This window comes from Clostridium sp. CM039, assembly GCF_055081075.1.
In genome coordinates this window covers 2,249,182-2,364,524 of sequence record NZ_CM143649.1, presented here as the reverse complement: position 1 = coordinate 2,364,524, position 115,343 = coordinate 2,249,182, and the positions used below count along the sequence as shown (strand labels likewise).

General features: G+C 31.6%; 119 protein-coding genes and 5 riboswitches (2 of these 124 only partly in view). Of the genes, 96 read left to right on the top strand and 23 right to left on the bottom strand.

The features are described 5' to 3' along the window. From ACWJJ2_RS11205 to ACWJJ2_RS11195, 3 genes are all read left to right on the top strand, one after another. Positions 1-1,396, top strand: the 3' portion of a protein-coding gene (locus ACWJJ2_RS11205; protein ID WP_462953266.1) for an FtsX-like permease family protein. Its footprint begins 959 nt before the window's first position; the window shows 1,396 of its 2,355 coding nt (coding positions 960-2,355); its start codon lies off the left edge, out of view; the stop codon is at positions 1,394-1,396. An 81-nt stretch (positions 1,397-1,477) separates the two neighbouring features. Further along, positions 1,478-2,245, top strand: coding sequence for an ABC transporter ATP-binding protein (locus ACWJJ2_RS11200; protein WP_462953265.1), 768 nt, complete (start codon positions 1,478-1,480; stop codon positions 2,243-2,245). A gap of 163 nt (positions 2,246-2,408) precedes the next feature. Next, on the top strand, positions 2,409-3,350 hold the full coding sequence (locus tag ACWJJ2_RS11195; protein WP_220287710.1) for a tRNA dihydrouridine synthase: 942 nt from the start codon (positions 2,409-2,411) through the stop codon (positions 3,348-3,350). Positions 3,351-3,588: 238 nt separating this feature from the next. On the opposite strand, the gene ACWJJ2_RS11190 is transcribed toward ACWJJ2_RS11195, so the two are convergent. Further along, positions 3,589-4,167 (bottom strand): TetR/AcrR family transcriptional regulator, encoded by a 579-nt coding sequence (locus tag ACWJJ2_RS11190; protein ID WP_462953264.1) that lies wholly within the window; start codon positions 4,165-4,167, stop codon positions 3,589-3,591. 158 nt (positions 4,168-4,325) lie between these two features. On the opposite strand from ACWJJ2_RS11190, the gene ACWJJ2_RS11185 reads away from it, so the two are divergent. The 9 genes from ACWJJ2_RS11185 (at position 4,326) to ACWJJ2_RS11145 (ending at position 14,667) form a co-directional block, all read left to right on the top strand. Next, positions 4,326-5,126, top strand: coding sequence for an EFR1 family ferrodoxin (locus ACWJJ2_RS11185; RefSeq protein ID WP_462953263.1), 801 nt, complete (start codon positions 4,326-4,328; stop codon positions 5,124-5,126). Positions 5,127-5,791: 665 nt separating this feature from the next. Continuing rightward, positions 5,792-7,201, top strand: a complete 1,410-nt coding sequence (gene ltrA / locus ACWJJ2_RS11180; RefSeq protein WP_462952630.1) for a group II intron reverse transcriptase/maturase — start codon at positions 5,792-5,794, stop codon at positions 7,199-7,201. 185 nt (positions 7,202-7,386) lie between these two features. Further along, complete coding sequence (locus ACWJJ2_RS11175; protein ID WP_258280585.1) at positions 7,387-8,964, top strand: serine hydrolase domain-containing protein; 1,578 nt, start codon at positions 7,387-7,389, stop codon at positions 8,962-8,964. 2 nt (positions 8,965-8,966) lie between these two features. Next, positions 8,967-9,329 carry a hypothetical protein gene (locus ACWJJ2_RS11170; RefSeq protein ID WP_258280584.1) on the top strand — a complete coding sequence of 121 codons (363 nt, stop codon included), beginning with the start codon at positions 8,967-8,969 and terminating at the stop codon, positions 9,327-9,329. A 74-nt stretch (positions 9,330-9,403) separates the two neighbouring features. Continuing rightward, positions 9,404-10,099 carry a response regulator transcription factor gene (locus ACWJJ2_RS11165; RefSeq protein ID WP_216302269.1) on the top strand — a complete coding sequence of 232 codons (696 nt, stop codon included), beginning with the start codon at positions 9,404-9,406 and terminating at the stop codon, positions 10,097-10,099. Continuing rightward, a complete protein-coding gene (locus tag ACWJJ2_RS11160; protein WP_258280583.1) occupies positions 10,089-11,186 on the top strand; it encodes a sensor histidine kinase in 1,098 nt (365 codons plus the stop codon). The genes ACWJJ2_RS11165 and ACWJJ2_RS11160 overlap by 11 nt, the downstream gene beginning before the upstream one ends. 450 nt (positions 11,187-11,636) lie before the next feature. Then, the gene (locus ACWJJ2_RS11155; protein ID WP_220287702.1) at positions 11,637-12,530 is read left to right on the top strand and encodes a metallophosphoesterase; all 894 of its coding nucleotides are present in this window, start codon (positions 11,637-11,639) and stop codon (positions 12,528-12,530) included. A 630-nt stretch (positions 12,531-13,160) separates the two neighbouring features. Beyond that, positions 13,161-14,051, top strand: coding sequence for an alpha-amylase family glycosyl hydrolase (locus ACWJJ2_RS11150; protein WP_462953262.1), 891 nt, complete (start codon positions 13,161-13,163; stop codon positions 14,049-14,051). A 274-nt stretch (positions 14,052-14,325) separates the two neighbouring features. Continuing rightward, entirely contained in the window at positions 14,326-14,667 is a 342-nt protein-coding gene (locus ACWJJ2_RS11145; protein ID WP_165413571.1) for a zinc ribbon domain-containing protein YjdM, read from the top strand. A 125-nt stretch (positions 14,668-14,792) separates the two neighbouring features. On the opposite strand, the gene ACWJJ2_RS11140 is transcribed toward ACWJJ2_RS11145, so the two are convergent. From ACWJJ2_RS11140 to ACWJJ2_RS11125, 4 genes are all read right to left on the bottom strand, one after another. Beyond that, the gene (locus ACWJJ2_RS11140) at positions 14,793-16,082 is read right to left on the bottom strand and encodes a homoserine dehydrogenase (RefSeq protein ID WP_462953261.1); all 1,290 of its coding nucleotides are present in this window, start codon (positions 16,080-16,082) and stop codon (positions 14,793-14,795) included. A 115-nt stretch (positions 16,083-16,197) separates the two neighbouring features. Next, a complete protein-coding gene (locus tag ACWJJ2_RS11135; RefSeq protein WP_462953260.1) occupies positions 16,198-17,484 on the bottom strand; it encodes an O-acetylhomoserine aminocarboxypropyltransferase/cysteine synthase family protein in 1,287 nt (428 codons plus the stop codon). A gap of 112 nt (positions 17,485-17,596) precedes the next feature. Continuing rightward, a riboswitch (SAM riboswitch) is annotated at positions 17,597-17,708 on the bottom strand. A gap of 133 nt (positions 17,709-17,841) precedes the next feature. Continuing rightward, positions 17,842-17,952, bottom strand: a riboswitch (SAM riboswitch). A 74-nt stretch (positions 17,953-18,026) separates the two neighbouring features. Beyond that, positions 18,027-18,995: a permease prefix domain 1-containing protein gene (locus ACWJJ2_RS11130; protein ID WP_462953259.1), complete on the bottom strand. Its 969-nt coding sequence runs from the start codon at positions 18,993-18,995 to the stop codon at positions 18,027-18,029. Position 18,996: 1 nt separating this feature from the next. Beyond that, complete coding sequence (locus tag ACWJJ2_RS11125) at positions 18,997-19,326, bottom strand: PadR family transcriptional regulator (RefSeq protein ID WP_165413575.1); 330 nt, start codon at positions 19,324-19,326, stop codon at positions 18,997-18,999. Between the two features lie 203 nt (positions 19,327-19,529). Between ACWJJ2_RS11125 and ACWJJ2_RS11120 the strand changes: the two genes are divergently transcribed. The 3 genes from ACWJJ2_RS11120 (at position 19,530) to ACWJJ2_RS11110 (ending at position 22,250) form a co-directional block, all read left to right on the top strand. Next, positions 19,530-20,378 carry an undecaprenyl-diphosphate phosphatase gene (locus ACWJJ2_RS11120; protein WP_462953258.1) on the top strand — a complete coding sequence of 283 codons (849 nt, stop codon included), beginning with the start codon at positions 19,530-19,532 and terminating at the stop codon, positions 20,376-20,378. Positions 20,379-20,441: 63 nt separating this feature from the next. Then, positions 20,442-20,993: a hypothetical protein gene (locus ACWJJ2_RS11115; RefSeq protein WP_462953257.1), complete on the top strand. Its 552-nt coding sequence runs from the start codon at positions 20,442-20,444 to the stop codon at positions 20,991-20,993. A gap of 24 nt (positions 20,994-21,017) precedes the next feature. Beyond that, complete coding sequence (locus ACWJJ2_RS11110; protein ID WP_462953256.1) at positions 21,018-22,250, top strand: WD40/YVTN/BNR-like repeat-containing protein; 1,233 nt, start codon at positions 21,018-21,020, stop codon at positions 22,248-22,250. Positions 22,251-22,379: 129 nt separating this feature from the next. Here ACWJJ2_RS11110 and ACWJJ2_RS11105 read toward each other — a convergent pair whose 3' ends face one another. Next, the gene (locus tag ACWJJ2_RS11105) at positions 22,380-22,877 is read right to left on the bottom strand and encodes a cupin domain-containing protein (RefSeq protein ID WP_462953255.1); all 498 of its coding nucleotides are present in this window, start codon (positions 22,875-22,877) and stop codon (positions 22,380-22,382) included. A gap of 155 nt (positions 22,878-23,032) precedes the next feature. Beyond that, complete coding sequence (locus tag ACWJJ2_RS11100) at positions 23,033-23,224, bottom strand: hypothetical protein (RefSeq protein WP_462953167.1); 192 nt, start codon at positions 23,222-23,224, stop codon at positions 23,033-23,035. Between the two features lie 291 nt (positions 23,225-23,515). Between ACWJJ2_RS11100 and ACWJJ2_RS11095 the strand changes: the two genes are divergently transcribed. From ACWJJ2_RS11095 to ACWJJ2_RS11070, 6 genes are all read left to right on the top strand, one after another. Then, the gene (locus ACWJJ2_RS11095) at positions 23,516-24,535 is read left to right on the top strand and encodes a hypothetical protein (RefSeq protein WP_462953254.1); all 1,020 of its coding nucleotides are present in this window, start codon (positions 23,516-23,518) and stop codon (positions 24,533-24,535) included. A 33-nt stretch (positions 24,536-24,568) separates the two neighbouring features. Further along, complete coding sequence (locus ACWJJ2_RS11090) at positions 24,569-25,456, top strand: ABC transporter ATP-binding protein (RefSeq protein ID WP_462953253.1); 888 nt, start codon at positions 24,569-24,571, stop codon at positions 25,454-25,456. Positions 25,457-25,459: 3 nt separating this feature from the next. Beyond that, positions 25,460-26,227, top strand: a complete 768-nt coding sequence (locus ACWJJ2_RS11085) for a hypothetical protein (RefSeq protein ID WP_216302253.1) — start codon at positions 25,460-25,462, stop codon at positions 26,225-26,227. Positions 26,228-26,369: 142 nt separating this feature from the next. Further along, positions 26,370-27,089 (top strand): response regulator transcription factor, encoded by a 720-nt coding sequence (locus ACWJJ2_RS11080; RefSeq protein ID WP_462953252.1) that lies wholly within the window; start codon positions 26,370-26,372, stop codon positions 27,087-27,089. Between the two features lie 2 nt (positions 27,090-27,091). Continuing rightward, positions 27,092-28,507 (top strand): sensor histidine kinase, encoded by a 1,416-nt coding sequence (locus tag ACWJJ2_RS11075; protein WP_462953251.1) that lies wholly within the window; start codon positions 27,092-27,094, stop codon positions 28,505-28,507. Between the two features lie 53 nt (positions 28,508-28,560). After that, entirely contained in the window at positions 28,561-28,923 is a 363-nt protein-coding gene (locus tag ACWJJ2_RS11070; protein WP_216302250.1) for a YccF domain-containing protein, read from the top strand. Between the two features lie 139 nt (positions 28,924-29,062). On the opposite strand, the gene ACWJJ2_RS11065 is transcribed toward ACWJJ2_RS11070, so the two are convergent. Continuing rightward, positions 29,063-30,073, bottom strand: coding sequence for a sensor histidine kinase (locus ACWJJ2_RS11065; RefSeq protein WP_220286982.1), 1,011 nt, complete (start codon positions 30,071-30,073; stop codon positions 29,063-29,065). Further along, on the bottom strand, positions 30,070-30,732 hold the full coding sequence (locus ACWJJ2_RS11060) for a response regulator transcription factor (RefSeq protein WP_220286983.1): 663 nt from the start codon (positions 30,730-30,732) through the stop codon (positions 30,070-30,072). Before ACWJJ2_RS11060 ends, ACWJJ2_RS11065 begins: the two co-directional genes overlap by 4 nt. 328 nt (positions 30,733-31,060) lie before the next feature. On the opposite strand from ACWJJ2_RS11060, the gene ACWJJ2_RS11055 reads away from it, so the two are divergent. The 8 genes from ACWJJ2_RS11055 (at position 31,061) to ACWJJ2_RS11020 (ending at position 38,190) form a co-directional block, all read left to right on the top strand. Then, positions 31,061-31,834: an ABC transporter ATP-binding protein gene (locus ACWJJ2_RS11055; protein ID WP_216302247.1), complete on the top strand. Its 774-nt coding sequence runs from the start codon at positions 31,061-31,063 to the stop codon at positions 31,832-31,834. Continuing rightward, positions 31,824-33,824: an FtsX-like permease family protein gene (locus tag ACWJJ2_RS11050; RefSeq protein WP_216302246.1), complete on the top strand. Its 2,001-nt coding sequence runs from the start codon at positions 31,824-31,826 to the stop codon at positions 33,822-33,824. Before ACWJJ2_RS11055 ends, ACWJJ2_RS11050 begins: the two co-directional genes overlap by 11 nt. A 25-nt stretch (positions 33,825-33,849) precedes the next feature. Next, positions 33,850-33,993: a hypothetical protein gene (locus tag ACWJJ2_RS11045; RefSeq protein ID WP_216302245.1), complete on the top strand. Its 144-nt coding sequence runs from the start codon at positions 33,850-33,852 to the stop codon at positions 33,991-33,993. Between the two features lie 330 nt (positions 33,994-34,323). Continuing rightward, a complete protein-coding gene (locus ACWJJ2_RS11040) occupies positions 34,324-35,031 on the top strand; it encodes a lantibiotic protection ABC transporter ATP-binding protein (protein ID WP_216302244.1) in 708 nt (235 codons plus the stop codon). After that, complete coding sequence (locus tag ACWJJ2_RS11035) at positions 35,031-35,756, top strand: lantibiotic immunity ABC transporter MutE/EpiE family permease subunit (RefSeq protein ID WP_220286984.1); 726 nt, start codon at positions 35,031-35,033, stop codon at positions 35,754-35,756. The genes ACWJJ2_RS11040 and ACWJJ2_RS11035 overlap by 1 nt, the downstream gene beginning before the upstream one ends. A 1-nt stretch (position 35,757) precedes the next feature. Further along, a complete protein-coding gene (locus ACWJJ2_RS11030; RefSeq protein WP_220286985.1) occupies positions 35,758-36,501 on the top strand; it encodes a lantibiotic immunity ABC transporter MutG family permease subunit in 744 nt (247 codons plus the stop codon). 12 nt (positions 36,502-36,513) lie between these two features. Next, positions 36,514-37,056 (top strand): NisI/SpaI family lantibiotic immunity lipoprotein, encoded by a 543-nt coding sequence (locus tag ACWJJ2_RS11025; protein WP_462953250.1) that lies wholly within the window; start codon positions 36,514-36,516, stop codon positions 37,054-37,056. A 465-nt stretch (positions 37,057-37,521) separates the two neighbouring features. Beyond that, on the top strand, positions 37,522-38,190 hold the full coding sequence (locus ACWJJ2_RS11020) for a YczE/YyaS/YitT family protein (RefSeq protein WP_220286987.1): 669 nt from the start codon (positions 37,522-37,524) through the stop codon (positions 38,188-38,190). 99 nt (positions 38,191-38,289) lie between these two features. On the opposite strand, the gene ACWJJ2_RS11015 is transcribed toward ACWJJ2_RS11020, so the two are convergent. Then, positions 38,290-39,105: a polysaccharide deacetylase family protein gene (locus tag ACWJJ2_RS11015; protein WP_220286988.1), complete on the bottom strand. Its 816-nt coding sequence runs from the start codon at positions 39,103-39,105 to the stop codon at positions 38,290-38,292. A gap of 185 nt (positions 39,106-39,290) precedes the next feature. Between ACWJJ2_RS11015 and ACWJJ2_RS11010 the strand changes: the two genes are divergently transcribed. From ACWJJ2_RS11010 to ACWJJ2_RS10915, 20 genes are all read left to right on the top strand, one after another. Then, positions 39,291-39,674: a YmaF family protein gene (locus ACWJJ2_RS11010; protein ID WP_216302238.1), complete on the top strand. Its 384-nt coding sequence runs from the start codon at positions 39,291-39,293 to the stop codon at positions 39,672-39,674. A 248-nt stretch (positions 39,675-39,922) separates the two neighbouring features. Beyond that, entirely contained in the window at positions 39,923-40,579 is a 657-nt protein-coding gene (locus ACWJJ2_RS11005; protein WP_220286989.1) for a response regulator transcription factor, read from the top strand. Beyond that, positions 40,560-41,930, top strand: coding sequence for a HAMP domain-containing sensor histidine kinase (locus ACWJJ2_RS11000; RefSeq protein ID WP_462953249.1), 1,371 nt, complete (start codon positions 40,560-40,562; stop codon positions 41,928-41,930). The genes ACWJJ2_RS11005 and ACWJJ2_RS11000 overlap by 20 nt, the downstream gene beginning before the upstream one ends. Before the next feature lie 62 nt (positions 41,931-41,992). Beyond that, complete coding sequence (locus ACWJJ2_RS10995; RefSeq protein ID WP_253198115.1) at positions 41,993-44,317, top strand: glycoside hydrolase; 2,325 nt, start codon at positions 41,993-41,995, stop codon at positions 44,315-44,317. 143 nt (positions 44,318-44,460) lie between these two features. Next, positions 44,461-45,288: a metallophosphoesterase gene (locus ACWJJ2_RS10990; RefSeq protein WP_216302235.1), complete on the top strand. Its 828-nt coding sequence runs from the start codon at positions 44,461-44,463 to the stop codon at positions 45,286-45,288. Between the two features lie 185 nt (positions 45,289-45,473). Then, entirely contained in the window at positions 45,474-47,759 is a 2,286-nt protein-coding gene (gene hypF / locus ACWJJ2_RS10985; protein ID WP_216302234.1) for a carbamoyltransferase HypF, read from the top strand. A gap of 86 nt (positions 47,760-47,845) precedes the next feature. Next, positions 47,846-48,187 carry a hydrogenase maturation nickel metallochaperone HypA gene (hypA, locus tag ACWJJ2_RS10980; protein ID WP_216302233.1) on the top strand — a complete coding sequence of 114 codons (342 nt, stop codon included), beginning with the start codon at positions 47,846-47,848 and terminating at the stop codon, positions 48,185-48,187. Between the two features lie 2 nt (positions 48,188-48,189). After that, positions 48,190-48,858, top strand: a complete 669-nt coding sequence (gene hypB / locus ACWJJ2_RS10975) for a hydrogenase nickel incorporation protein HypB (RefSeq protein WP_462953248.1) — start codon at positions 48,190-48,192, stop codon at positions 48,856-48,858. A 41-nt stretch (positions 48,859-48,899) separates the two neighbouring features. Continuing rightward, the gene (locus tag ACWJJ2_RS10970; RefSeq protein ID WP_216302231.1) at positions 48,900-49,124 is read left to right on the top strand and encodes a HypC/HybG/HupF family hydrogenase formation chaperone; all 225 of its coding nucleotides are present in this window, start codon (positions 48,900-48,902) and stop codon (positions 49,122-49,124) included. Then, the gene (gene hypD / locus ACWJJ2_RS10965) at positions 49,111-50,202 is read left to right on the top strand and encodes a hydrogenase formation protein HypD (RefSeq protein WP_216302230.1); all 1,092 of its coding nucleotides are present in this window, start codon (positions 49,111-49,113) and stop codon (positions 50,200-50,202) included. Before ACWJJ2_RS10970 ends, hypD begins: the two co-directional genes overlap by 14 nt. A gap of 15 nt (positions 50,203-50,217) precedes the next feature. Then, entirely contained in the window at positions 50,218-51,225 is a 1,008-nt protein-coding gene (gene hypE / locus ACWJJ2_RS10960; RefSeq protein WP_216302229.1) for a hydrogenase expression/formation protein HypE, read from the top strand. A gap of 135 nt (positions 51,226-51,360) precedes the next feature. Next, on the top strand, positions 51,361-52,194 hold the full coding sequence (locus ACWJJ2_RS10955) for a hydrogenase small subunit (protein ID WP_253198113.1): 834 nt from the start codon (positions 51,361-51,363) through the stop codon (positions 52,192-52,194). 68 nt (positions 52,195-52,262) lie between these two features. Beyond that, entirely contained in the window at positions 52,263-53,663 is a 1,401-nt protein-coding gene (locus ACWJJ2_RS10950) for a nickel-dependent hydrogenase large subunit (protein ID WP_216302227.1), read from the top strand. Between the two features lie 88 nt (positions 53,664-53,751). Next, positions 53,752-54,420, top strand: a complete 669-nt coding sequence (hypB, locus tag ACWJJ2_RS10945; RefSeq protein ID WP_216302226.1) for a hydrogenase nickel incorporation protein HypB — start codon at positions 53,752-53,754, stop codon at positions 54,418-54,420. 53 nt (positions 54,421-54,473) lie between these two features. Further along, complete coding sequence (locus ACWJJ2_RS10940; protein WP_258280581.1) at positions 54,474-54,908, top strand: hydrogenase maturation protease; 435 nt, start codon at positions 54,474-54,476, stop codon at positions 54,906-54,908. Positions 54,909-55,212: 304 nt separating this feature from the next. Further along, complete coding sequence (locus ACWJJ2_RS10935) at positions 55,213-55,536, top strand: rhodanese-like domain-containing protein (RefSeq protein WP_216302225.1); 324 nt, start codon at positions 55,213-55,215, stop codon at positions 55,534-55,536. Between the two features lie 96 nt (positions 55,537-55,632). Next, positions 55,633-58,113 carry a CoA-disulfide reductase gene (locus ACWJJ2_RS10930; protein WP_216302224.1) on the top strand — a complete coding sequence of 827 codons (2,481 nt, stop codon included), beginning with the start codon at positions 55,633-55,635 and terminating at the stop codon, positions 58,111-58,113. Positions 58,114-58,366: 253 nt separating this feature from the next. After that, entirely contained in the window at positions 58,367-58,819 is a 453-nt protein-coding gene (locus ACWJJ2_RS10925; protein ID WP_165414309.1) for a DUF134 domain-containing protein, read from the top strand. Between the two features lie 112 nt (positions 58,820-58,931). Beyond that, entirely contained in the window at positions 58,932-59,759 is an 828-nt protein-coding gene (locus tag ACWJJ2_RS10920) for an Mrp/NBP35 family ATP-binding protein (RefSeq protein WP_216302223.1), read from the top strand. 17 nt (positions 59,760-59,776) lie between these two features. Continuing rightward, positions 59,777-60,133, top strand: coding sequence for a NifB/NifX family molybdenum-iron cluster-binding protein (locus ACWJJ2_RS10915; protein ID WP_165414307.1), 357 nt, complete (start codon positions 59,777-59,779; stop codon positions 60,131-60,133). 151 nt (positions 60,134-60,284) lie between these two features. On the opposite strand, the gene ACWJJ2_RS10910 is transcribed toward ACWJJ2_RS10915, so the two are convergent. Further along, a complete protein-coding gene (locus ACWJJ2_RS10910; RefSeq protein WP_216302222.1) occupies positions 60,285-60,728 on the bottom strand; it encodes a DUF2383 domain-containing protein in 444 nt (147 codons plus the stop codon). A gap of 372 nt (positions 60,729-61,100) precedes the next feature. Here ACWJJ2_RS10910 and ACWJJ2_RS10905 point away from each other — a divergent pair, with 372 nt between their 5' ends. The 21 genes from ACWJJ2_RS10905 (at position 61,101) to pssA (ending at position 82,944) form a co-directional block, all read left to right on the top strand. Next, on the top strand, positions 61,101-62,006 hold the full coding sequence (locus tag ACWJJ2_RS10905; protein ID WP_165414724.1) for a GntR family transcriptional regulator: 906 nt from the start codon (positions 61,101-61,103) through the stop codon (positions 62,004-62,006). Positions 62,007-62,040: 34 nt separating this feature from the next. Continuing rightward, a complete protein-coding gene (gene glmS / locus ACWJJ2_RS10900; protein WP_216302221.1) occupies positions 62,041-62,454 on the top strand; it encodes a methylaspartate mutase subunit S in 414 nt (137 codons plus the stop codon). A gap of 20 nt (positions 62,455-62,474) precedes the next feature. Continuing rightward, positions 62,475-63,869 carry a methylaspartate mutase accessory protein GlmL gene (glmL, locus tag ACWJJ2_RS10895; protein ID WP_216302220.1) on the top strand — a complete coding sequence of 465 codons (1,395 nt, stop codon included), beginning with the start codon at positions 62,475-62,477 and terminating at the stop codon, positions 63,867-63,869. A gap of 20 nt (positions 63,870-63,889) precedes the next feature. Further along, complete coding sequence (locus ACWJJ2_RS10890; RefSeq protein ID WP_216302219.1) at positions 63,890-65,347, top strand: methylaspartate mutase subunit E; 1,458 nt, start codon at positions 63,890-63,892, stop codon at positions 65,345-65,347. A gap of 56 nt (positions 65,348-65,403) precedes the next feature. Beyond that, positions 65,404-66,645, top strand: a complete 1,242-nt coding sequence (locus tag ACWJJ2_RS10885; protein ID WP_216302218.1) for a methylaspartate ammonia-lyase — start codon at positions 65,404-65,406, stop codon at positions 66,643-66,645. A gap of 91 nt (positions 66,646-66,736) precedes the next feature. Beyond that, positions 66,737-67,579, top strand: a complete 843-nt coding sequence (locus ACWJJ2_RS10880) for a fumarate hydratase (RefSeq protein WP_216302217.1) — start codon at positions 66,737-66,739, stop codon at positions 67,577-67,579. A gap of 24 nt (positions 67,580-67,603) precedes the next feature. Then, on the top strand, positions 67,604-68,161 hold the full coding sequence (locus ACWJJ2_RS10875; protein ID WP_216302216.1) for a Fe-S-containing hydro-lyase: 558 nt from the start codon (positions 67,604-67,606) through the stop codon (positions 68,159-68,161). Positions 68,162-68,193: 32 nt separating this feature from the next. Then, positions 68,194-68,457: a citrate lyase acyl carrier protein gene (gene citD / locus ACWJJ2_RS10870; RefSeq protein WP_220286993.1), complete on the top strand. Its 264-nt coding sequence runs from the start codon at positions 68,194-68,196 to the stop codon at positions 68,455-68,457. Between the two features lie 12 nt (positions 68,458-68,469). Then, a complete protein-coding gene (locus ACWJJ2_RS10865) occupies positions 68,470-69,342 on the top strand; it encodes an HpcH/HpaI aldolase/citrate lyase family protein (protein WP_216302214.1) in 873 nt (290 codons plus the stop codon). 49 nt (positions 69,343-69,391) lie between these two features. Continuing rightward, on the top strand, positions 69,392-70,930 hold the full coding sequence (gene citF, locus ACWJJ2_RS10860; RefSeq protein ID WP_216302213.1) for a citrate lyase subunit alpha: 1,539 nt from the start codon (positions 69,392-69,394) through the stop codon (positions 70,928-70,930). Positions 70,931-71,098: 168 nt separating this feature from the next. Continuing rightward, the gene (citC, locus tag ACWJJ2_RS10855; protein ID WP_216302212.1) at positions 71,099-72,142 is read left to right on the top strand and encodes a [citrate (pro-3S)-lyase] ligase; all 1,044 of its coding nucleotides are present in this window, start codon (positions 71,099-71,101) and stop codon (positions 72,140-72,142) included. Positions 72,143-72,149: 7 nt separating this feature from the next. Continuing rightward, positions 72,150-72,659, top strand: coding sequence for a citrate lyase holo-[acyl-carrier protein] synthase (citX, locus tag ACWJJ2_RS10850; RefSeq protein ID WP_216302211.1), 510 nt, complete (start codon positions 72,150-72,152; stop codon positions 72,657-72,659). After that, positions 72,652-73,527, top strand: a complete 876-nt coding sequence (citG, locus tag ACWJJ2_RS10845; protein WP_216302210.1) for a triphosphoribosyl-dephospho-CoA synthase CitG — start codon at positions 72,652-72,654, stop codon at positions 73,525-73,527. The genes citX and citG overlap by 8 nt, the downstream gene beginning before the upstream one ends. A 33-nt stretch (positions 73,528-73,560) precedes the next feature. Next, positions 73,561-74,799, top strand: a complete 1,239-nt coding sequence (locus tag ACWJJ2_RS10840; protein WP_216302209.1) for an ATP-binding protein — start codon at positions 73,561-73,563, stop codon at positions 74,797-74,799. Positions 74,800-74,801: 2 nt separating this feature from the next. Next, entirely contained in the window at positions 74,802-75,671 is an 870-nt protein-coding gene (locus ACWJJ2_RS10835) for a response regulator (RefSeq protein ID WP_216302208.1), read from the top strand. Positions 75,672-75,825: 154 nt separating this feature from the next. Further along, positions 75,826-77,034 (top strand): sodium/glutamate symporter, encoded by a 1,209-nt coding sequence (gene gltS / locus ACWJJ2_RS10830; protein WP_462953247.1) that lies wholly within the window; start codon positions 75,826-75,828, stop codon positions 77,032-77,034. Between the two features lie 453 nt (positions 77,035-77,487). Further along, a complete protein-coding gene (gltS, locus tag ACWJJ2_RS10825; RefSeq protein ID WP_216302206.1) occupies positions 77,488-78,696 on the top strand; it encodes a sodium/glutamate symporter in 1,209 nt (402 codons plus the stop codon). Positions 78,697-78,919: 223 nt separating this feature from the next. Further along, positions 78,920-80,632 carry a sigma-54 interaction domain-containing protein gene (locus tag ACWJJ2_RS10820; RefSeq protein WP_462953246.1) on the top strand — a complete coding sequence of 571 codons (1,713 nt, stop codon included), beginning with the start codon at positions 78,920-78,922 and terminating at the stop codon, positions 80,630-80,632. A 176-nt stretch (positions 80,633-80,808) separates the two neighbouring features. Further along, the gene (locus tag ACWJJ2_RS10815; RefSeq protein WP_216302204.1) at positions 80,809-80,961 is read left to right on the top strand and encodes a hypothetical protein; all 153 of its coding nucleotides are present in this window, start codon (positions 80,809-80,811) and stop codon (positions 80,959-80,961) included. Positions 80,962-81,020: 59 nt separating this feature from the next. Further along, on the top strand, positions 81,021-82,199 hold the full coding sequence (locus ACWJJ2_RS10810; RefSeq protein WP_216302203.1) for an acetyl-CoA C-acetyltransferase: 1,179 nt from the start codon (positions 81,021-81,023) through the stop codon (positions 82,197-82,199). Positions 82,200-82,425: 226 nt separating this feature from the next. Further along, positions 82,426-82,944 (top strand): CDP-diacylglycerol--serine O-phosphatidyltransferase, encoded by a 519-nt coding sequence (gene pssA / locus ACWJJ2_RS10805; RefSeq protein WP_165413341.1) that lies wholly within the window; start codon positions 82,426-82,428, stop codon positions 82,942-82,944. Between the two features lie 218 nt (positions 82,945-83,162). On the opposite strand, the gene ACWJJ2_RS10800 is transcribed toward pssA, so the two are convergent. Then, a complete protein-coding gene (locus tag ACWJJ2_RS10800) occupies positions 83,163-83,933 on the bottom strand; it encodes a polysaccharide deacetylase family protein (RefSeq protein WP_216303876.1) in 771 nt (256 codons plus the stop codon). A gap of 319 nt (positions 83,934-84,252) precedes the next feature. Here ACWJJ2_RS10800 and hydF point away from each other — a divergent pair, with 319 nt between their 5' ends. After that, a complete protein-coding gene (gene hydF / locus ACWJJ2_RS10795; RefSeq protein WP_462953245.1) occupies positions 84,253-85,455 on the top strand; it encodes a [FeFe] hydrogenase H-cluster maturation GTPase HydF in 1,203 nt (400 codons plus the stop codon). 543 nt (positions 85,456-85,998) lie between these two features. Continuing rightward, positions 85,999-86,211 (top strand): heavy-metal-associated domain-containing protein, encoded by a 213-nt coding sequence (locus ACWJJ2_RS10790; protein ID WP_165413344.1) that lies wholly within the window; start codon positions 85,999-86,001, stop codon positions 86,209-86,211. A 180-nt stretch (positions 86,212-86,391) separates the two neighbouring features. Here the strand turns inward: ACWJJ2_RS10790 and ACWJJ2_RS10785 are convergent, their stop codons facing one another. After that, on the bottom strand, positions 86,392-86,883 hold the full coding sequence (locus ACWJJ2_RS10785; RefSeq protein WP_165413345.1) for a metallophosphoesterase family protein: 492 nt from the start codon (positions 86,881-86,883) through the stop codon (positions 86,392-86,394). Positions 86,884-87,047: 164 nt separating this feature from the next. On the opposite strand from ACWJJ2_RS10785, the gene ACWJJ2_RS10780 reads away from it, so the two are divergent. The 6 genes from ACWJJ2_RS10780 (at position 87,048) to ACWJJ2_RS10755 (ending at position 91,571) form a co-directional block, all read left to right on the top strand. Beyond that, a complete protein-coding gene (locus tag ACWJJ2_RS10780; RefSeq protein ID WP_216303874.1) occupies positions 87,048-87,758 on the top strand; it encodes a hypothetical protein in 711 nt (236 codons plus the stop codon). Between the two features lie 3 nt (positions 87,759-87,761). Next, a complete protein-coding gene (locus ACWJJ2_RS10775; RefSeq protein ID WP_216303873.1) occupies positions 87,762-88,061 on the top strand; it encodes a hypothetical protein in 300 nt (99 codons plus the stop codon). 12 nt (positions 88,062-88,073) lie between these two features. Further along, positions 88,074-89,051: a 2-hydroxyacid dehydrogenase gene (locus ACWJJ2_RS10770; protein WP_216303872.1), complete on the top strand. Its 978-nt coding sequence runs from the start codon at positions 88,074-88,076 to the stop codon at positions 89,049-89,051. 194 nt (positions 89,052-89,245) lie between these two features. Further along, a complete protein-coding gene (gene yedF, locus ACWJJ2_RS10765) occupies positions 89,246-89,842 on the top strand; it encodes a sulfurtransferase-like selenium metabolism protein YedF (RefSeq protein ID WP_216303871.1) in 597 nt (198 codons plus the stop codon). 216 nt (positions 89,843-90,058) lie between these two features. Continuing rightward, positions 90,059-91,297: a YgeY family selenium metabolism-linked hydrolase gene (locus ACWJJ2_RS10760; protein WP_216303870.1), complete on the top strand. Its 1,239-nt coding sequence runs from the start codon at positions 90,059-90,061 to the stop codon at positions 91,295-91,297. A gap of 64 nt (positions 91,298-91,361) precedes the next feature. Then, positions 91,362-91,571 (top strand): hypothetical protein, encoded by a 210-nt coding sequence (locus ACWJJ2_RS10755; protein WP_462953244.1) that lies wholly within the window; start codon positions 91,362-91,364, stop codon positions 91,569-91,571. Positions 91,572-91,768: 197 nt separating this feature from the next. Here ACWJJ2_RS10755 and ACWJJ2_RS10750 read toward each other — a convergent pair whose 3' ends face one another. The 3 genes from ACWJJ2_RS10750 to ACWJJ2_RS10740 form a co-directional block, all read right to left on the bottom strand. After that, positions 91,769-93,319 carry a putative ABC exporter domain-containing protein gene (locus ACWJJ2_RS10750; RefSeq protein ID WP_216303868.1) on the bottom strand — a complete coding sequence of 517 codons (1,551 nt, stop codon included), beginning with the start codon at positions 93,317-93,319 and terminating at the stop codon, positions 91,769-91,771. After that, complete coding sequence (locus ACWJJ2_RS10745; RefSeq protein WP_462953243.1) at positions 93,316-94,017, bottom strand: ABC transporter ATP-binding protein; 702 nt, start codon at positions 94,015-94,017, stop codon at positions 93,316-93,318. The genes ACWJJ2_RS10750 and ACWJJ2_RS10745 overlap by 4 nt, the downstream gene beginning before the upstream one ends. 224 nt (positions 94,018-94,241) lie before the next feature. After that, positions 94,242-94,364, bottom strand: a complete 123-nt coding sequence (locus ACWJJ2_RS10740; RefSeq protein ID WP_258280580.1) for a hypothetical protein — start codon at positions 94,362-94,364, stop codon at positions 94,242-94,244. A gap of 280 nt (positions 94,365-94,644) precedes the next feature. On the opposite strand from ACWJJ2_RS10740, the gene ACWJJ2_RS10735 reads away from it, so the two are divergent. Further along, a complete protein-coding gene (locus ACWJJ2_RS10735; RefSeq protein WP_220320442.1) occupies positions 94,645-94,848 on the top strand; it encodes a hypothetical protein in 204 nt (67 codons plus the stop codon). Between the two features lie 46 nt (positions 94,849-94,894). Here ACWJJ2_RS10735 and ACWJJ2_RS10730 read toward each other — a convergent pair whose 3' ends face one another. Both ACWJJ2_RS10730 and ACWJJ2_RS10725 read right to left on the bottom strand, forming a co-directional pair. Next, the gene (locus tag ACWJJ2_RS10730) at positions 94,895-95,062 is read right to left on the bottom strand and encodes a hypothetical protein (protein WP_216303865.1); all 168 of its coding nucleotides are present in this window, start codon (positions 95,060-95,062) and stop codon (positions 94,895-94,897) included. A 175-nt stretch (positions 95,063-95,237) separates the two neighbouring features. Further along, entirely contained in the window at positions 95,238-96,125 is an 888-nt protein-coding gene (locus ACWJJ2_RS10725) for a LysR substrate-binding domain-containing protein (protein ID WP_216303864.1), read from the bottom strand. Between the two features lie 122 nt (positions 96,126-96,247). Between ACWJJ2_RS10725 and ACWJJ2_RS10720 the strand changes: the two genes are divergently transcribed. The 14 genes from ACWJJ2_RS10720 (at position 96,248) to ACWJJ2_RS10655 (ending at position 108,867) form a co-directional block, all read left to right on the top strand. Then, positions 96,248-97,813 (top strand): nitrite/sulfite reductase, encoded by a 1,566-nt coding sequence (locus tag ACWJJ2_RS10720; RefSeq protein ID WP_462953242.1) that lies wholly within the window; start codon positions 96,248-96,250, stop codon positions 97,811-97,813. A gap of 458 nt (positions 97,814-98,271) precedes the next feature. Further along, positions 98,272-98,625 (top strand): CidA/LrgA family protein, encoded by a 354-nt coding sequence (locus ACWJJ2_RS10715; protein WP_165413358.1) that lies wholly within the window; start codon positions 98,272-98,274, stop codon positions 98,623-98,625. Further along, a complete protein-coding gene (locus ACWJJ2_RS10710; protein WP_220287584.1) occupies positions 98,618-99,316 on the top strand; it encodes an LrgB family protein in 699 nt (232 codons plus the stop codon). Before ACWJJ2_RS10715 ends, ACWJJ2_RS10710 begins: the two co-directional genes overlap by 8 nt. Positions 99,317-99,405: 89 nt before the next feature. Beyond that, a complete protein-coding gene (locus ACWJJ2_RS10705) occupies positions 99,406-99,969 on the top strand; it encodes a hypothetical protein (RefSeq protein WP_220287586.1) in 564 nt (187 codons plus the stop codon). Positions 99,970-100,145: 176 nt separating this feature from the next. Further along, positions 100,146-100,919, top strand: coding sequence for an RNA polymerase sporulation sigma factor SigG (gene sigG, locus ACWJJ2_RS10700; protein ID WP_165413361.1), 774 nt, complete (start codon positions 100,146-100,148; stop codon positions 100,917-100,919). Between the two features lie 169 nt (positions 100,920-101,088). Next, a riboswitch (cobalamin riboswitch) is annotated at positions 101,089-101,262 on the top strand. 531 nt (positions 101,263-101,793) lie between these two features. Next, entirely contained in the window at positions 101,794-103,203 is a 1,410-nt protein-coding gene (gene ltrA / locus ACWJJ2_RS10695; RefSeq protein ID WP_462952630.1) for a group II intron reverse transcriptase/maturase, read from the top strand. A 348-nt stretch (positions 103,204-103,551) separates the two neighbouring features. Continuing rightward, positions 103,552-104,400, top strand: coding sequence for a cobalt ECF transporter T component CbiQ (cbiQ, locus tag ACWJJ2_RS10690; RefSeq protein WP_375294770.1), 849 nt, complete (start codon positions 103,552-103,554; stop codon positions 104,398-104,400). Positions 104,401-104,412: 12 nt separating this feature from the next. After that, complete coding sequence (locus ACWJJ2_RS10685) at positions 104,413-105,240, top strand: energy-coupling factor ABC transporter ATP-binding protein (protein ID WP_216303857.1); 828 nt, start codon at positions 104,413-104,415, stop codon at positions 105,238-105,240. A gap of 63 nt (positions 105,241-105,303) precedes the next feature. After that, positions 105,304-106,056, top strand: a complete 753-nt coding sequence (locus ACWJJ2_RS10680) for an energy-coupling factor ABC transporter permease (protein ID WP_216303856.1) — start codon at positions 105,304-105,306, stop codon at positions 106,054-106,056. Beyond that, positions 106,056-106,379, top strand: a complete 324-nt coding sequence (locus ACWJJ2_RS10675; protein ID WP_216303855.1) for an energy-coupling factor ABC transporter substrate-binding protein — start codon at positions 106,056-106,058, stop codon at positions 106,377-106,379. Before ACWJJ2_RS10680 ends, ACWJJ2_RS10675 begins: the two co-directional genes overlap by 1 nt. 40 nt (positions 106,380-106,419) lie before the next feature. Further along, positions 106,420-106,608: riboswitch (cobalamin riboswitch) on the top strand. Positions 106,609-106,642: 34 nt separating this feature from the next. After that, positions 106,643-106,825 (top strand): helix-turn-helix domain-containing protein, encoded by a 183-nt coding sequence (locus ACWJJ2_RS10670; RefSeq protein ID WP_216303854.1) that lies wholly within the window; start codon positions 106,643-106,645, stop codon positions 106,823-106,825. Positions 106,826-106,870: 45 nt separating this feature from the next. Next, on the top strand, positions 106,871-107,410 hold the full coding sequence (locus ACWJJ2_RS10665) for a cob(I)yrinic acid a,c-diamide adenosyltransferase (RefSeq protein WP_216303853.1): 540 nt from the start codon (positions 106,871-106,873) through the stop codon (positions 107,408-107,410). A gap of 63 nt (positions 107,411-107,473) precedes the next feature. Further along, positions 107,474-107,638: a hypothetical protein gene (locus ACWJJ2_RS10660; protein WP_462953241.1), complete on the top strand. Its 165-nt coding sequence runs from the start codon at positions 107,474-107,476 to the stop codon at positions 107,636-107,638. Further along, positions 107,629-107,816: riboswitch (cobalamin riboswitch) on the top strand. It overlaps the preceding gene by 10 nt. A gap of 199 nt (positions 107,817-108,015) precedes the next feature. Then, a complete protein-coding gene (locus ACWJJ2_RS10655; RefSeq protein ID WP_216303851.1) occupies positions 108,016-108,867 on the top strand; it encodes a YitT family protein in 852 nt (283 codons plus the stop codon). A gap of 140 nt (positions 108,868-109,007) precedes the next feature. On the opposite strand, the gene ACWJJ2_RS10650 is transcribed toward ACWJJ2_RS10655, so the two are convergent. Beyond that, the gene (locus ACWJJ2_RS10650; protein ID WP_216303850.1) at positions 109,008-109,436 is read right to left on the bottom strand and encodes a DUF3842 family protein; all 429 of its coding nucleotides are present in this window, start codon (positions 109,434-109,436) and stop codon (positions 109,008-109,010) included. Positions 109,437-109,684: 248 nt separating this feature from the next. Between ACWJJ2_RS10650 and ACWJJ2_RS10645 the strand changes: the two genes are divergently transcribed. After that, a complete protein-coding gene (locus ACWJJ2_RS10645; RefSeq protein ID WP_216303849.1) occupies positions 109,685-111,349 on the top strand; it encodes a ribonuclease J in 1,665 nt (554 codons plus the stop codon). A 215-nt stretch (positions 111,350-111,564) separates the two neighbouring features. Here the strand turns inward: ACWJJ2_RS10645 and ACWJJ2_RS10640 are convergent, their stop codons facing one another. The 4 genes from ACWJJ2_RS10640 to ACWJJ2_RS10625 all read right to left on the bottom strand — a co-directional run bounded on the left by ACWJJ2_RS10640 (position 111,565) and on the right by ACWJJ2_RS10625 (position 113,581). Further along, positions 111,565-111,951, bottom strand: coding sequence for a thioesterase family protein (locus ACWJJ2_RS10640; protein ID WP_369811890.1), 387 nt, complete (start codon positions 111,949-111,951; stop codon positions 111,565-111,567). Positions 111,952-112,180: 229 nt separating this feature from the next. Continuing rightward, entirely contained in the window at positions 112,181-112,528 is a 348-nt protein-coding gene (locus ACWJJ2_RS10635) for a hypothetical protein (RefSeq protein ID WP_216303848.1), read from the bottom strand. A gap of 235 nt (positions 112,529-112,763) precedes the next feature. Continuing rightward, the gene (locus ACWJJ2_RS10630) at positions 112,764-113,135 is read right to left on the bottom strand and encodes a CoA-binding protein (protein WP_216303847.1); all 372 of its coding nucleotides are present in this window, start codon (positions 113,133-113,135) and stop codon (positions 112,764-112,766) included. A 179-nt stretch (positions 113,136-113,314) separates the two neighbouring features. Next, positions 113,315-113,581 (bottom strand): hypothetical protein, encoded by a 267-nt coding sequence (locus ACWJJ2_RS10625; RefSeq protein ID WP_165415082.1) that lies wholly within the window; start codon positions 113,579-113,581, stop codon positions 113,315-113,317. Positions 113,582-113,776: 195 nt separating this feature from the next. On the opposite strand from ACWJJ2_RS10625, the gene ACWJJ2_RS10620 reads away from it, so the two are divergent. Together ACWJJ2_RS10620 and ACWJJ2_RS10615 are read left to right on the top strand one after the other, a co-directional pair. Beyond that, positions 113,777-114,211: a MarR family winged helix-turn-helix transcriptional regulator gene (locus ACWJJ2_RS10620; RefSeq protein ID WP_216303846.1), complete on the top strand. Its 435-nt coding sequence runs from the start codon at positions 113,777-113,779 to the stop codon at positions 114,209-114,211. Between the two features lie 36 nt (positions 114,212-114,247). Next, positions 114,248-115,343 carry the 5' portion of an ABC transporter ATP-binding protein gene (locus ACWJJ2_RS10615; RefSeq protein WP_216303845.1) on the top strand. Its footprint extends 680 nt past the window's final position, so only the first 1,096 of its 1,776 coding nucleotides appear in the window; the start codon lies at positions 114,248-114,250; the stop codon falls past the right edge of the window.

Below are 115,343 nucleotides of genomic sequence, written 5' to 3'. Positions count from 1 at the left end.
AATAGGCTATCTGCTTTCCTTTGTAGTGGTAAATCTGTTTAACGGTAAAATGAGACTTTATATATCTTCGGATTTATCAGGAAACTTAAAATATGTACTATCTCTTACAGTTCCATTATTTGTATATTCTATAATTGTGATGTACTGCAAGAAAGTGCTGAAAAAAATAGATAAGATTTCTGCGGTGGAGGCATTGCGTTCAGACATCATGGAACGTGGAAAGAACCGGAAATACAGTTTTCCACTGCTTAGCAACAAATTCCTGCGCACCAATGTTTACATGGGAATTAGGGATGTATGGAAGCGTTTCAAATTATACAGGTTACTGATTTTTATTTTTGCTGTATGTACGGTTATTGTAATTCTTCCGTTAAATATGTATAACACCATGAACTCACGGTCATTTTCCACATACATGGGAATAGGAAAATGCGACATGAGAATCGATCTTCGAAAGACAGATACGATTACAGAAGATTTTAAAAAGCTGCAGGAAGAGTTGAAGAATGATTCGGATATTGAAAAGTATGCGGCCTACATAACATGTTCATACCAGGTCAAAAATGCGAAAGGTTCCTGGGACTATATTAATATTGAAACCGGAGATTTTTCTGTATTTCCATTAAATTATGTGGAAGGGAGAGCAACGAAGGGTGAAGGGGAAATCTCAGTTTCCTATGCAAATGCGTCAAAAGACGGATTAAACAAGAAAGTGGGAGATGAAATAGTAGTAAAGGCTTTCGAGGCAGAGAAGACTATGAAAATATGTGGTATTTATCAAGATATTACAAATGGTGGTAAAACATCGAAAGCGGATACCAGTCTTGGTTTAAATGAAGATGCCGTTCTTTGGTATATTGTGAACATGGATGTGGTTAAAGGTGTTGATATTAGAAAGAAAATGAACTACTATCAGAATACCTATGATTCTGCGCAGGTAAATGATATCAAAGAATATACTGGGCAGACTCTTGGAAATATCATTGATCAGATGAGCATAATTGTTATAGGCTCAATCGCAATTGCAGTAATAATTGTTATACTTATAACTGCATTATTCATTAAGATGTTATTGTCAAAGGATATGTCCCAGATTGCAATCATGCGGTGTGTGGGATTAACTTCTAAAAATGTTAAACATCAATATATGGCAGGAACTTTGATGGTACTGATATTGGGAATCATACTTGGAGTGCTGGCTTCTGATTATTTAGGGGAGTTTCTTGTAAGTTTGGCAATGTCGCCAATGGGGGCTGCAAGAATTCAATTTGTTAATGTTGCATGGCAGACCTTACTGCTATGTCCGTTAGCGTTGATTTTAGTAGTTGGAGTTACTATATCTGTGTGTTGCACGGTAACAGTAGAAGATGATTTATCTGTAACTTTAAGAAGTTAGAACTGCTGAAAAATAAGGCATTCCGGGATGTCACTGTGGATATAGACTTTGATTTGAATATTTTACATTGGAGGAATATATATGAGCAATATATTGGAAGCTAGAAGTATGAACAAAAAAGTAGAGTTATGGAAAGACAATGAGCTTCATATCTTAAAGGATGTAAACTTTGCGATAGAAAAAGGTGAATTCGTTACGGTCATGGGGCCATCTGGAAGTGGGAAGTCAACACTGCTATATAATGTAAGCGGTATGGATAGAATTACTTCTGGCAGTGTGAAATTTAAAGGCAGTGAAATGGTTGGACTAAAAGAAGAAGAACTGGCGAAGATTAGGCTTAATAACATGGGATTTATCTTTCAGGATATTAATCTTTTAAAGAATCTGTCAGTGATTGACAATGTTATGTTTCCTGCCTTTGTATCAAAAGATGCGGATAAAAATATGGTAAATCAAAAAGCAAAAAAGCTACTTAAAATGACAGGAATTGAAAAGCTTGCAGATAATAATATCATCCAGGCATCTGGTGGACAGCTGCAGAGAGTCGGCATCTGTAGAGCGCTTATAAATGATCCGGATATCATATTTGGAGACGAACCGACCGGAGCATTAGATTCCAATTCGGCAGCAGAGATTATGTCAATTCTTGCAGGGATAAATAAAAAAGGAACAACCATAATGCTCGTTACGCATGATGTAAAGGTGGCAGCAAAAACCGAAAGAATATTGTATATGGTAGATGGAAATATAGTTGCACAGAAGAAAATGCGTAAATACGATACGCAGCATGACGATATTAAGGAAAGGGAAGAAAGCATTATGAAATGGTTAGTGGAAAATGGATTCTAATTTTTCATTGGCATTCACATAAAGTTCGTATAGAAAATTTATTAGGTAAGTTCGAAATGAAAAGTTCTTAAGAATGTATGTAAGGAAAGACTTAAGATAATTCATAAAGAAAGTTCCTGATAAAGAAGAAAGATAACTATTTGAATAAAGGAGCTATTGATATATGAATTTTTATTTCGCACCTATGGAAGGGTTGACTGGGTACATTTATAGAAATGCCCATAACACTTTTTTTAATAATATAGATAAATACTTTTCACCTTTTATTGTTGCAAATCAAAGCGAAAGTTTTAAAACTCGGGAATTAAATGATATTTTGCCTGAAAACAACCAAGGACTAGTTTTGATTCCACAATTACTAACCAATAATGCAAAAGATTTTATTCATACTTCAAAGAAGATAAAGATGTTAGGATATAATGAGATCAATTTAAATTTAGGATGTCCCTCTAGAACTGTAGTTTCAAAAAATAGAGGATCTGGATTTCTTTCAAAAAAAGAAGAACTTGATGTGTTTTTAGACGAAATTTTCTCTCAATCGATAACAAAAATCTCACTAAAAACCAGGATAGGAAAAGACCGACCTGAAGAATTTTATGATTTAATTGAAATATTTAACAAGTACCCTATAGAAGAGCTTATTATTCATCCAAGGATTCAAAAAGATTTTTATAAAAATAAGCCTAATCTGAAAATCTTTAAGGAAGCCTTGAATTTAAGTAAAAATCCTGTTTGCTATAATGGTGACATTTTTACAATCAAAGATTACAAGGAGTTTTCAGCTGATTTCCCTAATGTAGATACTTTAATGTTTGGCAGGGGATTATTAGCCAATCCTGGACTGAACAGCTACATTACAAATAATATTAAACTTGAAAAAAAATTGCTGAAAGACTTTCATGATAAAATTTATGAAGATTATAAAAGAATACTCTTTGGAGAGAGGAATGTCTTGTTTAAAATGAAAGAATTATGGTTTTATATGATTCCGGCGTTTTCTGATAATGTAAAGTATGCAAAAAAGATTAAGAAATCAGAAAGATTATATGATTACGATGAGGCTGTTTCAAGCTTGTTCAGAGAACAGGATGTTTTAGAAAATTGAGCTGAAAGTCATTAAATTATAGGTTAGAATGGAATAAATGCACACCGCTACGGATTTTGAACTTAGGGGTGTGCATTTTTAGCGTACTCATCATGAATACGATATAAGATCTCAATCATTCTTATTGCTAATCTACCAGAAAAAGAATATTGCAAGCCAGCAAGTTCTGTTAAATCAGTGAAGCACAGAAAGAAAATATTATATTTTTATAGGTTATCTAAAAAAAAGTCTTATGTATTTAATTTCCTATTATTCCATAAAACATTAGGGTTTGCATATCTTGAATATATTTATCGGAAACCTTACTATAATTAACATTACTTTCGGCAATTGATATTATCTCTATAAATCTCATAATTGTATCAGTTGGAATTGTCTTATCTATGGTTCCATCATCTTTACCTACTTCAATATAATCCCTAAATAATTCAAACTTATTTTTGTTTACACTCTCTGTAATAAGCTTAATTAGAACTTTATCATTTAGAGCCTCCAGGGTAAAATATTCACTTAAAGATTTACTTATGTAATTAGAACATAAAGAAAGAGCCTTAAGTATTTTTTCTTTAAAGTTCATATCGGTATAAAGCAATTTTCTTGCGGCCTCTAATACATCTCCCATAAGAGAATTAACACATTCAGCGACTAAGGCATCTTTATTCCCAAAATAATTATAGATTGAAACTTGTGATACATTGGCTTGGGAAGCGATTTCTTTGACATTTACATTTACAAATCCTTTTTCTTTAAACAACCCATTAGCAGCATTTACTATTGATAACTTTTTTTTATTTGTTCTAATCTCATATTTATTCATTTGGACCTCCAATACGTAAGTTTTTATTCAATTATATCATAACAGTTTTGAAATATAAGATTGATATTTCAAAACTATTGAATTGGGAATAATTAAATGTTATAGTTAATTTGAAATATGTACATATGTATTTCAAAACTTTAAGTGAGGTGGATGTATTGAAAAATGTAATATACTACTTTAGTGGAACGGGAAATAGTTTAGCTATAGCAAAGCATATTGGTAAATATTTAAAGGATACTGAGGTTGTGCATATTTTAGCTTTAAATAACTCTATAGAAATAGATAGCAGTTATGAAAGAATTGGGTTTGTATTTCCGGTGTATGAATTGTACATGCCAAATGTAATGAAGGAAATTTTAAATAAACTTAAGTTCCAATCTAATCAATATGTTTTTGGAGTAGCTTCTTTTGCAGGTTCTAGAGGGATGGCATTGCAACAACTTAGGGAGATAGTAGATAAAAATGGTGGAAAACTAGCTGCTGAATTTAAAATAAGAATGCCTGGAAATTGGATTGTGGAATATGGTGGATTTCCAAATTTTCTTTGTAAGTTTCTATACAAAGGAGAAGGTAAAAAAATAGTAAAGATTATTTCAATAATAGATAAAAGGGAAAGAACAGCAATAATAAAAGCAAATATATTAGCTAAATTATTTAATAAAAATTCATTAGAAAGATTAGCAGCTCTGAAAAGTAGAGATGGCGAATTTAAAGTAAATAATAATTGTACACATTGTAAGATATGTAAGAGCATTTGTCCTATGGGTAATATTACAATGTTAAATGATATTCCTACTTGGAATAATAACTGCGAACAATGTATGGATTGTATTCAATGGTGTCCAGTGAGAGCTATTGAATACTCCAATAAGAATAACAATAGAAAGCGTTATTCGCACCCGGAAATAAAAGCAGAAGACCTTATGCTAAATAAAGTTAAGGAAATAAAGGAGTAGATTTATGAAGAGAGATGGGGCGAAAAGAGCAACTGGATAATTTTTATATGTAAAAAATATTAGTGAAATATAGGGTTGTTTTTAATAGAAATATGTAGTGGATTTTAAAGGTTGTGCTTCGCTCCCATAAATCCTGAACAGAGATGCTCAGGATTTTTTTATGCCTTAATTTAAAACATAAACATAGTAGTCTGTAATACTCCATTAATTAACAAAAGTGTGCACTGAAATAGTGTACGGTTTTATATTGTGCGCCCGGCATGGGCGCAATCTAATGGGTGAAAGTCCCTAGCACGGGTTAATAGTGCCAAGTGCATAGCTTAAGACAAGGGTGTCCATCGTGAGATGGAATCTGAAGGAAGTTGGCGGCCAAACTCCGGTCTGACGAACAGAAACTACATATAAGGCATATGCTTGTGGGTAAGTTTGCAATACAAAACGAAGCCCAAAACTATTCGAAACAAGTGGTGTAAATGTAGCAGATAGATGGAGTGAAAGATTGCGTTCTTACCCGGGGAGATCTGATAGGTAAGTTGTGGATATGAATTTAGAAATAACAACCCATACAGTGATGTATGGCTGAACTATCAGAAGTCAGCAGACGTCATAGTACCATGCAAAACGCGTTAGCGTGGGAAGGACTGAACAATAGGAGGTTTGGAATTTTGAAGGATACGAGAAAATATGATAAAAGCAGACAACTTCATAAAGAAGGCTCTCTACGAGAGAATAGAGTGGAACTCGAAGGTAATGTAGAAGTGCATAGTATTTCCTCTATGTCAGAAGAAGGAAGAAACGATGTGAATGAATATGATAATGGTTTACTCGAGCAGATATTATCGAGAGATAATATGAATAAAGCATATAAAAGAGTAAAAGCCAATAAAGGAAGTCATGGGATTGATGGTTTGACAGTAGATGAACTTCTACATTATCTAAAAGAGCATGGACAAGAATTAAGGCAATCATTATTAGAAAGTAGATATAGACCTCTAGCCGTAAGAAGGGTAGAAATACCAAAACCTGACGGTGGAATTAGGCTACTTGGAATACCTACTGTATTAGATAGAGTTATTCAACAAGCGATATCACAAACTCTAATACCAATATATGAAAAGAAATTTTCTGATAATAGTTACGGTTTTAGACCTTTAAGAAGTGGAAAACAAGCTGTTGAAAAATGTAGGGGATATATTAATGCTGGACATACATGGACGGTGAATATAGACCTTTCTAAATACTTTGATACGATAAATCATGATAAATTAATAAGGATACTATCGGAAGATATTAAAGATAGTAGAGTAATTTCTCTGATACGAAAGTATCTACAAAGTGGAGTGATGATAAATGGGGTATTTATGAATACAGAAGAAGGAGCACCTCAAGGCGGGCCTTTGTCCCCATTATTAAGTAACGTAATGTTACATGAACTCGATGTAGAACTAACAAAACGAGGACTAAACTTTTGTAGATATGCTGATGATGCGAATATATACGTCAAAAGTGAGAAATCAGCAAATAGAGTAATGAAGAGTATTACGAGATTTATTGAGGAAAAGTTAAAGCTTAGAGTGAATAAAGAAAAGAGTACAGTAGATAGACCTTGGAAACTTAAATTTTTAGGATTTTCATTTTACCGAGCAAAAGGTGAATACAGAATGAGAGTTCCTCAAAAACCTATAATCAAATTCAAAGCAAAGCTAAAAGAATTAACTTCAAGAAGTAATGCGATGAGCATGAAATATAGGTTTATGAAACTTAAGCAAGTGATAGTTGGATGGATAAATTATTTTGCTATTGCAGACATTAAAAGTATTCTTAAAACACTTGATGAATGGTTAAGGCGAAGAATTAGAATGTGTTTTTGGAAACAATGGAAAAAGATTAAAACAAAATATGGGAACCTTGTTAAATTAGGAATACCAAACAATAAAGCTTTGCAATATGCAAATACAAGGAAAGGCTATTGGAGAACATCCAATAGCCCTATATTAAACAAAACATTGACCAATAAATACCTTAAAAATATAGGATTAGTTTCTATATCTGAGACATATTTATTAAAACATTAATTTCTATTGAACCGCCGTGTACCGAACGGTATGCACGGTGGTGTGAGAGGTCGCTAAATAAATTAATTATTTAGCTCCTACTCGATTTTATATATAAACTTTAGTTTTTCGTAAGAAAATCGTTAAAATTAAAAATTTATTTTAATATAAAATCTAACTATAGAATAATTAAGGAGTTGGAATTTATGAAGATGAAAGCAAAAAAAATTATGATAATATTATTAAGTACTATGTTGATAAGCTCAGGGTTACATAGTAATAGTTTTGGAAAGGAAATAGAGAAGAAACATTTAGAGGTGAATAACAGTCAAAATTTACAGCGATTCACAGATGATTTTTTCAAGAAGAATATGGAGAAGCATTCAATTGCAGGAGCAGCTATAGCTGTTGTAAAGGATGGAAAAGAAGTATTTAAAAAAGGGTATGGGTACAGTGATATAGATAAGAAAATATCAGAAGATCCTGATAAGACTACTTTTCCAGCAGCATCAGTGAGTAAATTATTCACTGCAACAGCTATTATGCAACTGTATGAAGAAGGCAAAATAGATTTGAAAAAAAATATTAATGAGTATATAAATCATTACAAGGTTATTAATAATTATAAGGAACCAGTGACTTGCGGTAATTTATTAACTCATTCTAGTGGAGTTGACGAAGCTAGTGAACTTAATGGCACTACTTTAGATGAAAAATCCATACAATCACAGGAATATTATATGGATACCCATATTCCTAAGGTGGTAAGGGAGCCTAACACTGTTAGTAGATATTGTAACGAGGGGTATAACCTTCTAGGATATATTGTAGAAAAGGTATCTGGTATTACTTATGAAGAATATGTAAAGAAAAATATATTAGAGCCATTAAAAATGAATAATAGCTTAGTTAGATTAAAAAATAATAATACAGCTAAGGGTTATGGGTACGGAGGAATAGGCGGAGACTATAATGAAAGTCCTTTAGCTTATCAATATACTTCCGGATCTTCAGGGATAAATGCAACAGTTAAAGATATGGAAAATTTTATGATAGCTCACTTAAATAATGGAGAGTTTCAAGGAAAGAAAATTTTAAATGAAAAAACATCAACAATAATGAAGGATAAGCAATTTTCAAATGACAGCAGCTTACCTGGAATGGGCTATGGATTTATAAGAAGCAATAGAAATGGACAAGAAATATTAAAACATGAGGGTGCATTACCATCAGGTAGTACTACTACATTATTTTTAATGCCAAAGGAAGGTTTAGGGTTATATATTGCAACCAATTCAGTAAATTCACTTCCATTTAACTTTGAAGAAGAGTTTTTAAATAAATTTTATCCTACCACCAATAATAAGTTTAATGAAATAAAGAAAAATTCAATTAAAAATTTTAGTAAATATGAAGGAACATATAGAAACTATGATGGGATATCAAAAAGTAACATTATGAAGATCGGTTTTTTATTTGACCCTTCTATGAATATGAGAATTATAGCTAATAAAGACGGTACATTAACTCTTAAGGAGTATACTCTTGCTAAACAGAAAATCACTACAACTCTTGTTGAAAAGGAAGATGGAGTATTTGCAAGGGAAGATGGACGAGGAGATTTTGCATTTAAGATAAATGACAGTGGTAAAGTAACTTATGCATTTAATGATGTAAGCCATAATTCATTTGAAAAGATAAGTTTTTTTGATGAAGTAAATTTTAATATAGCTATATTTGCTATAGCTATGATTATGTTCGTTATTAATATAATTGAGCAATAGTTTTGTTTATAAAAAGGAGGTTTAAACAAACAGGGTGCAAAAGTTGTAGGGGCATAAAATTAATTAGAACAGCAAACTTAGTTATTAGTGCGTTTAATGTAGTTGGAATGCTTGGTGCAACTATAATGGCAATGACTATGATTAGTACTAATGATTTTACCTTTGCATGGTTACTTTATACTTTTTTAGGATTTCTAATAGTATCAACGGCTTTAAGTATTTGTGGATTAATTATTTTAATATATAATTGGGTTAAAAAGAGAGGAAGAAAAGCAGAAAAAATTTATTTTACAATCATAACTATAGTTAATTTTATTTTCATATGGTTCATATATTACTTTGATTTTTTAGGATTTAAAATATAACCTGAAACATCAATTATTTTGAAATATGGTACAATTTTATTAAAAACAGGTATTTGATGGGAGAAATAAGCGCTATGTTTAATGTACTGATTGTAGATGATGAAGTAGAAATAATTGAACTTATGGAAGTATACCTACTAAATGATGGGTATAAGGTGTTTAAAGCTACAAATGGGGTAGATGCACTTGATATAATTAATGAAGAAAAGATTCATCTTGTGATTTTGGACATAATGATGCCAGGAATAGATGGGTTGCAGGTTTGTATGAAGATTAGAAAAGAGTATAATATTCCAATTATAATGGTTAGTGCAAAGGGTCAAGACATTGACAAAATACAAGGATTATCTACAGGGGCAGATGATTATATGGTAAAGCCATTTAACCCAATGGAACTTATTGCTAGAGTGAAAGCTCAAATAAGAAGATATGTATATCTTAATGAAAATCACAAACCGTTTGACGATGAAGATATTATTGAAATAAAAGGGATTACTATAAACAAAAGAAATCATAAAGTTAATTTATTTGGTACAGAGTTAAAATTAACTCCAAAAGAATATGAGATATTGTTGCTATTGGCAAGTAACGGTGGGAAAGTATTTAATGCTGAGGATATCTTTAAAGAAATTTGGAAAGAAAAATATTTTGAAGGAAATAATACTGTTATGGTTCATATATGGAGATTAAGAGAAAAGATAGAGGATAATCCCAAGGAACCTAAAATAGTAGAAACGGTGTGGGGAGTGGGATATAAAATTGAAGAATAACAGTATTAAATATAATATACTCCTAAATTTTTTTACAGCTACGATAATGTCTATAATATCAACATTAGTAGGAGTTTTTTTAGTAATTATGTGGCTACATATTTTTTGCCAAAGTCTCTATATGAAATTTATTAATGATTATAATACAAATAGTTCAGTTATGCTGGGGATTAGTATAGGAGTGTTTGTGATTTTTATAGTGCTGATGTGCTTAATATTTATCAAAAAAATGAATAAAATCACTGATTATATAGAAGAAATATCACAAAATTTAAAGATAGTAGCTAATGGAAATATAGATATAAATATACCTATCAGAACAAAGGATGAGCTGGGAACATTAGCTTCAGATGTTAATAAAATGGCATATAGCATAAAAGAACTAATGAAAAAAGAAAGACAGTGGGAAAAGCAGAAGAATAACCTGATTACAAATTTATCTCATGATTTAAGGACTCCGCTTACTTCTGTTATTGGATTTTTACAGTTGATTGAAAAGAAAAATTATAAAAATGATAATGAGTTGCATCATTATTGCGAAGTTTCATTAAGTAAATCAAAGGAATTAAAGAGTTCAGTGGAACAACTTTTTGAGTTTACAAAGATATGTAATGGAGATGTAAATTTAAATAAATCTAATATATATTTACACCAATTAATAGAACAAGTTACCATTGGTTTTATACCGGCTTTTGAAAATAGTGGTATGGAATATAGAATATCTTCAAAAGATGCAGGTTTAATAATAGATGGAGATGCTATTTTATTAGTTAGAGCCTTTGAAAATATAATATCTAATGCAATTAAGTATGGTAGTAAGGGGAAATATTTAGATATAAATATAGGGAAAGAAAATAATATGGCTGTAGTTAGCTTTGTAAATTATGGAGATATAATAGAAGAAGAGAATTTGAAGAATTTATTCCAAAGGTTATATAGGGTACAAAGATCTTGTAATAAAAAAGATGGAACTGGACTTGGGCTTGCAATTGTAAAGACAATAGTAGAATTACATAATGGTAATATAGAGGTTGCAAGCTCTAAGGAAAAAACAGAATTTAAAACAAAATTACCACTTGATCAATAGGAACAGAAAATAGTAACTAATACCTTTTTTAACCTAGTTCTTGTTTTACTATATATTATTTTTTTATAAGAAGTTATGCCTTAAATTTAAAGGATTAAACAATAGAATTAAATGCATAATTTTAATATGGTTAGTCTCTATGTTAGGTTTATCTCCATTAACTTTATTAATAATAAAGTATTGTAATTTAATGATAAATGGATACTACGCAGCAGTTAATCACCTTAGGGGAGCCTTGGACTTTTTCCAAGGCTCTTATTTTTTTAAAAATATTATATGAGGTAACGAACCTAATATAATAACTTCTTCAAGATAGGTTAATATTAATTCCTTGACAGTTGTTTCTAAAGCATCGATATCCTTTTTTACGGGCCTCTAAGTGTTCTTTATGAGTAAATTTTGTAATATATTTAATTATAAAAAGAATTTTGTGGCTTAGAGGGGGAAAAGATGAATACATTAAAGCATTTATCTAAAGTTTTTGAGTCATCGGAGGAAATTATTTTTGACGATTCCTCCAAGATTGTTTTAATGAGTGATTGCCATAGAGGTGATGGAAACTGGTCAGATAATTTTTCGAAGAATCAAAATATTTATTTTGCGGCCTTAACTCATTACTATGACGAACACTATACTTATATAGAGATTGGTGATGGAGATGAACTTTGGGAGAATAAAAGACTTTCTGACATTAAGAGGGTACATAGCGATGTTTTCTGGTTGCTATCTAAATTTTATAATGAAGATAGGCTTAATTTTATTTTTGGAAACCATGATATAGTAAAAAGAAACGATAAATTTGTAAAAAATAATTTATATAAATATTTTGATGAACTCAAGAAAAGGTATATTCCTTTATTCGATAATATTAGGCTCCATGAGGGGATAGTATTGAGGCATAAAGTTACTAATGACAAAATCTTTCTAATACACGGGCATCAAGTGGACTGTCCAAATGATAAAATGTGGAGATTGACCAGATTTTTAGTAAGGTATTTATGGAGACCTCTTAACTTCTTTGGAGTAAATGATCCAACTAGAACAGCACAGAATTATCATAAGAAACAAGTAGTAGAAAAAAAGCTTATTGAATGGGTAATAAAAGAAAAACAGATGATGGTCGCAGGACATACACATAGGCCTATGTTTCCTGAAGTAGGTGATCCTCCATATTTCAATGATGGAAGCTGTGTTCATCCTCGATGCATAACAGCAATGGAAATTGATTTTGGTAATATCAAACTTGTAAAGTGGTATGTTAACACAAAGAAGGACGGAACTTTATTCGTAGACAGCGAAGTACTTGCAGGACCAAGAAAATTAAAGGATTACTTTGACGCTTAGAGATAATCTAAGTAACTTGCAGGACCCTCACTAATTAGTGAGGGTCCTCTTATGGTTTAATTTCGGGTATTAAGGTTTTTAGTCTTATCTTCCCCAGGGCTATTGTCAACGTACTCAACTAATTTTTTAATATTTCTCTCAGATAAAGTCTTATATACAAATCTGCCAGTGGCTTTAAATTTAACAAATAAAAGGTACATATTATCAGTTTTTAAAAAGCATTTCCATAAGTCGAAGAAATCTTCTCTCGAAACTTCATTCCACCTAAATTGTATAACAGTAACACTATTTGTATTTCTAAAAAATTGTCTGTATAAACTATCGCTAAAGGGAATTTGTTAATGGCTAGGCTATTCAAGTCTTAAAATATCGTATTCCTTATCAGAAGGGGATATTTTTTGAAAAATTATTCTATGTATATTTAATGTTAATTAAGTACATCATTATCTATAGGAACTACATTATGTTGAATTTATTTCCTGTAAAAATTATCTGATTGTAATAGTAATAATTTAATTAATGTTGCAGCTTGATCGAGATGATAATTACGAAGGTGATGATTTAAGCTGAAAATGGGTTAAATGGTTGGAAGTAAGTAAATGTTTAAATACATTATAAAATAAATGATTAATGAAAGGACATAATATGAGAGAAATAATATTGCACTGTTTTCAATGGAAAATCTCAGATATAACTAGAATTTTAGATAAAGTAAAAGAGTGTGGCTATACATCCATACAGGTTACTCCCGTGCAACCTTGCAAAAAAGGAGATGAATGGTGGACATACTATCAACCGCTATCATTTAAAATAGGTAATAGAAGTGGAACAAAGGAGGATTTAACAGAATTATGTTATAAAGCTAATAAAATAGGAATTAAAATCATCGTTGACGTAGTGTTACGACATTTAGCGGGTGATGAGAGTGGAAAGCTAATACCAAGTCAAACCGTAGATCAAAACCTACTAGATAACCCCAAATTTTGGACTAACGCAAAAAATACAGTGGATTATGGCAATAGAAATGCAATTGTTAATGGTGCTTTTGGATTACCAATGCTCAATTACAATGATGTAGAATTACAAAAAATTTATATAAATTTTTTAAAAGAACTAAAGAATTGTGGAGTGGGTGGGTTCAGAATCGACATGGGTAAGCATTTTGCATTAGAAAGTGAAGGAAGTTACTTTTGGACAAGGGTATTTGGTGAATTTAAAGATATGTTCAACTATGCTGAATGTATTGAATCCAGTAAAGAACTATTAAACAAGTATACACCTTTTATCAATGTGTTAACTGATGGTGATGCAACTGACCAGAGCAAGATGGTTATTTATGTAATGTCCCATGACACCGAGGAAAGCTGGGGATTTACTAAAAGCATGGATGATAATGTGATAACATCAAAATGGGGTTTACTATTAAAAAATCATAAAGAAAGTAATGTATTATTTTATATTAGGGCATATTCAGATTTATGGAAAATGGAAAATATTAAAAATATTAATTTGGCAAGATAAATGACTGCTATGGTTATTTTTGAAATTAGACTTGCTTTTAAAAAACTTGTATGTAAAAAATGATTAATAGAAAAAAGGGACTTTAAGGAGAGGGCGGAGGAAGGTTTGTCAATATGAGGAGACTATGATAGTATATAAGCATATAAGGAACTCCATATATTTTTTTTTGTGAATTTTAACTTTGTAATTTCTATTCTTATGAAGTTGTAAAAAGAAAATTGACAATAATTCTTATATATTAGAGTTAACAATAACGAATGGAGGAAATGAAATTATGGCTGATTTGCCAAATTGCCCAAAATGTAATTCAGAATACACTTACGAAGATAGAAGTATTTTTGTTTGCCCTGAATGTGCTCATGAATGGACTTTAGAATTAGAAACAGAAAGTAGTGAAGAGAAAAGGATTATCAAAGATGCAAATGGAAATGTATTAAACGATGGTGATTCTGTAACAATAATCAAAGACCTTAAAGTAAAAGGAAGTCCATTAGCCATAAAAAAAGGTACAAAAGTAAAAAATATACGTTTGGTTGATGGAGATCATAATATTGATTGCAAAATTGATGGGTTTGGAGCTATGGAATTAAAATCTGAATTTGTTAAAAAGGTATAAATCAAGGTTTAATGTAATAGAACCGAAATAGTGAACTTCACCCCATTGAATGATTATAACTAAAAAAGTTGTAAAATTCATCTGATGGGGTGTTTTTATATATAAATACTAAAAGGAGAATAAGTTTAATAAAATGATTCCATCCTTATTATACTTTCTATTTTGTTGACGTTTTCTAGTTCTTTTATTTTTTCTAATGAAATTCTTATGTTTTTTTCTGAACTTTTATGTGTAATAAATCCTAGTGGTCCATGATCATCGTGCCTTACATCTCCAGTAACGGACATAATGCTGACATTGTTTTTCCCAAATATTTTCGCTGTATCTCCTAAAACTTCTACTGTATCTTTAACATTAAGTCTAATATAGAATTCTGATTCATTTTCTTCTGATTTTTTCACTTCTTTAAAATCAGTCTTGTCACTTAGGTCTAATAAGTCATAAGGATTTACATTATTTCTTAATATGGATATTATATCACCTACAACTGCACTTCCAGTTGGAAAAGCTCCAGCGCCTTTTCCATATAGCATTAACTCTCCAACTGCATTTCCTTTTATCATAATAGCATTAAATGCATCGGCTACATTTGCCATTGGGTGGCTCGAAGGTATTAGGGTTGGATGTACTCTTAGCTCTAATTTGTTATTTACTTCTTTAGCTATTGCTAAAAGTTTTATTGAATAACCAAGTTTTTTAGCATATTCTATATCTATGTCACTAATACTTCTTATTCCTTCTCTATAAATACAATCATGATCTACCTTAGTTCCAAATGCTAGAGAAGACATTATTGCAAGCTTATATACAGCGTCAAAGCCATCAACATCAGAGGTTGGGTCTGCTTCAGCATAACCCTTTTCTTGCGCCTCCTTTAGTGCTTCATCAAAGCTAATCCCATCCATTGTCATTTTGCTTAATATGTAATTAGTTGTTCCATTTATAATTCCAATTATCTGATCAATCCTATTGGCTGTAAGGCTCTCATTAATCTCGCGTATTATTGGAATTCCACCAGCCACACTTGCTTCATAATAAAACAATACGTTTTCTTTCTCCGCTGTTTTAAATAACTCTTCGCCCCAGTTCGCGATAACTAATTTATTAGCAGTTACAATATGTTTTTTAGATTTCATTGCGCGTATCATATACTCTTTAGATTTATCGCATCCACCAATAAGTTCAACCACAATTTTTATACTTTCATCATTTATAATATCATCAATGTTATCTGTTAATAGGCCATTAGGTGCTTTGATATCTCTTTTTTTATTTATATCTTTTACAAGTATTTTAGCAACTTCTATTTCATAATTTGAACGTTTCATTATTTCTTTTCTATTTTCGTGAAGTATTTTCCATACACCCGTCCCAACATTTCCAAAACCTAAAATCGCTATTTTTACCTTTTTCATAATAGTTTTCCTTTCTAAACTTTAAAGTTATTCCTCCGTCATCTAAGGTGATGGAGGAATATAGTTAGGAACAAGACCTTATTTTGAAACCAGCTGCCAAAGAATTATTGACTTTTTATTGAACTGATTTTTCTAGAGCTTGCGTCAAATCGTATATAATGTCATCGATACCCTCAACGCCAATTGAAAGTCTTATCAAATCTGAAGTAACTCCAGCAGATTTTTGCTCCTCTGCGTTAAGCTCTGCATGAGTTGTACTTGAGGGGTGAATTACTAGAGATTTTGCATCTGCAACATTTGCAAGCAGCGAAAATAATTCTACATTATTAATAAATTTTTTTCCAGCTTCAAGGCCACCTTTTATTCCAAAAGTGAATATTGATCCTGCTCCTTTTGGTAGGTATTTTTTAGCTAAATCTTTGTATCTGCTCCCGTCAAGTTCAGGATAATTTACCCATGAAACATTTGGATGCTTACTCAAAAATTCAACAACTTTCCTAGCGTTTGTTACATGTCTCTCAACTCTTAACGATAATGATTCCAAACCTTGAAGAAATAAAAATGCACTTTGAGGGCTAAGCGTCGCACCGGTGTTTCTTAAAAGTTGAACTCTAGCTTTTAAAGCAAATGCTGGAGCACCTAAATTAGCATATACTATTCCATTATAGCTTTTATCCGGAGTTGTAAAATCAGGGAATTTACCGCTAGCTGCCCAATCAAATTTACCAGCATCAACTATAATTCCACCAATAGTAGTTCCATGTCCTCCAATGAACTTTGTTGCTGAATGAATAATTACATCTGCACCATACTCAATTGGACGGCAAAGGAAGGGAGTTGCAAAGGTATTGTCAATAATAAGGGGTATTTTATTTTCATGAGCAATATCCGCTACTGCCTCTATATCTAGAACATTTATTTTTGGGTTTCCCATTGTTTCAGCATAAAGTGCTTTTGTTTTATTCGAGATAGCTTTTCTAAAATTTTCAGGATCATCTGGATCAACAAATGTTACGTTAATTCCAAGTTTTCTAAGAGTAACATTAAATAGTTCATAAGTACCACCATATAGAGTGCTTGCAGCTACTATTTCATCGCCTGAATTTGCTACATTAAGTATTGCATAGAATGTTGCAGCTATTCCTGAAGCTGTAGCAAGTCCTGCTACTCCGCCTTCGAGAGCGGCTACTCTTTTTTCAAAAACGTCTGTAGTTGGGTTCATTATTCTTGAATATATATTTCCTTCTTCTTTTAATTGAAATAAATTTGCTGCATGATCTGCATTTTTAAAAACAAAAGATGATGTTTGATAAATTGGGACTGCTCTCGAGCCTGTAGTAGGGTCTGGAACCTGCCCTGCATGTACCTGTAATGTTTCAAAACTTAATTTTCGCTCACTCATATTAATTTCTCCTTTTATAATTATTTTTCTAAAAAAAAGCTGCTCTCCTATAAGGAAAGCAGCATGATTAACTTTAATAAACAATAAAATTGTATCATAAAATTTGCTATCGTCCTTATCTTTCAGATTTTACAATCTGATGGAATTGACACCATTGCACTTCTTTTAAAAATGCTGGTTGTCGGGCATCATCGGGCCAGTCCCTCTGCCGCTCTGGATAAGTTATATTTAGTTGTTAGTATTTAGTACATTATTTATTTAGATTTTTGGGAAAGAAAAAAAGCTACTTTCCTATAAGGAAAGTAGCAATAGTTAACTTTAATAAACAATAAAATTGTATCATAAAATTTGCTAACATCCTTATCTTTCAGATTTTACAATCTGCAGGAATTGACACCACTACATTCGAATAAGAATGCTGGTTGTCGGGCTTCATCGGACCAGTTCCTCTGCCACTCTGGATAAGTTGTATTCAGTTATTAGTATTTAGTATATTACTCATAAAAACAATTGTCAATACTTTTTTTAAAGATAAAATTATTTTAATTATGCCCTTTTATAATACTATATGCTGCACTGAACATACCAAATAAAATGCCAACGATAGGGAATATAATCCAATTAATGTGCCATAGATTAAAAACTAATCCACTGACAAGGAAGATACAGATTGCTAATGGCCATACGATAGCAGCAACTGCACCAATAAGTTTATTATCTTCAGTTTTTTCTTTTGAAAAGTCACCAATCTGTAAAAGAATACTAAAACTCTGCTTAATATTTCCAAAATATATAAAGAGGAAAACGGCAATAGCAATCATCACAAGTAAAACAACTACTCCGTAGCTAGATGCATTGTCGCCAAAAGCAGATGATACAAAAAGTGCAACTGGTGATATGACACATATGCACACACCTGTTATTACAGATATCATATGGGTTGATGCAAAAGCATTATTTTTTTGATTTACAATTACTTTTACATGAAGAGGTAAATCAAAACCGCTTTTTAGATACTTGTATTTTTCTAGCTTCATACCGGAATAAATGAATAAAGCTACAGCAGGTACACACAGTAAGAATAGTGCAATAATGCCAAACATATCGCTGAAATCTTTTGAAATTCCTTTACAGATAATGCCACCATCTATGAGAGTGGTAATTAATATTAATATAGCTGTTGCTACAATACATAAAAAAACACCTATACCCATCAATAAGCCAGATTCTTTTTTTGTAGTCATAAAGTTATCGGCCTCTTCTTGTGTAATGGTTTTAAGTATCGCACCCTTTTTCATATGTTCGATGCCAAGTTCATCAATTAATTCGTCAATATTGCCAAATTCTGAAATTACAATACCAATGGCCTCATTTTCTGATTTTCCATCATTCTTATTCTCGTTATATTTTTCTTCCATATTCCATAATAAATCATTTTTTAATTTGACCGTCTGATTTGTTCTTGGTAGGACTTTAAACATATTATCTAAATAATTTTTTATAGTTTCCATTCTAATCCCTCTCCTTAATAAATTTATTAATAACTTCTTTTGTTAAGCTCCATTCTTCACATTTTTCTTTATAGTAGGTTAAACCTACGGGGGTGATTTTATAATATGTGCGTCTTTTACCAAAGGTTTCGTCTTTATAGAAAGATTCGATATATCCATTCTTCTCAAGACGGTTGAATGCTGAATAGAGTGTGGTCTCTTTCATAACATACTTCTCCTCTGATAATTTTCTGATGTTTTTTGATATTTCATACCCGTAGGATTCGCCATCTTGAAGCATAAAAAGAATAATCGTATCATTATATCCTCGAATTACATCGCTGCTTATCAAATTATATCCTCCTTTGCTTTTACTGCATCTGTAGTACTTTGTCTGTCGTAGTAATTCAAGGATAACACAATTACTACGACAGGTAAAGTATTTTCTGAAATTTGCATAGATGTAATATTACTGTAAGTTTTGAAGATGGTACCTTATAGATTATTATGATAAACTATATACAGTAATAATTAGATTGGAAGGAATGGTGAGTTATGGACATAATATTTTTATTAAAAGCAATTATAATAGCAATAGTAGAAGGGGTAACTGAATTTATCCCAGTATCGTCTACAGGACATATGATATTGATTGGATGGGCAATTGGGTTTGAGGGAGAGTTTGTAAAGATGTTTGAAGTTGTAATCCAACTTGGAGCAATAATGGCAGTTGTTGTTTTGTATTGGGAGAAGATTAGCGAAAGTATAATAGAATTTTTTAAGTTTATATTTACTAAAGGAAAAGAGGGAAAGAAAGGATTCAGATTTGGGATAAATGTTATTACGGCATCTATTCCAATGGGAATTGCAGGAGTAGTATTATACGATAAAATAAAACTATTGTTTACACCAGAGGCTGTTATAGTAGGATTCATAGTTGGTGGATTATTGTTACTAATAATCGAGAAGAGAGTTAGAAACAGGGATCATAAAGTAGAAAGTATAGATAGCATAACGCCTATACAATCATTTAAGATCGGTTTATTACAACTGCTTGCAATGTGGCCAGGAATGTCAAGAAGTGCTTCTACAATTATGGGCGGATGGATTGCAGGATTATCAACACCAATAGCAGCAGAATTTTCATTTTTCATAGCGATTCCAGCTATGATAGGGGCAACAGGAAAAGATTTATTTGAATTTGATTATTCTGTAATGACGAAAACATTATGGATTTCATTAATAGTAGGATTTGTTGTAGCCTTCATAGTATCTTTGATAGTTATGAAAAAATTTGTGGATTATTTGAAAAAGAAGCCAATGAAAGTCTTTGCAATATATAGAGTAGTAGTAGGTATTTTACTTGGAATATTAGTATTAACTAAGGTTATTATTTTAGCATAATCATAGAGAATAAATAGCAAGAGGTATTTTTTCTTATATAAATAGTAAAAGGAGAATAAGCATATGGGAAATAATAAAGTATTAAATATTATAACCTCTATAATGATAGTAGCATCTATAATTATGGCTTTTTTTCTTTATGAAACAGTAAAGGGAAAAAATAAAATTACATATGTATTAAGTGATATGAAGACGGCAGTAAATGATGAAGGTAAAGACCAAATTTTAAAAAATGAAATAAACGAAGTAAAGGTTATAGATATAAACTTTCCTTTTATAAAAACAAGTATTGAGAGTACAGCAACGGATTGTTCAACAATTGGGAGTAGTATATTCCAGAAATATCAGGTAAATACACTTAAGAATAATATTAGTGAAATGGAGTTTGATGGGCTTCAGTATGAAAGTAATAAAATTATTAAAGGTAATCTAAAAGACTTTCTAATTGAAATTACTTTTAACACAAGATACTTAAAAGATGATGCAAATCTATTAAAGAATTCTATGATAGAAGGTAAAAATAGACCTTTATTTAGAACAAGGTTCCATATAAAGGTTACAGATAAACCATTTACATATGAGCTAGTTGAAATAGGTAAGGATTTAGGAAGATAAGGTGTGCAGGAAGTAGGGAAAGATATGAATAAAAAGAATAAGATATTAATTAGTATATCAATAATTTTAGTTATATTTTGTATTATAGGTGGATATTATATATATAATATCAAAAGCAATTACAGTAAAAACCATCCGATTATAGAATATAAAGATACTTCAAGACTTCAATATATAGCAGGTCCAATGCTTGAAAAATATCTAGGACAATATAAAATTAATACTAAGAATAAGGTAAATGAAAAGATAAGTTATTATACTTATAAAAGCAGTCAACTTATTGCAGGGGATAGTGGAACTTTTGCAATATCGGCAATATTTGATGTGGAGCCATATGATAAAGGTGACCTTAGCAAGCTAAGTAAATGGGGTTTAATAGATAATGATGGAATGATTCATTGTGATTGGACTTTAATTATAAGTAAGTTTGAAGGTAATAAGTATAAACTTTTAGATGTTTTACAAACCAGCGATGTAAAGAAAAAATTAGGTATATCAAAGAAAAATAGCAATATAATAGAGCCAGTAGTAACAGCGGATAAGTGTAAATATAAAATAGAAGAAGATGATGTGTATATAACTTATGATGGCGGTGTAAATTGGACTAAAATTCCAATAGCGCTTATGCCGTTAGAGGATAAAGATAAGCAAGATACAAAATCAGATGACTTGAATAAAGGAAGTTATTATATATCCGAAAAGAAAACGGCATTTATATATGGAATTGGAAGTTTATGTATATCGAGTGGCGAAGGGGAAACGTGGAAAGATGTAAATTTACAAAGTGATATTATGGGTATAAGAAGACAATTCATTGGATTTACGGATGAAGGATTTGGATATGCAATTATTGCTGGCGATAGAGCAATGAGTTTTGAAATGATAGATATTTATACTAGTAAAAATGGAGGAGATACTTGGGACTTTAAAGGTCCATTAATGAAAGACGGATCAAGCCTTGCAACTGGGATTTCATTTTCAACGAGCAAAATTGGATTTATAACAACTAAAAATAATGGCATATATATGACTACTAATGGAGGAGAGAGTTGGAATACAATTGAATTGCCAATATCAGAGGAACTTAAAGGCATATATGATGATCCAGTAGCACCTGTATTTAAGGGGAGTCATGGTGAGCTTTATGTTGGACAAGGGGATGATGGTGACTATGGAGCAGGCAAAAGCCAGGTATGTAGGTTTATTAGTGAAGACTTTGGTAAAAACTGGAAATATGATGGAGAGGTTATAAAATAAAAAAATGGTTATATATTGATTATGCTAAGAGAATGCTTAAATGTTTAGAACATAAATAAATAGTATTAAAATAGTGAGACCATACTAGAATTATTGATTCTAGTATGGTCTTTAATTATAAAGCAATAGTTATTTTGTAAGCTTAATTATTATATCCTTATGTTGAGAGTACTTGTTTAAAAGAACATCTCTTTTTAATATTTCAAAATCTTTAAAGTCAAAGCCGGGGGATACCATACAGCCAACAAGTGAGTAACCTGAACTATTCATAGCAGAACCAAAGATATAATTCTTAGGTACTAGGAATTGTGGAGTTTCTCCATTTTTTATATTAAGACCTAGTTGCTTAGTAGTAAGTTCTCCCTCTGGACTTATCATATATATTGTAAGAGGGGAACCTGCATGATAGTACCACATTTCATCTGATTTCAATCTATGAAACCTTGAAATTTCTCCATCTCTTAATAAAAAATAAATACTAGTCCAAAGTATTCTTTCACCTTCAAAGCTAGTTTTTAAATCATTGGAGCTAATATTTTCACAAGAGTCAAAGCTGCTTTTGTAGAAACCACCTTCAGGATGAGGTTCCATATTTAATGTGTCAATAAAGTATTGTGATGGGTGCATAATTTATCTCCTTTGTAAAAAAATGATTACACTTAATTATAATCAAGTAGGTCAGTAGTGACAAGGGTAGTTTCATTTAGATTATAACTGTAGCAGCATCAATACAAAAACTGTATTAGAAAATTCCAATACAGTTTTTGTATTTGTTTACTCAATTAATCCCAAAAACCATCATGAACATTTACGACATCTTGCTCAATTTCTTCAAAAGGGCCTTCAACATTAATATTCTTTTGTCCTTTTGCAAAGACATATCTGCAAGATAAATCAAAGGTTGGATTTATATCATTATTACCAGTAAGCTCTAGTAATCTTTTCTCGCTTATATCATATACTACTTCCCCCACATTACCCCAATATATTGCACCAGAACACATTACACATGGCTCGGCAGTTGTATATAAAGTACAATTCTATAAAAAGTCTTTTGTTTATTTGCAAAATATTTTTAGCTAGTTAAATAAAATCCTTTTTCTATCTTATTTTTAAAATATAAAACATTTGTAAGGTTTATTTAAGGTTAATGTTATCAAGAGATAAGATTAACCTTATATAATGTACCTATAGCAAGATTCACTTCATAATTATAATCTTACCGAAAAAAATAATTACTGAAGAGGAATACAAGGAGGCACAATATGATATATTGGGAACTTAAAAAAATATTAAAATTAAAAACTGGAATAATTGTAGCGGCGATATTTATTTTACTTTGCGGAGTAATGGCTTTTATAAAACCAGAGATGGAAACACAGAAATCACATAGAAATGAGCAATATGAGTTAATTAAAGACACAAGAAAAGCAGAGGTAATTGCACAGGGGAAATTAGATGCAAAAATAGGAACAATAAAAGAAATGGCAAATAGTCAGGAGAAGGATGACTTTAGTAAAGGTATAAAAGAAATATCCAGTAAAAAGTTAAAAAGTATGGAAGATACAAAATATAAGGATGTTAGCTTCTGGAAGGCATACGATTATAGAGCAACCAATACTTTTATGGCATTCTGTATGGTGGTAATTCTAATTATAGTTTGTTGTAATACATATACAGATGAGATTGTTTCTACGGTAGAAAATTTGATTCTTACATCAAAAAATAAAAATAGGGCTTTATATTCAAAACTAGGACTTGGAATATTAATACCAACAGTTTTATATGGAGGGTATCTAGCAATTCAATTCATAGTGACAGCGATTCAATATGGCATGCCCACCAATGGGAAACTACAAGCAATAAGAATAATAGATAATCCTATTTTAGTAAGGGATGCATATACCATAATTCAATTTATAATATTTAAGATAGGAATAATGATATTAATACTAGCTACTTTAGGTGTAATTGCATGTTTATTCTCATTTATAACAACAAGTTCAATAGCATCAACAAGTGGATTTTTGATTTTTATTATTACTCCAAAATTATTAACAGTGGTAAAAATAATTCCGAGTAATGTTAAAATGGTGCTCGCGAATGTTAATTTTATAAATTTACTATTTTATTTTAATCAGTTTGCTGGCATATATTTTGGAAATGTGAAATTCTTTGGGATGAACTTTGACTTAATAAATCTTTGCCTTGGAATACTGGCAGTAACTATAGTGGCAGGAATTACACTCAGCGTAGTATCATTTAAAAAAATATTAGTAAGATAATTAATGGATTTTAAAATTAGAGGAGGAACGATTATGAACAAGCTTGAAATAAGAAATTTAACAAAAAGCTTTGGAAAAAAGAATGCAAATAATAATATAACACTCACTTTAGAAAATGGTGTATATGGACTACTCGGACCAAATGGAGCGGGTAAAACTACACTAATGAAACAAATAGTAACATTAACAAAACCTACCAGTGGAGAAATTATTTATAATGGAAAAAGTATTTATGATAAAGAAGATGAGTACCGAAATATTATTGGATACCTTCCGCAAGAATTTGGTGCATATAAGAATTTCACAGCAAAACAATTTTTGAAATATGTGGCTGCATTAAAGGGAATAGACAAAAATAAAGCCTCTGAAAAAATTGATGAACTACTAAATCTTGTTGGATTATATGAGGTTAGAAACAAGGCAGTTGGCAAATTTTCAGGTGGTATGAAAAGAAGAGTTGGAATTGCACAAGTATTATTAAATGATCCTAAAATAGTTGTACTTGATGAACCAACAGCGGGTCTTGATCCACAAGAAAGAGCAAGATTTAGAAATCTTATAGCTGATATATCTAAGGAAAAAATAATAATACTTTCAACTCATATTATTTCGGATATAGAAGCAGTAGCAAGAGAAACCATAATGATTAAAAATGGTAGCGTTATAATAAAAGGAAGTCATAAAGATATATTAACTGGCATGAAGGGAAAAGTATATAAGATTACAACAGATAAAGAAAATGAAGTTATGGATATACAAAGAGATTATAAGGTAGTTAACCTTCAAAGGGGTGCGGATGTTACAGAGCTCAGAGTAGTAAGCGATAAAATGCCTTTATATGCATCAGCGCAGAGCATAGAACCAAGATTTGAAGATGTATATATGTTTTACTTTGAGTTAGAAAATACTAGGGAGGTGTAACTTGTGGAAATTCTTATAAAATCAGAAATAAGAAAAATGTTATTTAAAAAGAGCGTTATAATAACTTGGATTGCTTTACTTTTATTAAGTAGAAGTTTAATTTATCCGTCTTCAAGTGCAGAGATTTGGGCGGATGCCTTTAGTAAAATGTATGGAATCGTACCAGTGATAGGGCTAATAACCTTTATGGTAATTTCAGCTACATATACCCTTGAATATAGCTCTAATATGAATGAACTTATAAATACAACCCAAAATGGAAAGAAAAAGGTTGTAACGGCGAAATGGATTGGTGCGGGCATAGCAACAACAATAGTTAATCTATCAATAGTACTTACAATGCTTATAGATGGATTAATAAAATCAAATTTTAAAGGGCTAGACTTACAATTAAAAGAACTTTGGTATTTTGGAAACAGTGGTTCAAACATAACTGTATTGCAAATGATGATTATACTTATAATAACAGTTACAGTAGGTTCATTCTTTTGCTCCCAGCTAGGATTATATCTATCAGCAATAAGTAAATCGGCTTCCATACCTTTTATTTTTGGAGGGTTACTTATAGGATTGCCATATGTATTGCCAGCTATATTATATCGATTTGGAAATGTGAAATATCTTGGGATAACTCCACTTTGGGGAATGATGTCTATGCAATTAATAAGATATCAGGTTCCAATATCATTAATTATGATTCAAATAGTAATAGTTATTGCTGGTTTTATATTTTTACCAAAGCTTACCTACAAAGCATTTATAAAGGAATAAAAAATATGATAAGATAGTTTCTATGGTATTATATAAGTAAGAAACACAAGGACATTTCAGAAGACTAAACAATTATTAATTGTTTAGTCTTCTGAAATATTTAATATGGAGTATTTAGGTGATAATTTAAGAGGTGGTAATTATGAATAATTCAATTAATAAAAGTAAAATATTAATAGTTGATGATGAAGAGGATATATTAGGACTTTTATCTACTGTGCTTAGAAAAGAAGGTTTTGAAAATATATATGCTGCAGGGACTGCAAAAGAAGCATTAGATTTAGTAATACGGATAAACCCAGATATTATTCTTTTGGATATAATGATGCCAGATAGAGACGGGTATGAAGTATGTAAAGAAATAAGAAGCACTTCTAGAACGCCAATTTTGTTTATGTCGGCTAAAACGGAAGAGTTAGATAGGATTTTAGGATTTGCTTTAGGAGCGGATGACTATATTACAAAGCCATTTAGTCCAAAAGAGGTCGCATATAGGGTGAAGGCTCATCTAAGAAGAAATAATTACATTGGTGAAGAGCCTGATGAAAAGTGCAAAATTATAGTTTTTGGACCCTTTGAATTAAATGAGGAAAAGATAGAGCTTAAAAAGAATGGCGAATTAATAGAGTTAAAACCAAAAGAATTTAAGATGTTAGCATACTTTGCAAAAAATCCGAGCCAAATTCTGAGCAAGGAAAATATTTGTAGTGGGGTTTGGGGAGAAGATTATATAGGTTTTGACAATACAATTATGGTTCATATAAGGAGACTCAGAGAAAAAATAGAGGATAATCCTTCAATGCCAAAATATATAGTTAATATTAAGGGGCTTGGATATAAATTTGTTGTAAAGGATGAATAGATATGAAATTCAAATTAATGGGCAAATTCATGATAACTGTGGTTTCTGTAGTTATAATAGTAATGATTATAAATATTATTGCAGCCTTTTCTTTTATAATTTATAACAATGAGACAAAAGGAACCTTAATAGAGAAAAAATTAAAAGGTGTAGGGGCAGAGGATTATACTAGAAATTTCAGCAAATGTATTGTAGGTAATAAAGAAGCTGTTTATATAGACAATAATGGGAAACTAAGCTTGGATAATAATAATATATGGATACAGATATTAGATGAGCAAAGTAGTGAAGTATATAGTTATAAAAAGCCAAAGGGTACAAAAAAAAGTTATACTCCTTTTGAATTGATTAATGAATATAAGTATGTGGATGAAAAAACCTTAACAACTATTTTTTTAGGTGAAAAACAAATAGAAGGACGTAAATACAGCTATATAATAGGATTCCCATGGGACACGGTTGAGCGACAAGTAATTACTATTAATAATAGTAATTTTGTAGAAACGATAGGTAACTTTATTTATATCATTTTAATATTAGATGCATTAATTGCATTGTTTTTTGCATATTTATTCTCAAGAAGACTTACTAAACCTGTAATCAACATAATAAATGGTGTCTTAGTATTGTCGGATGGAAAATATGATTTGAATTTATCTGAAAAGGGGCTATATACTGGGGTCTACCGCAACTTAAACAATCTTTCATCAACTCTTAGGAGTAATGAAATAGAAAGAAAAAAACTGGACCAAATGAGAGAAGAATGGATCTCAAATATGTCACATGATATTAAGACGCCGCTAGTATCTATAAAAGGATATGCCGAAATTTTAAGTAGTGATGATTATGATTTATCAAAAGAAGAGATAAATCAGTATTCAAAAATAATAGAAAGTAAGTCTAATTATATAAAAGAGCTTGTAGATGATTTAAATTTAACAACAAGATTGAAAAATAAAGTATTGAAGTTAAACAAGAAAAAAGTAAATATGGTTAGCTTGGCACGAAATGCTGTAATTGATTTACTAAACGATCCTAAGAATGCTAATGTAGATATTGATTTTATTTGTGATAATGAAGTTATAGAAGCTTTTGTGGATGATATTCTGATAATGAGGACTATAAAAAACTTGGTATATAATGCAATAGTTCATAATAAAGAGGGCGTAAAAATAAAAGTATTGGTTGAGAAGAATGATAACATAAAAATTGTTATAAGTGATAACGGAAAAGGAATAAGGCCGGAAGAACTAAACCTTATATTTGAAAGATATTACAGAGGTGCAAATACCGGAAAAGGACATGAAGGTTCGGGACTTGGAATGGCTATTGCGAGGGACATAGTAAAAGCACATGATGGAGAAATTAGGGTGCTAAGTGAGCTCGGACGTGGTACAGAAATAGAAATCAATTTATAAATAAGTATTCGATTTAAAGATTTTTATGAATATAATAAGAATGGAGATGGATAATGAATTTTATAGGTAATATTATTTGGTTATTATTTGGTGGAATCATTTCAGCTATTGCATGGTTTTTATCAGGTCTAATTTTATGCGTTACAATTATTGGAATACCGTTTGGTATTCAATGTTTTAAGATTTCAATATTTGTATTGTGGCCTTTTGAAAAAGAAATAGAGCTTGGTAATTTTGGTGTTGGAGGATTGATTTTTAATGTTATCTGGATTATTTTTTTAGGATGGGAACTTGCCATAGCGCATCTCGTTACGGGTGTAATATTTTGTATAACAATTGTAGGAATACCATTCGGACTTCAGCATTTTAAATTTGCTCAACTTGGGCTCATACCTTTTGGAGCGAAAATACATTAGATATAAATTAGCTCAATATTATTTATAGAAAATAGGTAGGCACATAGTATTCTATGATGCTCTATCTATTTTTTAGTTGTATTTTATTTCACATCTACAGTGGCCTCAGGATACTTTGAGGAAGAACCCCTAAAGGTTACTACTCGTCAAATATTTTCAGCTTATTAGGAAAGAAAATCATCATTGTAGTTCCAGAAGGTTCAGAAAACTGAACGGTTATATCTAATCCTAATTTTTTGCATAATATTTTACATAGATAAAGTCCCATTCCCGTGGATTTCATATATGATCTACCATGATGTCCTGTAAATCCCCTATCAAAAACGCGAGGTATATCCTCAGGGGGAATGCCTATGCCGTTATCATGAACATTCAGAATGGTGCCTGATACTACTTGCCTCGTATAAAATGAAATTATTAGTTTATCACTTCGATACTTGATTGCATTATCAATGAGTTGTTTCAAAATAAATATAATCCATTTAGGGTCAGTTGTTACATCTAATTCCAAATCTTTCATTTGTATTTTGCCACTCATTCGTATGATACTCATTGAGCAGCTTTTTATTGTGCTATTGACTATGGATGAGAGACGAGTCGTCTCTATCTGATAATCTTCATAAAGCGTATTACTTCTGGCATAGTAAAGTGTTTGCTCAACATAACCTTCAATTCGATCAATTTCAGATTGTATTTGATGCGATATAGGTGATTTGTTATTTGCTATAATCAAATTGATTGCCGTAATAGGTGTTTTGATTTCATGCACCCATAATTCAATATAATCGTGATAGTTTCGCTGTGATATTTTAAAGCTTGCGATATTATCATTCATGACCTTTGTTGAGTCTTTCAAAATCTGATAAAAAACCTGACCACTAAAAAAATGCGGTGCTTCAACAATATCAGTGATATATGTCTTTTCATCAAGATTTTGAAAAATTAAAAGCAGTTCGCTGTAAAAATGCTTCATTCTGTAATAGTCAAAGCATAATCCAGAAATATAACAGAAAAGCAATATACCACAAATGAAAATAATAACAGAACTTTTAACATTAAACAGATATAGTATACCAGTGCTAATAACATAGGATAAAAGAACAAGAATAATTTGAATTGATTTTTCTTTAAGATAATTTATGACACTCATATCTGATACCCTTGACCGCGTTTTGTAATTAAATAATCGGTTAAGCCAAAAGACTTAAGTTTCCGTCTAAGCCTTGCAATGTTGACATTCAAGGTATTTTCATCAACATAATCCCCATTTTGCCATAGCTCATTCATAAGATCATCCCTTGAAATTATATTGCCCTTATTCAGTATGAGCAATCGAATTATACCTAACTCATTTTTTGATAAGTCTACTTCCCCGCCATCATAGATCATTTTGCTTTTTAAAACATCTACGGTTAGGTCTTTATGGCTAAGTAAGATACTCTCAGGATTATCGGTGGTTCTTTTTAACACAGACTGAATATGAGCTAGTAATATTTGAAGATTATAAGGTTTAGTGATGAAATCATCAGCTCCAATGTTTAAGCTTAGCAATTCGTCTATTGGTGTGTTTCTGCTGGTGACAACGATGATAGGAACAGGAGATTGTTTGCGTATTTCACGGCATACGTGGAACCCGTCCTGATAAGGTAAATTTAAATCCAAAAGTATTAAATTAGATTTTGAATGTAATACAATTTCAATAATATTTTCAAAATCATTGCTATCAAAACACTCATAACCATATTTAGAGAGGAAACTCTTTAGCTCCCTAGAAATTGTTGGATCATCCTCTATGATAAATATCTTCATTTTACAGTCTCCTCTTCGATATAAATATAATAAACGATACCATGATGTTATATTGAAGTACCTTGCACATACGACAATTATAATGAATTATATGGTATATTGTACATAATATTCGTTATAATGGCAAGGAATAGAATAGCCCAATCATCACTTACGGTGCTGGTTACAGCAACGCAGTTGATGATTGACAGCAATGCAATTGATGATTAACAGCAATGCAATTGATGATTAACCTTACAAAATGGTAATGCTACGGTAAGGTTAATCGATAGTTTGAAAAATAGAAAGATGATAAAGTAGTGTAAGAGAGAGAAAAGGAGCGATAACGATGAATATTAATACGATTTTAAAAGTTAAAGATATTGAAAAAGTATATGGAAATAAAGGGAAAGTTACACATGCCTTAAATGGCATTTCTTTTGAAGTTAATAAGGGTGAATTTTTGGGAATAATGGGTTCTAGTGGAAGCGGAAAAAGCACATTACTTAACTGTATTTCTACCATTGATACTATTACATCAGGACATGTATATGTAGACGAAGAAGATATCACTCTTTTAGGTGGAAGTAAGCTTTCCAAATTTCGTCGTGAAAAATTGGGATTTATATTTCAAGATTATAATTTATTGGACACATTGACAGCATACGAAAACATCTCATTAGCATTGTCTATTAATCATTGTCCTGTGAATAAAATTAAACAAGAAATAGATAATGTAGCTTTGGCTTTAAATATAGAGAAAGTACTTAATAAGTATCCTTATGAAATGTCTGGAGGACAGCAACAAAGAGTGGCAGCAGCTCGTGCTATGGTGGCTCATCCATCTTTACTTTTAGCAGATGAACCAACAGGAGCGCTTGACAGTAAATCTGCAAAAATGCTATTAAAAAGTTTGGAAGATTTAAATCGTAATCAAGAGGCCACAATCCTTATGGTAACTCATGATGCGTATAATGCAAGCTTTTGTAAAAGAATCATTTTTATTAAGGATGGAAAAATATTCAATGAGTTATATAAAGGCAGTCATGATCGAAAAACCTTCTTTAATAGCATCATGGAAGTTGTTTCTGTTTTAGGAGGTGAGAGTGATAATGTTTTTTAAACTTGTTTTTAAAAATGTACGTAGGAGTATTAAAGACTATGTGGTCTACTTTTTAACATTGGCACTGGCGGTTAGTTTGTTTTATGCGTTTAATTCAATAGCATCTCAGCCAGGATTAAGCAAATTATCTTCTGCAATGAAAATGATGACCGATACTATGAATCAATATATAGGAATTCTATCAAAATTTATTGCTGTGATTCTTGCTTTTGTTGTAGTATACGCAAATCAGTTTATTATGAAAAGAAGAAAAAAAGAAATGGGAATGTATATGACTCTCGGTATGGACAAGTGGAGCATTTCATCTATTTTTGTGGGGGAAATTGTTTTGGTTGGTATTTTTTCCTTAATAGTTGGATTAGGTATAGGTTTGCTTTTATCACAAGGGCTTTCACTAATAGCATTAAATTTATTTGCAACAGATGTATCTTCATTCCAGTTGGTTTTGTCTGTTAATGCTATAAAAGAAACAATTATTAATTTTGCTATCATTTTTGGGGTTGTTATGATAGTTAACACGCGTTCGATTTTTAAATTAAAGTTAATTGATTTATTAACGGCAGACAGAAAGAATCAAGAATTAAGAGTTCATAATAAATGGATTTCATTTTTATTATTTGCTACATCAGTATTTTGTATGATTTTAGGTATATACATACTATTTAGTACTGGACTTAGCAAAACAACTCTACCCAAAGTTATGGTGCTTATTGGGGTTGGTATTCTATTGTTTTATTATACTGCTTCTAGTGTAATGATCTTATTTGTTCAAAAAAATAAACGTATGTACTTTCATGGATTAAATACATTCTTATTCAGACAAATTGGTAGCAAGCTTCAGACAAATTATCTTGTCATCACAGTTATTAGTGGATTGCTTTTGTGCTCGCTTGTAGTCCTTAGCTCAGGGTTTAGTATTAGTGGTCAAATTAACAATCTGATGAAAAAATCTATTCCTTATGATGTTACCGTTCTGTTACCTATAAGCAAGGATAAAGTAACTCCACTAGAAAAATCCCAAAAAGATGGAGTCATTTTGCAAGAAAATTTGAAGGATTATTGTGAGAGTATTCTATATGTTACGGATTATACCTATGGAGATATATTTGAGGGGCAAGTCGTAAAATTATCCATTACGGATAAGGACATGCCAGAATCTAAAATTAACTTCATGTCAGAGACAGAGTTTAATAAACAGATGACTCTTCAAAATGAGAAACGGATTAGCTTATCTAAAAATCAATATCTTATAAATGCAACCTATAAGAACACAATACCTTATGTAGATCATTTTTTAAAGAATCATGGGAAGATTAAGGTTGCTGGTCAAGAATTAACACCACAAAGGGCAGAACCCCTTAACAAGACAATTATAGCATTTGCTCCTATAGGCGCAAATGATCCGGGAACAATTATTGTACCTGATGAAATTGTTTCAAAGTTAATACCAGAGACATATTTTTTAAACGGTCTTTATAAGGCGGACGCGAACAAAGAATTATTGAACGCACAGATGATTAAAGCATGGTCTGATTCAATAGTAGGTGGAAGCATTACCTATACCACAAAAGATGTTCTGCAGGACTTCTATTTTGGAACATTTGGGGTTGTCGCATTCATATGTAGTTATTTTGGTCTTGTGCTTATTATAATTTGTTTGGCAGTACTCGCACTGCAACAATTAACCGAAACGCAAGATAATAAAGAACGATATCACACATTAGCAAATATGGGGGCAGATGGAAAAATGATTCGTAGCACATTATTTCTACAGATTGGATTTTACTTTATTGTGCCACTCATTATGTCAATGGTATTATCTATGTTTATTACTAGATCCGTACTAAATGAAGTGGAGTCATTCTTTCAGATGTCTATTGGGCTAAATATGGGGGTAAGTTTTGCAATTATTATCGTTTTGTATATCATGTACTTCATTGCAACTTACGAAAGTGCAAAACAAATCATTGTTGAACAAAAGATAAAATAAAGAAATATAGTGAGGAGAGAAAAATATGGAGAATTTTTTATTAAATTTAGGAGTGTCTAAAGGAATTATTCAAACTATTCAATGGTGGTCGCCAGCCCTTGAAGGAATCGTAGTCATCATTGCTATAGTTATTGTTGTGGGGATTATTAAACATAAGAAAAACAAATAAATTTATTTATAGCTCTCATCTTAAGTTAAGGTAGGGGCTATTTGACGATTACGAATATGATAAAAGCGCCAAGGCAATTATTCATTTTCTAAAATGGAATAATTATTATGATGTTACAAAAATGTAAGTTGAAAGAGCAAAATGTAAGCCGAAGCAATGGTGGTATATTTTGCTTTTTTGTATACTAAGAGTGTAAAACATATTCAAAATAATTAATATTAACGAGGGGTATCTATAATGACAGAATTATTGAAAGTAGAAAAAGAATTTTTGAACTCTTTATAAAATTCTTATATTATAAAACTATTAGTAAACGAAAGGAAGATGAATATGGATAATTATATTTTACAAACAAAAAATCTTTGCAAGACTTTTAAAAAACAACGCGCAGTAAACAAAATTTCGCTGTCTATTGAGAAAAATTCTGTCTATGGATTGCTGGGACCAAATGGTGCTGGAAAATCAACTCTATTAAAAATGATTACTGGAATGCTTCATCCAACATCAGGAGAAATTATTTTTGATGATCATCCTTGGAGCAGGAATGATCTTTCAAATATAGGGGTTTTGATTGAATCTCCACCTCTTTATGAAAATTTGACGGCGGTAGAAAACCTGAAAGTTCGAACCATTCTTTTAGGGCTTCCTGATTCTCGTATTAAGGAAGTATTGGAAACAGTTGATTTGACAAACACAAATAAAAAGCAGGCAGGACAATTTTCTATGGGGATGAAGCAAAGGCTTGGAATTGCAATTGCACTACTAAATAAACCCAAATTGTTAATTTTGGATGAGCCTACAAATGGCCTGGATCCTCTTGGAATACAAGATTTACGTGAGTTAATACGTTCTTTCCCAGCTCAAGGAATGACAGTCATCCTCTCCAGTCATATATTGTCTGAGGTTGAATTGATTGCAGACCACATTGGTATCATCAGCAATGGGGTACTCGGGTATAACGGCAAAATTAATCCTGGAGAAGATTTGGAAGTACTTTTCACAGAGGTTGTGAAAAAGAACAGGGAGATGGTTTCATAATGCTCGAATATTTACAGGCTGAAAATTTAAAATGTAAGAGAACATTTATAAAAAAAATAATTTTTCTTGCACCTATGGTTACCTTCCTCATTGCACTTTCATCTGTTATATGGTTTCAAGCCAATAGCTTTAATTCGTGGTACATGATGATACTACCAGGATATATTTCAATAATGGCAGTGATGACTAATGAAAGGGAAGAAAAAAAATTACGGTATAGAGCTGTATTTGGTCTTCCAATTTCACTAAAAAAAGTGTGGATTTCAAAAGTTTTGGTAAATGGGTTTTATATGCTTCTATCCTGCATGGTTCTGTCAGTAGGAATTATTTTAGGCGGCTACTATTTTCCCGTCACTGTACCGTTTTTTCGGGCACTTGTCGCAGCTGTTTTGATTGCAGTTACATCTTTGTGGCAAATTCCACTTTGTATGTTTTTAGCAAAGAAACTGGGAATGATAGGGGCTGTTTTGATTAACGTTTGCGGTAGTATTATGTTAAGTTCTTTGACTGCAATAACATCAACGTGGTGGATTTGTCCTTATAGCTGGACAGCTCGTATTATGTGTCCAGTTCTTGGATATCTTCCAAATGGACTTAAGGTAGAAACAGGATCTCCACTACTAAATCCAATCGCGATTCCAATTGGAATAATTTTGTCTCTTATTCTGTTTGCATTGCTATTGATTGTTACCGCTAATTGGTTTTCAAAACAGGAGGTTAATTAATATGGTTGCTTTACTTAGATGTATAAAATCGGATTTTTACAAATTAAGACATACTTCTATTTTGCGGATTCATTTATTTATTCCACTAGCAGGAGCGTTTATGTTTTTATTATATTACTACGGGACATCAAAGAACTCAATTATGGATATAGAAGGGTATCTAGATGCGCTGGCCATTGCGTTTCCTTTACTGATAGGATTAATCAGTGGGATAGTAATTGAGCAGGAAGAGCAAGCTGGAGGTTTTCAAGTAATGCTATGTACTTCAAAATCAAAATGTACTACGTATTTAAGCAAGTTAATTTTTTTGCTTTTATTAGGAAGTTTTTCTATTGCACTTGCTGTAGGAGTATTTGCACTTGGATTTCACGTATTGCCCTACTTATTTTATTTAAAAGCAGGTGCAGCATTAATTATAGGAAACATATTTCTTTATATATTGCATGTGTTCATTAGTCTTCAATTTGGAAAGGGAGCATCTACAGGGCTCGGAGTTTCCGGAAGTCTGATTTCTGCTCTTATGCTTACAGGTCTTGGTGATTATATATGGCACTTTGTTCCATGGGCATGGAGTGTGAGACTTTGCAATAGTATGGTTAACAAGTTGAACTATCCTGCTTTCAGTGCTGAAATAGCACTTGATATGCAAAAGGGATTATTTGTAATGCTATTTGCAATATGTATTGCCTTCGTTGCTAGTTTATTTTGGTTCAGAAAGTGGGAAGGAAGAAAGTCATATGAGTAAGGAGAAATTATTATGAAGATAAAAAAAATATTGATACCTTTGTTCACAGTTTTGTTTTGTACGCTAATAACAGGATGTTCTCCAAAAGATAAAATAATTAGCAAAGCCAGGAACCATGCAATTAAAGATAAAATTATTTGTAAAGTTAATGCTAAAAATGCTACTCAAATAAGTTACAAGGATACAACCTATCAAATTTCAAATCTTTCATTGGAGCGGTCTAAAATTGGGGGATGGAACGGAATTATTGACAAAGTGGCAGTTATTGATAAAAATAATTGTATACTTGAGCAAAAAAGAATTGATTCGTCTGCCCAATTAACAATAGAGGATGTAAAAAAGAATCTTCCTAAAGATGCAAAGTTTATTGTCTCTTTTCAAAATGTTTGTTCAATAAAAGATGTGGAGACTAAAGGCGCCATTGCTGTTCAAATCAATAACAATTTTTACAAAGCGATTCCTGTAGAAGGCGCATCTACTGATAAAACAGTCATCAAATTATCTCCTGCGGGGCTACACAGCTTCTCAGAAGACGAATTGACAACTTCAGAATGAGAAGCGTTTTACTTTTTTATAAAAATAGATTATGTCAAAGTTATACTAATATATAGAAAACGAATTTAACGGCATTTCAGAAAGAAAGTCGGGAGGGCAGCAACAAAGAGTGGTTTATTTTAAAATATAGGGTGTAGTTTGTGGGGATTGGTACTGTCTTTTACAACACTTTCGGATGAAGAAGAAATATCTAATTTATCAAATATATTGTGAGAGACTAGAAGCAGAAATGCTCATTTTTTAGCTCGTTTACGTTATACCGTAGACAAACGCCAACTAATTCTTTAACAATTTCAAAATATACTTAATATAACTATATTTTTCAAACAATTACATAAATAATATATACTTGTATATAAATTTGTATCATTGTATAATTAAAATTGACCTTTTTGGTAGTTTATAATAAAAATCTGAAAATATTATAGAGAGCAACTATAAAATATAAGGCAAAGGATGGAAAACATGACAAAAAAATTAAATCTAATTAAAAGACTAATCCTATTTTTTATAGGAATGAGTATAATACAGATCGGGGTAGCTTTGTTTTTAAAAACTAATATTGGTTCTGATCCGTTTACCTTATTCACTCAAGGATTAGCATTTTTATTAAAGAAGACACCTGGAAGTGCCAATATGATTATTTTATTTGTAGTGGTTTGTATAATACTTTTAGTTGAAAGAACGCGTATTAATATAGGAACAATTATATGCGTGGTGGGAGTAGGCCCCATTATGGATCTTGGAGTAAAGGCTGTTTCATTTTTTCCGATTGAATCTTTAAATATTGGTGTAAAAATACTTTTAGTTGTATTCGGCTGTGTTCTAATTGCAATTGGATTTTCTATACTTTCAGCAAGTAATCTAGGCGTTGCACCAAATGACATTATTCCATTTATAATAAAAGATAAAACTAATTTAGAATATCGTTGGGTTCGTATGAGCTTAGATGCTATCTTTTTAATAACAGGATTTACACTCGGTGGAGTATTTGGTATAGGTACAATAATATCTGCATTGTTAACAGGTCCATGCATACAATTTTGCCTTCCATATGGAGAAAAGTTAGTAAATGCGATTGTTAAAAATCAATCTGAACGTAAAGAGGGAAAAAATGTATATGTGGAAGCTTAAATTTAATTATATTAATGGATAGTAAAAGAAAAGTTTTCTATAATGATGGCAGGGTAAAATAATAATAAAAACAACCATCTGGAGCCCAGATGGTTGTTTTTATTGAAATAAAGATTTATAATCAGCATTAGAAATTCCAGTTTTAAAGGCATTCAGGTCCTGAAAAGAACTTACATCTACCCTGTGTAAGGAAAGTAGACCATCATTTTTAGAGGACCAACTAGACGACTTACCATCAATGGTGAAAGCCATTTTGTAACCAGCTTCGTTCACAGCCTCAATGGCACTTTTGTTGTACGCACCACCAGGGTAGGCAAAGAAGTTTATTTCTTTCTTTAATATTTTTTCTAGATCTTTTTTAGATTGAATTAATGTTGCTAGTTGCTTATCCTTAGAAAGTGATTTTAACTTATCATGATTTACGGTATGGCTTTCTATATCTACTCCGTATTTATCCATTTCTAAAAGCTGTTTGGATGTCATAAATTCATGATCTTTATCAATATGAGAAGTAATAACAAAAATTGCTGCTTTAAAATTATATTCTTTTAGAACAGGGAACATAGCAGTATAATTATTTTCATAGCCATCATCAAAAGTAAGGACTACAGATTTTTCAGGTAGAGGCTTCTGATTCATAAAGTACTTATATAAATCCGTAAGCGTTATAGTCTGGTAACCGTTATCTTCTAGGTATTTCATTTGCTCCTTAAACGTTTCAATAGGAAGAGAATTGGAATCACTTTTTCCAGAGGTAATTGAGTGGTACATTAGGACTGGAACACTCTTACCGTAAGGTTTATTAACTGTAGACTCTTTCTTTGTTATGGGTATAGGTTTTGAAATAGATTTTGAACATCCAAGGACAGAGGTTAAAAAAATTAATATAAATATGAAACACAAATTTTTTTTCATATCGACCTCCTAAACCGATTTATATTATAAATTATTATTTGTAATGTATAAAAAATTATACCTAAATTGTTTTAGGAGAGTATAGAGAGTGCTAGAAATAAAATACATAAGAATTTTTTGTATTAAGTTCTCTTTTTTTATAAGGTACATATAATAGTAACTGAATAGAAAAAGGAGTGATGTTAATGTCAAAGATTGAGAATAACTGTGGTTGTGAAAAAAAGCATGAGGATAACTGTTGTAAAAAAGAAAAGCAATTCCACGACCATGAATTCTTAGGAAGTACTAGATTAGCAGAATTAGATAGTGAGGATGCTCATAACCACAGATTTGCTGGAGTGTCAAGTCCTGCAATACCAGTTCAAGGTGGGCATGTGCATAAAGTTAAATCAAGAACAGATTTTTTTGACCACTTTCATGAATTTGAAGCAACTTCAGGTTTAGCAATACCTGTTGGCGGTGGTAGGCATGTTCATTTTGTAAAGGCTAGAACTAATGTCGTTGATGACCATTGCCATGAATTAATATTTGCTACACTTATAGAAGCTCCAATATTTGAAGAAGCTTAATAAAAGAACTGAGTTAAGTTAAGGAATTGCTGTAAAAGGCAGTGAATGCTAACATTGTTCCATATAACAAGGCTGCAATCCTTTAAAATAAGTTTAAAGGATTGCAGCCTTATTAATGCTTTGCTATGTTTTTTGAATATAACACGATATCAATTAGCAGAAGTTATAAATTTATAGAGAAAATACTTATAGTTGGGTATAATCTAAATAAAAACTATAATATTTAGTGGCTAAAAGGAGAGGTTTAATTGAATATACTAATTGCTGATGATGAGAAACAAATGGTAAAAATCCTTTCAGCTTATTTTCAAAAAGAAGGGTTTAATGCAATTACAGCAAAGGATGGAGAGGAAGCCTTAGATTTGTTTCATTTACATAAAATTGATTTAGCAATTTTGGATTGGATGATGCCAAAGGTTAGTGGAGTTGAGGCTTGTAAATATATTAAGGAAAATAGTAATACAAAGGTATTAATTTTAACTGCAAGAACACAAAATGAGGATGAAATTGAAGCATTAGATTGCGGAGCCGATGAATATATAAAAAAGCCTTTTGATCCTAGAATACTTTTAATAAGGGCGAAAAAGCTTATAAATTTTGATGATGAGATAAGTATTAATAATATAAAAATAAACACAGATGAGAAAAGGGTATATAATAATGGAGAAATATTAAAATTAACAAAAATAGAATATGATCTTTTGATTTCTTTTGTTAGAAATAGGGGGATTATTTTATCTAGAGATAAGCTAATAGATTTAGTTTGGGGAATGGATTATGATGGGGATCATAGAACGGTGGATACTCATATAAGAAGACTTCGAGCGAAAATAGGTGAGGATAGTATAAAAACCTATAGAAAAATTGGTTATAGTATGGAGGCGGATGAGAATCAAAATAAGTAAAAAGTTCACATTGTCTATAGCGTCAGTCACAATTTTTGTAACTATAATTTCTATGGTGATAAATGTATTTTTTATTGAAAGATTTTATATGTTTAAAAAGACGAGGACATTAGACCAGATTTCTGAGCAAATAAACAGAAAAAAAACAGATTATATTTTTAAAAATATAGATGAAATGGAAAAGAAAAATGATGTCACTATAGTTTATTCGGAGGCAAGTAGCGATATTAATAATATTAATGAGGATTTAATAACTAAATTTAGTTCGAATAAAATAAAGCTAAATAAATTTTGGCTCACGGAAGATACTCTAAGTAAGTTAAATAGTAAAAGTATAAACAAGATATATGACCAAGGAGTAACAAAATATAAGGTACTAACAAAGTTTATAAAGGTTGATAAATATATATTTGCTATAGCGATGCCACTACCATATATGGGAGAAACTATAGATATTATAAATAAATTTAATATATATTTAAATATATTTTCTTTGATTTTAATTATAATTTTAGTTGGCTTTTTTTCTAAAAAAATAATAAAACCATTAGAACTTATAAAAGAATTATCAAAGGATATTGCTAATTTAAACTTCAGAAAAGAGGAAATTAAAACAAATGATGAAATAGAAGAGCTTGCTATAAGTATAAATAGCATGAGTGAAAGCTTAGAGCAGGCACATAAAGAAATCAATTTTCAAAATGAAAAGTTAAAGACTTTAATTTCAGATATGGCTCATGAGGTTAAAACTCCATTAGCTTTAATAAAGGCGTATGGACAGGGAATTGAGGATGGTTTAGATGATGGGACATATATGGGAATAATTAATGAGCAAATAGACCATATGGATAGTTTAGTAGAAAATCTTTTGTTTTTGTCAAAGCTTGAAAAAAAAGAATTAAAAAAAGCTAACTTTAGTTTGAAGAGAAAGTTTAGTAGTGTTTTAAAAAAATATAAACTACTTATAGATGAGGCTAACATAAATTTTATATCAAATATAAATAAAGACGAGGAATATATTGTTTATGGAGATGAGGAAGGCATTGATATTGTATTAAATAATTTAATTACAAATGCTATAAAGTATACTAATAATAATGAGGTAGAAGTAGAAATAGTCAAAGAAGATAATAAAACAATGTTTTCTATAAAAAATGGATTAGAAGAAAGTAGTAAAGAAGATTTAGAAAATATATGGACACCATTTTATGTGCTTGAAAAATCAAGAAGTAAGGAACTTTCTGGTACGGGATTAGGGTTATCTATAGTGAAAAAAATATTAGAAAAACATAATCTTGACTTTGGATTTAATGTGAAACAGAATAAGATTGAATTTTACATAATATTTTAAATAAAGTTTTTTGTAACATTGGCGTAACACTTCTATAGTATTTTACTTATGAGGTGATTTAGTTGAAAAAAAGAATATCATTAGTTTTAGTAGCTATAACTGTAACAACATTGTTTTCGGGTTGTAATAATAAAGCTATTTCAAGTAATAATAAAGTTAATCCGATTAATAACAAAATGAATACTAAGGTTGAAAATTTAGATTTTAAGTTTAAAGTAGAACCTGTTACCTTTAAGATAACGGTAGAATCTAATGGAATTACGGAAACAGTATCTGAGCCTTTAGAAAAAACGGAGGTATCAAACTTAAAGGACAATGGAGATAAAATATCTTGGAGTTATAAAAAGAAAAATATTGATGTAGAAATTCAAAAGAAAGATAAGTATTTAGATGTATCTATAAAATCTAGTAATAAGGATGGTGAAAATAAATTTTCATGGCCAAAAGTAACAGGAGAAGGATATATGCTTCCATTAAATGAGGGTAAGTATATTCCAAAGGATGATAAAGTATGGAAAGACTATTTAAATGATAATGAAATGAAAACTTTAGAGTCTTTTTCTATGCAGTTTTTTGCAGCAAGCAAAAAGAATTATTCGCTATTATATATAATTAACAATCCTTATAATAATGAAGTTAAATTTGATACTAAAGAAAATATTAAATTTACTTTTAATCATGAATATCCTTCAATAAATAAAAACAAGGATTATGGATTTAGAATTTATTTAACTAAGAATAATCCAGTAGATGTAGCTAAAACTTATAAGAATTTTATTGTGAAGCAGGGTAACTTTAAATCTCTAGAGGATAAGGCTAAGGATAATAAAAATATTGAAAAGCTTTATGGGGCGCCACATGTTTATTTTTGGGATAGGTCGGCAATATCTGAGGAAAATGTTAAATTGGATAAGATAAAAGGAAGCATTCCAAAAGATCTAAAACTTTGGATGCAGGAGTTGTTAAAAACAAAGGTTGAGGATGGTGGAGAGCTCGCTACTGCTTTTAATGATTTAGATTCTTCAGAGTATCTTGATAAATATACAAAAAATAGAATTATAAAAGGTTTTAATTCTGTAATACAGTTAAAGGAGTTTTATAACCCTAAGGTGTTTACGAATTTAGATAAAAAAAGTAAAGGGTTAATAGATAAGGGAATAAATAAATTAAACCCAGTAGAATTAATAGATTTAAATAAAGGTTTATTAAAATCATCTTTAGGAGATGTAGCAGATCCTATTGAAAAATGGGCAGATGCGAATACTGTTAATGTACTTTACGATATGAAAAAGTCCGGTATTGATAAAATGTGGGTTGGATTAGACGACTTTCAAGAAGGCTTTTTAAAGCCGGAATTAGTTGAAAAAGCAAATGAATTGGGATATTTAATAGGTGCTTATGATTCTTATCATTCAATTCATAAGCCAGGACAAGAAAAGTGGTCAACAGCGAAATTTTCTGATACATCTCTTTATGAAAATGCTACTGTAACCAATAAAGAGGGCAAAAAGATAGAGGGGTTCCAAGGGGCTGGAAGAAAGTTAAATCCAACACTTGCTATGCCAAGTGTAAAGGAGCGAGTTTCATCTATTTTAAAGATTGGTCTAAAGTTTAATTCGTGGTTTTTAGATACAGATGCAACAGGAGAAGTGGTGGATGATTATTCTAAAGAGCATCCTACAACAGAAGCAGGAGATATAAAGGCAAGAATAGAAAGAATGGAATACCTTCAAAAACAGTTTAATATGGTAGTTGGAAGTGAAGGAGGAAATGATTTTGCAAGCAAATCTATAGCATTTGCTCATGGCATAGAAACACCATCTTTTTCATGGATGGATAAGGATATGAGTAAAAATAAGGATAGTAAATATTATGTGGGAGGATATTATTCAAGTAATGGAGGAGCGCCAGAGTTATTTTCAAAGCAGATACCTATAAAGGATAAGTATAAGAAGTTATTTATGGATACCGCATATACAATTCCACTATACAAGTTAGTTTATAATGATTCAGTTATTACTTCTCATTGGTGGGGCTGGGGTACATTAAAAATAAAAGATGAAGTAGAAAATAGAATGCTATATGAGGTTTTATATAATGTACCACCACTTTATCATATTGATAAAAATGAATGGAATAAGAATAAAGCCGTTATTGTAAAACATACAAAGGTATGGTCTGATTTTAGTAAAAAGGCAATTACTAAGGAAATGACAGATTTTAAGATTTTATCAAAGGATAGATTAGTCCAAATGACTAAATATGGAGAGGACTTAAAGGTAATAGCTAACTTTTCTAATAAGGAAGTTAATGTTGAAGGGGAAAAAATTGCCGCAAAATCTCTTATTATATTTGATGGAAACAATAAAATTAAATATACCCCATAAAGGACTAAGCTCTAGCTTATAAATTATATTTATAAGCTAGTTTTTTTGAATAAACAATAAAGATATGTAACCTTAATGTAACATAGAAGGGTTATATTAAGGTTAGAATAGTTTAAAACTAAGGATAAAGGATATGATAAAAAATGAAAGTGAAAAGAAAAATTACTATTTGGATAATATTATTTGTAAGCTTGTTAGGAGTATACACAACTTATATAGAAAGAAATTTATTAATTGTAAAAAGGCATAATGTTACAATTAATAAAAATGGGGATGAAAAGCTAAAGGTAGTGCAAATTACGGATATACATCTTGGAGAATTTTACAACTTAAATAAGCTAGAGAAGGTTGTCCAAAAAATTAATGGATTAGATGCCGATATAGTGGTATTTACAGGTGATCTAATAGATAATGCTTCAACATATAATGAGATTGACAATATAGCAGAGGTTCTTAAACAAATAAAATGTAAAATAGGTAAATATGCTATATATGGTAATCACGACTATGGTGGAGGGGCTGTTAGATACTATGAGGAGATAATGAATAAAGGTGGATTTAAGGTTTTGAAAAATGATGGGACAAGCATTGTGTTTAAGGATAAGCATATAAAAATTTTTGGAGCAGATGATGGGTTAATGGGAAATCATAGTGTAGATAAAACAATGAACGGAATTAACAATAAGTCTGTAAATTTATTATTGTTACATGAACCAGATTTAGTAGACAAATATAGTGATTATCCAGTTGATTTAGTTCTTAGTGGACATAGCCATGGTGGACAAGTATACATTCCTTTTTATGGTCCACTAAAGAAAAATGTATTATCAGAAAAATATACCAAGGGCCTTTATAAATTAGACAACCCTAGAGGAACAAAAATATATGTTAATAGTGGACTGGGAAATACAAAGGTGCCATTTAGATTGTTTAATATGCCACAAATTTCTCTTTTTAACTTGAAAATTTAATTTTAAAAATAGACTTAAATTAAATATCTATATTAATGATTTATAAAGCGTGGGAAGTATTAAACTATGCAGCAATATTTCGTATTTCAGGCTTTCTTTAGAATATTTTTGTTGAGCTTGAATATTATGAGTATTGAGTAGTAATTTTATATTCCGTAAATACAAAATATTAGAGGGTGTGTATTATGGATAAAAAGAGAAGCTTTATTGTGGTTGAGGGAATAGTACAAGGTGTAGGCTTTCGTCCATTTGTATATAATTTAGCAAAGGATTTTGAGTTAAAAGGGTGGGTGAATAATAACTCTGAAGGAGTTTATATAGATGTTGAGGGATGCTTGGAAGATATAAATAAATTAATAAAATGTCTCGAAAATAGTCCCCCACCTCTTGCTCGAATAGAAAAAATAACTATAAAAGATGATAAAGTACTAAATTATTCTAATTTCGAAATTAAAAAAAGTGAAAAGGGTGTAGATAAAATTACTTTTATATCGCCAGATATAGATACTTGTAGTGAGTGCACAGAAGATATACTAGATTCTAATAATAGGAGACGAGGGTATGCTTTTACTAATTGTACAAATTGTGGCCCCAGATTTTCTATAATCAAAGAGTTACCTTACGATAGAAATAAAACTACAATGAAAGAATTTAAAATGTGCAGGGAATGTAATAGTGAATATTTAGATCCTACAAATAGGAGATTTCACGCACAACCAAATGCCTGCAGGTCGTGTGGCCCAGAGCTTTGGATAGAGGATTTTAAAGGTAACAGATTAGATATACAAGATCCTATAAGTTTTGCTCAAAACATGCTTAAGGAAGGGAAAATATTTGCCATAAAAGGGCTAGGGGGTTTTCACCTTGCTTGTGATGGATTGAATAAAATTGCAGTGAATAACTTAAGGGAGAGAAAAAAAAGACCATTTAAGCCTCTTGCGCTTATGATAAAAGATATAGAAATAGTAAAAAAGTATTGCAGAGTAAGTGAGTTAGAAGAGAAAATGCTAACTGGAATAAAAAAACCAATTGTTATTTTGAATCAAAAGGAAAGCTGTGATTTACCTCAAAATATTGCACCTAATCAAAAAACAATGGGAGTAATGCTACCGTATACACCAATTCATATTTTATTGTTTTCAGAAAAACTTAAGGTGCTTATTATGACTAGTGCAAATGTTAATGGTCTACCTATAGAGTATAAAGACAGTTCTGCAAGATATGGTCTATCGGGTATTGTGGATTATTTTCTCATACATAATCGTGAAATACATGTCCCAGTTGATGATTCTGTATTAAAGGTTGTAGAGAAACAGCAGAGAATCATAAGGAGGGCTCGAGGATTTGTACCTGAACCATTTAAATGGACTAATATGAGAAATATATTAGCTTGTGGTCCCAACATGAAGAATACTTTTTGCATCAGTAAAGGCGGTTTTTTGTTTTTAAGCCAATTTAATGGCGACTTAGAAAATTTAGAAACCTATGAACACTATAAAAAAAATGTAGAGCATTTTAAAAAAATATTTTCTTTTTCTCCCCAATTTATAGTACACGATATGCATCCAGGATATATGTCAACTAAGTATGCTTTAGAATATGATTTGCCTAAGATTCCCGTGCAGCATCATCATGCGCACATAGTTAGTTGCATGTTTGAAAATAATTTAGAGAAAAGAGTTATTGGAGTTTGTTTTGATGGAACTGGGTATGGTACTGATGGAAAAATGTGGGGTGGAGAATTTCTGGTTTGTGACCGCCTTCAATTTGCAAGAGCTGCCCATCTTGATTATATAAAAATGCCGGGAGGAGAAAAAGCTATTAAAGAACCCTGGAGAATGGCAGTTTCTTCTCTTTATAAGTTTTTAAGTAGACAAAGAAGTAAAAAAGAGGTTAATGATATGATTTTTGAATTATATGGTATTAAGGCTATTAATCTAATTAATATTTTAAATTCAAACATTAATTGTATCGAGACATCAAGCATGGGTAGACTTTTTGATGTTATGGCAAATATAATTGGAATTACAGATATAGTTACCTATGAAGGACAGGCTGCTATTGAACTTGAAGCTATATCAGAAATGGATATTGAAGAATCATATACGTATAAAGTAATAGAACAGGATATGTATATTATAGAACCCTACGGAATGATTATTGAGGCAATAAAAGACAAAACAAAAGGCGTATCAGCTAAAATTATTGCTTCAAAATTTCAAAATACTATTGTTAATTTAACTGTAAGTATATGTGTACGAATTAGAGAAGACTCCGGCATAAATGAAGTTGTACTGAGTGGAGGGGTTTTTCAAAATTCTTTTTTACTTAAAAAAATATTTTTTAATCTAAAAAAGGATAATTTTCAAGTCTATACTCATAAGGACTTACCTTCTAATGATGGAGGGGTAGCAATTGGGCAGATAATTATAGCCAATGAAATAATTGAAAATAATTTAATGAAAAATTAAAAAAATGAGCATGCAAAAACATTTTAATCAAATATTTCACATATATATTAATGAAGAAGGAATTACAAATTAATTAGGAGATAAATATGCATGAAGTTTCTATAATTCAAAATGTTATTAAAATAGTAACAGATAAAGCAATTGAAAATAAATTAACTAAAGTTAACAAGGTATCGTTAAAAATAGGGGAGTTATCTGGTGTTATGCCAGAATGCTTAAACTTTGCATTCGAAATCTGTATAATGGATACAATGCTTGAAGGCTCAATTTTAGAAATAGAAAAAGTTAATGCAGTAGCCGAATGTAAGGATTGCAAACAGAAATTCCTAATTGACCATTTTAATAAACTTTGTCCATGCTGTAATAAATTTTGCTCTAGTATTATTAGTGGATATGAGCTTTATGTAAATACTATAGAAGGGGATTAAATATGAGTGAAATTAAGATAATTACTAATATACTTCAAAAAAATGATGAGATAACCTCGATAAATAAAAGATTACTAGGCGAAAGAGGGATCTATGTAATAAATCTAATGAGTTCACCTGGTTCAGGTAAGACGTCCTTACTTGAGAAAATAATAGCTAAGCTTAAAAACGATATAAATATTGCTGTAATTGAGGGGGATATTTATACTACTAAGGATGCTAAGAGAATAGAGGCTCAGGGTGTTCCAGTGGTTCAAATTAACACTTGTGGGGCGTGCCACCTTGACGGCGAAATGATAAAAAATGCATTAAATGCATTAAATCTTGATAAGATTGATTTGATTGTAATAGAAAATGTAGGCAATCTAGTTTGCCCTGCAGAATTTGAAATTGGTGAAGATATAAAAATTTGTGTTTTGAGTACCACAGAAGGAAATGACAAACCTTTGAAATATCCACTAATGTTTGAAAAAAGTGGTGCAATCATTTTGAACAAACTAGATTTAATAGAATTTACTGATTTTGATAAAGAAGAGTTCTACAGAGATATAAAATCTTTAAATGCTAATGTGGATACATTTGAAACATCTTGTGTTAAAAATCAGGGTATAGATGAAATATGTTCATGGTTAATGAGGAAAATACAAAACAAAAAAATAAAGGTTAAATAAATAGAAAATACTTTTCAGTTAAAGAATAAGGAGGAACGAGGATGTGCCTAGCAGTTCCAGGAAAGGTTTTAAAAATAGACGAAAATAAAGGTGTTGTAGAGATTGGAAATATGAAAAGAGAAGTATTTATGCATCTTTTGCCAGATGTATCTGTGGGCGAATATGTACTTGTACATGCAGGTTGTGCAATACAAAAGGTAGACGAAGAAGAAGCAAAAATAACCTTGGATATTTTTAAGGAGCTTCTTGAAAATGAAGTTTGTTGATGAATTTAGAAACAATGAATACTCAAAAAAACTCGTAGAAAGGCTAAATAACATTTCGAGTAAAAAGATAAACATTATGGAGGTTTGTGGTACCCATACTATGGCTATATTCAGATATGGTATTAGGGACGTACTTCCTCCAAATGTAAATCTGATATCAGGCCCAGGTTGTCCTGTGTGCGTTACACCTCAGAGCTATATAGACACCGCACTGACACTTTCAGGTGAAAAGGATGTAATTATTGCAACTTTTGGAGATATGATGAGAGTACCCGGCAAAAAAGGTTCACTAAGTAAGAAAAAGGCAGAAGGTGCAGATGTAAGAATAGTATACTCACCAATGGATTGCCTTAATATGGCTTCACAAAACCCTTCTAAAAAGGTAGTATTTTTGTCAGTGGGATTTGAAACTACTGCGCCGATGACTGCGGTTACCGCTATAGAGGCTAAAAAAAATAACCTGAGCAATTTATTTTTCTTTACCTCCCACAAAATCGTTCCGCCTGTTATGGCGGCTTTAGTTCAAGATAAAGAATTAAAAATAGACGGATTTTTATTGCCAGGGCATGTTTGTGCAATTATCGGTACGAAACCATATGGATTTTTAAGCATGGATTATAATATTCCTGGAGTGGTTACGGGGTTTGAGCCTTTAGATATACTTCAAGGTTTGAATACACTAGTAAGCTTAATTAGCAAAAAGGATTATAGAATTGTGAATGAATATAAAAGAATAGTTAAAACTGAGGGTAATCCAAATGCTAAAGAATATTTAAATAAAGCTTTTAAAATTGTGGATAGTAGGTGGAGAGGAATTGGGGTAATACCCCAAAGTGGTCTGGAGTTTAATAGTAAGTACGAAGCTTTTGACGCACTTAAGCATTTCAAAATCAATTATGAAGAATACGATGGCAGTCCTGGCTGCAAATGTGGAGAAATACTTAAGGGCAAAATTAAACCAATGGATTGTCCGCTTTTCAAAAAACTCTGCAGCCCAGAAAATCCAGTTGGCTCCTGCATGGTTTCATCAGAAGGTACATGTGCAGCATATTATAGATACCACAAAGATATTAAATAACAGGAGGTCTTTCTAATGAGGGGCAATATAACCCTAAGTCACGGAAGTGGTGGGGTGCAATCAAATAAATTGATTAATGAAGTGTTTTTCAAATATTTTAATAATGATATTTTAGATCAGATGAATGATGCAGCTCAAGTAGATATAGATTTTGCAAGACTTGCTTTTACTACGGATTCTTTTGTAGTAAATCCAATATTTTTTAATGGGGGTAATATTGGTAAATTAGCAATTTGCGGTACTGTAAATGACCTAGCCGTAAGTGGAGCAAAGCCACTTTATCTAACAAGCGCTTTTATTATTGAAGAGGGTTTTTCTATTGGAAAATTAGAAGAAATTGTGAAGTCTATGGCAGAAGAAGCTAATAAAGCAGGTGTAAAAATTGTAGCTGGAGACACAAAAGTTGTAGAAAAAGGCAGTGTGGATGGGATTTTTATTAACACTTCTGGTATTGGCAGGATTTATGAAAATGTTAATATTAACTGTGCTAATGCAAGAGCGGGAGACTACGTCATAATAAATGGCACATTAGGAGACCATGGAATGACAATAATGTGTGAAAGAAATAAACTTGGTTTAGAAGGAAATTTAAAAAGTGATTGTGCCTGCCTTAATTCCTTAGTAGACACAATGCTTGAAGCATATGACGGAATCCATGTTATTCGTGATGCTACAAGAGGTGGAGTCGCAGCAGTGCTTAATGAAATTAGTGAATTTAGCAATGTAACCATAGCTCTTGAAGAAAATAAATTGCCACTTAAAGACGAAGTAAAAGGTGCCACTGAGATGCTTGGATTGGATCCGTTATATATTGCTAATGAAGGAAAACTTTGTGCTTTTGTACCAGAATATTATGCTGAAAAGGTACTTAATGCGATGAGAAAGCATCCATTAGGTTCTGAAGCCGCAATTATCGGAAAAGTTACGCAGGAATTAGGGCAAAAAGTTTATTTAAATACAGTAGTAGGGGGAAAAAGAATAGTTGATATGCCATCTGGAATTCAGCTTCCAAGAATATGTTAAAGTTTACACAAGAAAGGTCAGGGATTATGTATCTCTGTCTTATTTATTTTGAGTATAATTATTTAGTGATTAATACCGCATAATGAAAAGATTATTTCAATATATATTAATGAAGGATAAATGGGAGGGAGTATTTTGCATGAAAGAAAACTTATAAAGAGTGCCATAGGTGAAATTCATAAAGGTGAAGCGAAAAAAATTAATTTTGTATGGATGGAGGCTAATGGTTGTATGGGGAATATAATTTCTTTTCTAAATGCAGACCAGCCAGATGTTCTTTATTTCCTACAAGAAATGGTTGATTTGAAATTTAGCCCTAGCCTTATGCAAGAAGAAGGCGAAGTTGCCTATGAAAAGTTCTTAGAGGTTTTAAATACAGATTTCATATTAGGGGTAGAAGGGGCACTAACTAATATGGATGAGGGATTCTATAATATATTTGCAACCTATAAGGGTAGGCGGATACCTACAGCAGAAGCTATTAATTTAGCAGCGCGGAAAGCAAAAGCAATAATAGCTATTGGAACTTGTGCTTCATTTGGAGGGATATCTGCAGCTAGACCTAATCCAACAGGGTGTAAAAGTCTAGGGGATTTCCTTGGACGTGAGGTAATAAATATTCCAGGCTGTCCATCAAACCCTCTGTGGGTTATGGGAACTATAGCTAGTATTATTCTTTATAAAAAGATTGAAATAGATGAGAAAGGGCGACCAGTAATGTTTTTTAAAGAAAACAACCACACTAATTGCCCAAGACGCTCATATTTTGATAACAAAGTATATGCAGGGAAGCTAGGAGAAAAAGAGTGCATGATAAAGGTTGGATGTAAAGGGCCTATTACAAAAGCTTATTGTCCACTTGGATTATGGAATTCGAGAATCAATTGGCCAGTGGATGCTAATACGCCATGCATAGGTTGCGCTAGTGAATTTTTTCCGGATGGCACAGAACCTTTTATTAAGTATTGAGGGATGCTTAACAATTGAGGTAGATAACAATTGTTAGTTCAAATTTATTCCAGAGTGAGGTGATTGCGGTGACTACCAAAATAACTATAGACCCTATAACTAGAATTATGGGGCCTTTAAGCATAGAAGTAGAAATAAAAAAAAATAAAATAGTAGATGCTAAAAGCGGTGGGATTCAGTTTAGAGGCTTTGAAAAGATGTTAATAGGACGTCCCCCATTAGATGCAGTATATTTTACTGAAAGAATATGTGGTATATGTTCTACATCTCATGGGTTAGTAGCAAGTCTGGCATTAGAAGATGCGCTAAAGGTAACGCCAAATGAGAATGGAGTAAGAATCAGAAACTTTGCACATGGGGCGGAGTATCTTCAAAATATCATGAGGCAAATTTGTATTTTTGTATTCCCGGATTATGTGAATATAACAATGGCTCCAGGAAATTCAGACTATGATTTTAGACTTTCCGGCAAATACACAGAAAAAATCAATAAAGATTATGTGAAGGCGCTAGAGTGTAGCCGCCTTGCTCATGAAATTGTAGCTCTTATAGGGGGGAAAGCACCACATAATCATGGTGTATTTGTGGGTGGAACCACTGCAAACATGGATGCTTCTAAAATTATAAGACTGAAATCCATACTACAAACTATCAGTGAATTTATGTGTGAAAACATGGTTGATGATATAAATATTATAGCTCATTATTATCCGGAGTATTTTAAGATTGGTGGTGGGACAAGAAATCTTTTAAGCTATGGCTTATTTCATGATTTGCATAATAAAGAAATGCAGTATGTACAGCCTTCAAGTTATATTGACGGTGATATGGCTATGTTAGATGTAAAAGCAATAACAGAGAGTTCAGCATTTTCTTGGTATAAAGGTTCGATATCTAGTGAAGTTCCATCCAATTACCCATCTGAAACAGATATTAAAAAGCAGGGAGCCTATACATTTATCAAAGCGCCTAGGTATAAAGGTAAAGTTGTACAGGTTGGACCACTTGCCCGTATGATTTTATCAGGTTCCTATAAAAATAGTATATCCACAATGGATAGGCTTATGGCTAGAGTATTAGAGGGGAAGAAACTTTGTGAAAAAATGTTTATAATACTTGAGGAAGTAGAGCCTATACCAGCAGTACAGGAAAAATATATTATTCCAGAGAGTGCACAGGGAATAGGACTTTGTGATGCTGTTAGGGGAGCTCTCGGGCATTGGACTACTATAGAAAAAGGAATTATAAAAAATTGCGATATAGTTACTCCTACTGCTTGGAATCTTTCACCAATGGACGAGATTAGGCAGCATGGAGCTCTTGAGAGCGCTCTCATTGGCAGCGAAATTCAAAATCCTAAAAATCCTGTGGAGATAGGTCGTATAGTGCGCTCCTTTGATCCTTGCATATCTTGTGCCACCCATGTTAATACAGAATATGGTGAGCCTTATTATATAAATGTTACTTAAATACAATTGGAATACTGACTAGTTATTTTAAAAAAATATGTAAAAAGATATGAATTATATTTGTATACGATAGAAGGAGAATAGTGAAATGAGTGAAATAAATATTAGTATTAATATGGTTAATACTAATGAAGAAATCCATATGGAAAATAAAAACCTTTTCGATGAAGAGGGCATATTTGTTATAAATCTAATGAGCGCTCCAGGGTCTGGTAAAACATCTATACTTGAGAAGTTAATTCCAAAGCTTAAAGAAAACTTAAATATGGCGGTCATTGAAGGAGACTTATATACAACTAAAGATGCAGAGCGAATTGAAGCCCAGGGCGTTCCAGTAGTACAGATTAATACTGCGGGGCCCTGTTATTTAGATGGAGGAATGGTAAGAGAAGCATCATTGAACTTTGATTTAAGAGAGATAGATCTTATTATTATAGAGAATGTGGGGAGCATAGCATCTCCAGCTGAATTTGAAATTGGTGAGGATATAAAACTTTGCGTACTCAGCGTTACGGAAGGTAATGACAAGCCTTTAAAATATCCACTGATGTTTGAAAAAAGCACCGCGATAATTTTAAATAAAGTTGATTTAATTGGATTTACGGATTTTAAGGAAGGAGAGTTTTATAAAGATATTAAACTAATAAATGCTAAGGCAAAGATTTTTCAAACATCCTGCACCAAAAACCAGGGAATGGATGAACTAAGCGAATGGATTTTGAAACAAGCAAAGAAAAAAATAAGTAGGTACAAATAAAAAATTTAGGTTCTGGTTATATTAGGATTTTTTTTATGAGAGGTTGAGTTAATGTGGGTAAAAAGGTCATGGCTATAGGTAATAGGTTGATGATGGATGATGCAGTAGCAGTGCTTATTTTAGAAAAAATTAAAAACAACCTAGAGGATAAAGGTATTGAAACTATTATAGGAGAAACAGATGTAGAATTTTGTTTTTCAAAATTAAACCAGCGAGATATATTTTATATTATAGATTCAACATATTATGGAAGTTCACCAGGCACAGTAACTTTTAAAAGTTTGAATGATATAAAAAAAATTAGAGGGCAGAGTAGGTCTATTCACTCTTTAGGGTTATTGGACCTAGTAAATATGTACAAGATGGATATTAAGGGTTATTTTATAGGAATAGAAATTGACAATATAGATATAAATATTGGGTTAAGCCATATTTTACAGGCGCAAGTAGAATATATATCTAAGGAGATATTGAGCTTTATTATATAATCCCAATAAAGTAATTTCAGCTAATTTAAACATAATAATTCTTGAAATGATTGTTGAAGATATATTACAGTTTCACCGGTGATTCCAATTTTTACAATAATTAAAGAAAGAAATTAAAATAGTGAAATAGTTTGGTACACGAATAACTTTCGTGTATCTTTTTTTATTAAGTGGTTAAAAATAAATACTTAGTGAAATTTGAAATTTCTATTGCTTTTTATTTTATATATGTTATTGTATTATTATAACGTAATATTAAGATATAATAATATATAAATATAAATTTTCTAGGGAGGCTTAAACTATGTTTAATTCAAAGGTTAAAAATGTCAGTGCAGAAGAGGCATATAAGCTTATAAGTGGTGATAAAGAACTTATTATTTTAGATGTTAGAACTAAAGAGGAATATGATAATGGTCACATTCAAGGAGCAAAACTTGTTCCAGTTCAGATTCTTCCTATGAAACTTGCTGAATTTGATAAGTATAAAGATAAGCCGGTACTAGTTTATTGTGCATCTGGTGGAAGAAGCCCAAGAGCAGTGGATATTTTGGAAAGCAATGATTTTGAAAATATTTACCATCTAGGTCGTGGAATATCTTCTTGGAGATACGGTCTAACTAGATGATGCTCGGATAATATCCACATGATGTTAAGTATAAAATTAAAGATGAAATAATAATAAAGTTAGTAAACCAATTAAAAGAATAAGAGGGGGATATTTGTGATAAAAAAAATATTAATTGTAGGTGGCGTAGCTGGTGGAGCTTCAGCCGCCGCAAGGTTACGACGACTAGATGAAAATGCAGAAATAATTATGTTTGAGAGAGATGAATACATTTCTTTTGCAAATTGTGGGCTACCTTATTATATTGGTGAGGTAATAAAAGAAAGAGATAAGCTTTTAGTACAAACACCTGAGAGTATGAAAGCTAGATTTAACATAGATGTAAGAAATAACAGTGAGGTAACTTCCATTAACACGGGCAAAAAGGTTGTAACAGTTAATAGTAAGGCTAAAGGCACTTATGAAGAAAGTTATGATTATTTAGTGTTATCACCAGGAGCAAAAGCAATTAAACCTAATATAGAAGGTATAAACAATAAAAGAATATTTACTTTAAGAAATATACCAGATACTGATAACATTAAAACATATGTGGATAAAAAAGGTATTAATAGTGCGGTAGTTATTGGTGGAGGATATGTTGGTGTGGAAATGGCTGAAAACTTAAAAGAAAGAGGTCTTAAGGTTACTCTAGTAGAAGCAGCACCTCATATAATGGCTCCTTTTGACACGGATATTGTTGTAACCGTCGAAAAAGAAATTTCAGATAACGGTGTAGAAATAATTTTGAATGATGAAGTTAAAGCCTTTAAAGATACTGAAGATGGTGTTGAAATAGCTTTAAATAGTGGTGCAAAATTAAGCGCTGATATGATTATATTGGCAATAGGCGTATTCCCTGATACTGGATTTGCGAAAGAAGCTGGTATTAAAGTAGGCCCTAAGGGTCATATATTAGTAAATAATAAAATGGAAACTAGTGCAGAGGGAGTATTTGCAGTAGGTGATGCTATTGAAGTTGTAGATTTTATAAACAAAACAAATACTGCAATACCACTAGCTGGTCCTGCAAATAAGCAAGGTAGAATAGCAGCCGATAATATAGCTGGTTTAAAAACTACATATAAGGGAACTCAGGGTACTTCAATTATAAAGGTATTTGGTTTAACAGCCGCAAGTACAGGCAATAATGAAAGAACTTTAACAAGACTTAATATCCCTTATAAAGTTATATTTGTACACCCTGCAAGTCATGCTTCCTATTATCCAGCAGCCCTTTCAATGACATTAAAACTTATTTTTAATGATGAAGGTAAAATACTCGGAGCTCAAGGTGTAGGTTACGATGGAGTGGACAAGAGAATAGATGTACTTGCTACAGTTATTAGACTTGGTGGAACAGTAACTGATTTAACTGAATTAGAACTTTCATATGCACCACCTTTCTCATCTGCTAAGGATCCAGTAAATATGGCCGGTTTTGTCGCTGAAAATGTGTTAGCAGGAAGAGTGGATGTATTAACCACAGATCAGTTTATAGACTACGATAAAGAAAATGTTACGGTATTAGATGTTCGTACCGAAATGGAATTTAATAATGGACATATTGAAGGCGCTATAAATATTCCTGTAGATAGTTTAAGAGAAAGAATTGGTGAACTTGACACAAACAAAGAAATTATTGAGTATTGTCAGGTAGGATTAAGAGGATACGTAGCTGCAAGAATTTTAGCTCAAAAACAATTTAAGGTTAAAAACTTAACTGGGGGATATAAATCAGCTTCAAGTTTAAATTTTAAACCAAATAAAGCTAAAATTAGGGATATACCCAAAAATCAGAGTTTAGATCCAGATACTCAAGTTATAAAGGATGAAGTGGCTATAAGCGTTGATAATTATGATAAAACTCTCGATGCTTGTGGACTATGTTGTCCTGGACCGCTAATTCAAGTTAAAGCTAGCATTGACGATTTAAATGAAGATCAAATATTAAAAGTAACAGCAACTGACCCTGGATTTTATGAGGACATTAAATCTTGGTGTAATAAAACAAATAATGAATTAATAGATTTAAGAAAAGAAAAAGGTATGGTTTACGCATTTATAAAAAAAAACAATAATAATCTTACAAAAATAAATAAATCATGTTCCTCAGATATAGTGGAAAAAAATAATAAAACAATGGTAGTTTTTAGTGGTGATTTAGACAAAGCTATTGCGGCATTTATTATCGCAAATGGAGCAGTTGCAATGGGGAGTAAAGTTACTATTTTATTTACCTTCTGGGGTCTTAACATCATACGGAAACCTGAAAAAGTATCTGTAAAAAAAGGTTTAATAGATTCAATGTTTGGAGTTATGATGCCAAGAGGAAGTAAGAAACTTAAACTTTCACAAATGAACATGATGGGAATTGGAGCTAAAATGATTCGATCAGTAATGAAGAATAAAAATATAAGTTCTCTTGAGGACTTAATAAAATCAGCGATTGATAGTGGAGTGGAAGTGGTAGCCTGCTCAATGTCCATGGATGTTATGGGAATTACAAAGGAAGAACTTATTGATGGAGTGAAAATTGGTGGAGTTGGTTATTACCTAGGCCAAACTGAAGATTCAAATGTAAATCTATTTATTTAATAATATATAAAAAGTGTCTATCATATAAGATACATTTTATTTTTATGATCATACTTTTTTTAATTATACTAATTGTAATTTCAACCTATAAATATTCGTATTTTAATTGTATCTTCAACATGTTAAGAAAAAAATATATATTAAATATTGCTGTTTGACATTAATGGCAAAAGGATGTAAAATTTATTAGCATATGCCACCAATTAAGAACATTTAAGAACTTAAAAAAGTATATGAAATAAGGAGAATATTAATGGCAAGACCAGTTAAGGATAGAAGGGTGGAAAATTTACCGCAATATACATACTTTGTACCTGCAGGTAGAAGGAAATGTGAAATTGAAGAAATAATTATAAAGGTTGAAGAGTTTGAAGCCATGAGGCTTAAAGATGTTGAAGAACTAAATCAGGAAGAATGTGCAAAGAGAATGCTAGTTTCAAGACAAACTTTTCAAAATATAATTGATAGCGCACGAAAAAAGATTGCTATAGCTTTAATAGAGGGAAAAGCAATAAATATAAGTGGTGGAAACTATACGAGGAATATATGTCAATTCAAATGTGCATCCTGCGGTTATACCTATGAAATAAAGTATGAGGAAGATAGAAAAATTTGTCCATCATGTGCTTCGCAGCAAGTTACTTGTAATAAAAGAAGCAGTTTTTGTCATGGACAATGTAATAAACAGACAACAGATGATAAATAGTTTTATAAGTTTTTACTTAAAACAAATCTATGTTTATTGGCATTTGACAACAATAAATAATAGTATTATAATATAAATGGCATATGACAAATAAAAAGCGAGGTGATAATGCATGGCTGATTGTAAAAGTTGCCCATCAAATGGTGAGTGTGATAATAAAGATACATGTAGCATAGAAAACAATCCATTAAACAAAGTTAAAAACATTATCGGCGTCATGAGTGGTAAAGGCGGCGTGGGTAAATCAACAATATCTGCGCTTATTGCGCATGAACTTAATAAAAAAGGTTATAAGGTCGGTCTTATGGATTCGGATATTACAGGCCCAAGTATACCAAGGTTGTTAGGTATTAAAGATGTTAAACCTGTAATGAGTGAAGCGGGTATTATACCAGTTAGAACAGTTGAGGGTATTGATGTTATTTCAATGAACTTTCTTGTGGAGAATGAAGAGGATCCAGTTATTTGGAGGGGGCCCGCAATTTCTGGGGTTGTTAAGCAGTTTTGGACTGACGTTATATGGGGAGAGCTTGATTATTTAATTATAGATATGCCTCCTGGCACAGGAGATGTTGCTTTGACGGTAATGCAATCAATACCAATTACAGGTATAGTAATGATTTCAACGCCACAGGATTTAGTGTCTATGATTGTTGGGAAAGCAATCAATATGGCCCGTAAACTTAATATAAATATATTAGGATTAATAGAAAATATGAGTTATATTATTTGTCCAGGATGCAGTGAGAAAATAAAAATCTTTGAATCAGATAACATAGATGAATTCTTAAATAAAAATGACCTAGATTTGCTTGGTGAAATTCCGATGTGTAGAGAAATTGTTAATATTTCTAACAAGGGAGAATACAACCTAAATCCTGAATTATCAGAAATAGCTGAAAATATTATTAATAAAATTATTAATAATATAAAAAAATAGAAATGGAGGTGAACGATATGAAAATAGCAATACCTAGTAATGGCAGTATGGTAAATCAACATTTTGGAATGAGCAAAAGTTTCGTAATTGCGACAGTAGAGGACAAAAAGATAGTAAACATTGAAGAAATATCTGCAGTAGAGCTTGCACATCAGCATCAAGGCTTGGCAGACCTACTTACAAAGCACGGAGCTACAGTAGTTATTACTGGAGGAATTGGTGGGGGAGCAATTAGCGGTCTACAGCAGAATGGCCTTGAAGTGATAAAAGGAGCATCTGGAGAATATAAAAAGGTTATTGAGGAATATATTAATGGAACGTTAGAAGATAAAAATGTAGTATGTAATCATCACGGTGAACATCATCACCAATAAAGAAAAAGGAGCACAATTGTGCTCCTATTGTTATTTACTAAAAAATGCAGAAGTCATTTTAAAAAGTCTAATTAAATTCTGCTATTATATTATTAATATGAAATATTGGACTAAGTGTATATTAGGCCAATTTTATTTTTTTGGAATATTACTATACATCGTTTGAAGTATTAATAAGATTATTTATTGAATTAATATTATTTTGATATTCGGTTATGATAGTGTTTAATAGTTCAAAGTTGTTAGGAGCATCACTACCAGCAAGTAATTCATTAACAAATTTTATTCCCATGTATTCTCCTTGGACTGCTTCTTTAAGATAACTAGCAGTATCAGTAGTGCCAATATGTTTTATATTTGATATAGTTTCTGCTACGACACCTTGGATTCCTATACCATTTGATGGATTACCACCAAGATCGTGTATTTTAGTAGAAATTTGGGTGGTATGTTGCTTATGAATTTGTTGTATTTTTTGTAGTTCACTTTTGGTATTAGCATCATTAGCATGCTCAATTAGGTCATCAAAACTGTTAACAGCCATGTATTCGCCTTCCAGAATAGAATTCAAATTTTTAATGTTTTCACTATTCATATTATCAACTCCTTAACATTTATTTTGCCCAAATAGATCATGCTTATTAAAAAAAATAGAAATAAGAATATATTATATAAAAAGTTAGATATAGTATTTTATTACGTTTACAGACGAATAGTGTTACGTTTACATGGAAATAGTATTAAATCTAAGAACAAGTTAGATAATTGTGTCTAATTGCTCTAAAATACGGAAAACGCAACTAAATGCTCGTAAAACAGCGATTGAAGTGGATTGGTCCATATAGTATAATAAATCTTGTAATGGATTAGTCCATTAATCCAATATGCTTTAGGAGGAATTTTTATTAATATCGAAATAAACAAAAAAAATGGAATACCACTTTATATTCAAGTTAAAAAACAAATTATGGATGAAATAAAAAAAGGAACTCTTAAGGTTGGAAGAAAAATGCCTACAGAAAGAGAATTGTCTGCGAGATTAAAAGTAAGTAGAAACACTGTAAGCACTGCATATAACGACTTGGAACAAGATGGGGCGTTAAAATCCTATCAAGGAAAGGGAACTTTCGTAGTTGAAGAATCTATATCTTGGGAAAATCTCGATATTGAAAATAAAATAATGAAATTCATTGATTTAGGATTAGAGGAAGCTTTAGAAATTGGAATGAAACCAGAAGAATTTCTAGATTTAGTAAATCAAAGGGTAAATGAAAAAAAACAAATAATGGATAAAGTAATAGCAATATATATAGAGTGCAACATAGAACAAGCTAAGATGTTTAGTAAGCAACTTAGTAAAAATAGTAATATGGATGTAATGTTCTTAATGGTAAATGATTTACGAAAGATGGACAAGCTAACTAAAGATAAGATTGAAAGTGCTGAGTTTATAATAACCACATTTAATCACATTAATGAAGTTACAAATTTAACTGAGGGGCTTAATAAGGAGATTTTAGGTGTTGCAATTACTCCAAATTTAGAACCAATAGTTAAAATAGCTAGATATGGTGAGAATACAAAATTTGGATTTGTATGTATCTCTGAAGAATTTATTTTTAAAATAAAAGGAGCTTTAGAAAAGGCAGGATTAGCTGATGCCAATATAAAATTCTCAAATACTACTGATGATAATGAACTTAAAGATATAATTCGAGAATCAGATGTGATGATAGTATCACCAGGCAGATATAAAGATGTTAAAAGTAAAAATCCCAGCAATAAGGAAATAATTGAATTTCTATATAGTCTAGATGAGGGTTCAGTAAAAGCGCTTAAGTCAAAGATTATTGAAATAAAGTTCAAAAAATAATGTGTTAAAAAATTATTTAGGAGGCTTTTAAAAAATGGAAAAAAAGACTTTAATTTTAGGAGTAATAGGTTCAGATTGTCACGCGGTTGGTAATAAGATTTTAGATTATGCTTTAACGGAAGCAGGGTTTAATGTTATAAACATAGGAGTGCTTTCACCACAAGAAGATTTTATAAATGCAGCTGTTGAAACTAATGCAGATGCCATAATAGTATCTTCTCTTTATGGACAAGGAGAAATCGATTGCAGAGGCATGAGGGAACAATGTGATGAAGCAGGATTAAAGGGTATATTACTTACTGTAGGCGGAAATATAGTTGTAGGAAAACAAAATTGGGAAGATGTGCACAGTAGATTTAGTGCAATGGGATTTGATAGAATATATCCACCAGGAACAACACTCGAAACAACAATACATGATTTAAAAGAAGATTTGAAAATATTATAAAATCAATAGGAGTGATATAAGTGGATGCATATTTGCTTGTAGATTTTGGAAGTACATATACGAAATTAACTGTTGTAGATATAGCAAAAGAAGAAATAATTGCTACGGCTAAGGACATAACGACAATTGAAGACAATATAATGATCGGTTATGAAAAAGCCTATGCAAAAATAGAACCAATATTAAAAGACAAAAATGTTAATCTTATTAATAAATTAGCATGCTCCTCAGCCGCGGGAGGCCTTAAGATGATAGCCATTGGACTAGTGCCAGATCTAACTGCAGAAGCTGCTAAAAGAGCAGCACTTGGAGCTGGAGCTAGAGTATTAAAAGTATATAGCTATGAATTAACATTGACTGAAATTGAAGAAATTAAAAATTCAGACTTAGATATAATACTTCTTGCAGGTGGAACTAATGGTGGCAATAAGGAATGCATTATACACAATGCAAAAATGTTAGCTGACAATGGAGTTAAATTACCAATAGTAGTAGCTGGGAATAAAGTAGCAAGTGATGAAATAAGACAAATACTCACTGACGCTAAAATGTATTTTAGCATTACTAAAAATGTAATGCCAACTTTGAGTAAACTAAATGTAGAGCCGGCTAGAGAAGAAATTAGAAAAGTCTTTATGGAAAAAATTATTGACGCTAAAGGGCTAAGTAATGCAGAAGATTTAGTGAAGGGCATTTTAATGCCAACACCAGCGGCCGTTTTAAAGGCAGCTACGATACTTAGTGAAGGCAGTGATGAAGAAAAAGGTCTAGGAGATTTAATAATTATCGACATTGGTGGAGCAACAACGGATGTACATTCTATAGCAGAGGGAGAACCTACAAAGTCTGGCGTTTCAATAAGAGGCCTAGAAGAACCTTTTGCAAAAAGAACTGTTGAAGGTGACCTTGGTATGAGATACTCTGCAGTTTCTTTGAGGGAAGCGGCCGGTAGCAGAAAAATCAGAAAGTACTTAGGGGACACAGAAAGAAAAATTGATATTGAAGCAAATTGTAAATATAGAATAGAGCATATAAAAATGGTTCCTACAACTAAGGAAGAAATAGAATTTGATGAGGCTATGGCGAAAGTAGCCACAGATATATCTATGGAAAGACATGTAGGTACTGTGGAACACACAAACACTCCTATGGGAGCTATGTACACTCAAACAGGAAAAGATCTTATGGAAGTAAAGTATATGATAGGTACAGGTGGAGCATTAATACATAGTGATAATCCACAAGAAATTTTAAAAGCGGGAGCCTTTAGTGCAGAGAATCCAACGTATTTAAAGCCGCGGGATGCAATGTATTTGATTGATAAAACTTATATATTATCTGCAATGGGATTATTGTCTCAAGATTACCCAGACAAAGCTGTTAGAATCATGAAAAAGTATTTAGTAAAAGTATAATTAATTAGGAGGTAATTTCAGTGGAATTAAGAAATAAAAAATGGACGGATGAAGAGTTCTTTGAGGTTAGAAAAGAAGTAGTAAGTCAATGGCCAACAGGTAAAGAGGTAGATTTAAAAGAAGCTGTAGAATATAACAAGAGAATCCCAGAGCATAAAGACTTTGCAAAAAAATTAATAAAAGCTAAAGAAGAAGGAGTAACACTCGCGCAACCAAGAGCAGGTGTTGCGTTAATTGATAAGCATATCGAATTATTAAAACACTTAGAGGAACAAGGCGGAGCAGATTTACTACCAACTACAATAGATAGTTATACAAGACTGAATAGATATGATGAATGTGAAATTGGAATACAAGAAAGTTTAAAGGCGGGAAGATCTTTACTAAACGGATTCCCAGGAGTTAATCATGGAGTTAAAGGTGGTAGAAAAGTTTTTGAAGCTGTAAATTCTCCATTGCAAGCAAGACACGGAACTCCAGATGGAAGATTATTAGCTGAAATCACTCATGCTTCAGGTTGGACTTCAAATGAAGGAGGCGGTATTTCTTACAATATTCCATATGCTAAAAATGTAACTTTAGCAAAATCAGTTTTAGATTGGCAATATTGTGATAGACTTGTTGGGTTTTATGAAGAACAAGGAGTCTCATTTAATAGAGAGCCTTTTGGACCATTAACAGGAACTTTAGTGCCACCTAGTACGTCAAATGCAATTGCAATAATTGAAGCTTTACTTGCTGCAGAGCAAGGAGTTAAAAACATTACAGTTGGATATGGTCAGTGCGGAAATTTAATACAGGATGTTGCAGCTATAAGAGCATTAGAAGAGCAATGCGACGAATACTTAAAAGCTAATGGATATAAAGATATATATTTAACCACGGTATTACATCAATGGATGGGAGGCTTCCCTGAAGATGAAGCGAAAGCTTTTGGAGTTATAGCTACGGGAGCTGCAACGGCAGCACTTGCAGGAGCAACAAAAGTAATAGTTAAAACTCCTCATGAGGCTATAGGAATTCCTACTAAAGAAGCTAATGCTATGGGAATAAGATGTACAAAGATGGCTTTAAACTTATTAAAAGGCCAAAGGATGCCTATGTCTAAAGAGTTGCAAACAGAGATAGAAGTAATAAAGGCTGAAACAAAGTGTATGTTAGATAAGATGTATGAAATCGGAAAAGGCGATTTAGCTATAGCGACAGTTAAAGGATTTGAAATGGGAATTATTGATGTACCATTTGCACCAAGTAAATATAATGCTGGTAAAATGATGCCTGCAAGAGATAATAATGGAGCGATAAGATACCTGAAATTTGGGAATCTACCATTTACACAAGAATTGAAAAATTTCAATATGAAAAAACTTGAAGATAGAGCAAAATTTGAAAACAGGGATATAAGCTTTCAAATGACTATAGATGATATATTTGCAGTAGGAAAAGGTGTACTTATAGGAAGACCACAGAATAAATAAATGTATAGATGAATCAAAGTTACAAAAAAAAATTTATAGAAGGACAGGTGTATATTATGAAAATTATTGATGTAGTGTGTTCAACAGGAAGAACAGGATTTTATTTTGACGACCAAAGAGCTATAAAAAAAGGTGCAGACCATGATGGATTTACATATGTAGGTGCGCCAGTGACAGAAGGATTTACATCAATTAGACAAGCTGGAGAGTCAATATCAGTAATGATTATACTTGAAGATGGTCAAGTAGCTTACGGAGACTGTGCAGCAGTACAATATTCAGGAGCCGGTGGAAGAGATCCATTATTCCTTGCAAAAGATTTTATACCAATTATAGAAAAAGAAATAGCACCAAAATTAATAGGTAGAGAATTAGAAAGCTTTAAATCACTCGCAGAAGAGTTTGATCACATGTTAGTTAATGGTAAAAGGCTTCATACAGCAATGAGATACGGAATAACTCAAGCTATTCTAGATGCTGTCGCAAAAGCTAAAAAAGTAACTATGGCAGAGATTGTACGCGACGAATACAAAACTGGAGTAGATATCAAGAGAATTGATATTTTCACACAATCAGGTGATGATAGATATGCAAGTGCAGATAAAATGATAATAAAAGGTGCAGACGTAATGCCTCACGCACTTATAAATAACGTAGAAGAGAAATTAGGGCTTAAGGGTGAAAAATTACTCGCTTATGTTGAATGGTTAAAAAATAGAGTATTAAAAATAAGAACTAGCGAGAGTTATAATCCAATATTCCACATAGATGTATATGGAACAATAGGACTAGCTTTTAATAATGATATAAAAGCTATGGCAGATTATATAGCAACACTCGAAGAAGCTGCAAAACCATTCAAGTTAAGGATAGAAGGACCTATGGATGTTGAGCATAGAGAAAGACAAGTTGAATCGTTAGCTGGATTAACAGCAGAACTTGATAATAGAAAAATTAATGTGGAACTAGTTGCAGACGAATGGTGTAACACATATGAAGACGTAGTGTTATTTGCTGATAAGAAAGCGGGCCACATGCTTCAAATAAAAACTCCAGACTTAGGTGGAGTTAACAACATAATTGAATCAATACTATACTGCAAAAAGCAGGGCCGTGGAGCATACTGTGGTGGAACATGTAACGAAACTAACAGATCTGCAGAAGTTTGCACAAACATAGCTATTGCTTGTGGAGCAGATCAATGCTTAGCAAAACCAGGTATGGGTGTAGATGAAGGTTACATGATAGTTAACAATGAAATGAATAGAGTTGTAGCTTTAGTTAATAGAAAAAAATAAGAAGAATAATGAATGAGGGGTAATTGGAAAAGGCGGTTTATTTAAACTGCCTTTTCCAATATTAGATGTTGAATTAAAAAGGAGAATAACAATGAAAGAAATAAATGTAGCTGAAATAACAAAAACCGTAAGAAATTTATGTATAGATGCTAATTACTATCTTTCTGATGATATGAGAAACAAATTAACAAAGGCTAGAGAAGAGGAAACTTGGGATATAGCTAAAGGTGTTTTAGATAAGATTTTAATAAATGTAGATATAGCTAAAAATGAAAAAATGCCAATGTGTCAAGATACAGGGATGACTTGTGTGTTCATAGAAATTGGTCAAGATGTTCATATAGTAGGAGGCAGCCTTTACGAATCTATTAATAAAGGCGTAGCCGCAGGATATGAAGATGGATTTTTAAGAAAGTCAGTAGTTAAAGACCCAATAGACAGAGTAAATACAAAAGATAACACTCCAGCAGTTATATATTATGATATAGTTCCAGGAGATAAGTTTAAAATAACTGTAGCTCCAAAGGGCTTTGGCTCAGAAAATATGAGCCAGATTAAAATGCTAAAACCTTCAGATGGTCTTAAAGGGGTTAAGGAATTTATTCTAAAAGTAGTAAAAGAAGCTGGTCCTAACCCATGTCCACCAATAGTTGTAGGTATAGGATTAGGTGGCACTTTTGATAAGGCAGCTAATCTTGCTAAAAGAGCAGCGATTAGACCTACTGAAGAGGCAAACTCAAATCCTTTCTATGCAGAACTTGAAAAAGAGCTTACGCAGGAAATAAATAAGCTTGGTATAGGACCTCAAGGTTTTGGTGGAAGAACTACCGCATTAGCTGTTAATATTGAAACTTATCCAACTCATATAGCGGGTCTACCAGTTGCGGTAAATATAAACTGCCATGCGGCAAGACATGCGAGTAAAGAGTTATAATAAGGATAAGGGGAGGGAAATGTTATGGAGAAAAGAATAACTACGCCACTTACAGAAGATAAGGTTAAAGCTTTAAAGGCAGGAGATAGTGTGCTATTATCTGGTGTTGTATATACCGCTAGGGATGCAGCTCATGCAAGACTCGTGGATCTTATAGATAAGGGAGAAAAACTTCCGATGGATATTAAAGATGCGGTCATATATTATGTTGGACCAACTCCAGCAAAGCCTGGAAGGGCCCTTGGATCAGCAGGGCCAACTACAAGCTATAGAATGGATGCTTACACACCAAAGCTTTTAGAAAAAGGATTAAAGGGAATGATAGGTAAGGGATTAAGATCACAAGAGGTTGTGGACTCTATGATTAAAAATGGTGCTGTATATTTTGCAGCCATTGGTGGAACAGCGGCTCTAATAGGTAAATGTGTAAAAAAAGCAGAAATAGTAACCTATGAGGATTTAGGTTCTGAAGCTATAAGAAGACTTGAGGTAGAGGATTTACCTATAGTTGTAGTAATAGATAGTGAAGGTAACGATCTATATAAACAAGGACAAAATGCTTATTTGGAAAGTGTAAAATAAATTTGATTTAAGTTATAGTGTGAGGTGATACCATGGAAATTAATAAACCAGCAAAAGCCGGAACAATGGAATCTAACGATATATATGTAATGCTTATGCCAAACCCTAAGGGCGGTATTGAAATAAATCTTCAAAGTATTGTTATGAAACAGTTTGGGGAAGAAATAGAAAGAGTAATACTAGATACACTTAAGGGATTAAAAGTAGAAAATATTATAGTAAATGCTCAAGATAAAGGTGCATTAAACTATACAATAAAAGCTAGAATAGAAACAGCTATAAAAAGAGCTCAATAAGAGGTGATGTATATGAAAAGGTTGAGAAGAACTATGCTATTTATGCCTGGTAATACTCCAGCGATGCTTCAGGACGCAGGAATTTTAGGCGCAGACTCAATTATATTAGATTTAGAGGATGCTGTAAGTATAACAGAAAAAGACAGTGCTAGAATTTTGGTAAGCGAAGCAATAAAAAATGTAGATTATAGTAATGTAGAAGTGGTAGTTAGGGTAAATCCATTTTCTACTGAATTTGCACAAAAGGATATTGATATAATTGCAAGAGTTAAACCAGATACATTGATGATACCGAAAGCTACAGAAGAAGAACTAAAGGCTATAAATGAAATACTTACAAACATAGAAGCGCAGGAATGTTTTGCAAAGGGAAGTATAAAGCTAATTCCAATAGTGGAAACAGCCTATGGAGTTGAAAATGTTTATAACATAATAAAATCTTGTGATAGGATAGTAGCTGTTTTACTTGGAGGAGAGGACTTAACTTCAGATTTAGGTATAAAAAGAACCAAAGAAGGAGAAGAAGTTTTCTATGCAAGGAATCGAGTAGCAATTGCATGTAGGGCAATGAAGGTGGATTCTATTGATACTCCATTTACAGATACTAACGATTTTGAGGGATTATCAAAAGATACGTTTAAAGCTAAAAGCCTAGGATTCACAGGTAAAGCAGCAATAAATCCAAGACAGATTGATACCATTCATTCTGTATACGCTCCAACTTCAGAAGAAGTAAAATACGCCAAAAGAGTCCTAGAGGCTATGGAAGAAGCAGAAAAAGAAGGAAAAGGAGTATTTTCCCTAGATGGGAAAATGGTAGATGCTCCAGTTATAAATAGAGCTAAAAACACAGTAGAATTAGCAAAGCTTTTAGGCCTTATATAAAAGCTTTTTTTAAGCTACTTTAGTGGATTAGTTAATTGAGGTGATAGTAATGAAAAATATACTAGGTAGAGAAATACCGGAATATATAGAAGGTTATGGAAAAGTAACCCCTTTCGAAGGTGCATTTAAACATGTTGGCATTAAAATGAAAAAAGAAGTAAAAGTAAACTCTGTAACTCCTAGTGACGAAAAAGTTTTAAGTAGTATAGAGGAAGTTTTAGAGAAGGTTTCATTAAAAGATGGTATGACAATTTCATTCCATCATCATTTAAGAAATGGAGATCATGTATTAAATTTGGTGGTGGATGCTATTGCAGAAAGAGGAATAAAGAATATTACCTTAGCAGCAAGCTCTCTGTTCCCAAACAATGTGCCTTTAATTGGGCACATAAAAAACGGTGTAATTACTAAAATAGTGACTAATTATATGTCAGGTCCTGTGGCACAAGAAATTTCCAGAGGAATATTAAAAACACCAGTTATAATGCATACCCATGGTGGACGTGCTAGAGCAATAGAAAGTGGAGATTTGCACATAGACGTAGCTTTCATTGCAGCACCTACAGCAGACACATATGGAAACATTAATGGATTGTATGGAAAATCAGCCTGCGGAGCCCTAGGTTATGCAGTATCAGATGCGCAGTGTGCAGATAAGGTAGTGGCAATAACAGATAATTTGGTACCTTACCCTACTTGCCCTATAGAAATAAGTCAAATATATACAGATTATATTCTAAAGGTAGATTCCATTGGTGATCCAGCTGGAATAGTATCAGGTACTACAAAAATCACTAAGGATCCAGTGGGGCTTAAAATAGCTAAAATGGCAAGTGATGTTATGGTTGCGTCAGGGCTTGTTAAAAATGAAATGTCATTTCAAACAGGCGCAGGTGGGATTTCTTTAGCTGTAGCTGCAGAATTAAGAAAGTATATGAAAGAGAATGGTATAGTTGGTAGCTTTGCGTCAGGTGGAATAACTGGATATCTTGTAGATATGTTTAAAGAAGGATTATTTAGATCATTATTTGATGTGCAGTGTTTTGATTTGCAAGCAATACAATCTTATGTAAGTACTCATAAACATCAAAGAATGTCTGCTTCCATGTATGGAAATCCAGATAACAAAGGTGCAGTTGTAAATAACCTAGACATAGTCATATTAGGTGCTACAGAAATAGACACAAATTTTAATGTTAATGTAACCACTGGTTCAGATGGGGCTATCATGGGTGGTTCTGGGGGCCATAGTGATACAGCAGCAGGAGCTAAGCTTACAATAATTGTTACACAATTAACGAAGGCAAGACTTCCAATTATAAAGGATAGTGTAACTACGGTAACAACTCCAGGAGAAAGTATTGATGTTATTGTAACAGAAAGAGGAATAGCCGTTAATCCAAAGAGGACGGACATAATTGAGAAATTAAAGAAAACTAATCTTCCTATAATGACGATTGAAGAGATGAAAGCAATAGCTGAAAAAATGACAGGTAAACCAAAAGCAATTGAACTTTCGCAGGAAATAGTTGCAGTTATAGAATATAGAGATGGTTCGGTAATTGATGTGGTTAGAAGACCACTATAATGCATAAAATAAAGCTGAAAATAATTATTTTCAGCTTTATTTTATTTATATTAAACGTTGCAATGGTAAACCTATATATATTGGATTTTATCGCATAATAAAGATATAATAGAGTGTAGCGATAATATATCTTCGGGGGGACCAGAAGCTTTCATAAGGAGGATTTCTATGTATGGATTTAACGCTGAAAGAATTAATCTAAAGGATGAAGATGAGGTAAAGAAAGTAAAAGATTTTTTGCAAACATTTGGACTACTACTTGATGATAATGTGGATTATACCATTGTTATTAGAAAAAATGAAGAGATTAAAGCCACTTGCTCTAAGTCGAAAAATGTATTTAAATGTTTTGCAGTTTCAGATGATTTAAGAGGAGAAGGGGTATCCGCTATATTGATGGGAACATTATCGGATAAGCTTTTTGAGGAAGGAATTTATCATAGTTTTATATTTACTAAGGTAGAAAACACAGATATATTTACGTCGCTTGGGTACAAACTTGTGCATAAAATAGAAAATGTAGCTCTACTTGAAAGTGGGATATATGATATAAAAAAGTATTTAAATGATATGCAAGAGGAATACGATATAGATGCAGATATTCAGAAGTCAGCGATAGTTATGAATTGTAATCCATTCACATTAGGACATAAGTATTTAATAGAAGAGGCTGCGAGGCAAAGCACAGAAGTCCTGGTATTTATAGTTGAAGAAGATAAATCTTCATTCCCATTTATCTATAGATATGCTATGGTTAAAGAAGGTGTTTCCCATTTACATAATGTACGGGTGATTAAAGGGGGAGAATATATTATTTCGGAAGCTACTTTTCCATCCTATTTTTTAAGAAAAGAAGATGTAATACTAAAGGCATATACAACACTCGATGCATCAATTTTTGGAAAATATTTTTGTGAAACTCTAAATATAACTAAGAGATTTATAGGGAAAGAGCCTTATTGCATCGTTACAAACGCTTATAATGAGGCTTTAAAGGAAATACTACCCACCTATGGGGTAGAAGTTGTAGAGGTAAAAAGAAAAGCGCTTATGGGAGATATTATCAGTGCCTCAAAGGTTAGAAAATTAATTAAGGAAGACAAAATAAGCCATATTGAACATATAGTACCTAGTTCAACGTGGGAATTTTTAAATACTTTGGTAGGAAAGGAGATAATGCGGAAAATAAGGCTCAGCGATTCTCCGCATTAATTACGATATGTATACAGCAGAAGATATATTGCTAGCAAGAGAAAAAAGAATTGAATATCAAGAAGAACTAGTGAAGAGATACAAAATGCCAATATTGGTTGTTAGGGTTAACTATCCAGGCATAAACAAGGATAATCATTATTCACAAGAAATAACTGTGATTATGGATCAAATAATTTGTAAAATGCTTTCTGATTCTATTAATTATAAAAAAATAGTTACAACTGCAGAAGGTCCCATTGTGATTATGTGCATAAATAAGAAAGCAAGGGACATTAAATCGATGACACTTAATTTAGAAGATAATCACATTTTAGGAAGATGTGTAGACTTAGATGTATATGATGAAAAAGGTAGAAGTATTAGTAGAAGGGATTTCGGGTTAGATATGAGAAAATGCTATATCTGTGAAGACGTAGCTCATAATTGTGTAAGAAGCAAAAAACACAACTTCGATGAAGTTGAAGAATTTATTAAAAGTAGATTTGCAGAATATGGGGAGAAATTTTATGAATAATAAATATTTAATATCCCATGAAGCGTTTGTTATAGCAGGGTACGCAATTGAAGCAATGCTATGTGAAGTGGCGGCATATCCGTCACCTGGGTTAGTGTCATCTATATCAAAAGGGGCTCATATAGATATGGATCACTATTCTTTTATTAAAAGCACCTCGGCTCTAAGTAAGTATATGGTATTGTTTGCGCAGGAAGGATATTCAAAGAGAACTCCCAAAGAAATATTTAAGGCTATTCGAAATATAGGAATAGAAGCCGAAAAAGAGATGTTTAAGGCTACCAAGGGTGTAAACACTCATAAAGGTATGATTTTTCTTTTAGGTATAAGTTGTGCAGCCGTGACCAAAGTGATGTATGATAAGAAAAATTTTGAGGAAATTCAAAATATAATAAAGCAAATGACTAGAGGGCTTGTTCAGGATGAATTATTTTATATGAATAAAGATAAAGTCACAAGCTATGGAGAAAAATTATTTTTAAAATATAATGTAGAAGGAATAAGAGGGCAAGTAGAGAGAGGCATTCCTCTAGTTTTTGATTATTCTCTTGGAGTATATAAGGAAAATAAAGCTCAAAAATTAAATAGTCGGTTAATACATACCCTCATATCCATCATGCAACATTGCGAGGATTCGAATGTTCTTCACAGACATTCAATGGATACGTTAAAAGAAGTAAAGGAAAAGGCAATTCATATAATCTCTTTAGGTGGAATGGCTACAGAAAGTGGTAAAGCGGCAGTAGAAGAATTGGACAAAGAATTTATAAAAAACAACATAAGTCCAGGAGGATCAGCAGATTTGCTAGCCGTAACTGTATTCTTTAATTCTGTAGAGGAATATTTGAGTCTTAACAGAATCTCGTAATTGATTACAATATTTACCTGTTTGGAGGGGTATATGCTAAAGACAAAGAAATATATCGTCATATCATTAATTGTATCTCTATTCGCAGAAATATATTTTTACCCATTAGAAAGTCAACTAAAATTTTCAGTAGGGGTAATTATTTTCAACTTAAGTATACTTATAATGGACGATATGTCAGAATTGAGAATGGCGTTTTTATCTGGCTCACTAATATTCGTAATGAGGAATATTTTTGGAATAGTATTATCACAGTATGGAATTATAGATATAATAGCTTCTAATTTTCCTTCGCTAGTATATTATTTAATCTATGGTGCTTTTATTAATATTACTAAAGTTAGAAAATATAAAGACCGTATAGTTAATACAATTTTATTATTAACATTAATAGATTCGATAAGTAACATATTTGAAGCTATTATGCGAAATGGCATTAATTTATATATTATAAGAATCATATTTTTGGTAGGATTTATTAGGGCGGTTTTATCTTACCTTGTTTACCTCACTTATATTAAACAAAAATTATTTATCATAAATAGTGAACATCAGAAGAGATATACAGAGCTCAATTTATTAATTTCGAATATACATGCAGAAATGTTTTATTTAAAGAAGTCTATGAAAGATATTGAAAAGGTGATGTCAAAAAGCTATTGTTTATATGAGACTTACAAGTATAATGATGATTTAAGAGAAAAAACGTTGGACATCGCAAGAGAGGTACATGAAATAAAAAAAGATCATTATAGAATTTTAAAAGGATTTGAATCACTTATAGATAATTTTGAAAATCAAGATGAAATGACACTCTCAAGTATTTTTACTATTATTAATGATAATACAAGCAGATATATAAAAGAAGGCAATAAAGAAATAATAATAGAATTCCAGTTTAAAAATGATTTTACTATTAGGGCTTATTATAATTTATTTATTATTCTTAATAATTTAATAATTAACAGTATAGATGACTGTGAAAATGAAGGGTTCATTAAAATATCTGAAAAAGAAGATGAAGGTAATATATATTTTGAAGTAACTGATACAGGGAATGGAATTGATGAAGAGATTCTTCCTTATATTTTTAATCCAGGGTTTACTACAAAGTATGATAATATAACAGGAAAAGCATCTACGGGTATCGGACTTTCACATGTGAAAAATATTATTGAAGACTTAGGAGGAGATATAGAGGTAAAATCAGATAGAGTGACGGGTACTACATTTATATTGAAAATACCTAAGAACTCATTGAATGGAGGATAACTGTGGGAAAAAGTTTTTTGATTATTGATGACGATGTTAATATTAGAAAAATGCTAGGCCTTTTAATAAAGAAAAATAACCTTGGAAAAGTTATTTGTGAAATAGATAGTGGTGAAGATGCTGCGCAAGACATTATATTCTATAGCCCGGATATAGTGCTTATTGATTTTTTGTTACCTACAATGGATGGAATTGAAATAATTAAGGATGCTAAGAAGAAAGGGTATAATGGTAAGTTTATTATGATATCTCAAGTTGAGGATGAGTTATTGGTATCAAAAGCCTATGAAAATGGAATAATTTTTTTTATAAGTAAACCTATAAACAGTATAGAAGTTACTAATGTTATAAGAGGGATATGTCATAATATTGAGCTTGAAAATTCGTTAGCACTTATAAAAAGTGCAGTATCAAGCTTAAATAATGATAAAAGTATAACAAAGGAATTATTTTTGGATGATCAAATAACTAATATTTTTGCTGATATAGGTATTACAGGTGCTGTAGGGAGTAATGAGCTAATAAAAATTATACATAAAATAATAGATTTTAAAAAAAGGAATCCATCATCTACATATCAGCTACAAAAAATATACAGTGAAATCGCACAGGAGGAATATGGAGATGTAAACATAAATAAAAAGGCATTAGAACAGAGGATTAGGAGAACTATTCAAAAGGCCTTAAAAACTATAGCAGAGATCGGTTGTGATGATTATAGTAGTAGTATTTTTATGGAATATAGCACATTATTATTTGACTTCAAGCAAGTAAGGCAGGAAATGAGACATATAAACAATGATACAAATGAGCCCGGCAAAATAAATACAAAAAAATTTATTGAAAGCATTATTACCAAATTAAGCTCATAAGTATTCAAAACATAGTCCTATAGATAACAAAAAAATACTAATAATATAAAAAGTTAATTTATTTGTGCAAGAGTTCGTAGTTTTGTGTAGTTATTTGTATAATTTGCTTATAATATATAGTATATAACAAAAACATTATCAGGAGGTACAAGAAATGAATTTTAAATTAGATATGATTCAAGCAGTGGCAGTGGCAGTTATCGTTCTATTTACAGGACAAAAAATTAAAAACAAGTTGACTTTTTTAGAAAAGTATTGCATACCAGCACCAGTGATCGGAGGATTGATTTTTGCAATAATCACATTGCTACTAAAAGTAAGTAATATATTGGTTTTTGATATGGATATAACGCTACAAAAATTATTTATGACAGCGTTCTTTACAACTATTGGGTTTACTGCAAGTCTTAAATTACTAAAAAAAGGTGGAAAAGGAGTTTTTATTTTTTTAGGATTATCCGTCGTAATTGTAGTTCTTCAAGATATTACAGGAGTTGCACTTGCTAAGATGTTTGGTCTAAATCCACTTATAGGTCTTTCAACGGCATCAGTACCTATGGTAGGTGGACATGGAACTGCAGGTGCCTTTGGTCCAATATTTGAAAAAGCAGGTGCAGTAGGTGCTACCACGGTAGCAATGGCATCAGCAACCTTTGGCTTAATTATGGGCAGCGTTATTGGAGGGCCTATAGGGAAAAAATTAATTGAAAAAAATAATCTTTCATATCCTATGAAAACGGTTAATTCAAAGGTGCATGAAGAGGCAGCAACAACCAAAGAAGACACTGTAAAACATCTAATTCCCGAGAAGTTTATGGGAGCTGTATCTCAAATTTTATTAGCTATGGGTCTAGGTACAATTATATCAACACTTCTAGAAAAAACAGGGATAACTTTTCCACCATACATTGGTGCTATGTTTGCAGCTGCAATTCTTAGAAATATATCTGATTCTACAAATGCATATAGAATCCATATAGATGAAATCGATGTCATAGGGGGTATTTCATTATCTTTATTCTTATCTATGGCGTTAATGGGATTGAAATTATGGCAATTAGCAGATTTGGCTTTACCTCTAATAGTAATGTTATTTGCTCAGACCATTTTAATGGGGTTATTTGTATATTTCATAACGTTTAATGTTATGGGAAGAGATTATGATGCAGCGGTAATGGCCTCTGGTAATTGTGGATTTGGTATGGGCGCTACACCAAATGCAATGGCAAACATGGGGGCTATGACAGCAAAATATGGGATTGCTCCAAGAGCGTTTTTTATAGTTCCGTTAGTTGGAAGTTTATTTATAGATTTTTGTAATGCTGGAGTAATTACAATGTTTATGAATTTTTTTGTGAAATAATAGATATTTAAATTGTACATATTAAATAATTTTGGAAACTAAGCTTATTTACTTGAGTGTTCCTAATATAATAATCAAAAAAATAGCGAGAAAAAATCTCGCTATTTTTTATTGCATTATAAGAGCATAACAGAGACTTATGAAACATAAGATTACATATAGTGGAAGTGTTTTTATGGGATAATTTATATGTAAAAGAACAATTGGTGTACAAGCATATACACTAGATATTTTAACACTGTCACATACATCAAAAGGATTTTATAGGACATACTACATTATTATAGACATAATTATTTAATGCATATTGCTTGGTTAAGAAAAAACATAAAAGTCTGAAAATTTAATTTTTAAAAAGAAGTATTTTGTAGCATTGCGTTTTTATCTGTATAAGCTTATTATAATTATCATATATACTATAATATAATATGATATAATACAAGGAGGATAAAAATGGTTATAAAATTAGACATGATTCAAGCAGTAGCATTAGCAGTTATCGTTTTATTTATAGGACAAAAAACCAAAAACAAGTTAACATTTTTAGATAAGTATTGTATTCCAGCACCGGTTATTGGTGGATTACTCTTTGTATTTCTTACTTTAATACTAAAAGTAACTAACATATTGACTTTTGATATGGATATAACGCTTCAAGCAGTATTTATGACGGCATTCTTTACAACCATTGGGTTTACAGCAAGTCTTCAATTATTAAAAAAGGGTGGAAAACAAGTTTTAATTTTTTTAGCAATAACTACAGTACTTATAATTCTTCAAGATATTACAGGGGTTACACTTGCTAAGATATTTGGATTAAGTCCAATTATAGGTCTTTGTACTGGTTCTGTCCCTATGGTAGGTGGACATGGAACATCAGCTGCTTTTGGTCCATTATTTGAAGCAAAAGGTATAGCAGGTGCCACAACAGTAGCATTGGCATCAGCGACATTTGGACTAGTTATGGGCAGCATGATTGGAGGACCTATAGGTAAAAAATTACTTGAAAAAAATAATCTTTCATATCCTATGAAAACGGTTAATTCAAAAACTTCTAAAGATGTAACAGTATCCAATGAAGACACTAAAAAACCAATGATACCTGACAATTTTATGAGTGCAGCATCTCAGATTTTGTTAGCTATGGGAATAGGTACAATTATATCTAGTCTTTTTGAAAAAACAGGATTTGCTTTTCCGGGATATATAGGTGGTATGTTGGCGGCCGCAGTTTTAAGAAATATAGCGGATGCTACAAAGGCTTATAAGGTCCATTTAGATGAAATTGATGTTATAGGAGGCATTTCATTATCTTTATTCTTATCTATGGCATTAATGGGATTAAAGCTATGGGAATTAGCAGATTTAGCTTTACCTCTAGTCATAATGTTATTTGCTCAGACAATTCTAATGGCGTTATTTGCATATTTCGTAACTTTTAAGGTTATGGGAAGAGATTATGATGCAGCGGTAATGGCTTGTGGACAGTGTGGATTTGGTATGGGAGCTACACCAAATGCAATGGCGAACATGAGCGCTATGACATTAAAATTTGGTCATGCTGAACGTGCATTCTTTGTTGTACCATTAGTGGGAGGTTTATTTGTAGATTTTGTTAACGTTGGAATCATTACGACGTTTATGAATTTCTTTATTAAATAATAAACACTTTTAATCTTACAAATTCTATACTTTAGCGACATTTCAGAAGGAAAGTATGTATTACTTAAAATACATACTTTTTTTAGTGAAAGAATAATATAATAGTTAAAAAATAAGCTAATAATCATAAATAGCGAGAAAAAATCTCGCTATTTTAATTATATCTTGATAAAAAAAACTATGGACTTTATAATTGTGTTATAAGCTTAAGGGAAGGTGACAAATGGGTACAATTAATGATTATTATAACCAGGTTATATGCACTATTAATGAAGGTGTTATTGTTATAGATAAGAAAGGCATCATAAAAATCATTAATAATGCTGCTGAAAAAATGTTGAAGGTTAATGCAGAAAGTAGCATAGGGAAACATATTTTAAAAATATTTCCTTATGGTGAATTATTAAGTATAATTGAAAATAGAGAAGAACAATTAAATATAAAAGAGGGTAAATTTATTATAACCCGTAAAGTAATAACCCAAAATGGCGAAGTCATAGGTGCACTCCAAATATTTAGTAAAAAAACGGAAAATAAGATATTAATGAATTCACAAAGAAATGAAAGAATAGACGAAAATATTTTGAATACAATTTTTAATGCTGTAAAAGAATGTGTAGTTGTAGTAGATCAAAATGGAATAATAACTATGATGAGCGATGAATATAAAGAATTTATTAATTGCGAAAATCCAGAGGGAAAACATGTAACTGATGTTATAGAAAATACAAAATTACATATAATAGCGAAGACTGGTAAACAAGAGTTTGGAGAAATTCAAGAAACTAATGGACATAAGATAATTTCGATAAGAGTTCCTATAAAGAAAGATGGTAAAATTGTAGGGGCCATTGGGAAAATAATGTTTAAAGATTTAGACAATTTTAAAATATTAAGTAATAAGATAAACAATTCACAAAAAGATGCTGAATATTGTAAAAATGAATTAAGCACAGATCAGAAAGCAATATATACTTTTGAAAACATTATAGGCAATAGTGTTAAAAGCCGCGAGGTAATGAAACTCGCCAGAAGAGTAGCTAAGATAGATTCAAACGTTTTAATTACTGGTGAAAGTGGAACGGGTAAAGAACTCTTCGCTCACTCCATTCATAATGCTAGTAGAAGATGCCAAAAGCCTTTTATAAAAATTAATTGTGGAGCTATTCCAGCACAGCTTTTTGAGTCGGAAATGTTTGGTTATGAAGAAGGCGCTTTTACTGGTGCTAAAAGATCAGGTAAGAAAGGCAAGTTTGAACATGCAAATGGCGGGACAGTCTTATTAGATGAAATTGGTGATATGCCTATGAATATGCAAGTTAAACTCCTAAGAGTTATTCAAGAAAAAGAATTAGTTAGGGTTGGCGGAAATGATGCTATCAAAGTTGACATAAGAATTATTGCGTCAACTAATAAGTCATTAGAACAGTTAATTAAAGATGGAAAGTTTAGAGAAGATTTGTATTATAGGTTGGATGTTATGCATTTAAAATTACCCTCATTAAGAGAAAGAGTAGAAGACATTGATGAATTGTCTAATGCATTAAGGGTAAAAATATGTAAAAAATATAATATCTACTCGGAGGGCATTTCAAGGGAGGCTATTGATTGTTTGAAATCTTATAACTGGCCGGGAAATATAAGACAACTTGAAAATGTAATAGAAAGAGCTATAAACCTACTTGATACAGATATTTCTATAATGCCAAGACATTTGCCAGAAAAGATAATTAATGGTAAAGTGAAAAAATATTCATTAGAAAATAATTATTTAAAAGATGTTGTTGAAACTATTGAACAAGACCTTATCATGGAATGTATAAAAAAAACAGGAGGGAATAAAAAAGAAACTGCAAAAATATTGGGACTTAGTAGGGCCGGATTGTATAAGAAATTAAACAGGTATAATTTAATGAAATTAGCAAATCTACAATAGTACACATGTAAACTATGGTTACATGTGTTGTTTTTATATTAAAAATAGTTGCTGTGGTATAAATGGGGATTGTTAAAAAAATTATATGCTTAGGTGTATCAATACGTTGAAAATACTTTTAGTGATTTTTTTAACAAATAGGTTATAATATTAACAAGCTCAAGATGGGTAAGTGTATGGGGTTATTAGTGTTAACTAAGTTTACAGTCGTAGTTATAATTTGTTTTAAAAAATTGGCAGAGGTTGGTATAGTAAGAGTTGTAAGATTGTGCACACTTGGCATGGAAATTGCTAGTAATAAATATATAGGAAAAAACAAAAGCATATAATAAATTCCTATTATGTGGTAATAATATACTAGAGAAATAAATAAACGGAGGGTTATAATATGAGAGAAGTAGTAATTGTAGGAGCAGCAAGAACAGCAATAGGATCTTTTGGTGGAGGATTATCAAAAGTATCAGCTGTAGAAATGGGAACTGTTGCAGCTAAAGAGGCTATAAAAAGAGCAGGAATTAAACCAGAACTTGTAGAAGAAGTTGTTATTGGTAATGTAATACAAGCAGGACTTGGACAGAATGTTGCAAGACAAATATCAATACATGCAGGCATTCCAGATGAGGCTTCAGCACTTACAATAAATAAGGTTTGTGGATCAGGACTTAGAGCTGTAAGCATGGCAGCACAATTTATAATGTGTGGAGATGCGGAAGTAGTTTTAGCAGGCGGAACTGAAAGCATGAGCAACGCTCCATATGCACTACCAAACAATAGATGGGGTGCAAGAATGGGAGACGGAAAAGTAGTTGATACTATGATTAAAGACGCTCTATGGGATGCGTTTAATGACTATCATATGGGAGTTACAGCAGAAAATATTGCAGAAAAGTGGAACATAACTAGAGAAGATCAAGATCAATTTGCTTTGAAAAGTCAATTAAAAGCTGAAAAAGCTATAAAAGAAGGTAAATTCAAAGACGAAATCGTTCCAGTGGTAATCCCTCAAAGAAAGGGCGACCCAATAACATTTGATACAGATGAATTCCCGAAATTTGGTTCAACTATAGAAAAATTAAGAAAATTAAAACCAGCATTTAAAAAAGACGGTACTGTAACAGCAGCTAATGCATCAGGAATAAATGACGGTGCAGTTATGTTTGTAGTAATGTCAAGGGCTAAAGCAGATCAATTAGGACTTAAACCTCTAGTTACAATAAAATCTTATGCATCAGGTGGAGTAGATCCGAAAATAATGGGATATGGTCCAGTTCCAGCAAGTAAAAAAGCATTACAAAAAGCAGGAATGACCGTAGCTGATTTAGATTTAATAGAAGCTAACGAAGCTTTTGCATCTCAATCATTAGCTGTAGCTAAAGATTTAGGCTTAAATCCAGAAATAGTAAATGTTAATGGTGGGGCTATAGCACTTGGACATCCAGTAGGAGCTTCAGGTGGAAGAATACTTATTACATTAATATATGAAATGATAAAAAGAGATTCTAAAACAGGACTTGCTACATTATGTATAGGTGGCGGTCAAGGAACTGCGATTATCGTTCAAAGATAATAGCAAAAAAGGATCAGCAAAAAAATGCTGGTCCTTTTTTAGTTGATAGAAAATAAAGTAATTATTAATTAATATTCAGAATATTAATTAAGTAAGGATTTAATTTAAAATTTTGATATAAATGAAGATTAAGTAAAATTTAAGAAGCTTTTAATAATAATGTTATATAATATTAAAGAATAACTGCTAATAATATGGTATAATTATAAGGATAGGAGTGATATAGATGGTTAAAATAAAAAACGCTGTGCCAAACATGTTCACCTTAAGCAATATGTCTTGTGGAATTTTATCTATACTTATGAGTTTTGACGGAAATTATAAATTAGCAGCGGTATTTATTCTTTTAGCAGGAATATTTGATAGATATGATGGTAAAATAGCTAGGTTTTTAAATGTGGATAACGATTTAGGTAAAGAACTAGATTCATTATGCGATTTAGTATCTTTTGGTTTGGCACCTTCAATATTAATATTTAATATTTATAATTTCGCAGGGCTTGGGTCAATTGGGTATTTAATGGTTTTAATTTTCCCAGTAGCAGGCGCATATAGGTTAGCGAAATATAATATTACGGATTTTGATGGGGTTTTTTCAGGAATTCCTATTACTGTTACAGGCACATTTTTAGCACTGTATGCTTTATTTATGTTTAACAAAGCTTCAAATTTAGGGTCGACTATGATTTTAATGGTTATATTATCTTATTTAATGGTAAGCAAATTAAAATTTAAAAAACAATAGTTAAACAATTATAATGAAAAAAAAATTATAACGCAATTATAGTAAAAACCTCACTTTATAGTGAGGTTTTTTTAACGACATTTCAGAAGGTGAGTTACCTACGCATATAATTGGGGGCACATATTATAGCAAAAATAAAATTTCAGTGGGAATATAAATCATCTTCTGGAGTCGTCAATTCATCTTCGTAGAAGATGTGCAGCTCCGCAGGAGATGATTTAATCTCTAAATTTATAATAATATTCAGGGGTATCTTCAGTAATAACCTTAAATTCATAACCTGAATCTAGATAGTATTTTATGATTTCAGGTAGAGCTTTTACAGTGTTTTTATTATTAAAATTGCAGTGCATAAGGAGTATGGCTACATTTTTATTTCCTTTAATTATTTTTGAATTTTTAATAAGTTGTGAGACACTTAAATTAGGGTTTATACCATCAGATAAATTAACATTCCAATCATATACTTTAAAATTGTTTTTATGAAGTTTCTCTAAATTAGAAGCATTTAAGCGTTTAGCGCTACCGCCAGGAAATCTAATAACCTTAGGAGCAAAGCCAGTGACTTCTTCAATTTTGTTGGAATCTTTTTTCATTTCATAAATAAACTCATCTGTACTTCTATATATTTTTTTAAAATTATGACTGTATGTGTGAAGACCTATACCATGACCCTCATTATATATTCTCTTAAGAATTGATTCCTTTCCTTGAATTTCTTTTCCTACTATAAAAAAAGTAGCTTTTACATTTTGTTTTTTTAATACATCTAATAAAGCATCGGTAACAACGTATGTAGGACCATCATCAAAAGTTAAATAAACAAATTTTGAAGTTTCAATATCGCCAGCAGATTTTAATGACGGACTACATGGTATAAATGCCTGGCTGTTTTTCTGTATATTGGATATATGTGGACTGTTAGATAATAAGAAACAAATAATAGTGGTAGCAAAAACAAGGAAAATACTTTTTTTTCTAAAACTCATATTATCACACACCTTTAATTTTGTCGTAATTAGTATACCCAAAGAAAAATGTATTAAAGCAGTATATTTTTATATGTAAAATTTTTATGTAGCGTGTAATAGGGATTTATAGATAGGTAGTATATCATCACCACAGGTGATGATAATTATGTTAAAGTAGGGCAAGAACATATCTGATGAGTTGTTGACATTCAATACTCAAATTTTGTATAATTATGTTGTTTGATAAAGTTGGAATCTTCTAATTTGTATGGAAAAATAAATTGATAAAATTTTTAAATTATAAATTTGAACATAAAAGATAAGAGGAGGATATACTATGCAACAAACGCCGAATGCTAATAGGCTTCATATAGCTATATTTGGAAAAAGAAATGTAGGGAAATCAAGTTTGATTAATGCAATTACGTCGCAGGATATTGCATTAGTATCTGATTTAGCAGGAACCACAACAGACCCAGTTTATAAGGCAATGGAGCTACTTCCAATAGGTCCTGTTGTTATTATAGATACTGCGGGGTTTGATGACGAAGGCGTAATCGGAGAACTTAGAATAAAGAAAACTAAAGAAGTTATGGACAAAACTGATCTAGCACTTTTGGTTATTGACGGTAATGAGGAAGATTTATTATTTGAGAAAACATGGTATGAAGATTTAAAAAAAAGAAAAATACCTGTAGTTGGAGTCATCAATAAAGTAGACAAAAATGAAGTATCACTCAAGGATATTCAAAAGGTAATAGATCTAACTTTTGTTAATGTTAGCGCTAAAGATAAGACCAATATTGATGGGTTAAAAAAAGTAATTATGGCTAATGCGCCAGAGGATTTTGAAAAATGCACGATTGTCGGTGACATAGTAAAGCCGAAGGCAATAGTAATAATTGTAGCACCACAAGATATCCAAGCCCCAAAAGGTAGACTAATACTACCGCAGGTTCAAGTAATAAGAGATCTTCTTGATAATGATGTTATGGCACTAGTGGTAAAGGATAGTGAACTAGAGGGCATTTTAGCCGCGCTAAAGGACAAACCAGATTTGGTGATTACGGATTCGCAGGTATTTAAAAAAGTCAATTCTATAGTACCAAAAGATGTACCACTTACTTCCTTTTCTATACTTATGGCTAGGTATAAAGGAGATTTACGCACCTTAGTTAAAGGGGCAAAAGCTATAGATACATTGAAACCAGGAGATAAGGTACTTATAGCAGAAGCTTGCACCCATCATCCACTTGTTGGAGATATAGGCCGAGAGAAGCTTCCTATATGGCTTGGGGAAAAAGTAGGTGGAAAGCTAGATATAACGATTTGCGCCGGCAGCAGTTTTCCAGATGATTTAAGCGGATATAAGCTAATAGTTCATTGTGGAGCCTGTATGGTTAATAGGCAGCAATTCATGTCAAGGATTAAGAAGGCTAATATAGAGGAACTGCCTATTACCAATTTCGGTATAGCTATAGCACATATAAATGGTATATTGGATAGAGTACTTAGTGCGTTTGAAGAAGATTCTTTTTAAAGAAAGTTTTTTGAAAAGTATTATATAAAATTAATATAGGGGTAATTTAACTTGAATTTAAATCAATAATTTCAGATGTGCAGAGGGACGTAATTGATAGGACATACTCAATGGGTACTTATATACCTATAAAGACAAAAAAGGGAATGAATAAAGGTGTTGCACACAGAGTCAAAGAGGTATATAGTTATGTGGGAATAGCGGCTAGTAAATTTGAAACTATTAAATGAATTGGATAATATTACATTAGAATTAATGAAGAGGCTGTCAAGATTAAAGCTAAAATAAGGGATAAAAGAGAATTTATTTTAAAATTTTGGGTATAATACTTTAAATATACCCATAATAATTGAAATTTTAACCATTAATGGTGTATTATATTTAACTTTGGGTTGCAACAGTATATATTAATTTTAGTTCAGTATTATTATTAAATACAGGTAGATAAAAAGAATTTAAAAAAATAAGTTGACTTATTGATTATATAATTTAGAATGTAACATATATAATAATATGAATTAACAATAGAAAGGGGTAGTTTAAATGAAGAAAAAAATATATATTGATGGAATGAGTTGCTCACATTGTGTAAGCCATGTAAAGGAGGCATTACTCGATATTGGTGCTAGTAAATTAAAAGTAGATTTAGAAGAAAAATTTGCAGTAGCAGAATTTGAAGACGAAACAACTGATAACGACATTACGGAAGCTATTGAAGAAATAGGATATGAAGTTACTGAGGTAGAAGAAGATTAATATAAAAAAATAAAAAGTTTGCCAATATTGGTAGGCTTTTTTTCTGTCTACTTTTTCATGTCCATTATATGTAGAAACTATAAATATTGGGTAAATAATTAGAAGAAATTATTTGCCCAATATAATATATGAATTTTTTAAAAAAGTACAGATGTATTTTCCTTAATTATTATAAAAATATTAATTATAAAATTTTAATTGAACATTTATTTTCTTATCTTGTATTTCTAAAATAACATAAGAATACCATGGTTCACGTCTTTTACACGTGGGTGAACCTGGATTTATCATGAGTACTTTATTTTTAGTCAAAATAAGTGGCTGATGAGTGTGTCCAAAGATGATTATATCAACTTTATCATCTATAAATTTATCATAGGCTGTATTTAGTGTGCTTTTGCTATTACCATGGCCGTGATACAAACCAATTTTATATCCTTCCACAGATATAATTACTTTTTCTTTTAGTAAATCTCTGATGTATCCTTTATCATTATTTCCCCATACTCCAACAAAGTTCTTATGCTCTTTTAATTTTGACACGACGCTTGAGGAAATATAATCACCTGCATGAATTATCATGTCGGCTTCTTTAAATATATTATTTATTAATTTAAAAAGTTTATCATTATGTTTTTTCGCATGAGTATCAGATAATATCGCAATTTTCATATTTCATCACCTTATAATATTATAGTATTTTATATTATTATTTGCTACATAATTAGTATGTGCGATATATGATATTTCTGTTATAATTATTATATAAATAAAAAGGGTATATTTTTACATTTATTGTGAAGTTTTAGATTTTTATTAAAGCGCAAGGAGAAAAAATGGGGGAAATAGAAGACACGGTCTTAATGTTAGAGCAAACAGGAATAAATATAAAAAACGAGAGATCTTTGCACTCATCCATTAAGCAATGGTATGCGGTGCCAGGGGACAGATTAGAAGTAAAAGTAGATAAATATATAATTGATTTGGTAAGGGAAGATTCATTAATTGAAATACAAACGAAAAATTTTGGTGCAATTGGCAATAAGCTTAGAGAATTGGTTAAGTACAATAAGGTTATGCTAGTACACCCTATAGCTGTTGAAAAATATATAGTAACAACAGAAAAAACTAATAAAGTAATTAGTAGAAGAAAATCTCCTAAAAAAGGTAAAGTGGTTGATTTATTTGATGAGTTAATTAGAATACCTGATTTAATGGCGGAAGAAAATTTTATACTAGAAATCTTAATGACTAAAGAAGAAGAGATACGGTGCAAGGATGGTAAAGGAAGCTGGAGAAGAAAAGGAATAAGCATTGTGGATAGAAAGCTTTTAGAAGTAGTAGATAAAATAACATTTAGAGAAGTAAAAGATTTTTTTGAATTTTTACCACAAGAACTACCAGTGAATTTTACCAATAAACAATTAGCGAAAACATTAAAAGTTACGGTATACAAGGCAAGAAAAATTACTTATTGTTTTAGACAAATGAAGATTATAAAAGAAGTAGGAAAGATTAAAAATGAACTTATATTTGAGAGGGTGTGAAGAATGGATAATAAACCTAAAGTTATCACATTTATGCTGATATCCGCTTTTGCATTTATAGGAGCTCTATTAATTATTAAACCTCAATTCAATTTTTTAGTTCTGCCTCCACCTTTAGGGTTTATATCTGCTATGTGTGCAGGAGCAGCCTATACCTTAATCCGATGTTTAAGAGATAGAGAAAAAGCATCGACTATCGTATTTTATTTTTCTTTTGTTTCAGTTGTATCAATGTTGAAAAAAAAGTTAAAGATTAATAAAAAAACTATTACTACAAGTCGGAGGTCAATTTTAGAATTATAGGAGGAGTAATATATGGATAAGAAAAAGGTTTACGTAACAAGAATAATCCCCAATGAGGCTATTAAGCTTTTAAAAAAGCATTTTGATGTAGAAATTAATCCTCAAGATAGAGTTTTATTAAGAGGAGAGCTCTTAGAAAAGGTAAAAGGTAAGGATGCAGTTTTATGTCTCTTGACTGATAATATTGATAAAGAGGTATTTGAGACAGCTGGTGAAAAATGTAAGATATTTGCTAACTACGCAGCAGGGTACAGCAATATTGATACAGCTGCAGCGACTCAAAGTGGAGTAATAATTACAAACACTCCGCAGGTACTGGATGATGCGACTGCTGACTTAGCATGGACACTGCTTATGGTTGTATCTAGAAGAATCATTGCAGCAGATAAATTCACAAGAAATGGTGCTTTTCAATCTTGCGATCCTATGATGTTTCTTGGACGTGAAATCACGGGTAAGACTTTAGGAATTGTAGGAGCAGGGAGAATTGGTTTTAATTTTGCAAAGAAAGCCAAGGCTTTTGATATGAAGATACTTTATACTGATTTGTTGCGAAATTATGAAATGGAAAAAGAATTGGGTGCTATTTATGTGGATAAAGAAGCATTATTAAAGGAAGCGGATTTCGTTTCATTACATGTACCACTTTCACCTTCTACCAGACACTATATTAGTGAAAAGGAATTTTCTGTGATGAAAAACACTTCAGTTATTGTTAATACATGTAGTGGTCCAGTAATCGATGAAAAAGCATTAGTTAAAGCCCTTAAGCAAGGTGAAATATGGGGAGCTGGGCTTGATGTATTTGAACATGAGCCAGACATTGAACCAGAGCTTCTCGATATGTACAATGTTGCAATTGTTCCACATATTGCCTCGGCTACGATGGAAACAAGGACAAAAATGGGATTAACTGCAGCTAATAATATTATTAAAGTATTGAATGGTGAAAAGCCGGATACTTGTGTTAATGTGGAAGTATTAAAATAATGTTCCCAATAAATCACTCTCATTCAGATTAACGAAGGGAAGTGATTTATTTTAATTGTAATAATATTCTGAGAACTTTATTGACTTTTATTTTGCAAAATGGTAATATAATGAAATGAATAAGAGAAGCAGAAAACATTTACAGGGTGGAATTAAACTTGAAAATCTTGACGTTACCATGGGAGGTAAGTTATATGATAAGAATTGATGCTAAAGGAAAAACTTGTCCCATACCAGTTATAGAAGCCAGGAACGCTCTTAAAGCAGTTGAAGAAGATGAAACCGTATTAGTTATTGTAGATAATGAAATGGCTAAGAAAAATTTAGAAAAAATGGCTAAGGGAATGGGATACGAATGGGAATCCAAAACTATTAATGAATATCATTATGAAGTTAAAATTATAAAAGGGTTAGGTTCAGATGAATCTGTTAAAGAATTAGAAAATGAGAAAAAGGAAAATACATTAGTTGTTATATCTTCTGATAAAATGGGAGAAGGGAATGATGAATTAGGACAAGTTCTAATTAAAGGCTTTATTTATGCTTTGGTAGAAGCAGAACAAATCCCCTCTACTATTGTTTTCTATAATGGGGGAGTAAAACTTCCAACCAAACAATCTTCAGTGTTAGATAGCTTGCAAAAATTAGAGAGGTTGGGAGTGGAAATTTTATCTTGCGGAACATGCCTTAACTATTATAATTTAGAAGATGAGCTGTCTGTTGGACAAATCACAAATATGTATAACATTGTTGAAAAAATGAATGCTGCTAATAAAATTATTAAGCCTTAGAGTATAAGGCTTTTTTTTTATTTACTCTGTTTGGTAATTTTTTCATATATTCATTAATATGATATTGGTAGTAGTAAAATATCATGAAAATAGAATATGAGCTATGTCCAAGCTATTAGAAAATTAGGTGCAGAGACTATAGTAATAGATTTAAACTATAATTGAAGCACATTCAAATAAATAACAAAATATAGAGGAATAGAAGGAGGATTTTCTATGAATTTAGATTTTAAAAAAGTATTAAAGAAAGCAGAAGAGTACAAAGGGGACATAACAAGGTTTCTTCGTGACATGATTGCTATTCCTAGTGAAAGCTGTGATGAACGTAGAGTCGTTGAGAGAATAAAAGAGGAAATGCAGAAAGTAGGCTTCGATAAGATAGACATAGATAATATGGGAAATATAATAGGAACTATAGGGCATGGTAAACATATTATTGCTATGGATGCACATGTAGATACAGTAGGCATAGGAGATAAGGGGTTATGGCAGTATGACCCATACAAAGGCTATGAAGATATGGAAGTAATCATAGGACGTGGTGGAAGTGACCAAAAGGGTGGTATGGCTTCTATGGTTTATGCCGGGAAAATTATTAAAGACTTAAACTTACAAGGTGACTATACTCTGCTTATTACAGGTACGCTACAAAAACATGAATGTGAAGGGAATTGTTGGCAGTACATGATAAATGAAGACAAGATTCAGCCGGAATTTGTTGTGATTACAGAGCCTACCTCCTGCAATATATATAGGGGGCAAAGAGGAAGAATGGAGGTAAAAGTAATTACTCATGGTAGCACAACAGAGCGAGGAGAAAATGATATTTATAAAATGGCACCTTTTTTTAATGAGTTGAAAGATCTTAATGAAAGATTACATTATGATGATTTTTTGGGGAAAGGAACCTTAACTGTTTCTGAGGTGTTTTTTACTTCTTCATCAAGAAGCGCGATGGGAGATAGTCAAACCATATCAATAGATAGAAGATTAACCAATGGAGAAACGTATGATGAGGCCCTAGAGCAAATAAGAAATCTTTCATCGGTGAAAGATTTGAAAGCTGAGGTTTCCATGTATGATTACGAAAAACCTTCCTATAAGGGAGTTGTTTACCCTACAGCTGCTTATTTTGAATCTTGGATAACAGATGAGGACCATCCAGTTTGCGAAACATTAGTAAGCGGATATAAAGGCTTATTTAATGAGGAGCCTCTAGTTGACAAATGGGCATTTTCTACAAATGGAGTTTCTATTATGGGCAGATACGGTATACCTTGCATTGGCTTTGGACCAGGTCATGAAGAAGAGTCGCATTCTCCAAATGAAAGAACTTGGAAACGTGAATTAGTAAATGCTGCAGCTATGTATGCAGTTATTCCTAGTTTATATGTAAGCAGATTAGTAAAAGATAGTGTTAATTTAGGTGTAGATAATTACTCTTATAAAGAGTAGAATAAAAAATATAAACAATTTATTCTTAAGTAAGACTGTTTATATTAATTTTATTGAGGTGATTATGAAGAATATGAAAAAACTATACGTTGTTGAAAAGGTTGTCACAATATTAACTTTATCATTGCTTTTAATAGGTGCGTGGCTTAGTTATACAAATAACGTTTCTGGCGGTGTAATTATCTTATGTGTAGGGGTGATATCCTCATTACTAAGAAATAAATTTTTTAAAAAAATAGAATATAAAAACAAAAAAAGTGAATTTTATTTTTGAAATAATAATTATAATTTATGTGTTACTATTATTAATTATAGGTTTAAAGGGGTGCAGCCGATAAATCTGTGATAGCAGAAATACTGAAGTTTACATAAAAAACAGTGAGTATATGTGCCAATTTTAAATAGAGGTTAATTAGGTACAGGCGACATATATATGTCGCCTGTACCTAATTAATCTAAAAAAATATATCACTATAATTCAATATTTTCAAACACTCCCTTACCCAAAAACACTATTAAACTGCTAAATATAAGATTATAGGTAATAAATAGTGTGTAGGCTATTAGCATTCCCGTAGAACTATATAATGCTATCAGAAGGACTATACCAGGTGATAGTATTAAAAGTAAGATTGCAATTCTTATAAGAGATGTAAATACTATGTTATTACCACTGCCTAAAATTCTTCTAGTAAGAATTCCACCATAGATGAAAAGAGAACCTATTGAAACAAAGGCTATTATATTAAGGAGAATAAGAATGATACTACTTTTAAATAATATTCCTGTTATTGCAAACACTATAGTTCCATCAATAAGGTTTTTAAGGTTATCAACTACAGTTGCATAGATAACCTTCTTAAAGGCGTGGGCTGGTAATATGTAAATGTATGGGTTTGATAAATCTCTTTGCCACTTACTAGCAAAGGTAAAAAATAATTGAAGATATATCATGCCACCTAAGACTATTTTTAAATCTTTTATAGGGCTAAATAATCCAGCACTTATTGCTATAACTGCGTAAATAACAGACACTACATTTATCAATGCAAAACCAGTCTTTTTATACTCTAATATTTGTCTCCAAAATATAGCAGAGGCAAATTTTCCTTTTTTAGTGTATTGAACTTTTCTTACTTTAGGTTTTTTACCCGGTTGTACAAATAATCGCTCACCCCGACGCGTGGCGGAGATGGCTGTTTCTTTTAATTCAGTTGAAGCTAAAACATCTTCATAATAGTCAAGTTGCATAGAGTAAATTAAATAACTGAAAATACCTCCAGACGCAACAATCAGAGCTATATAAACAAAAAATATTGAATGTATGCCATTCATTGAAGATAATATAATTGCCCTTACCCACCCGTATACAGGAATATATGAAATGGCAGGACTATTTAGCAATGATATAATAGCCTTAACTGGGGACCTAGTTATATATAATTCTATAAAGTATACTATAATTAGGGATACTCCTAAAAATTTAAAAGTATTTCTTAAAATAACCTTATTTTTTTCACATTTAGAAGCTATTGAATATAATAATATCTTTAGTATTGAGTTGAAAATGAGCATAATGAATAAGCCAAAGATAATTACTATAATTCCATAGGATTTAATATTAGTAAAACGATAAAGGTTAGGTCCTTGAAATGAAACAAAAAAAACTGCTATAAATGAAGTATATATTTGTTTTAAAAATCCATATACTAAAACTTTCTGAGGACTAGTGGGAGATGTAAATACTAAATTTATGTCTGCACCCCTAAAAAAAGTGGCTCCATTATTTATTGAGGAATAGAGGTCCGGTGCGGTGAACAGTAAAATAATAAATCCTACAATAGTAGTGTACAACGCTGGATCTAAAATATTTTGCTTGCTGGTATTACTGCTGCCAAAAATAAAAGTTAGTGACAAAAGTATAAGAAGTATAATATAGGCAATTAGCTTTATTGGCTTTCGCTTTAGTTCTAATAAAAAATTTCTTATAGATTTTTTTATTATATAAAATAATGGCTTCATACGCTATCCTCTGTTACATCAAAGAAGAGTTCTTCTAAGGTCTCATTCCTATTCATAAGCTCTTGCTTTGTACCGGAGAGTACTATATTTCCATTTTTCATTATCAATACCTTGTCCCAAAAATCATCAACACTATCTATTATGTGGGTACTTATTAGAATGGCAGAACCTTTTTCTCTGAGCTCTAAAATTGCTTTCTTTAGTTCTTTTATTGCTTTAGGATCTAGGCCCATTAAAGGCTCATCAAATAATACTACCTTAGGGTTTATTATTAAGGCGCAGCAAATACTTACTTTTTGCATCATACCCTTGGACAGCTCTTTTCCAAGCTTATTTCTTTTATCAATTAAATCAAATCTTTTAAGTAATTCTTCGGCTTTTTCCTTATAGTTATTTATACCATAAGCGGCAGCCATATATTCTATATGCTCATAAACTGTGAGCAAATCAAACATAGCTGGAACCTCTGGAACATAGGAAAATAATTTTTTTGCCTCAACACTCTTGTTTTTGTGATTACAAATTTCAATGTATCCATCATATTTTAATAGCCCAGCGATGCATTTTATTGTGGTGCTTTTTCCAGCACCATTTGGGCCCAAAAGAATAGCAATTTCACCTTCATTTACTTGAAAGCTAATATTGTTTACAACTAATTCTTTAGAATATTTTTTACTTAGGTTTTGTACAGTAATCATATGTTCATCTCCTTAAATAGGTAAAATCACCATAATTATAACAAAACGGTTATCTTTAGGCAAGGTCTGTATTTAAGTAGAAAGAACCATCCTAAATTTAATATTTAGGATGGTTCTAATTTATTGTGAAATATATCTGATTTATATCCAAAGGTGGTTCAAATATTCTTGGGGTTAATTACAAGAATATTAATTTATAACGGTAGCGTTAGCATACCCTTGAGTTACATAGTTGTTATCACTATTTTAATCCCCACAAGTGCTAGAACTAAGGCGACAACACACAGAGTAATTAAAATAGAAGTATTTTCCGACATTTCAGACACATTTTCGTTTTCAGGTTTCATAATTATTTGTCTCCATTTCAGCAATTATTGGCCATGCTATAAATTTCAATCTAATACTGGTATGATGATAATTCTTATTATCTATATTTTGCATGTCTTGTTTTATACTATCGTTGTAGCAACCTATTCCTATACAAATTAATACTACTAAATAAGTATTGCATTTAAGTGTCAATATTGTTAACAATTTATAACCATAATATTATATCACAAAATGGGTAAACTATATAATGCATTGGATATGTGCAGTGTATTTTGTACATTAGAAGGGAGAATATTTATGAATAAAAATGATTTAGAAGAAATAAAAAAAATGAAAAAACAATCGGAATCAAATAAAGGTGTTAGTGGTGCGTCAAACGGCGATGTGACTAATATGTATAACATGCCTAACATGGCTAGTGGCCCTAGTGATGCTACTCCAGAAGAAAAGCAACAATTAAATGCACGTTCAGAAGCATCTAAAGGCACTACTGAAAAATAATTTTAAGGCAGGATAATCCTGCCTTAAAATTATTTTTCAGTATAGATTATAACATATGTCTATCAACACCATATCCGTACCTAAAGCAATTGACAACACTCGAACTTTTATCTGCAACAATAACATCCCATAAGTCTTCCGTATTTGTGCCTATAGCTCTTCCTGCAACTCCTGCACTATAACAAGAAGCAGTATTAATAAAATTCCATCCCAAATCAATAGGTTTATTATTATTATTATTATTATTATTATTATTATTATTATTATTATTAGTGTGAGTGTATCCATAGACATAACATAGTATTTTTCTTGGACCTTGGCTCGTGGAATTTACTTATAAAATAAAAGCACTTCTATTATTGATATGCTTGATTACTAATAATTAAGCATTACTTATTCATATGGCTACACTTTTCTAATTTCTCAACAAATAATGTTGCAATCCTGGATAGATTTTTTTCATGAACTAAATAAGAAAAAAATCTATTGTATTTTGTTTTGATAGGTATAATTTTAAGTTCATTGTTAATGGCAGCATCAGTTACTACTAAAGATGAGATAAAAGTTACACCTAGATTGTTTTTAACAGCTTCTTTAATGGAGTAGTTACTTCCGAGAATAATGAAGTTTTTTGGAGATATGCCTTCTGCATTTAAAAAGATATTTAGATATTCACCAGTGCCAGAACCCTCTTCTCTATGCATCCAAGTTTGATTTGACAAACAAGTTTTAAGTCCAATATTTTGGTCATATGTAAAGGAATTTGGAGTTACAACAACCATTGTATCCTCATAAAAATTTTTGAAAGTATAGTCATGCACAGGGACGCTGCCTTCAGTTAAAGCAATATCAATATCATAGTTTTTAAATTTTTCATAAATATTATGGGTATTTTCAATAGCAACTTCTAGTTTTATGTTTGGAAACTCTTTAATAAACTCTCCTAGTATTGAGGGCAGTAAAAATTCACCTATAGTCATGCTTGCGCCAATCTTTAAAGTGCCAGAGGTGGAATTATGATAATTGTTAAGTTCTTCTTTTGTATCATCTATTAGGGAGATTATTTGTTTAGCTTTTTTGTACAACATTTCTCCAGTTTGTGTAATTAATATACTTCTCTGTTTATTTGATCTTTCTATTAGTCTTGTATTGAAGTGTTTTTCTAAAATTACAATATGTAAGCTTACGCTAGGCTGAGATATGTTGATGCTCTTTGCAGCCTTTGTGAAACTTTTCTTATCTACCACAGCAATAAAGGTTTTTAATTCCTCAATCAAAATTATCACCCTACCTATCAGAAATATTAATAAGTATTATATAAAACATGTATTATACTTATTGGTTAAAAAACAGTATACTATAGCCATAATAATGTTGCAATAGGAAAGGATTGATAATCATGAAAACTTTAAATAAAATTCTTCTTAGTGAAGTACTTCTTGGGGAAGTTGAGGATTTTAGAGCGCTTGGACATAAATTTTTAAATGGGGAAACAAGTAAAATGGACTTTAAAGGATCCTCGGGTGGTATGGGCGTGTATGCCGAGCGTAGTGGCAAGAAATTTATGATAAGATTTAGAATACCATCAGGGATAGCTTCTATAAAAGATCTTAAATTAATATATGATTTTACACAAAGATATAAATTAGATAGTATACATCTAACTACTCGTCAGGCGATACAACTACATGGAATTACTATTGATGAAGTTTGTGATTCCATGGAAGAAGGTATAAAGAAAGGTTTATACTCAAGGGGATCCGGCGGTAATTTCCCTAGAAATGTGTCAGTCTCACCGCTATCTGGAGTAGGGGAAAAAGATGTGTTTGATGTATCACCTTACGCAACAGCTGTAGGAGACCATTTTTTAAGTAAGGTATATACGTATAAACTCCCAAGAAAATTTAAAGTTGCATTTTCAAGTAATGAAAAGGATGAGGCACATGTAACTGCTACTGATTTAGGTTTTTTAGCGGTTAAAGAAAATGGCATAGAGTATTTTAAAGTGTATTTAGGTGGTGGAATGGGGAATAATTCAAAACTATCTGTGAAGAGAGAACAGTTGATTAAACCAGAAGATATTTTATATCATGTTGAAGCAATAACAGATCTTTTTATTAATGAAGGCGACTACATTAACAAAGGAAGAGCTCGCATAAGATATATTATGGAAAGAATGGGCGAGGAGAAATTTGTAAACTGCTATAATAGTTATTTGGAAAAAGTTAAGACTAGAGAAAATTTAAAAATCAAGGTACAAACCAAAATCTACGACAAAGTTGGGATTGAATCATCGATGCGAAGTCCAAGACTATTTACTCAAAAACAAAAGGGATTATACAGTGTGTATGTGCATCCAATAGGCGGACAATTAAAAAGTGAGCATTTGAAACTAATAATAGATAAAATAGAAGTTATGAATGAAGTAGAGATAAGACTAGCTATGTCAGAGGGATTATACATTAGAAATTTGAATGGGAAAGAAGCTGAAATAATCCTTGAGCTAACAGGTAAAATGGGTGGAAATACTTCACTGGAATGTTCTATTGCTTGTATAGGAGTTCCTACTTGTCAGATGGGAATTTTAGAAACACAGCGTACTTTAAAGGAAATACTAAGTTATTTTAAAGAAAATAATTTAACAAAAGATATACTGCCTCATGTTCATATATCAGGATGCCCTAATTCTTGTTCTGTACACGAAATAGGAACAATTGGGTTTTGCGGTAAAAAGAAAAAGGTCCAAGATGAGCTTATAAATGTATTCGAATTACATTTTGGGGGAGAGATTGGGATAGGTGAAACAAAGCTAGGTAAATATTATGGCGATATTAAGGAAGCAGAAGTACCAAAATTTTTATTCGAACTTGCAAGTGCTGCAATTAATGATAAAAAAGATTTCGCTAGTTGGACTGAGCAAAATGCATATGAACTTAATGAAATTATAAACAAATATATAGTATAAGTATATAGTATAAGTAAGTAAATGAGAGTGTTTGATATCAATTAGATTATGATTATCGTTTACCAAGCACTAGTCTTCTACGGATTGCTTTTGACCTCTAGTTAAAAAAATGGTATACCTAAGAAGATTAGTTGTTATAATTGTGAAATAAATAACTAATTACTAGTAAACTATATTAATATAATTAGGGAGTGATAAATGTTGGTTACTGACAAACTGTTTTATAAAATTCAGCAAAACAATATAAAGTAAAGGTTATTAGAATTACCTTAAATGAAGAACAATTTCAAAAGGCTAATGATAGAATAAAATATCATTCTTCATCAGATATTGTTTGCTAAAGGTGTAAATAATGATTTGCCTTTGACAAGAGATTACATATATAAATAGGTAAGAATTTTATACTTTAATAAGAAAATTACACAAATGACAACATTTTATAATAAGTAGGTGAAACAATGAAGTACTTAAGACAATTAATGATTATTTTGATTCCGTATATTGTTGGAACTATATTGCAACTTATGTTTAAATTACCGATTCCGGGAGCGGTTATTGGACTTATTTTACTGTTTTTGGGGTTGCAAATAGGTATAGTTAAGGTTGAAATGATAGAAGAAGTTTGTGAGTTCCTTTTATCAAATATGTCTTTTTTCTTTATTCCTGCTGGAGTAGGTCTAATGACAGCATTTGGTGTGTTAAAAGGAAAATGGATACCATTTATCGTTATAGTTGTTCTTTCCACATGTTTAGTTTGGATTGTAACAGCACTCGTAGTTAAATTTTTAAGGAAAGGACGTTTATATGAATGATTTAATTACTTCACCAGTTTTTGGTGTAATAATATCCCTTATTGCTTATGAAATTGGGATTTACATAAAGAAGAAAGGCAGACTTTCAATTTTTAATCCACTTTTGATAGCCATTATTATATTAATATTTTTTTTGACAAAGCTACACATTAAATATGAAGACTACAATAACGGAGGTAAAATAATTTCATTTTTTTTATTTCCTGCCACAGTGGCATTAGCTTTGCCTATGTATAAGAAATTCTCTTTATTTAAAAAAAATGCTATACCAATACTTATAGGGATTTTGAGTGGTGCGATTTCTGGTATTGTATGTGTAGTATTCCTTTCGAAATTATTTGGAATTTCCGATGTACTTATTGAATCTTTAATACCTAAGTCTATAACAACACCTATAGGAATAGCATTGTCAAATCAGTTAGGGGGACTTTCCTCAATTACAGTTGTAGCTATAATAATGACAGGTGTTGTAGGCTCAATTGTCGGACCGTTTTTATATAAAATTTTAAAAGTTAATGATAAAGTTGCCTTAGGGATTGCTATGGGAGCATCTTCTCATGCGCTGGGAACAGCGAGGGCTATGGAAATAGGAGAAACTGAGGGAGCCATGAGTGGCATAACTATGGCTATTTCAGGAATTGTAGCTGTCCTTTTATATCCTCTTTTATGGAATATGTTTTTGCGCTTTTAGGATAATTTCTTGGAATACGCTACATTTTGGCTTCGATTAAATTAAGTTTATATATGTAGTTTATGTATTATTAAGGAGGTTTTTTCATTATGAAAAAAAATGAGATTAAAGGTCCGCTAAATAAATTAATTGATTCAATAGACAATTTATTATCTGATGAAAAGGAGCAAAAACTAAGGAGTAAATTGGGAAAAGAGGTAAGGAAATATATTTTTACAGATGAAATAGTTAAAAAACTTAATGAAAGCGATTTTTCAGGATTAGTTGAGCAGGAAGAAGAAATAGAGATGCTTTTTTCTATGATATTTCCTGTTTTCATTGAGAAAGATGATGTTTTCTTTAGGCTGTATAAGCATAAAATTGAAGTTGATTTATCAGATGAAATGAGTGATAGATATATTTACATATTTTCTGATGGGAGACTTATATCAGGTTTATTTGAATGTTTCAAGCTTTATGATGATGAATATATTTATGGAATAAAAAAAATAATAAATATTATTCCAAGGCTTAGAGAAACTGTAAAAGAGGAATTAGTAAACCTAGATAAAAGTGAAAAATTTAATAAACAAAAAATAGGTGATTTTAAGAATAGAGAAATAGTAGCTAAAAAGAATTTTAATGAATTAATAGATAGCTTAAATAAGGTTTAGTAATATGTAGGAATGTTATGGGCGGGATTAAAGAAATTGTGATGCAATTTTGATGAATCTATTATTAAGATTAAAATAAAAACACCCTTTCAGATGTTAAAGGTTGTCTGTAGTATAAAAAGCAAACCATAAGGACATAATTTAGAAGCAATTACTCTGAAGGGAATGATGACCTTATGGTATTCAATAAAGTAGAAATATGTGGTGTAGATACTTCAAAATTACCCGTACTAAAAGAAAAAGAAATGAAAGAGCTACTATTTAGGATACAAAATGGTGAGTATGAGTGTAGAGAAAAATTTATTAAAGGAAATTTAAGATTGGTTTTAAGTGTGATAAAGCACTTTAATAATCGAGGAGAAAACGTAGATGATTTATTTCAAGTAGGCTGTATTGGTTTAATGAAGTCCATTGATAATTTTGATCTAAGTCTAAATGTTAGATTTTCAACATATGCAGTTCCTATGATTATTGGGGAAATAAGAAGATATTTAAGAGATAATAACTCAATAAGAGTTAGTAGATCATTAAGGGATATTGCATATAAAGCATTACAAGTTAGGGACAGATTGGTGAATCAAGACAACAAAGAGCCTACTGTAGCTGAAATAGCAAAAGAATTAGAATTACCAAGGGAAGATGTAGTATTTGCTTTAGATGCTATACAAAATCCTGTATCTTTATTTGAACCAATTTATCACGCTGGTGGAGATGAAATTTATGTAATGGATCAAATAAGTGACACCAAAAATTTAGATGATAATTGGCTTGAAAATATATCGATTAAAGAGGCAATGAAAAAATTAAATGTTAGAGAAAAGTTAATCTTAAATTTAAGGTTCTTCGATGGAAGAACTCAAATGGAAGTAGCAGGTGAAATAGGAATATCCCAAGCACAAGTTTCTAGACTTGAAAAAACTGCATTAAAGCACATGAGAAAGTACGTATAGGGTCCCCTAGTGGGTCCCTTTTTTTACTGTAGCATTTATTTCAGAATATAGTATAATGTATTATTTTGTGAAAGTTTGAAAAATATTATCTTTTTACAATTAAAGTAGTTGATTTTTTGTAATAATAAGTCTACTATGTAATGAGTACATGTGTGAAAGAATTATAAAAATTAAATAATAGAATATAGGTTTAAATTAATTAAAAGGGAATCAGGTTAAAATCCTGAACTATCTCGTAGCTGTAATAGATGAATTTAAGTGCATTATGCCACTCGAAAACGGGGAAGGCGCGCTTAAATAATGATTCTTGAGTCAGAATACCTGCCCATATTTTCGCACTACAAACTCTACGAGTGATAGAGAGGGCTTTATAATGAAAATTTGTTTGTTGATTTTATATGATTAAGCATATTTTTGAATCGTTTCCTTCTAACACTTTAGTTAGAAGGATTTTTGTTGTGCGCCCGGCATGGGCGCAATCTAATGGGTGAAAGTCCCTAGCACGGGTTAATAGTGCCAAGTGCATAGCTTAAGACAAGGGTGTCCATCGTGAGATGGAATCTGAAGGAAGTTGGCGGCCAAACTCCGGTCTGACGAACAGAAACTACATATAAGGCATATGCTTGTGGGTAAGTTTGCAATACAAAACGAAGCCCAAAACTATTCGAAACAAGTGGTGTAAATGTAGCAGATAGATGGAGTGAAAGATTGCGTTCTTACCCGGGGAGATCTGATAGGTAAGTTGTGGATATGAATTTAGAAATAACAACCCATACAGTGATGTATGGCTGAACTATCAGAAGTCAGCAGACGTCATAGTACCATGCAAAACGCGTTAGCGTGGGAAGGACTGAACAATAGGAGGTTTGGAATTTTGAAGGATACGAGAAAATATGATAAAAGCAGACAACTTCATAAAGAAGGCTCTCTACGAGAGAATAGAGTGGAACTCGAAGGTAATGTAGAAGTGCATAGTATTTCCTCTATGTCAGAAGAAGGAAGAAACGATGTGAATGAATATGATAATGGTTTACTCGAGCAGATATTATCGAGAGATAATATGAATAAAGCATATAAAAGAGTAAAAGCCAATAAAGGAAGTCATGGGATTGATGGTTTGACAGTAGATGAACTTCTACATTATCTAAAAGAGCATGGACAAGAATTAAGGCAATCATTATTAGAAAGTAGATATAGACCTCTAGCCGTAAGAAGGGTAGAAATACCAAAACCTGACGGTGGAATTAGGCTACTTGGAATACCTACTGTATTAGATAGAGTTATTCAACAAGCGATATCACAAACTCTAATACCAATATATGAAAAGAAATTTTCTGATAATAGTTACGGTTTTAGACCTTTAAGAAGTGGAAAACAAGCTGTTGAAAAATGTAGGGGATATATTAATGCTGGACATACATGGACGGTGAATATAGACCTTTCTAAATACTTTGATACGATAAATCATGATAAATTAATAAGGATACTATCGGAAGATATTAAAGATAGTAGAGTAATTTCTCTGATACGAAAGTATCTACAAAGTGGAGTGATGATAAATGGGGTATTTATGAATACAGAAGAAGGAGCACCTCAAGGCGGGCCTTTGTCCCCATTATTAAGTAACGTAATGTTACATGAACTCGATGTAGAACTAACAAAACGAGGACTAAACTTTTGTAGATATGCTGATGATGCGAATATATACGTCAAAAGTGAGAAATCAGCAAATAGAGTAATGAAGAGTATTACGAGATTTATTGAGGAAAAGTTAAAGCTTAGAGTGAATAAAGAAAAGAGTACAGTAGATAGACCTTGGAAACTTAAATTTTTAGGATTTTCATTTTACCGAGCAAAAGGTGAATACAGAATGAGAGTTCCTCAAAAACCTATAATCAAATTCAAAGCAAAGCTAAAAGAATTAACTTCAAGAAGTAATGCGATGAGCATGAAATATAGGTTTATGAAACTTAAGCAAGTGATAGTTGGATGGATAAATTATTTTGCTATTGCAGACATTAAAAGTATTCTTAAAACACTTGATGAATGGTTAAGGCGAAGAATTAGAATGTGTTTTTGGAAACAATGGAAAAAGATTAAAACAAAATATGGGAACCTTGTTAAATTAGGAATACCAAACAATAAAGCTTTGCAATATGCAAATACAAGGAAAGGCTATTGGAGAACATCCAATAGCCCTATATTAAACAAAACATTGACCAATAAATACCTTAAAAATATAGGATTAGTTTCTATATCTGAGACATATTTATTAAAACATTAATTTCTATTGAACCGCCGTGTACCGAACGGTATGCACGGTGGTGTGAGAGGTCGCTAAATAAATTAATTATTTAGCTCCTACTCGATTTGTAGACAGGCCTATACTACGAATTGTCAAAACGAGCCTATAACATGATTAGGCAGAATATCATCGTTTTCGCCGGGTGCTTCAATGCGATTATAGTTACATTATCTGGCCTTGCATTTTTAAATCAGATTGTAGGTGTAATTGTTTACTATGCTTCATCTATTTTTATTATTCTAAAATCTCCCAGAATGCTGCCATGGGGTGAAAATTCAAAGGAGATGTGAAATGGGAAAAATTATTATTTTATGTGCCATTTTTCTAATGGTGGGCTTTTTCTTCAAATGGAAAAAAGGGGATGGGACACATAATCATCACCATGGAACCGGACATAAACACGGCGAAGGGTTTTCAATTGATTTTTATGCTTATACTTCTAAAATCAGGCACTGGAATGCTACTTTTAAAGTATCTCTTTCTGTTTTGATATTGATTCTTTGTATTGTATTGGAAAACCCCTATGTATCTGTTGTGGTCATTATTGCAATGGCCTATCTGACCATTGTAAAAGGAGAGCTTCCAGTAAACGAATACTTGTCAATACTGGCGATTCCAATCATCTTTATCCTCCTTGGCACTTTTACAATTGCTATTGATTTTTCAAAGCAGCCGATGGGGCAGTATAACTTGTATCTTGGCTTCTGCTATGTGTTTACTTCTCAGGCAAAGCTTAAGGAAGTGGCATTTTTGATTCTGAAAGTTTTTGCAGCTATAAGTGCCCTACAAATGATGACACTGTCAACTCCATCCTCCGAGATTATATATGTGCTTCGAAAAGCACATGTTCCAAAGCTTATTGTAGAGCTGATGAACCTCATTTACCGTTATATTTTCATTTTAATGGATGTCTATACTAAAATGAAAAATTCCGCAGAATCTCGTCAGGGCTACTGTGATTTTAAGACTTCCTGCTATACATTTGGAAGCATTGCAAGCAATATGCTGGTTATTTCGCTTAAAAAGGCAAACGATTATTATGATGCCATGGAGGCCAGATGCTATGATGGGGATCTTATATTTTTGGAGGAAGATAAAAAGGTAGAGACAATACAGATTGCCTCTGCAGTAGTATTTATAATTTTTTTGATCCTGATATGGGGCGTTACAAGATAGAAAGGAGCTATTATGGGGAAATCAATATTAAAGGTCGAAGATCTATACTACGTCTACGGGAATGGAAAGTCTGCATTGGACGGTGTAAGCGTGGATATCTATGAAGGTGAGAAAATCGCTGTCATTGGTTCCAATGGATCCGGAAAATCTACATTTTTCTTGAATATAAACGGTGTATTTACACCTGAACAGGGAAAAATCATTTACCGGGGTACTGTCGTTAATAAAAAGAATTTAAAAGGACTTCGAAAAAATATCGGAATTGTATTTCAAGATGCGGACAATCAAATAATCGCATCTACAGTTAGGGCAGAAGTTGGATTCGGGCCGATGAATTTAAGGCTTCCAAAAGAGGAAGTACTAAAGCGAGTTGAGGAAGCACTGGCATACATGAACATATCAGATTTCAAGGATCGTCCGCCACACTATTTGAGTGGCGGTGAAAAGAAGCGCGTCACCATTGCGGGCATCATTGCTATGAAATCGGAGATCATTATCTTTGATGAACCTACTGCATCACTGGATCCTTTAAATGCACTGATGTTAGAAGAAGTTTTGGATAAGCTTGGTTCGGAGGGCAAGACAATGCTCATTTCCACCCATGATTTAGATTTCGCATATCGATGGGCGGAGCGAGTCCTTGTATTCTGCAAAGGAAAAATTATCGCAGATGGAACACCATTAGAAATTTTCCAAAATACAGAAATTTTAAAACAAGCAAATCTAAAACAGCCAACCGTGATGGAGATATATGAATTGCTTGTAGAAAAACATCTGCTGGAAGATACTAGTGCCTATCCGAAAAGTACGCAAGAATTTAAGGAAATGTTTGAAAAATAGTTAGGTTTTCTAGGCGGGTTAGCTTAGATTAATATAAATTAAAAACAATAGAGGAGGAAAAAAATGAATCAGAAAGAAAAGAAAATTGTCTTTATTGCGATTGCTTTCGCATTAATTTTCGGGGTAGCTCCGGCAGCAAACGCAATGCATATCATGGAAGGATACCTTCCACCAAAATTCTGTATTATATGGGGTGTTATATGCGTTCCATTCTTGGTAGCAGGTTACTTATCAATTAAGAAAACATTAGCTAAGAACCGTAAATCCATCACTATTCTTGCTATGTCAGGCGCATTCATTTTTGTGCTTTCATCTTTAAAGATTCCGTCAGTAACAGGAAGTTGCTCACATATGACTGGTACCGGACTTGGTGCAATCCTATTCGGACCAATGGCAGTCAGCATCCTGGGGATTATTGTACTACTTTTTCAGTCAATTTTGCTTGCTCATGGCGGACTGACCACTCTTGGTGCTAATACGTTTTCTATGGCTATTGCAGGACCGCTTATTACTTATGTAATCTACAAATCAGGCCAGAAGCTCAAAGTCAATAAATATGTAGGTATTTTTCTGGCAGCATCAATCGGTGACTTATTAACCTATTGTGTAACAAGTTTTGAACTTGCACTTGCGTATCCGTCTGCAAACGGTGGTATCGCAGCATCTGTAGTCAAGTTCCTTGCAGTATTTGCACCGACACAGCTTCCACTGGCAATTATCGAGGGTATTCTGACCGTTGTTATCATTATGGGTCTTGAAACATATGCAAAATCCGAATTAACAGAACTTGGATTCCTAAAGGGAGGCGAAAATTAATGGTAAAGACGAAAAAAAGGGTTATCATTTTATTAATTATTGCTGCAGTGATTGCCATTATACCATTATTCACGTTAAAGGGTGCTGAATTTGGTGGCTCAGATGATGCAGGAAGCAAAGTGGTTTCCGAGATTACAGGTACCGAGTATAAGCCTTGGTTTGAACCTGTTATGGAAACTTGGATTGGTGGAGAATTACCAGGGGAAATTGAGAGTTTACTCTTTTGTCTACAGACAGGTATAGGAGTTGGTGTTCTATTCTTTTTCCTGGGAAGATTCGTAGAGAGAACTAAAAAAGAAAATCAGGGGAATAAAACTGAATAATGCTTTTTCATATAATTGGGATGAAAGTATCATTTATTGATTTAATATTATAATTATGGGTAATTAAAGTATTAATTGCTTTAGTTTAAAAGGGAAGACAGGTGGAAATCCTGCGCGGTCCCGCCGCTGTAAAAGAGGAGTCCTTATAAAAAATACCACTGGGAAACTGGGAAGGTTTTAAGGGCAATGAGACTTAAGCCAGAATACCTTTCTATAATTATACACAGTTAACTCTACGAGAGATAGGGAGGTGTTTTCAAAATATGGTGGTAAATGTAGAAAAGAGGTTCGAGTTGGTTAGCTATATGGCTGATATTGAAAAGGGAATTATTGAAAAAACACTGAATAAAAACGAAAACAATGTTAGCAAAACATCAAGAGAATTAAGTATTTCAAGACAAGATTTGCAATATAAAATAAAAAAATATAAGATAACCCTGAGATAATAAAGCATATGTATGCATATGCTAATAAAAGGAGAAATGAATATAATGGGGAAATTAAAAAACGGATATGTTCAAATTTATACGGGGAATGGCAAGGGGAAAACGACTGCAGCTGTAGGACTAGCTGTACGTGCAGCAGGAAATGGATATACTGTATTTATGGTACAGTTTTTGAAGGGAAGTAAAACTGGTGAAATTGAAAGTGCAAAAAAATTGGCTCCCTTTTTTAACATATTTAGGTTTGAGAAAAAAAGAGGTTTTTTTTGGACGTTAAATGCAGAGGAAAAAAATGAATTAAAAGAAGAAGTACAAAAGGGGTATGAATTTTGCAGGGAAGCATTAAAAGAAGAAAAATGCGACATACTTATCATGGATGAGGTAATGGGAGCGTTGAACAATCAACTAATAAGTGAAGAACAACTACTAGAATTAATGGAGAATAAACCTGGTAATATAGAATTGATTTTAACAGGGAGAGACGTACCTAAAGCTATAATAGATAAAGCAAACCTTGTAACTGAGATGAAGGATATTAAACATTATTTTAACGAAGGAATACCATCTAGAGAGGGTATAGAGTTTTGATTATAACCACCTCAAATTCTAAAATTAAGTTAATAATATTTAGAGTTTGAAGGGGGAATTATTATGAATACGTACAAAAACTTAGGCAAAGAATTTATTGTCAATATAACGGGGAATAGAGAAGCCGATATGGTTATTGTGGAAGAATTTAATAAAAGCTCTGTTATAAATAAAGCTCAATTAAAAAAGGTTTTATGGAAGAGATTAAAAGAAAGTAATTTAATATAGCATATAAAGGTATGAGATGTTTTGCATTTCATTTAAAAGGGAACCAGGTGAAAAGCCTGAACGGTCCCGCCGCTGTAATGGTGAGAAGCTTTAAATTATACCACTGACAATTTTGTTGGGAAGGATTAAAGCGACTATGATCCAAAGTCAGAAGACCTGCCTTCATTAATACACCAAGAACGTTACGAGTGATAGGGGGTGTGACGCATATTTGTATGAAAATGCATTTTAAATTTTGCATTTTTTACAAATATGGTTGGTATTATTATCAAGCCCTTAGCATAAATGCTAAAGGGCTTAATTTTTCGTTGAGAAAGAAATTATGATTATTTTACAGAGGATAGGTAATACAATTGATAATTATAAGGAGGCATATTATGCAAATAAAGATAAAGGAATTTGCGCTTATAAACATAGGAATGCTTATGGTATCAGCAGGTTTATATTTCTTTTTAATGCCAAATAATTTAGCGACAGGTGGGGCGAATGGATTAGCAATAGTTATAAATAAATTTACAGGGGGGTTATCCGTAGGTTGGATAATGATGATAATAAACCTTATTTTGTTTGTAATAGCATTTATTGCTATCGGAAAGAGTTTTGGTGGAAAAAGTGTGTATGCAAGCTTTGGTGTAGGAGGTATTATAATTGTATTTCAAAAGTTTATACCTATTAATAATTCAATTACAGGAGATATTTTACTGGAACTTATATTTGGAATACTAATATCAGGAATAGGTACAGCTATAGTCTTTGATCAAAACGCTTCAACAGGGGGGACAGATATCTTAGCTAAGATATTAAATGAATTTTTTCATATAAATTTAGGAAAAGGAGTTTTAATATGTGATTTAATTATAATTTTAATGGCAGTTTTTGCTTTTGGAATTAAGCTATCATTATATGCAATGCTCGGAGTTATAATTAATGGATTTCTTATAGACCACATCATAGATGGAATAAATGTGTGCAAAGAAGTTACAATTATAAGTAAGAACAGCGATAAGATAAGAAAATATATAAGAGAAAAGCTAGATAAAACATCTACTGTATATAACGGAGTAGGGGATTTTTCAGATGAGGATAAAGAAGTTGTTGTGGTTATAGTAGGAAGAAGGGAGTTTATAACACTTAAAAAATTCATAAAATTTGTTGATAAGGATGCTTTTGTAACAGTGAATAATATTTATGAAGTCTTTGGATACGGATTTAAATCCTTAAAACATTAAATAAAAATTTTAGATAGCTAATAGAGCGGATTAACAACATTTATGCCATGAAAGCAGGCAAAATTGTTAGTTATGGAATACCGACAGAAGTCTTAACCCAAGAATTAATAAAGTCTTTTAAATATTATGTATAAACCTTCTTATATAAAATGATATTTTATATTACTTTTTATATCAAGTACAATCTCTTCAATTATATCCTTGATTTGCATATTCCTTGTGCCTGGTATATAAATACCATGTTTTTGTAGTGGAAGTATATATTTAGTACAATCCATATTAAATATTGACGTGGCAATCATGGGGGTAATTTCACCGTTAATGCCACCACTACATATTATTCCAATTGGACCGATTATGCTATCAATTTTATTTTTCTTGCAAAATGAGCAAATTGATTCCTCTCCACTTATACCAATATTTGCACCAGCTCTTACCATATTTGAACAAGCAAATGTATTTGTACCAAGTGCAACAATATAGATATCTAGGCTAATTTCTTTACGAATTTTTTTTATGATTGTTTGACCAAGACCTGCCCCTTGTGCGTCTATTACAGCTATTTTCATGGTAATACCTCCAAAAAATAAAATTTATAATATAATGAAATCTATTTTTATATAGATAATATTATTATACTATAATGTTTATGTATATTCTGTGTTTAGTTCAAATAAAATTACAACGTTGGTATAAATAAAATGATTATAAAAAAGCAAAAAAAATTGTCCCATAAAGGTATTAATTTTATAATTCGAGGCAAAATAAAGAAAATAATATTAATAATATAATTGATATAAATGAAGGGGAGAATTTAGTGAAAAACGAGGAAAGTATAAAGGTTATTCCTTTAGGAGGCCTTGGAGAAATAGGTAAGAATATAACAGCTTTTGAATATGCGAATGAAATCATTGTTATAGACTGTGGTATAGCCTTTCCTGATGAGGAAATGTATGGTGTAGATTTAGTAATTCCAGATATAACTTATTTAAAAAATAATGCAGAAAAAGTAAAAGGTATTTTTTTAACTCATGGACATGAAGATCATATAGGGTCGCTTCCGTACATTCTAAAACAATTGAATGTACCTATTTATGGTACTAGGTTAACGTTAGGGCTAATTGAAAATAAACTAAAGGAGCACAATATATTATCTAATTGTGAACTTCACAATGTAAATGCTGGAGAAACAATAGAACTACAAAATCTTAAAGTTGAATTCATAAGGGTTACTCACAGCATAGCAGACTCCTGTGCTATTGCCATCCACTCACCACTAGGTGTTATATTACATACTGGTGACTTCAAAATTGATTATACCCCCATTGATGGATTGGTCATGGATCTTGAACGTATCTCAAATTTAGGTAAAGAGGGCGTGCTACTTCTTATGGCGGATAGCACGAATGTGGAACGTGAAGGGCATACAATTTCTGAAAAAACTATAGGGAAGACTCTAACTAGAATAATTTCTAATGCAGAGGGAAGGGTTATTGTAGCTACATTTGCTTCAAATATTCACAGAATACAGCAGATCGTAGACGCCTCTGTGAAACATGGTAGAAAAATTGTTTTTAGTGGGAGGAGTATGGACAATATCTCACAAGTAGCTATTGAACTTGGATATCTCCATGTACCAGAAGGTTACATTATAGGTATAGATGATATGCAAAATTACCACAATAAAAATATTACAATAATAACTACCGGAAGTCAGGGCGAACCTATGGCAGGACTTGCTAGAATGGCTTTTGCTACTCATAGGAAAATCACCCTTGAACCAGAGGATTTATTTGTTATTTCTGCATCTCCAATTCCAGGCAATGAGAAACTTATATCTAGAGTAATCAATGAGCTATTCAAAAAAGGGGCAGAGGTAATTTATGAGGATTTAGAAGAAGTGCATGTATCCGGTCACGCATATCAAGAAGAATTGAAATTAATTCACGCATTAGTTCATCCTAAATATTTTATGCCAGTTCATGGTGAATACAGACATTTAAGTCACCATGCTAAGTTAGCACAAGAATTAGGTATGCAAGGCAAAGATATATTTACTATGGAAACAGGGCAGGTTTTAGAACTTACAAAGGATGAAGCTAAAGTAACAGGACGGGTACACACTGGATCTGTATTTGTAGATGGACTTGGTGTTGGGGATGTTGGAAGCATAGTGCTTAGAGATAGAAAGCACTTAGCAGAAGATGGCATGCTCACTGTTGTGGTTACTTTAGAACGCGAATCTTATAGTATTATTGCGGGACCAGACATAATAACTCGCGGATTTATATATGCAAAGGAATCGGATGAATTAATTAGTGAAGTAAAAGAAATTGTTAGGGTTGAGCTTAATAAGTGCTTAGACAAGAAAATTATTGAATGGTATGTATTAAAATCTAATATAAAAAAATCCACAGAGCGATATTTGTATGAAAAAACAAAGCGTAGGCCAATTATTCTTCCAATTATTATGGAGATTTAACAGTTTTTTTAAGCTGGTGGTATATACAAAAGGCCAGCAAAAATCATATAGTAAAACTAAAAAATTGCAGTAGTTAGTTCTACTGCTTTTTTATATTGCTATTGTATCTAAAAATAGTATTAATTTTTAACATAACAAAAGACTGCCCTGTTAGGTACAGTCTTAATTGTGATATTGTAGCATCGAAGATGATGAACAGAATCGCAGGTTATGATTTAACGTGCTGTTTTTTTCATGAATTCTTCAGAATTTACTATGTACCTTATATGAATTCCTTCACCTATTTTACCCATGTCATCATAGGCTTCCACCTTAAAGAACAATTTTTTGCCTTCTGCCTTTGATAATAAGGCTTCAGCTCTAACCTTAACGCCAACAGGTGTTGCCTTTATGTGTTTAACACTAATCTCTATACCGACGGTTGTGAACCCATCAGGTAAATTTCGTTGAACACAATTTGTTGCTGCATTCTCCATAAGCGCTGTCATAGCTGGAGTAGCATAAACATCTAGACTTCCAGATCCATAAGAAATCGCGGTGTCACTGCTGTTAATAGTCTGCTCCATAGTAAATTTCAAGTCTTTATTAAAATTGAATTCCAATTTTATCACTCCATTCCGTTTATTATTTTTTACTATACCAATACCTTATTATACCATGTTAACACCTTTAGGATAGTGTTATTATGATATGTCTTATGATATAAATTAAAATAGAACCCCATTACTGGAATTCTATTGTATAATTGCATGGTTATATGATCTTTTAAAATATTCAAATTGAAATAATATCATAACGAATAATTCATTTCTTACTGTTTGGGCTAATTATTTAGCCACATCTATACAGTTTTCTTTGAATTTCGGAATTACTGTAATTATACAACTCTACTAATTTTATTCCTTTGGAATCAATGTGTATTTTATCTTCACAAATCATAACTACATTATTATTATATTTAGGGCTACGACTTCCACATTTTACAAAGGCTTCTTTCTCTTCATATTTTACAAAACCTAACCTTTTTAATTTTCCCAAATAGGAAGCAAATTCTTGATTCTTCTCTTTTGGATCTTCCTCTGTTAAATTGTAATTTTCAATTTCGAATGACATTCCTGGCAACATATCAGCATCGTAAATGTCAATTAGCATCTCGCTTTCTAATGTGTTTAATTCCATATATTCCCCTCCCGCTATAGTATAAAACAATGCCGGTTAGACAATTTACATATAAAGGTAAAATGCCTATCCGCAATATTTTAATTATACCACAAAGCAATACATTATTTTGTAATATTGTGTTATCATTGGTAATAATTATTCTGCAAATTTCTGCAATATTTCTAAAAATGTGCAAAACTTATTTATGTTGAGTTTACAAAACGGTATATGGGGAGGAAAGATTTTATTTGGTTTATATTTTTGATAATTCTACTAAGGCACATCCATCTATTACTTGCATTCCACTTGATTTACAAAAATTAATTATTTCAGGGCTTTCAGCTCCTGGTTGAATAAGGACTTTATCTATTTTTAAATCATGGGCTTCATGAAGAATTTTAATACCTTTATATGGATTAATGCATAAATCTAAAACTTCTACCTTGTAGGGTATATCACTTAGGGTGGTATAAATCCCCTCATTTTCAATAGATGGATTTACCCCCACTACGTTAAATCCATGTTTTTTTAAGGAATTCAATATTTTATAAGCATATTTGGAAGGGTTTAATACATCCCCAACTACAACCCAGTTTTTATAATTTAAAAATTGACTAGCATCCAATGTTGTCATCTCCTAATAAAATTAATTTCTATAATATTATCATTCCCTAGTAGCGATAAAAAAAACATGCTAATTAGCATGTTTTTTTATTGTTATTTTATCAAAAGAAATTTGGATAATCTGTTCTTCGCTTTTTTTATTTCACTATGAAACATAAAAAACCTAACTGAATTATATGCCTATTTAAAATTTACAGAAGTAACTAAATGTCTTATATTATCGATAATTGGATTTATCACCTGTAAAAGATAGCTAAGAAAATCAGTTAATACAGGTATTGCAATACCTATTTGTTTAAGGACATATATTAAAAGGAAGACACCGAGTGTAATGCTTAATATCCTTCCAATTATTTTAAATACTGCAATACCAAGATAAGCAAGTAATATAGCTAATGCAACCATAATAATGGTATTCAGATTAATATTAGAAAAATCAACATTCATAAACACACCTCCATTATTTATAAAATTATAACTTAAACTCTAGGGCTTGGCAAAGGTAAAATATCCTAAAGTCCAATTTAAGGGTATGTGAAAATGTATTGACATAAAATATATATGGGATTATAATATAATTCGTAAGCTAAATATACGAATACGAAATATTAGTACACGAAATACATTTAAGGGGGTAATTAAGTGAAAAAAATAAATGAAAGCGTAGACGTTGCAAGACTTTTTCAAGAGGTTATGCAGCTATTTAAACATAATATGAGTAAAGTTCTTTGTGATACAGGTATTTCTGCGCCTCAAGGTATGGTTTTGGGGCTTTTAAGTAAAAAAAAGAAACTTAAGATAACAGAACTTAGCAATGAGCTTTGTTTATCAAATAGTACAGTCTCTGGAATTATTGATAGGCTTGAAAAGCAGGAAATGGTAGTAAGAGAAAGAAGCGATGTGGATAAGAGGGTAGTCTACGTAAGTATGTCACCAAACTTTAAAGAGATGCATAAAAACTTTCATAACCAATTTGAAAAAAACATTGCAGATATAATGAGTAAGGGAAGTACAGAAGAACTTCATAAAATATTTGAAGGCTTAGATACACTTAAGAAGCTTTTAAATGACCAATAAAAATAATGCAATAACAAATGAATGGAGATGATACTTTTGATTAAATTATTTAGATTTTTAAAAGAATACACATTGCAAATAGTGCTAATAGTTATATTGATTTTTACTCAAGTACTTGCGAACCTATATTTGCCAACCTTAATGGCTAATATAGTTGATAAAGGTATAGTACAAAAGGATGTAGTTCAAACTATTTCATTTTTAGGATTCAGTGGAACTTATAAAGGAATAGATTATATTATTAGAATAGGCGGACTTATGCTATTATTCTCAGCAGGTGGAGCTATATGCTCAGTTGTAGCTGCATTCCTATCGTCAAGAACTGCTGTAGGGTTTGGCAGGATTATTCGTAATAAATTGTTTGCTAAAGTTGAAGGGTTTTCGCTGCATGAGTTTGATAAGGTCGGTACTGCAACCCTTATAACAAGGACTACAAATGATGTTACTCAGGTTCAAACAGCAACTGTAATGATTTTTTCTATTATGCTTTTTGCACCTTTAACTGCTATAGGTGGTATTGTTATGGCTTTAAGAGAGGACGCACATTTAACCTGGATTTTTGCAGTTGTAATTCCGTTACTTGGAATTATTATTGGAATAACCCTTAAATTCGCTATGCCATTATTTAAATTAATGCAAGTGAAGATAGATAAATTGAATCTTGTATTACGTGAAGGACTTACTGGTATTAGGGTTGTACGTGCATTTAATCGTATAGATACTGAAAAGGCTAGATTTGATGATGCAAATACTGATCTTATGAATAATGCTGTAAAAGTGAATAAAATCATGGCATTTTTATTGCCAGTAATGATGTTAATTATGAATGTCACAACAGTTGCTATTATTTGGTTCGGCGCTAAAAGAATAGATGCTTCAAGTATGGAAGTTGGTTCATTAATAGCATTTATACAATACGGAATGCAAATTTTATTCGGATTCTTAATGCTTGCTATGGTATTTATAATGATACCAAGGGCGCAAGCTTCTGCAATAAGAATAAATGAAGTATTAGAAATGGAACCGGAAATCATTGATCCAAAGGTTATTAAATTGGCTGATAAACAAAGTGGATATGTTGAGTTTAAGGATGTAACATTCGGCTACCCAGGTGCAGATCAACCAGCCATTA

Excerpts from the sequence above, each read along its gene's own strand:
- ACWJJ2_RS11200 (WP_462953265.1), top strand. The coding sequence starts at position 1,478 with ATGAGCAATATATTGGAAGCTAGAAGTATGAACAAAAAAGTAGAGTTA.
- ACWJJ2_RS11195 (WP_220287710.1), top strand. The coding sequence starts at position 2,409 with ATGAATTTTTATTTCGCACCTATGGAAGGGTTGACTGGGTACATTTAT.
- ACWJJ2_RS11190 (WP_462953264.1), bottom strand. The coding sequence starts at position 4,167 with ATGAATAAATATGAGATTAGAACAAATAAAAAAAAGTTATCAATAGTA.
- ACWJJ2_RS11175 (WP_258280585.1), top strand. The coding sequence starts at position 7,387 with ATGAAGATGAAAGCAAAAAAAATTATGATAATATTATTAAGTACTATG.
- ACWJJ2_RS11165 (WP_216302269.1), top strand. The coding sequence starts at position 9,404 with ATGTTTAATGTACTGATTGTAGATGATGAAGTAGAAATAATTGAACTT.
- ACWJJ2_RS11155 (WP_220287702.1), top strand. The coding sequence starts at position 11,637 with ATGAATACATTAAAGCATTTATCTAAAGTTTTTGAGTCATCGGAGGAA.
- ACWJJ2_RS11150 (WP_462953262.1), top strand. The coding sequence starts at position 13,161 with ATGAAAGGACATAATATGAGAGAAATAATATTGCACTGTTTTCAATGG.
- ACWJJ2_RS11145 (WP_165413571.1), top strand. The coding sequence starts at position 14,326 with ATGGCTGATTTGCCAAATTGCCCAAAATGTAATTCAGAATACACTTAC.
- ACWJJ2_RS11140 (WP_462953261.1), bottom strand. The coding sequence starts at position 16,082 with ATGAAAAAGGTAAAAATAGCGATTTTAGGTTTTGGAAATGTTGGGACG.
- ACWJJ2_RS11135 (WP_462953260.1), bottom strand. The coding sequence starts at position 17,484 with ATGAGTGAGCGAAAATTAAGTTTTGAAACATTACAGGTACATGCAGGG.
- ACWJJ2_RS11130 (WP_462953259.1), bottom strand. The coding sequence starts at position 18,995 with ATGGAAACTATAAAAAATTATTTAGATAATATGTTTAAAGTCCTACCA.
- ACWJJ2_RS11120 (WP_462953258.1), top strand. The coding sequence starts at position 19,530 with ATGGACATAATATTTTTATTAAAAGCAATTATAATAGCAATAGTAGAA.
- ACWJJ2_RS11115 (WP_462953257.1), top strand. The coding sequence starts at position 20,442 with ATGGGAAATAATAAAGTATTAAATATTATAACCTCTATAATGATAGTA.
- ACWJJ2_RS11110 (WP_462953256.1), top strand. The coding sequence starts at position 21,018 with ATGAATAAAAAGAATAAGATATTAATTAGTATATCAATAATTTTAGTT.
- ACWJJ2_RS11105 (WP_462953255.1), bottom strand. The coding sequence starts at position 22,877 with ATGCACCCATCACAATACTTTATTGACACATTAAATATGGAACCTCAT.
- ACWJJ2_RS11095 (WP_462953254.1), top strand. The coding sequence starts at position 23,516 with ATGATATATTGGGAACTTAAAAAAATATTAAAATTAAAAACTGGAATA.
- ACWJJ2_RS11090 (WP_462953253.1), top strand. The coding sequence starts at position 24,569 with ATGAACAAGCTTGAAATAAGAAATTTAACAAAAAGCTTTGGAAAAAAG.
- ACWJJ2_RS11080 (WP_462953252.1), top strand. The coding sequence starts at position 26,370 with ATGAATAATTCAATTAATAAAAGTAAAATATTAATAGTTGATGATGAA.
- ACWJJ2_RS11075 (WP_462953251.1), top strand. The coding sequence starts at position 27,092 with ATGAAATTCAAATTAATGGGCAAATTCATGATAACTGTGGTTTCTGTA.
- ACWJJ2_RS11070 (WP_216302250.1), top strand. The coding sequence starts at position 28,561 with ATGAATTTTATAGGTAATATTATTTGGTTATTATTTGGTGGAATCATT.
- ACWJJ2_RS11065 (WP_220286982.1), bottom strand. The coding sequence starts at position 30,073 with ATGAGTGTCATAAATTATCTTAAAGAAAAATCAATTCAAATTATTCTT.
- ACWJJ2_RS11060 (WP_220286983.1), bottom strand. The coding sequence starts at position 30,732 with ATGAAGATATTTATCATAGAGGATGATCCAACAATTTCTAGGGAGCTA.
- ACWJJ2_RS11055 (WP_216302247.1), top strand. The coding sequence starts at position 31,061 with ATGAATATTAATACGATTTTAAAAGTTAAAGATATTGAAAAAGTATAT.
- ACWJJ2_RS11050 (WP_216302246.1), top strand. The coding sequence starts at position 31,824 with ATGTTTTTTAAACTTGTTTTTAAAAATGTACGTAGGAGTATTAAAGAC.
- ACWJJ2_RS11045 (WP_216302245.1), top strand. The coding sequence starts at position 33,850 with ATGGAGAATTTTTTATTAAATTTAGGAGTGTCTAAAGGAATTATTCAA.
- ACWJJ2_RS11040 (WP_216302244.1), top strand. The coding sequence starts at position 34,324 with ATGGATAATTATATTTTACAAACAAAAAATCTTTGCAAGACTTTTAAA.
- ACWJJ2_RS11035 (WP_220286984.1), top strand. The coding sequence starts at position 35,031 with ATGCTCGAATATTTACAGGCTGAAAATTTAAAATGTAAGAGAACATTT.
- ACWJJ2_RS11030 (WP_220286985.1), top strand. The coding sequence starts at position 35,758 with ATGGTTGCTTTACTTAGATGTATAAAATCGGATTTTTACAAATTAAGA.
- ACWJJ2_RS11025 (WP_462953250.1), top strand. The coding sequence starts at position 36,514 with ATGAAGATAAAAAAAATATTGATACCTTTGTTCACAGTTTTGTTTTGT.
- ACWJJ2_RS11020 (WP_220286987.1), top strand. The coding sequence starts at position 37,522 with ATGACAAAAAAATTAAATCTAATTAAAAGACTAATCCTATTTTTTATA.
- ACWJJ2_RS11015 (WP_220286988.1), bottom strand. The coding sequence starts at position 39,105 with ATGAAAAAAAATTTGTGTTTCATATTTATATTAATTTTTTTAACCTCT.
- ACWJJ2_RS11010 (WP_216302238.1), top strand. The coding sequence starts at position 39,291 with ATGTCAAAGATTGAGAATAACTGTGGTTGTGAAAAAAAGCATGAGGAT.
- ACWJJ2_RS11000 (WP_462953249.1), top strand. The coding sequence starts at position 40,560 with ATGAGAATCAAAATAAGTAAAAAGTTCACATTGTCTATAGCGTCAGTC.
- ACWJJ2_RS10990 (WP_216302235.1), top strand. The coding sequence starts at position 44,461 with ATGAAAGTGAAAAGAAAAATTACTATTTGGATAATATTATTTGTAAGC.
- hypF (WP_216302234.1), top strand. The coding sequence starts at position 45,474 with ATGGATAAAAAGAGAAGCTTTATTGTGGTTGAGGGAATAGTACAAGGT.
- hypA (WP_216302233.1), top strand. The coding sequence starts at position 47,846 with ATGCATGAAGTTTCTATAATTCAAAATGTTATTAAAATAGTAACAGAT.
- hypB (WP_462953248.1), top strand. The coding sequence starts at position 48,190 with ATGAGTGAAATTAAGATAATTACTAATATACTTCAAAAAAATGATGAG.
- ACWJJ2_RS10970 (WP_216302231.1), top strand. The coding sequence starts at position 48,900 with ATGTGCCTAGCAGTTCCAGGAAAGGTTTTAAAAATAGACGAAAATAAA.
- hypD (WP_216302230.1), top strand. The coding sequence starts at position 49,111 with ATGAAGTTTGTTGATGAATTTAGAAACAATGAATACTCAAAAAAACTC.
- hypE (WP_216302229.1), top strand. The coding sequence starts at position 50,218 with ATGAGGGGCAATATAACCCTAAGTCACGGAAGTGGTGGGGTGCAATCA.
- hypB (WP_216302226.1), top strand. The coding sequence starts at position 53,752 with ATGAGTGAAATAAATATTAGTATTAATATGGTTAATACTAATGAAGAA.
- ACWJJ2_RS10935 (WP_216302225.1), top strand. The coding sequence starts at position 55,213 with ATGTTTAATTCAAAGGTTAAAAATGTCAGTGCAGAAGAGGCATATAAG.
- ACWJJ2_RS10925 (WP_165414309.1), top strand. The coding sequence starts at position 58,367 with ATGGCAAGACCAGTTAAGGATAGAAGGGTGGAAAATTTACCGCAATAT.
- ACWJJ2_RS10920 (WP_216302223.1), top strand. The coding sequence starts at position 58,932 with ATGGCTGATTGTAAAAGTTGCCCATCAAATGGTGAGTGTGATAATAAA.
- ACWJJ2_RS10915 (WP_165414307.1), top strand. The coding sequence starts at position 59,777 with ATGAAAATAGCAATACCTAGTAATGGCAGTATGGTAAATCAACATTTT.
- ACWJJ2_RS10910 (WP_216302222.1), bottom strand. The coding sequence starts at position 60,728 with ATGAATAGTGAAAACATTAAAAATTTGAATTCTATTCTGGAAGGCGAA.
- ACWJJ2_RS10905 (WP_165414724.1), top strand. The coding sequence starts at position 61,101 with ATGGATGAAATAAAAAAAGGAACTCTTAAGGTTGGAAGAAAAATGCCT.
- glmS (WP_216302221.1), top strand. The coding sequence starts at position 62,041 with ATGGAAAAAAAGACTTTAATTTTAGGAGTAATAGGTTCAGATTGTCAC.
- ACWJJ2_RS10885 (WP_216302218.1), top strand. The coding sequence starts at position 65,404 with ATGAAAATTATTGATGTAGTGTGTTCAACAGGAAGAACAGGATTTTAT.
- ACWJJ2_RS10880 (WP_216302217.1), top strand. The coding sequence starts at position 66,737 with ATGAAAGAAATAAATGTAGCTGAAATAACAAAAACCGTAAGAAATTTA.
- ACWJJ2_RS10875 (WP_216302216.1), top strand. The coding sequence starts at position 67,604 with ATGGAGAAAAGAATAACTACGCCACTTACAGAAGATAAGGTTAAAGCT.
- citD (WP_220286993.1), top strand. The coding sequence starts at position 68,194 with ATGGAAATTAATAAACCAGCAAAAGCCGGAACAATGGAATCTAACGAT.
- ACWJJ2_RS10865 (WP_216302214.1), top strand. The coding sequence starts at position 68,470 with ATGAAAAGGTTGAGAAGAACTATGCTATTTATGCCTGGTAATACTCCA.
- citF (WP_216302213.1), top strand. The coding sequence starts at position 69,392 with ATGAAAAATATACTAGGTAGAGAAATACCGGAATATATAGAAGGTTAT.
- citC (WP_216302212.1), top strand. The coding sequence starts at position 71,099 with ATGTATGGATTTAACGCTGAAAGAATTAATCTAAAGGATGAAGATGAG.
- citX (WP_216302211.1), top strand. The coding sequence starts at position 72,150 with ATGTATACAGCAGAAGATATATTGCTAGCAAGAGAAAAAAGAATTGAA.
- citG (WP_216302210.1), top strand. The coding sequence starts at position 72,652 with ATGAATAATAAATATTTAATATCCCATGAAGCGTTTGTTATAGCAGGG.
- ACWJJ2_RS10840 (WP_216302209.1), top strand. The coding sequence starts at position 73,561 with ATGCTAAAGACAAAGAAATATATCGTCATATCATTAATTGTATCTCTA.
- gltS (WP_462953247.1), top strand. The coding sequence starts at position 75,826 with ATGAATTTTAAATTAGATATGATTCAAGCAGTGGCAGTGGCAGTTATC.
- gltS (WP_216302206.1), top strand. The coding sequence starts at position 77,488 with ATGGTTATAAAATTAGACATGATTCAAGCAGTAGCATTAGCAGTTATC.
- ACWJJ2_RS10820 (WP_462953246.1), top strand. The coding sequence starts at position 78,920 with ATGGGTACAATTAATGATTATTATAACCAGGTTATATGCACTATTAAT.
- ACWJJ2_RS10815 (WP_216302204.1), top strand. The coding sequence starts at position 80,809 with ATGGGGTTATTAGTGTTAACTAAGTTTACAGTCGTAGTTATAATTTGT.
- ACWJJ2_RS10810 (WP_216302203.1), top strand. The coding sequence starts at position 81,021 with ATGAGAGAAGTAGTAATTGTAGGAGCAGCAAGAACAGCAATAGGATCT.
- pssA (WP_165413341.1), top strand. The coding sequence starts at position 82,426 with ATGGTTAAAATAAAAAACGCTGTGCCAAACATGTTCACCTTAAGCAAT.
- ACWJJ2_RS10800 (WP_216303876.1), bottom strand. The coding sequence starts at position 83,933 with ATGAGTTTTAGAAAAAAAAGTATTTTCCTTGTTTTTGCTACCACTATT.
- hydF (WP_462953245.1), top strand. The coding sequence starts at position 84,253 with ATGCAACAAACGCCGAATGCTAATAGGCTTCATATAGCTATATTTGGA.
- ACWJJ2_RS10790 (WP_165413344.1), top strand. The coding sequence starts at position 85,999 with ATGAAGAAAAAAATATATATTGATGGAATGAGTTGCTCACATTGTGTA.
- ACWJJ2_RS10785 (WP_165413345.1), bottom strand. The coding sequence starts at position 86,883 with ATGAAAATTGCGATATTATCTGATACTCATGCGAAAAAACATAATGAT.
- ACWJJ2_RS10780 (WP_216303874.1), top strand. The coding sequence starts at position 87,048 with ATGGGGGAAATAGAAGACACGGTCTTAATGTTAGAGCAAACAGGAATA.
- ACWJJ2_RS10775 (WP_216303873.1), top strand. The coding sequence starts at position 87,762 with ATGGATAATAAACCTAAAGTTATCACATTTATGCTGATATCCGCTTTT.
- ACWJJ2_RS10770 (WP_216303872.1), top strand. The coding sequence starts at position 88,074 with ATGGATAAGAAAAAGGTTTACGTAACAAGAATAATCCCCAATGAGGCT.
- yedF (WP_216303871.1), top strand. The coding sequence starts at position 89,246 with ATGATAAGAATTGATGCTAAAGGAAAAACTTGTCCCATACCAGTTATA.
- ACWJJ2_RS10760 (WP_216303870.1), top strand. The coding sequence starts at position 90,059 with ATGAATTTAGATTTTAAAAAAGTATTAAAGAAAGCAGAAGAGTACAAA.
- ACWJJ2_RS10755 (WP_462953244.1), top strand. The coding sequence starts at position 91,362 with ATGAAGAATATGAAAAAACTATACGTTGTTGAAAAGGTTGTCACAATA.
- ACWJJ2_RS10750 (WP_216303868.1), bottom strand. The coding sequence starts at position 93,319 with ATGAAGCCATTATTTTATATAATAAAAAAATCTATAAGAAATTTTTTA.
- ACWJJ2_RS10745 (WP_462953243.1), bottom strand. The coding sequence starts at position 94,017 with ATGATTACTGTACAAAACCTAAGTAAAAAATATTCTAAAGAATTAGTT.
- ACWJJ2_RS10740 (WP_258280580.1), bottom strand. The coding sequence starts at position 94,364 with ATGAAACCTGAAAACGAAAATGTGTCTGAAATGTCGGAAAATACTTCT.
- ACWJJ2_RS10735 (WP_220320442.1), top strand. The coding sequence starts at position 94,645 with ATGAATAAAAATGATTTAGAAGAAATAAAAAAAATGAAAAAACAATCG.
- ACWJJ2_RS10720 (WP_462953242.1), top strand. The coding sequence starts at position 96,248 with ATGAAAACTTTAAATAAAATTCTTCTTAGTGAAGTACTTCTTGGGGAA.
- ACWJJ2_RS10715 (WP_165413358.1), top strand. The coding sequence starts at position 98,272 with ATGAAGTACTTAAGACAATTAATGATTATTTTGATTCCGTATATTGTT.
- ACWJJ2_RS10710 (WP_220287584.1), top strand. The coding sequence starts at position 98,618 with ATGAATGATTTAATTACTTCACCAGTTTTTGGTGTAATAATATCCCTT.
- ACWJJ2_RS10705 (WP_220287586.1), top strand. The coding sequence starts at position 99,406 with ATGAAAAAAAATGAGATTAAAGGTCCGCTAAATAAATTAATTGATTCA.
- sigG (WP_165413361.1), top strand. The coding sequence starts at position 100,146 with ATGGTATTCAATAAAGTAGAAATATGTGGTGTAGATACTTCAAAATTA.
- cbiQ (WP_375294770.1), top strand. The coding sequence starts at position 103,552 with ATGGTGGGCTTTTTCTTCAAATGGAAAAAAGGGGATGGGACACATAAT.
- ACWJJ2_RS10685 (WP_216303857.1), top strand. The coding sequence starts at position 104,413 with ATGGGGAAATCAATATTAAAGGTCGAAGATCTATACTACGTCTACGGG.
- ACWJJ2_RS10680 (WP_216303856.1), top strand. The coding sequence starts at position 105,304 with ATGAATCAGAAAGAAAAGAAAATTGTCTTTATTGCGATTGCTTTCGCA.
- ACWJJ2_RS10675 (WP_216303855.1), top strand. The coding sequence starts at position 106,056 with ATGGTAAAGACGAAAAAAAGGGTTATCATTTTATTAATTATTGCTGCA.
- ACWJJ2_RS10670 (WP_216303854.1), top strand. The coding sequence starts at position 106,643 with ATGGTGGTAAATGTAGAAAAGAGGTTCGAGTTGGTTAGCTATATGGCT.
- ACWJJ2_RS10665 (WP_216303853.1), top strand. The coding sequence starts at position 106,871 with ATGGGGAAATTAAAAAACGGATATGTTCAAATTTATACGGGGAATGGC.
- ACWJJ2_RS10660 (WP_462953241.1), top strand. The coding sequence starts at position 107,474 with ATGAATACGTACAAAAACTTAGGCAAAGAATTTATTGTCAATATAACG.
- ACWJJ2_RS10655 (WP_216303851.1), top strand. The coding sequence starts at position 108,016 with ATGCAAATAAAGATAAAGGAATTTGCGCTTATAAACATAGGAATGCTT.
- ACWJJ2_RS10650 (WP_216303850.1), bottom strand. The coding sequence starts at position 109,436 with ATGAAAATAGCTGTAATAGACGCACAAGGGGCAGGTCTTGGTCAAACA.
- ACWJJ2_RS10635 (WP_216303848.1), bottom strand. The coding sequence starts at position 112,528 with ATGGAATTAAACACATTAGAAAGCGAGATGCTAATTGACATTTACGAT.
- ACWJJ2_RS10625 (WP_165415082.1), bottom strand. The coding sequence starts at position 113,581 with ATGAATGTTGATTTTTCTAATATTAATCTGAATACCATTATTATGGTT.